The following is an 85248-nucleotide window of genomic DNA, read 5'->3' on the forward strand; positions in this document are numbered from 1 at the left end:
TAATCGGGAGGATTTGGTTAACTTTGACTGAGTCCTTGGAATTAGTAGTTTTCATGGAGAAAAGTCGCCAAACTTTTCCTTTAAATTACTAAATTTCAGGGACTTTTGCAGATTTAATCACTTGAAAATTAAATGTTTAACAGCATATATTTAATTTTTGTCATCTACTAAAAATAATATCGAAAATGAAATCTTTTATTTTACATAGGTTTTGGGTTCTGCATGGTATCAAGAATCTGCAACGGCAGTATGCCCCATACGGCACGCGAGTGGAGATTCTTAAGGACGAAAAGGAGTTTATAGTGAAACTTCCCTTTGTGGGCGGAGATGTGAACCGCTTCAACACAATATAGTCTTCTTTCCGAAGAAGAATCTGGAAACGTGTAGTTTGTCCATAGTCCACGCCATAGCTATGCAGCCGTTAAGGGTAAAGAAGGTAGCAGTGACAAGGAACAGCATTCCTGTAGGGTCGAAGGCGAATATGGGTAGAAACGCCTTGGACAGAATGGTGAAAATGGGCGATAAAAGGAGTATGACCAGCGTATTACGCCCTATAAAAAAGGTGAGCCACCGGACTTGTGCAGACAGATAATTGTAGATTGCCAACAACAGGCTGATGGAAAGCCAGGTGATGGCGACTCCTGCCAGAGTACCTCTATCCAGATTGGCGGGAAAACAGCATAGTATGACGAATGGGACAATGGCAAGAGGTGTGCCGCGAAAGACCTGTGTAAAACGAAGCCCGCTTTGGCTCACTATTATGCCGATAAGGAAATAGAGGGCATTGGAGAAGTTCATCAATCCTCCGCAATAGGAAAGGGCAAACAGGCAGACACCAGCCACAACCAGTCGGGAGACAACCGACAACCGTACATAGCGGAACGTGATGTAATAGATGAGGCTGCACAGAATTAGCGTATGCAGATACCAGTAAGGACCCATCGGATGAAGGAATACCTTGTCAATCAGTACGGCGGGAGTGATTTCAGCCACGCTTTCGCGTACGGGTAGGAAATGCGACATCACTGTGTAGGCTGCCTCCATACAAACATACGGAATGAAAATCCATAGGAACTTGCGGAGAAAATTTCGGGCATCCTTCCGGTTGTTGGCCAGATAGCCCGAAATAATCAGGAAAGCAGACATGTGGAACGTATAGACGATTTGTTTCGCATACGGATACTTGTCGCCTATATATACAAGGTGAAAAATAATCATCAGGATGATGAAGATACATTTCAGATAATCTATCTCTTTGACACGGTTTTCCATGAACGATGAGGTTTGCTAGTTGTATTTCAGGGCGTAAAGATAATATAAGTTGCACATAATTCAAGCTTCTTGGAACGTTTTGATAGATGTGAAATTCTCACTTTGGGCATCCGAAACGAAGAGTGTGAGCAAATAATTAGTATTTTTGCACCTGTTATTTATCTCGAAATTATCCGATTGTGAAAGATGAAAAAACAACTGTCTTATGCTCTTTTAATAGGGCTGGTTGCTTGTGCATGTGTACGTCCCAAGTCTGCTGAAACCGCTAAAGAACCGGTGGCTGGGCAAGACAGTACACAGAGTTTCGAACTGCCGGCCATTCCTGCTACCCTTACCTCTGTTGCCCAAAGAGAAGATTATCTGATTCGACATTATTGGGACCACTTTCCGATTGCCGCCCAGACAACAGTTTTTCCTTGTGAGAAAAAAGGAATAGAGCAAGCTTGGGTTAACTTCTGTTATTTGCTTCTTCCCTGCCCCGAGGACTATTCGGAAGCTCGTATCAAGGAAACTTTTCATAAATTTCTCGTCAATAAGGTTGTCCTCAAACATTTCATGGGGTTGGCCGATAAATATTGGTACGATCCAAACTCGCCCATCCGCAATGAAGAGTTTTATATCGCTATGCTCGAAACCATATTGCGTGCCCCGGTACTGACCGATACGGAGAAGCTCGTTCCCGAAGCCCGTTACGAGCTGGCGCAGAAAAACCGGAAAGGCAGTCGCGCCATCGATTTTGTCTACACTCTGAAATCCGGCAAGCAGGGTACTCTACATGCACTCCGGTCGGACTATACCCTCTTGTTTATCAACAATCCCGGTTGCCATGCTTGCGAAGCCGTCATTTCCGAATTGAAAAGCTCCGCACTGGTGAGCCGCATGCTTGCCGACCATGAGCTCACCCTCCTTGCCATGTATACAGACGAAAATCTTTCAGAATGGAACGAACACCTTTCGGACTTTCCGAAGGAATGGATAAACGGCTATGATTCCGGACAGCTCATCAATGCCGGACAATTGTATGACCTGCGAGCCATCCCTACGCTTTATCTGCTTGATGCAGAAAAGAATGTACTGCTGAAGGATGCTCCTTTTGCACAGATAGAAGAGTATTTGATTCTTCATCCCGTTCTCTGATTCTAATTGCCATACGGCGAATCAGGAGCATCTGGAGAGGCTGTATATAGGTCGTTTTCTTTTTTTAAGAAAAATAAGCACTATTCATTTGTTTGCGTTGTATCAGATTAATAATTTTGCGACCGTTTTTAAAATTAAGCATAATAAATAGTAAAAATACGGTCTCATGAAGAGAAAGTTTTTGGTTGTTTTTATGTTGAGTTGCTGTATGGCGAACCCAGCGGTGTTGTATGCGCAAGAACAATCCGTACAGCATTTGAAAAGCAAAAAAAATGTTACTAGCCTGAGTGATGGCTCTCTCCACTTCGAAACGGAAGACTCACTCAGAAAGAAGAAGCCGCGTGTGGCGGTGGGTACAAACCTGCTTTCATGGATAGGGTTTCGTCCGGACTTATCGTATACTACATACGGAGGCAATGTGTATGCTGAATATTATTGGGGAAAACGTTACTCTCTGAAGGGCACTTTTGCCTATTGCGAGCACTCTTACAAAGGAGGAAACCGTTTTCAGGGATTTACTTCCTATGTACTCGAACCGCGCTTCTGGCTCAAGAAAGACGAAGTGTTCAAGGGTTTCTTTGTGGGTGTCTACGGTCAGATAGGAGACTTTAACGACCGCATACCGGAAGCCAACCATACCGGACATTTTCATAGCGAAGGCGTTTCGGCGGGCTATCTTCAGCCTGTCTGGAAAGGGCTTGCTGTAGAGTTGAATGTGCGTGCAGGTTATCGTCATTCCGATGTGAAGAAGTATGTGTTGAACGAAAAAGGCGACAGATGTCTGTGCCGTAAGTTCAAGAGGGATGAGTTTGTGTTGACGGGGTTCTGCCTGAATCTGCTTTATCGGTTCTGATGTATCACACTTGTTTTCGTGTTCCGGTGAAGACTTTGCGATAGAAACAAAATCAATTAGTTTTTTAGATATGAAAAGAATTTTTTATTCCGTTTTGGCGGTAATGATGCTGTGTTGTGCAGCGTGTACTCGTTCAGAAGAAGAAGGAGTATTGCCCGAGGGTGGCAAGTCGGGTCAAAAAGTATTTGTGAGAATTGAAAACGTACAAGTGCCTAAGGTACGTATGATAGAAGACGAAAAGAATGATAAGACAGAGAGCGCTGTGGAGTTTCAGAGTGGCTATCTGTTTTTCCTTACCCCAAAAGGACAGGTGAGAACCCATTACAGCATTGTGAGCAATGAGGAAGATGTGGATGATGAAGGACACAAGCTGTCGTTGAAGCAGATACAAGAGGGACATACGTTCACGGGTATCTCAGGAGATGTGTCCAAGGTCTATATCGTGGGTAATGTGACCAGTGATGAATTGAACGACCAGGATATTCATAGTGGAGACCTTCCTTTCATATCCGACATACACCTCAAGAAAATCTCTCTGGGCAACCAGCACGCAGACAACATGAATCATGTGGCACTTGCCGGCATAGAGGGGTTGACAGATGGAGGTGCAGGCATGAAGGAAGCCACGGTAACTTTGTCTCCCCTCTGCGCCCGTCTGGAGATAGGCAAGATTACGACCGACCAGACCATCCTTGATTACAAACTGGACGGTGTTTATGTGGCCGGATTCTATGAGAAAATGCCTTTGAATCAGCAGTGCGTCGAGTCTGACTGGGTATCTCCGGATTATGCGACCAGTGATGTGGAAGCTGAGTTGAAAACCTTTTATACCCGATATGGCTGGATGGCCGATTGCATTGAGTTTAGCAAGGTGCAGGAACAGACAGAGGACGGCCACAATGTTTATTCTTTCTATCCTGAGGCCACTCAGAGCAAGAAGTGGGCTTATCCGTTCTTTGCCATTGAAGAGCCTGCCGAAGGTGTGGAACCTTATAAAGGCCATCTGGGCGTTCACCTTCTCTTGAAACTGTCCGGGATGACAGTGAAACTTTATGACGAGACCACCAACAGCTGGGAAGAGAAAAAACTGGAAGGGGTACGTTATATCAATCTTAACCGGTTCGTGAGAAGCCATTCGGCCCATGCGGACGCTGTGAACTTCTACAATGGACATATCTACAAGATAGATGAAATCAAGTTTGGAACTACCAACCTCTCAGACAAGATTATGCCGACGGACGTAAGTGTCAAGGTTACGGTGAGTGTTGCTCCTTGGAAGATTGATAATATTTATCCTGCATTGTAAAAGGCAACGGTTCAGGTGCTTATGAAAAGAATATTGCAATTCTTGTTGTCTTTTCTCTCCTTGGCCTTGGGATGTGTTTCCTGCCTCACCGAGGTGGAGGTGGGTGGCTGCAACAATGCGGTCGTCAGGTTTGAATACATGGCCGACGGTGCGGAAGACTGTTTTGCAGAGTATATATCCGCCGTAGACTATTACATTTATGACGAGCAGGGGAGTCTGGTGATTGCTTCGCGACTGGACAAGAAGAATCTGGAACATTTCCAAGGATTCAAGTTGCGCCTGCCTCGGGCAGGTACCTATCAGGTGGTGTGTTGGGGAAACATAGGCAGGCAGAACATGGCTTCTGCCACCGAAACGCTTGCCGGTGCCCGTGTCTGCAACCGGGAGGTGGCAAGCGGTTCTTTGCCCGGCAGCAACGACCCGCTTTATCTGGGAAGTACCGCTTTCACTCTTGCCGATGTGGATGGCAGAAAAGAGACTGTACTTCGCTTCCATGCTGCGCATATTACCTTCAAACCTTATATTGTTTTCGCAGGACAGACCGTGGTGCAAGATACGGATTGTCCCTATGAGGTGAAGGCAGGAATGTTTCCGGCCGAGATGAGCTTTGAGGGTGAGGCGGCAGGTGAAGAGACACTGTTCATGCCCTCCATGGATGCCTTTCCGGAGCGGAATATGTATGGGGGAGTGTGCGAGTTGCCTCTTTTCGGGGAGGACACTCCGGCCGTAGTGATGGTGTTCGATTGCAAAAGCGGTAAGAAACTGGCGGAAGTCAGCTTGCAGAAGTACATGGCAGAACATGGCATCCACCTTGCAGGAAAAGAAGAAATCGTGATAGAGATGCTGATAAGCATATCGGGCACGAATGTAACCATAAAATTGCCGGTGTGGGAAGAAGACAGCATCTTCCCTGCCTGACGGAATAAAAATATGAAACAGATAGTTGGAATAATGACCCGGACGGTGCTGCTTGTTGTCTGGGGGATGATGGCCGTTGCTTGTGAACGTGGGGATGGCATTGATTCTGCCGACCCTCTTGTCGCTGTGGCAGTGCATACTCGGGCGGGAGAGACGGACGGAGACCGACTTTCACCGACTTTGCAGCAGGGCATTGTATTTGCTTACAATGCAGACGGGATTTTGGAAGGATGTGCTACGTTCGATGCCACTTCCACTATGGTGGCATTCAAGTTGCGCGAGGGGAAAAAGACTTTTGTCGTTGTGGGAAATCCCCGTGAAGAGCTGAAAAAGAAACTGGTGAGACAGGTGGGGGCTGCTTCGGAGGAAACACCCGGCACGATTGCTGAAACCGGTGACGAAACGGTTACGTCATGGACCAGCCCCTATCGCTACGAAAAGTTGAAAGGCGTGGTGGTAGGCTCCGACGACTTGGACTACATACGGACGAGCGGGCAAGTGCTGTTGTGGGGGGAGACGTGCACCGACGTACGGCAGAGCACCTCGGCGTCTGACACGCCGCTAAAGGTGGAAGTTGAAACATCAGCGGTGGTTTCCCGTCTGGAACTGTATGTACAGTGTGTCGCTCCTCTGCTGACGAAAGATGTTGTCATCACCGGAGTAAAGCTGGTGGATGTGCAGACGTCCGTGTTGCTGAACGGCAACAAGAATGCGGAAGCAAAGAAGGGCAATTTGGCATGTTCCACGCCCGATAACAGCGCTGTGTTCTCGAGTGGAGACGAGCCGCATTACAACGGTGAGGGTATTGATTTGTCAAAGCACTCGGCGGTGTGTACAGCCTATTCCTATCCGTCGAAGAATATGTATGTGGAGATGAATGTGAAGCTGAAAGGCAATGTAGGCGCGGAGACCTATAAGCTTTACGTGCGAAACCAGGAAGACGACGACAGCGAAATGCGTGCAGGGCATCTTTATAGGATGCTTGTGACGTTTGTGCTTGACGAGAAAGGGAAACTGACCGTCGCCGAGTGGCAGAACGTGAACAACGATTTTGTCATAGGCGGATGATATGTCTTCCTGTGTGTGGGATGATGAAGCGTTTATTTTCTGAATTCTGATGAACTACTTATGAAACCAGTTAATTATATATTGAACGTATGCTTGTTATGCATACTATGGGCATGTGCCGATGATGTCATCGGCCCCGGAACTCACGAGGCCGGAGAGGCCGGAATGGAAGAGGTGTCGTTGTCGTTATCGGTGCGTCCTGCCCGTGTGATAGGCAGGCTGCCGGACGACGGAACCGCATCGACACGTGTATTGGATGAGGCCAAGGAGAAGGCGGTGGATAACATCTGGGTATTCCAGTACGACTCCAAGGGCAACCTCATCGCCTTGCCCCGCTATTATGAGCCCGATGACCTTGACGATGTGAAGATAATGCTTCGTCCGGCTACTTCGAGTAAGGTGTATGTGCTGGCCAACCTGAACGATGACAAAGGCTTCGTGAGTGACAGTCTGGCCACTGAGGAACGCTTCTCGGAGCTGATGTTCAGTTTCGGGAAAGACGACCTGCACGATGAGGATGGCACCAACATGCTGATGCTGGGCAGTGCCACGCTCGACATCCTTCCCGGGCACACGAACAATTTCGAAATCTCCTTGGTACGGATGCTGGCCAAGATTACCTTCCGTATTGTCAAGAATGAGGAGGCAAATGCACTGAAAATCACTCGTGCAGAGGTGAAGAATATTCCCGCCGGTTTTCGCGCCGTGGCACCGGCAGCGGGTACGATATATCCCCAGAAACTCGATTCGGTGGTGGACTATACCATCAAGTCGCCGGCATCGGATGTGGATTATGTCTGGTACATGCCCGAGAACATGCAGGGTAGTAACAAGAACACCGACCCCGAGAACAAGAACAGGAACGCGCCTGCCAACGCCTTGCACCTTCAGCTCTACGTTTCTTCCGAGGCCGATGGCAGCAACTATATATATACCATCTATCCGGGCATGAACACCGTGGACAACTTTGACGTGAAGCGGAATCATAACTACAACGTGAAGCTCAGCCTCACCTCTATCAAGACGGACAACCGCGTGGTGGCAGCACCCGCCAACTGCTACGTGATGAAGCACAACGCTTTCATCATGTTCGACCCTTATACACGTACCGAGACCGGAGGTGGCTGGAAATATACCGATTATGTGGACAAGAACAATCCGGACAAGGCACTCCATGATGTGGACATTTTGTGGCAGACCGGTGACGGGACGCACTTTCCCATCGGTGACAATTCGAAAAAAGACCGGGTTTTCTTTGACGAGACAGAGCAGAAAGTGTGTGTAAGGAGCGGTGGCATTAACGGCAATGCCGTAATTGCGGCGCGCAATGCCAAAGGTGTCATCATCTGGTCATGGCACATCTGGGTGAACAATGAAGCTCCGGCACAGCTGTCGCATGCGGTGAAGTACACCACATACAGCTGGAACAGCAGCGGCATCAATACCGGTAAGCGTGTTCCGGGATACAGTTTCATGTCCTGCAACCTGGGAGCGGTGAGCACCTCTGTGGGCGATATAGGTACCTTCGGCATGTATTACCAGTGGGGCCGGAAGGACCCGTTCCCGCAAACGGCAAGAACGGATGGGGTCACTTTCTATGCGAATGCTTATCCGTATGTACAGAGAGTATATGACAGCAAAGCAAAACTGCTGCCTATGACCAGTACGGCTGGCACGGGAGAGCTGTTCAGGGCCGTCAGGGTGACTCCGGACACAGGCAACATAGAACATTCCATACAGAATCCTACGGAGTTTATGGCGACCGTCATTCCCGGCTTGTTCCAGAATGGCGGAGAGAGTAGCGGACAACCCGGTCCGGGCAATGGAAACACGCACGACCCGGCATATTATATCAATGACGGTGACTGGTATTGGGGACATAACGACAAACTATGGGGCGGGGTTCCTTTTGACGAAGCCACTGTCAACTATAACAATGTAGTGGCCAATAACGGGGCTACGAAGAAGTCCCTTTTCGATCCCTGTCCTGCCGGCTGGATATTGCCTCGAAGCGATGCGTGGATGGGATTCACAAGTACAGGGCTGAACACCGACACTTATACACAGCAGAATTATTCGAACCATGGTAGTGAGCATGCGCATCATGGTATGACGTTCTATATGCAGGCTTGGCGCAGCGGTCCGACTTCATTCTTCCCCCTCTGTGGCTGGAGAACGGGTGACGGCAGTTGCTTCGTGGTGAATGGGTGTGGAGGATACTACACCTCTGCGGCTTCTTACCACAATGCCTCTTCCATATTCCATATTCATCCGGACTTGGTGAACCCTTACGATTACGGTTACCAGTATGCCCGCCGTTCCTGCGCATATCCGGTGCGGTGCGTGCGCGAGGAGATGGACGAGTGATTCCTGTAAAGGGCCGTGGGTGCGCGGCAATAGAAAAGTGAAACCAGGCTTGCGGATATGCGTCCCGAAGTTGGGGATGTCTATCCCAAGGTTGGGGATGTCTATCCCAAGGCTTGGGATAGAACCGGCAGCCTGTCTTTATCATTTTTACAACGAATACTTCAGGAGTTTATTGTCTGTATCTTGCAACTCTATTGCAAGTGTTTGTCAGGCGGGTAACCTATATCCTGTGGCAAGATTGCCGTTTTCTGGCAGAAGCCACAGCTCTTTCGTTGAAGGGAGTCAGAAGGAGTTAGGCCGATAGTATCGCTCTACATCAACATAACTATCGGCTTTAACTTCCGAGCCCGAAAGGCGATAACTCCTTCTAACTCCCTTCAATTTCCTTCAATGAAAAAGCCGTATGGAGCTAAGGCATATTTCTTCCTTTTCCGATTGTTTTTACGTATGGAAAGTGTATATTTGTGCATGAATCACTAACTTAATGTAAGAACAGACTATGATAACAAGCCAATTGCTTCATCCGGCCAGCATCGTGGTGGTGGGTGCATCCAATAACGTGCACAAGCCCGGAGGGGCTATTTTGAAGAATCTGCTTAGCGGCGGATATGCCGGCGAACTTCGTGCTGTGAATCCCAAAGAGACCGAAGTGCAGGGCCTTGCCGCTTTTGCCGACGTGAAAGAACTGCCCGATACAGACCTTGCCATCCTTGCCATTCCTGCCGTCCTTTGCCCCGATGTCGTGGAAGTACTTGCCGCGGAGAAGCAGGTAAAGGCGTTCATCATCCTCTCTGCCGGCTTTGGCGAGGAAACTCCTGAAGGAGCTGCGTTGGAAGACCGTATACTGGAAACGGTAAACCGGTATGGAGCTTCCCTGATAGGCCCCAACTGCATCGGTTTTATGAACTCGTGGCATCATAGCGTATTCAGCCAGCCCATCCCGCAACTGCATCCGCAAGGGGTGGACCTGATTTCCAGTTCCGGTGCCACGGCGGTGTTCATACTGGAGAGCGCCGTGACCAAGGGATTGCAATTCAACTCAGTATGGTCTGTGGGAAATGCCAAGCAAATCGGTGTGGAGGATGTGCTGCAATACATGGACGAACAATTCAATCCGGAGACGGATTCCCGCATAAAACTTCTTTATATTGAAAGTATCGGTGACCCCGACCGTCTGCTGTTCCATGCGTCTTCGCTCATCAAGAAGGGCTGCAAGATTGCAGCCATCAAGGCGGGTAGCAGCGAGAGCGGCAGCCGGGCGGCAAGTTCGCATACGGGAGCCATTGCCAGCAGTGATTCGGCGGTGGAGGCCTTGTTCCGTAAGGCAGGTATTGTGCGTTGCTATTCGCGCGAGGAGCTGACGACCGTAGGTTGTATCTTCACACTGCCGGAACTGAAAGGGAAAAACTTCGCCATCATTACCCATGCCGGCGGTCCGGGAGTGATGCTGACCGATGCGTTGAGTAAGGGCGGACTGAATGTCCCGAAACTGGAAGGGCCGGTGGCGGAGGAACTCAAGAGCAAGCTTTTTCCTGGTGCAGCCGTGGGAAATCCCATTGATATCCTGGCCACGGGTACGCCGGAACACCTGCGCCTCTGTCTGGAGTATTGTGAGGAGAAGTTTGACAATATTGATGCTGTAATGGCTATTTTCGGTACCCCGGGACTGGTGACCATGTTCGAGATGTATGACGTATTGCACGAGAAGATGCAGACTTGCAGAAAACCGATTTTCCCGATACTTCCTTCCGTCAATACGGCGGGAGCCGAGGTTGCTGCTTTTCTGGCAAAAGGCCATGTGAACTTTGCCGATGAAGTGACCTTGGGCACGGCACTTTCGCGGATAATGAATGCCCCGCGGCCTGCCAATAATGAAATCGAGCTCTTTGGAGTGGATGTTCCCCGTATCCGCCGGATTATTGATTCCATTTCCGAGGACGGTTACATTGCCCCGCACTATGTGCAGGCGCTGCTTCGTTCGGCAGGCATTCCGGTGGTAGAGGAGTTTGTGTCCGACCGGAAGGAAGAGGTGCTTGCCTTTGCACGCCGGGTAGGTTTTCCGGTGGTGGCCAAGGTGGTAGGGCCGGTACACAAATCGGATGTGGGAGGCGTTGTCCTGAACATCAAGGGTGAACAGCATCTGGCGTTGGAGTTCGATCGCATGATGCAGATTCCCGCGGCGCATTCCATCATGGTGCAACCCATGCTGAAGGGTACGGAACTGTTTATCGGTGCCAAATATGAAGAGAAGTTCGGGCATGTAGTGCTCTGCGGTCTGGGAGGCATCTTTGTGGAGGTGCTGAAAGATGTGTCTTCCGGTCTGGCACCCTTGTCTTACGAGGAGGCTTACTCTATGATTCATTCCTTGCGTGCCTATAAGATTATTAAAGGTACGCGCGGGCAGAAAGGCGTGAACGAGGACAAGTTTGCAGAAATCATTGTGCGGCTTTCTACCTTGTTGCGTTTTGCCACCGAAATCAAGGAACTGGACCTCAATCCGCTGTTGGCCACTGAAAAGCAGGTGATGGCGGTGGATGCACGCATTCGGATAGAGAAAACGTGATTTTCGAAAGGTGGCAGTCCTGATGCTGTACCTCGGTTTATCCTGCCCAGTCTTCCCTGTCCAGGTTTCTGTAACCGATAGCTTCCGCCAGGTGCGCCGGCTGTATCAATTCGCTGCCTTCCAAGTCGGCGATGGTGCGCGCCACTTTCAATATGCGGTCGTAGGCACGTGCCGAAAGGTTCAGCCGGTTCATGGCATTCTTGAGCATGGCAAGCCCTTTCTCATCCGGACGGGCGTAGAGAGACAGCAACTTGCTGTTCATTTGCGCATTGCAATATACACCGGGAATGTCTGCGTATCTGGCTTCTTGAATTTGCCGGGCATATATCACACGCTCTCGTATCGTGGCGCTCGACTCACCCGGGCGGGTGTCCGCCATCTTTTCAAAGGGGAGTGGGGTGACTTCGATTTGCAGGTCTATGCGGTCGAGTAAAGGCCCGGATATACGATTCAGATACTTCTGTACTTGTCCGGGGCTGCAAACGCAGGCTTTGGTAGGGTGGTTATAGTAGCCGCATGGGCATGGGTTCATAGAGGCTACCAGCATAAAACTGGCGGGATATTCCACATTGCACCGAATGCGTGATACGGTAATTTTTCTATCTTCCAGCGGTTGACGGAGAACCTCCAAAACGCTGCGGTTATACTCAGGCAATTCGTCGAGGTACAGGATTCCATTATGTGCCAGGCTGATTTCACCGGGTTGGGGGAAGCTTCCTCCACCGGTCATGGCTACTGTGGAAATGGAATTGTGCGGATCGCGGAACGGGCGTTTTGAAATAAGTCCGCCGCCCTTGCCAAGTTTTCCGGCAACGGAATGGATTTTGGTTGTTTCCAGACTTTCTCCCAACGATAGGGGAGGAAGTATGGAGGGAAGACGCTTTGCCAGCATGGATTTTCCGCTGCCGGGGGCCCCTATGAGAAGAATATTGTGGCTGCCTGCGGCGGCTACTTCCAGAGCCCGCTTCACGTTTTCCTGCCCCTTTACTTCCGCAAAGTCCAGCTCGAAAGAGCTTTGCTGGGAGTAGAACTCTTCACGGGTATTGACCTGCGTCGGAGCCAATTCTTGTTTTCCGTTGAAGAATTCAATGACATCCTTGATATTTTCCACGCCATAGACTTTCAAGTTATTCACTACGGCGGCCTCATGTGCGTTCGAGCAGGGAACTATCATTCCTTCAAAGCCCAGTTCTCTGGCTTTGATGGCAATGGGGAGTGCTCCTTTGATTGGTTGCAGGCTACCGTCGAGGCTTAGTTCGCCCATCAACAGATAACGGTCCAGTTTATCAGACCGGATAACCTCGCTGGCTGCCAGCATGCCGATGGCTAAAGGCAAATCATAAGCAGAGCCTTCTTTTCGGATATCTGCCGGTGCCATGTTGATGACGATATTACTGGTCGGCATCCGGTAACCGTTGACCTGCAAAGCAGATATGATGCGTTGATGGCTTTCTTTTACCGCAGAATCCGGCAAGCCGACTAAATAGAACATACAGCCTCTGGAGCTGTTGACTTCAATGGTGATGAGGGTTGCGTCAATACCTTGAACAGCCGCTCCAAAAACTTTTATGAGCACGTTTTAATAATTAGGGGTTAATGATGGCAGGGTGGGGGCTACCGTCGGTTTTGTTTTTTGAGTCTCTTTCCGGTCTTTTCCTTCTCTTTCTCCTTTTGCTCTATTTCTGCCAGTTTCTTCTTAATGTCTTCCTCGCTCATGTTTTTCCCTTCAATTTTTCCGGAAGGGCTAAGAAACAGATTGGCTGGCAATGCTTGTATGGCGAGCTGCTTGACGGGAGAGGTATTCCATCCGGAGAAATCACAACTCTGTTCCCACTTCAGGGTATCTCTTTTGATTGCTTCTTCCCATTCCTTTTTGTCAATGTCCAGGGAGATGCCCCAGAGGGCGAATAGCTTGTTCTTTTCTTCTTTCTTGTAAATCCTGCGCAGGGCAGCGTTGGCTTCCATGCTTTGTTGGTTCCAGGATGCCCAGAAATGTATCAACAGATATTTGTCCTTAAAATTGGTGCGGCTGATTTGTGTACCTTTCGCATTGGGCAGATGAATGTACGGGATTGTTTTCCCGACAGATACTTTCTCTTCTTCTTGGATAAGGTCAAGCAGTTCATCTACATACGGGCGGTCTTTTAGTCCTCCGGTCATGTGTTCTGTCATTTCTTTGATTAAGGCGAAGTCCGGTTGCGGTTTTTGCACGAAATATTTTTCCAGCAGATAGATGCTTGCCAATGAAGCAGGATGGCTGTTGATAAAGGTCTTTGCTTTTTCCTCCAATGCTTTCTCCGAGGAAGTGCTTAAACCTTTCAACTCTTTCTGAAAGGCTGTCAGTTCTTCATTGAAGACATTCCCCGTAATTTCCAATGAAGTAATATCGGAAGCAGAACCTTTTATCTTTATTTTATTTCCTTTGTTCAAGTAAAGAGGATACTCTGTACCGTCACTGAATAGCAACCATGCAGAGGCCAGCGTGTCGGTGCTGAGGGTTACGGAGAACTTGTCATCCTTGACAAGCAGTGTGTCCATACGGTTATAGAACTTGTCCGTACCATATATATAAAGGGTATCATTCCCCAGTCCTTTGATTTCACCACTTAGGTGGACTGAATTCGTGTTTTTGTCGCCGCAGGCAGACAATATGATAAGCAGAAGGTATGCAAGATAGATTTTCTTCATTCCGGGTCTTTTTCTGATACTTCGTCGCGAAAATACTTCTTTTTGGTGTGAATAAAAAGAAATGCCCGACATATTTCTATGCCGGGCACGTTCTTTTCAATCTAACCTTTATTATTTGATGATATTCATAAAGTCAGTGTCAGTGAAGTACTTGGCGAATTCCAGGTCAGAAGCAGCTTTCTTAGCCAAAGCCGGTTCTTTTGCAATGGCATTCTTCAGACTGCTGGTTACCATAGATGTATTGTTGGTTCTTGCACCAAGTACAGCCTTCAGGTAGTCAGTGTAAGCGTCTGGCTTTTCTACGCCGGCCAGTGTGCTCTTAGCCTTGTTGTAGTCCTTAGCCAGGATTTGTGCCAAAGCTGCGCTGTTGGTTTTTGTGTCACCGAATGAGTTGACTGCTCTTTCATACTGTCCTTGGGCTACATACAGATTACCCAATGCCTCGTTCAGCTCTTTAGAACCGGAAGCTTTGCTCATGTAGCTTTCTGCAGTATTTCTGTCACCCTTAGTCAAGGCAATCAGACCGAGGTTCATGTTTGCTTCAGGAGCATCCTTGATGGAAAGGGCTTTCTTGAAGTAGCTTTCTGCCTTGTTAAGGTCACCAGCCTGATAAGCCAGTTTGCCTAAGTTGTTGTAAGCACGGAAATCGTTCGGATAAATTTGAGTAGCTTTTGTGAAGATAGCTTCTTGCTTGGCAACATCTTTAGTCAAGGTGGTAGCATACAGCAATTCTTCGATGTTCAATTGTTTGGCATCGCTGTCGGCCAGTTTTGCGATTTCTTCGTCGGACTTACCGATGATTTCGTAGTTCAAAGTCAGACGTGAACGACGCAGTTGCGGCAGGATTTCGTCAGCCAAAGTCTTATAAACAGAAGAGATGTTCTTGATTTCCTGTTCTCTTTGTTCGGGATCCTGATACATGGAAAGAACGCGGAGAATCAATTCTTTGTCTTGGATGTTTGATTTGGATACCAGTTCCTGGAAGCCTTCCCAGTCCTGAGCTGTATACTTGGTGTCTACCGCTGCATTGATTTTTGCTCTCTTCAAATCTCTGTTGATTATCTTGGCCGTGTTGTCCTGGCGGTTCTCAGCCAGAGTGGTATTCAAGCCTACACCACCATCGGGAGAAGCGTATGCGGAGATTTCGATGTTGCTGATTTTCTTGTTTTCAGCTTCGTCTATGTTTTTCACTTCTTTGCCGAATTCTTTGGCAGTCTTCAATTCGCTGGCGCGTACGTTGGCTTGTTGAATCAAGAACATGATGTTGGCGTCATGCTTTTCTTTGATGATACGTTGGAAAGCGTCGTCACCGTTGGCGGGGTTAGCGCTGCCCAATGTTTGTTCCAGCATCTCAGAAGTGGAGATTACACCGTCGGCTACTTTTACGGCAGGTATATTGACAGTCTTTTTGCCTACTGTAGCCTTGAACTCCAAATACAGTTCGGATTTTGCCATTTCCGGTACATAGTCGAAAGATGTCTTCATGGTGTAGCTGCCGCCCATCTTGTAAGAGATAGTCTGGTCATTACCTTCTACCTTTTCTCCCTGGAATACAGCAGACTGGCCTTTAGCTTCGCCACCGTTCCATTTCAGCACCGGGGTAACTTCTACCACAGCCTTCTTGTTGAAGTACTTTTCGGGGAATTTTCCGTTGATTGTAGCGGGAACTTTACCACCTACAGCTTCCAAAACTTGAGGAGTCACGGTGAAATAATCTGATGACAATTCACCCATCTTTTTGCTGCACGATGTCATTAATGCAACAACCATTGCCATTAAAAACGGCAGATACAATTTCTTAGTCATTTTAGGTATAAATTAATTGTTTGTAATTGAAATTTGTCTATTTCATGTTAGTGTGCTATTTAGACATGGACACAACAACGCAAAGATATTAAATCCTATTACAGTTTGTTAACTCGCGCGGTAATTTTATCATAATTTAATGAATTTCCCGCTCTTTGCGGTACTTTATATTACGGGGATGGTGTTCTATGATTTCACTACGCAATCTGTGCCGGTCGATGTGTGTGTAAATTTCTGTTGTAGCGATGGATTCGTGGCCCAGCATGCTTTGTATGGCGCGCAGGTTGGCGCCTCCTTCAAGCAGGTGAGTGGCAAAGGAATGGCGGAAGGTGTGCGGACTGATGTTCTTGGTGATGCCGGCCTGCTTTGCCAGTTCCTTGATAAGGTGGAATACCATGATGCGTGAGATATTTTTGCCCCAGCGTGCCAGGAATACGTAGTCTTCGAAGTCCTTTTTGATTTTCCAGCCTCCATTGCGGTCCACGAACCAGTTCCTTATCTCTTTGATGGCACGGGACGATATGGGTACAAGGCGCTGTTTGCTGCCCTTACCTTCTACCTTGATGAAGCCTTCGTCGAAATACAGGTCGGAGATTTTCAGGTTGCACAGTTCCGATACCCGCAGGCCGCAACTGTATAGAGTCTCGAGGATGGCCCGGTTGCGTTGCCCCTCGTTTGTGCCTTGGTCGATGGCGGAGATGATACGGTCTATCTCTTCCACCGTCAGCACTTCCGGCAGATGAAATCCGATTTTAGGCCCCTCCAGCAGTTCGCTGGGGTCTCCCTCCAGATAGTCGGACACAACGAGGAAATGAAAGAATGACTTGATGCCTGACAGAATGCGTGCCTGCGAACGGGGATGGATGCCGATATCGTGTAGTCCGGAGGCAAAATGTTGCAAGTCATCCAGCGTTGTGTCAAGGATAGCGATGTTCTCTTCTTTCAGAAAACGCAACAACTTATCCAAGTCCGTTTGATAAGCATTCACCGTATTGGGCGAGAGTGCTTTCTCTAATTTTAGATACTGGTAGTACTTTCTGATTATCAGTGCCTGTTTCTCCTTATTCATGAACTTTTCTTCTGATTTCATTTCTTTTTTGCTACCTTTGCGCTGTAATTACGTATCCGGTCGGTTCGTACTTGTTCCGTACCTATAGACTACGGAGCAAGTATCAGCCGGATACGGAGCAAGCCCTTTTCAAGGGACAAAGGTATAAAAAATTGTGTTATGAGGATACAGATTATTAACGGCCCCAATATAAATCTCTTGGGCAAACGTGAACCTTCCATTTACGGTAGCGTAACTTTTGAAGACTATCTGGCTGAGCTCCGTAAGAAATATGCGGATGTACAAATTGACTATTTCCAGTCCAACATTGAGGGAGAGCTGATAGATAAGATTCAGCAGGTGGGTTTTGATGTGGATGGCATCATTTTGAATGCGGGTGCTTACACACATACATCCATCGCCCTGCAAGATGCTATCCGTTCGGTCACTTCTCCGGTGATTGAGGTACATATCTCTAATGTGCATGCCCGCGAGGCTTTTCGTCATGTGTCCATGATTTCCTGCGCTTGCAAGGGTGTTATTCTCGGTTTCGGGCTGAATTCCTACCGTCTGGCCATGGAGGCGTTAAAAGATTATTAAATAAAATAGGTATATAGATTATGTTATTGAAGCAAACGAAGATTGTAGCAACGATTTCTGACCAGCGCTGTGATGTTGATTTTATAAAGCAGTTGTTCGATGCGGGTATGAATGTTGTACGTATGAATACTGCACATCTTGCTCGTGAAGGTGCTGAGAAGTTGATAAACAATGTGCGTACGGTTTCCAACCGTATTGCCATCCTGATGGATACGAAAGGACCGGAGGTCCGTACTACTGTCCTTGCCGAGCCCATTCCTTTCAAGGCAGGCGACCGCGTGAAGGTGGTAGGCAATCCGGAACAGGAAACTACCCGTGAATGTATTTCTGTTTCGTATTCTCACTTTGTTAAAGACCTGGATGTGGACGGCCATATCTTAATTGACGACGGTGATTTGGAGTTGATTGTTGTGGAGAAGACTCCCGACTATCTGCTTTGCGAAGTACAGAATGAAGCAGTCTTGGGCAGCCGCAAGAGCGTCAACGTTCCGGGTGTTCGCATCAATCTGCCCTCTTTGACGGAGAAGGACCGCACCAATATCCTTTATGCCATTGAGAAGAATATAGATTTCATTGCCCACTCTTTTGTGCGCAACAAGCAGGATATACTCGACATCAAGTCCATCCTCGATGCTCACAATAGCGACATCCGTATTGTTGCCAAGATTGAGAATCAGGAAGGTGTCGACAATATTGATGAAATCCTGGAAGTGGCGGACGGTGTGATGGTGGCTCGCGGTGACCTCGGTATTGAAATTCCGCAGGAACGTATTCCGGGCATCCAGCGTGTGCTTATCCGCAAGTGCATTCTTGCCAAAAAACCGGTGATTGTAGCCACACAGATGCTTCATACCATGATTTCCAATCCGCGTCCCACCCGTGCGGAGGTGACGGATATTGCCAATGCCATCTACTATCGTACGGATGCCTTGATGTTGAGCGGCGAAACCGCCTATGGAAAGTATCCGGTAGAAGCAGTGAAGACAATGACCACGATTGCCGCCCAAGCGGAGAAAGACAAGCTGCCTGACAATGATATCCGTATTCCGTTGGACGAGAACAGCAACGATGTGACTGCGTTCCTGGCCAAACAAGCGGTAAAGGCTACCACCAAACTGAAAATCCGTGCCATCATCACCGACAGCTACAGCGGCCGTACTGCCCGTAACCTTGCTGCTTTCCGTGGCAAATATCCGGTATTGGCCATTTGCTACAAGGAAAAGACCATGCGTCACCTGGCTCTTTCGTATGGTGTGGAGGCCATCTACATGCCCGAACTGGCCAACGGACAGGAGTATTATTTCGCCGCCTTGCGCCGCCTGCTGAAGGAAGGCAAGCTGTTGCCTACCGACATGGTGGGCTATCTGAGCAGCGGTAAAGCCGGTACGCGCACTTCCTTCCTCGAAATCAACGTAGTGGAAGATGCCTTGAAGCATGCGGAAGACAGCGTGCTGCCCAATAGTAACAGATACTTATAATAATTGATAATGGACAGTTGATGATGGATGAGTGCCATGCGGAGTGGCAGTCCATTATCAACTGTCCATCATCAACCATCCATTATCAATTAACAAAGTGACGATTGACGAATACATTTTGCAGCACATTGATGATGAGGGCGATTATCTGAAAGCACTCTATCGTGACACGCATGTCAAGCTGCTATATCCCCGCATGGCTTCCGGGCATTTGCAGGGGCGCATGCTCAAGATGTTTGTCCGGATGATCCGTCCCCGGCAGGTGCTGGAGATAGGGACTTATAGCGGATACTCTGCCTTGTGCATGGCCGAAGGGTTGCCGGAGGGCGGGATGCTGCATACGTTCGAGATTAACGACGAGCAGGAAGACTTCACCCGCCCGTGGCTGGAGAATTCCGGTTACGCGGATAAAATCAAGTTCTACATCGGCGATGCCTTGGAGTTGGTGCCGCAACTGGACCTCACTTTCGACCTGGCTTTCATCGACGGGGATAAGCGCAAGTACATAGAGTATTATGAGATGGTGCTTGCCCGCCTCTCCGATGGAGGCTATATCATAGCCGACAATACGTTGTGGGACGGGCATGTGCTTGAAGAGCATCCTCATGGCAAAGACTTGCAGACCATCGGCATCAAGGCCTTCAATGACCTTGTGGCACACGACAAGCGCGTGGAAAAGGTGATTCTTCCCTTGCGCGACGGCCTGACTATCATAAAAAAACTGTAAACATAGCGTTCGAGTGATATATTTATGTACCTTTGTTCCTGAAATAAAGGAATTCAATGTATGGAGACAACCCGTCAGAACAAAATAGCCCGTTTGCTCCAAAAGGAGCTGAGTGAGATTTTCCTGTTGCAGACTAAGTCCATGCCCGGCATGCTGGTATCGGTCAGTGTCGTGCGCATCAGCCCCGACATGAGTGTGGCGCGTGCTTACCTCAGCATCTTTCCTTCCGAGAAAGGGGAGGAGATGATAAAGAACATCAATGCCAATATGAAGTCCATCCGCTATGAGCTGGGCAAACGTGTGCGCCACCAGCTCCGCATCATTCCCGAACTGAAGTTCTTTGTGGACGATTCGCTGGATTATCTCGAGAAAATAGACGAACTGCTGAAATAGAGTGTCCGGTGACCGGCTGATTCATCATGAACCTGTCTTTTTTCATAGCCCGGCGATACCTTTTCTCCAAGAAGAAGCACCATGCCATCAATATCATCTCCGCTATCTCGGTATGCGGAGTGGCACTGGCCACGTTGGCGCTGGTGTGCACCCTTTCCGTGTTCAACGGTTTTCAGGATATGGTGGCGGGGTTCTTTACGGCTTTCGACCCGGAGCTGAAAATCACGGTTCGCGAAGGGAAGGTGTTCGACCCGCATTCTGCCGTCTTCCGGCAACTGCGTGCCTTGCCCCAGATTGAGGTATGGACGGAGACGCTGGAAGAGAATGCCATGGTGCAGTACAAGGACCGTCAGGCCATGGCAGTCATCAAGGGCGTAGACGATAACTTCGAGCAACTGACCTCCATCGACAGCCTGCTTTATGGTACCGGCAGGTTCATCCTGCACGACGAGGTCGTTGATTACGGCATCTTGGGCGTGGAACTGGTCTCCGAACTGGGCACTGGGATTCAGTTCGTCGATCCCTTGCAGATATATGCTCCCAAACGGAACGCCCGGGTCAACCTGGCCAATCCTTCCGCTTCCTTCAGCCGCGGCCATCTGTTCTCGCCAGGGGCAGTGTTCGTGGTCAACCAGCAGAAATACGATGCCGGCTATATTCTCACCTCTCTTGCTTTTGCCCGTCGCCTGTTCGGTTACGGCACGGAGGTCTCGGCAGTAGAACTGAAGCTGAAGCCGGAGGCCGATGCGGATGTAGTCAAAAAGGAGATTTCCCGCATTCTGGGCGACGACTTCTCCGTGCAGAACCGCTATGAGCAGCAGGCCGACGTGTTCCGCATCATGGAAATAGAGAAGTTCATCTCCTATCTTTTCCTTACCTTTATCCTGGCTATCTCTTGCTTCAATGTGATAGGCTCCCTGTCCATGCTGATTCTGGACAAGCGCGAGGATGTGGAGACCTTGCGGCACCTTGGTGCTGACAGCAGTCTGATTTCCAAAATCTTCCTCTTTGAGGGTCGTCTGATTTCCACATTCGGTGCACTGGCTGGCATCGTGCTGGGGCTGTTGCTTTGCTTTCTTCAGCAACGTTTCGGCTTCGTCTCGTTGGGAGGCGGCGGCGATTTCGTGGTCGATGCCTATCCTGTCAGCATACATCTGACGGATGTGCTGCTGGTGTTTGCCACGGTATCGGTGGTAGGTTTCCTCTCCGTGTGGTATCCGGTGCATTACTTTACGCGCAGGCTGCTGAAGAGGTGAGGGCAAAGATGACGTATCTTTCCTTTTGATATAACTGCTTCTGAATCAATTGATAAGTACTGCAAAAGAATGCAAGCGTTTTGCAGTGATGCTGCAATCCTTTTGCAGTGGTACTGCAACCTCTTTGCAGTGGTTCTGCAATCTGTTTGCAGTGGCTTTGCAATCTGTTTGCAGTGGCTTTGCAATCTGTTTGCAGCGGCTTTGCATTTCCATTGCAGTAACGTTGGCAGCCGGCAATCGGCATGAAAAAGAAAATCGCCCTCGAATATCTCCGAATAAATCCTTGATTTTCATAACCGTTATCCGAAATAAATCTTATCTTTGCAACTGCCAAATAAATTGTATGATATGAATCAACCGGACCGATATATCCGTTTTGACTGGGCGGTGAAGCGCCTCCTTCGCCAGAAAGCCAACTTCGGTGTGCTCGAAGGCTTCCTCACCGTACTTTTGGATGAGGAGGTTACCATCATCGAGTTGCTTGAGAGCGAGAGCAACCAGCAGGCCGCAGATGACAAGTTCAACCGTGTGGACATCAAAGCACTGAACAGCAAGGGCGAAATCATCATCGTGGAGATACAGAACACCCGCGAGTTGTACTACTTGGAGCGCATCCTCTATGGCGTTGCCAAAGCCATCACCGAGCATATCAGCTTGGGCGAGCGTTACTATGCCGTGAAGAAGATTTACTCCGTCAGCATCCTCTACTTCGACATCGGTAAGGGGAACGATTACCTTTATCACGGCCAGAACACCTTTACAGGTGTTCATACGGGCGACCATTTGGAAATCACCACGAAAGAAAAGAACGCCATCGTTCATAAACTTCCCGCCACTATCTTTCCCGAATACTTCCTGATTCGCGTGAATGAGTTCAATAAAGTGGCCGTCACTCCTCTGGAGGAGTGGATAGAGTATCTGAAGACGGGTTGTATCCGTCCCGATACCCAGGCTCCGGGCCTGGGTGAAGCGCGTCAGAAACTGATTTATTACAACATGTCTCCTGCAGAGCGTCATGCCTATGACGAGCATCTCAGTGCGATGATGATACAGAACGACGTACTGGACGGGGCGAAGTTGGAAGGCCGAATGGAAGGCAGAATGGAAGGCAGAATGGAAGGCCGAATGGAAGGCCGAATGGAAGGTCGGATGGAAGGGCTTGCAGAGGGGCGCATGGAAGGGCTTGCAGAGGGCTTGGAGAAAGGGCGAGAAGAGGAACGTTTTGCCACTGCCCGTAAAATGAAGGCTAAAGGAATAGACAATGCTGTAATATCCGATATTACCGGACTTGGCAGTGAGGATATAGACAAGCTTTAGCTGGCACTTTGCAAAGATTCTTAAGAGATTGTTTAAGAGCCTGTTTGCAGAAAATTTAAAACAGGTTCTTGAATTTTGTGACACTTGTCACATTCCGTTATACAGAGAGATTTGCTGTAAATAGTTCTTCTTTTCTGATGTTATCGTAATTTTCTTCCTTATAACACATGTAATCAAGATGGGTGATACCTTTCTCTTGCGGAGGTAATCATAAGCGGACAGCTATTGCCTATATATTTCCCGGAGATATCCTTCACCGCTGTCTCTTGAAAAGGGAAGAGGTTTCACTGGAAAAGCCGATAGATAGGGTATTTCAGAAAGAAGTGAAAGATGTGGAAGCGGAAAATGTCATAATAATAATCCGTGCAATCATTTGCATAATGTCAGTTGTTCCATCATCTGAGCGAGCGTCAGGGGATTTGCTCCTTTACCATCAACTCTTTCCAGTTCTTTTTTCGGTTGTCCTCGTCTATGAATATGTATATGAACTCTATGACGGTGTTCTTTTTCGAGTACAGTTCCTTCAACAGCGGAATCAGCTTGTGACAAGGAGCACACCAAGATGTCGAGAAGATGACAAAAGTATATTTCGTGATGTCCGAAACGATGTATTCCTTTTTTAGAAGTAGGATATGCGGCAATCATCTTTTCATATCGCAAGAAGGTGTGCTCTTCATCTTCTTTTCGGTATATCCGGTAGTCATCGTGCCATACATTTAATTCCCCTATGATTTCACGGGACGGATTGAGGATGGGTGTATTAGGACAAGCGTAACACTTTGTTCTGTGCTCCTGCTTGCGTGAATACAGGCAGATTAATAGAATGATTTTAGCAGATGTTTGTTCTTTGTTGTTTCGGTTTATAAGATTAGGGAAAGATAAACAGAAGCAGCGTTGCCGTAGCTTGTACGAGGTAACGCTGCTTGCTGCTTGACAGATTAAAGAGTATTACGGGTTAGGAATATCCATCGGCTCCACATTGTTTTCGGAACCGGCATAGCCCGGAGTCTGATTGATGTGTCCCTCTGTGTTTGTGGCGATGGCCTTTTCGGCAATGGGCCACAGCACGTGGTGCGGAGAGAGCGTGTATTCCAGTCCTGTCTTGTTCTTCACGCCTTTGTTGTAGAACTCCGTACGGTCCATGATGCGGTTGTAGAAGTAGTTGTTCTGTGTGAAGTTGTCCATGCTGTAGGTGCGGCCCTTCTCGTCGGCTTTCCCGGTCTTGGCAAAGAGGAAGGCGATGCGGGTCAGCTCGCACTTGCGGGGCTCTTCGTAGAACAGCTCGCGGGCGCGTTCGTCCAGAATCTGGCTGATGTTCACCTCACTTGCATCCAGCGGACGGGCATTGGCGCGCTTACGCACCACGTTCAGGTCTTGGGCAGCAAGGTCGGTCTTGCCCATCCAGGCGTAGGCTTCGGCACGCAGCAGGTAAGTCTCTGCCAAGCGGAACACATACCAGTCGGCCCAGCCTCCACGCCACCAACCGGCTTTCTGGTCGGGGATGTTGGACTTGTAGTGGGGCCAGCCGCTCCATGCGCGGATGGTGTCCGGCGAGAGGATAGTGCCGTTGTCGGCATACAGGCGGACGTTTTGTCCGAACCAGCTCTTGTCCTTCATGTCGGGGTTGTTGTACTTCAGGTCGCTGACGTGCATCCAGTTGCCCGGCTTGCGGCGATAGTCTTCGTATTCACCTTCGGTATTTTTTTCCCAAATCATGTACTGGTGATACCAGGTGGCGCGGAGCGTGTTCAGGCCGCGGCCGTATTCCACGAGGTAGGGGTTCTTCGTCTCGTTGTTGTCGGCAAAGCCATTCTCGCCGGCAGGTGTCTTCAGCTGGTTGGCTGCGGAGTACCAAGGAATAATCTGGCGCTTGATTTCCAGGCCGGCTGCCGAGCGCATGTCACTGCCGGCATCGTAGCGGTCGATGCTGATGTAGAGCACTTCCTTGTTTTCGGGCAGCGCCTTGTTGTCTGGCTGGTGCAAGTCCCATACCACGTCTTTCTCTGCCAGGTTTTTGTCCACACCGAAGCGTTCGGTCATCAGGCGGTGAACGCCGTCACCTATCACTTCGTTGACAGAGGCTACGGCATCCTCAAACTCGCCCAGTGCGAGGTTTATCTTTGTCAGCAGGTGGTAGGCGGCTGCCTTGGTCACCTGGCCGATGTAGACATCGTTGGAGAGGAACGGAGCGTAAGTGTCGAGGTCGTTCTTCAGATAGCGCAGGATGGCTTCGCGCTTGGTGGTGTTGAAGTCGTAGCGCGGCCCCAGTACTTCGTGTACAATGAAAGGCACATCGCCATACTGATGTACCAAACGGTAGTAGCGGTAAGCGCGGTGGAAGGCGGCAAGGCCCAGCACTTCGTTTTTCTTTCTTTCATCCATGTCTACGCCTTCGGCACGGTCGAAGATGGTGTTGGCATCCTTGATGCCCTTGTACAGGTAGGTCCAGTAGTTATTGATTTGACTGGCATTGCCCATCAGGCTGGCCGATGGGGTAATTTGACGTGTCAGGTCTACCGGAGCGTTGGAGGCATCGGTACGTCCGTTCACGCCCATCTCGGAGAAGAAGTACTCCGACAGAATGTCGGGGTCGGCAGAGCCTGCCGTGGGATAGAAGTCGAAGTAACGCGCATCGCGGTTCAGCATATCGGTACTGGTTTTCAGTCCCTCGTAGGTGTTGAACGTATTTTCTGGAGTAAAGAAAGAGAGCGGCTTGGGGTCCAGCCAGTCGGAACAGCCGGTGGCGGTGAACATCACCCCCAGCATGCCGGCGTATCCTAATGTATGTTTAATCAAACTTTTCATATTTTTGTTTATCTATATGTTATAATGTCATGTTAATACCAAAAGTTACGGTTCTCGGTGTATTGGCATCCGAGTGTTCGGGGTCGTAGGCTGGCCAGCCGGTGAAGTAACCCAGGTTCTTCACGGTCAGGTTTAGGCGCAACGCTTCCAGTTTCACGGGCTTCAGCAGGTTCTTGGGGAAGCTGTAGCCGAACGAGAGATTGTCGATACGCATGAAGGAGGCCTTCTTATAGATGTAGTATGTGATACCGCTGGGGCTTTTGGCAGACAGACGCGGATAGTCGTTGATGGGGTTTTCGGCAGTCCAGTAGTCACACTTTATCTGGTTCACGGTGTTCAGCAGGGCGTTGTTGTTGGTAAAGCGGTTTTGCTTCTTGATGTGCCCCAGGTAGGAATACATACTGAAAGAGATGTCGAAGTTCTTGAAGAGCGTGAACTCGTTGCGCATGTTCCAGCGTACCTTCGGAGTGGTATTGCCAAGGAACACTTTGTCGTCGTTGCTGTACTTATAGTTCTTGTCCGCGTCTAAGATTTTCGGGTCGCCCGGAATCTGGCCGTACTTGGCGGCCTCTTCGCGTTCGTTCTCCTGCCATACGCCTATGAATTTAAAGCTCCAAACTTCATCCAGTGCATGGTCGATGAAGTAGCCTTTGTCAATGTCATTGGCCTCTTTCTGTCCGATTACGTTGCCGTTCTCGTCTTTCACGTCTTCCATCACGCCATACAGGTGTTTGATGGTGTTCTTGTTGTAGGCGAGGTTGAAAGTGGTGCGCCAGGTCAGTACATTGTTCTGGATATTGGTGGAGTGCAGGGAGAGTTCCACACCGCGGTTCCATACTTCACCGATGTTGGATTTCACGCTGGGATAACCTATGATGGTAGGCAGCTGGCGGTCATTCAGCAGGTCTGTCGTGCTCTTGTGGTAGATGTCGATGCCTCCACCCAGGCGACCTCCCAGTGTAGTAAAGTCAAGACCGATGTTGTAGGACGTGGTCTTTTCCCATTTCAGGTGTGGATTGGCCATGCTGTTGCAGTAGAAGGTGTTGGCATTTACCAGTTCGCCTGTCTTCTGGTCGATGTAGAGGTATTTCATGGCGCGCAGCTGCATCAGGGCAGCATATTCGCCTACCGAGCGGTTACCGTTCTCACCGTAGGAGAGGCGCAGCTTGGCATAGTCCAGCCAGTTGACGTTCAGATTCTTGAAGAAAGGCTCTTCGGTGAAGACCCATCCCAATGCCACGGAGGGGAATGTAGCCCACGGATTTTCCTGGCCGAAAGCGGAATAACCGTCGCGGCGTACGGTGGCAGTAATCAGGTAGCGGTCGGCAAACGAATAGTGCAGACGTGCCATCATGGCAGCACCGGTGCGGTAAATGTCATTGGAACCTACATTAGGCACGGTACCGAATTCGATGCCGTGGAAGCCTAAGTTGTCGCTCGGCTGGAAAGCCTCGTTTTCGGCTTGTGTTCTCCAGCGTTGGAACTTCTCCCAGTTCAGCAATCCGGTGAAGTCCAGCGAGTGCTTACCGAAACTCCTGTTCCATTTCAGCATGTTGTCCCATTGCCAGTAGAAGTCTTTCTGTGTCCAACGGTTGACGTAGCCACCTTGTGCACCCGAACCGGGATGGTCGGCACTTTTGTGGAACATGTAGTTCACCCATTCAAAACGGGGAGAGTAAGTGGTCTGCAAAGAGAAGCCCAGAGGCAAATCAAATTTCAGATAGAGAGAAGCGTTCAGGTTTTCGTAGTCTTTCTTTTTATCTGTATAGACCATATTCAGCAGGGGGTTGGTGGCGTTGTTGTTGGAGTTGGGATAGTAAGTCAGGTTTCCTTCCTCGTCGTACACGTTGCCGTATGGAGAAAGTGCCGTACTCCATGTGGCATACGAATTGATTTGAGTTTCGGCCGTATTATTGCTGTCATACGGCATCTTGCCTTCGTTGCGCGAGGTGAACTGTGCATTGACACCGTATGTAAGGAAGTCCTGTACCTTGTTCTGCAGGTTTACACGGGCACGGATGGCGCTGTATTCGCTGCCTACATTGTTGCTTTCGTTCTTAAGGTAGTTGATGGAGGTATAATAGGACATCTCTCCTTTCTTACCCGATACGCTCAGCGTATAGTCTTGGCGCAAAGCAGTCTGCTGCGTCAAGTCTTTCCAATCTACGGTGCGACCGGCCATGTAGTTGTCAATTTCCACACTTTCCAATCTCAGGCGGGTCAGCCATACGCGCGTGGGATCACCCGTATCGGAGCCCATCCATTCGGCCAATTCGGTATTGGTCATGTTGGCAGGGTTGTCGAAGTAGCCCGTAGCAGCTTGTTCATACTGCTGGCTTTTCATCACGTCCTGGCGGAGGTTGATGAAGTCTTGTCCTTGGTAGACTTCGGGGCTGGAGTGTACCATGTTCCATCCCCAGCTTCCGTTGAAGCTGATGGTGGGTTTGTCACCACCGCCCTTTTTGGTGGTGATGAGCACCACACCGTTGGCAGCTTGCGCACCGTAAACGGCTGTGGAACTGGCATCTTTCAGTACATCCACGCGCTCAATGTCGTTCGGGTTGATGTCGGTCATCTGACCGCTGAAGATAACGCCGTCCAATACCAGCAATGGGGCTGTGCTGGCAGCAATAGAGCCTTTACCGCGAATCAGCATGGAGCTGTTTCCCTTGGCATCCGTCTCCATACCTACAGAAAGGCCTGCCACGCCCGTGCGGAGCATGTCTTGGATGGTCTGGCGTTGTTCTTTCTCCATGTCCGTACCTTTAATGGAGGCAACGGCACCGGTCAGGTCGGACTTCTTCATCGTACCGTAACCCACTACGACCACTTCCTGCAACATCTCGCTGTCTTCTTTCAGGATGATTTTTGCCGGAACGGCATTCGTCTTGAAGGTCTGCGGTGTGTAACCGATGAAGGTCACCTGGATTTCAGACTTGGAGTTGACCGACAGCTTGAAGCGTCCGTCCAGGTCGGTGATAACTCCGTTCGTGGTGCCCACCTCAAGGACATTGGCACCAATTACCGGTTCGCCCAGGTTATCCACTACCTCGCCCGAGACAGTGACCTTCCAGTCTTGTGCCGACATTGGCAGGCAGAAGAGAACCAGTAACAATAAAAACACGTACTTTTTCAAATTCATTTTTTTAATTTAGATTAGGATTTAAAATAATTGTGAATTGTGTATATTTGTAATATTTAAATTCTTATGTGGTGCTTTTCTGTGTATTCTTGATTAAGAAACTCTTTAAGGCTTCCGTACTTGCTGTTTGTTATTATTTTCTTTATATCTTTTTAATGTTTTATGATTTATAAATCGGTAATGCAAAATTGTACCTTTATATAAAGAAAGATTTACTGTATTTGTTTTTTCTTTTACTGAAATTAAAGTTGTGTTATATGTATTTGATAAACAGTGGTTTGTGTTATGTGGAAACAATGCAGATTTATACGGATGAATACTTGCTCTCTTGAAAAACAGCGATATTCTGAAGAAAAAAAGCGCATAACACACCATTGAATACAGAATTCTGAAAAGAGATAATCTGTATTTAATGGCGCGTTACGCGCTTGGCTAGAGTGATAGAAAAAGGTAGTTTTTCTTCTCTTATGTGTATTTCTTTTTGACCACTAGCACTGCTGCAATGATACCTATCACCAGCAGTGCCAGTGCTCCGTAAGCTATGCCTTCCGTCACATGCAGGCTGGTGGGGTCAAAGCGCATTTCGATGGTGTGCTGTCCGGCAGGAACATACATTGTGCGCAAGATGTAGTCGGCGCGTGCCAGTTCGGCAGGTTGTCCGTCGACGGTTACGTGCCATCCGTCCGGATAATAGACTTCGGAGAATACGGCAATGCCGTCTTGGACATTGTTTGTTTCATACGTCAGGCGGTTGGGGGCATAGCTTGTCAGGCAGATGCTGGAGAGGCTGTCTTTATAGCTTTCCGTGGTGCCTTTCAGTATGTCCTTGAAGCGGGCGTCCACTACGGCTGTCTCCGTGGGCATGATGTTGTGCAGGGCATCAATCTCTTCGTTGGCGTTGTTTACATACTGCACCTTGTTTACAAACCATGCATTGCCGTAGGCGTGCGGGTTGAGGATAGGAACGGTTTGTCTTTGCTGTCCTGCAGGGAAAATGAAGTATTTGGTGTTCAGCATGTTCAGTATGCGGAATTTATTGGCATCCACGCTGTCCATCTCACCTCCGGCAGCGGCAATGGCTTTGTAGGCCGCCTGCATTTCGGGAGAGATATGATGTTCTATCATCTCCTGGTAGCGGCGCAGCTTGGCCGGGTGATAACCGCCGACACTTTTGTGCCAGTAGGAGGTGTTGTTGTCATCGAAGGTGCTGGTGGCAAAGTTCAATACACGATAGTCCAAGGTGGTATCCTGCAGTATCAACTCGTCTGTATTTGTCTTGGTGAAGGTTTCCGTACGGATGGAATGAGGCACGAACTGGGCGTCGTTCAGATAGCGCTTGTTGACTCCCCACATATCTGCCAGGCAGAGTATGGTGATACCGGCAATGGTCAGCGAACTGCGCAGTTTGCCGCTGGCGTAGAGCAAGAGCAGGCTGCAACCGATGCCTATGATGATGAAGCTCCGCAGGGCGTCGCTACTGACGAGTTCGGCACGCATCTCTTCCAGGTTGGCAAGGATACCGGAGAGTTCGTTGGCGGGTATCATCTGCTGGTTGACGGCATTCTGCAGCATCTGCGCTTCCTGAGCGGGCACGTAGCCGGAGCCAATACTGCCCGGAGCAACAGCAAGCAGCAGGGCAATGCCTGCGGTGAACAGCAGGCTGATGCCGAGGGGCTTCTTTTCTTGCTTCAGGATTTCCGGCTCTTCGAGCAGGCGTTTTAGGGCAAAGATTGCCAGCAAAGGTATCGTGAACTCCGCTATGACAAGGATGGAGGACACGGCACGGAACTTATTGTACAACGGGACGTAATCGATGAAGAAATCCGTCAGCGGCATAAAGTTCTTGCCCCAGGACAGGACGATGGAGAAGAAGGTGGCTCCTATCAATGCCCACTTCAACGGCCCTTTCACGATGAAGCATCCCAGTACGAACAGGAACAGCACGAAGGCTCCTACGTAGACGGGACCCGACGTCATGGGCTGGGTGCCGAAATATTGCGTCAGCGAGCTGTACAGACTGCTGTACATGGGATTTGCCTTGCCCATGGCAATTTCACTCTGGCTGAGGGCGGTGGATGCTCCGCCTTTGAAGTTGGGCACCAGCAAGGTCAGAGTTTCGTCGATGCCGTAGCTCCATTGGGTGATATAGTCGCGGTCTAGTCCGCTGCTGGTTTGCTTGGCGGCGTCACCGGTTTGCACCAGTTCGCTTTTGCCGCGCATGGTTTCTTTGCTGTAAGCATAGGTGTGATAGAGGTTGGATACGTTGACGGCTATTCCGACGAGAGCTGCCACAATCAGTACGGCGCTTGCCTTGAAGAACTGGGGCAATGTCTTGGTACGCCATGCTTTCTCGAAGTAGGCTCCCACGAAGAAGAGGATGACGAAGAAGAAGTAATAGGACATCTGCACGTGGTTCGAGGTGATTTGCAGGGCTACGAACAAGGCGGTGAGGATGCCTCCCCATAACAGTTTCCCACGATAGGCGAGCACGATGCCCGCTATGGTGGGCGGCACGTAGGCAAGGGTAATGAACTTCCAGATGTGTCCGGCGGATATCAGGATGAAGAAATAGGACGAGAATGCCCACATTATACCGCCCAGTCCGGCCAGCCAGACCGGTATGCCGAAGACACGTAGTAGGATGTAGAAGCCGGTCATCAGTATGAACGTGAGGCACACATAGTCGGGCAGGAAGAGTTGGTAGGCTTTCTGTACCCACTGCAGTGACTTGGTGGAGTCATACGAAGGGGCTATCTGATACATGGGCATACCGCCGAACAGCGAGTTTGTCCAACGGCTGCGTTCGCCCGTCTGTTCGTAATACTCCTTGACTTCTTGTCCTGCTCCTGCTCCCGCAGCTGTGTCGTGCTGAAAGAGAATACGGTTTTCTATATCCGCCGGGAAGAAGTAGGCGAAGGAAAGGAGGACGAATGCCAGTATGGCAATAAGGTCGGGAAGAAGCTTCTTCATGAGTTATAAGTTATAAGTTATCAATTAATCAATTGTGGGGCAAAGATAGTGCAAACCGAATATAGAACTTTCATGCTTGCATGAAAAAGTTCTGTTGAGGTGCAGTCTATCTTCACTTTTGTGGCAAAGATACATAAATGCAGATTGTTATTGTCACGTTGTCGGCAGAATGTTGTACCTTTGCCTTTCCAAAAAAGACTAAAGGGGATGTCAAAAGTATATAAACACTTTTATTATGTTATCGTATTTAGGCGTGGATTCAGCAAATTAAATCTGTGAAATCTATGTAATTCACGCCTGAAAGAAAGTATTAAGAGAATGTTGACATACCCTCATGCTTTAATGATAATGTATAAGCTTAAATTAGGACAGAATGACGATAGGGATAATCAGTGCAATGGACAACGAACACTGCCGTTTGGTGGAGCGCTTGCAGGATAAGAAGACGTTGGGTGATGGAAGTTTCCGCTATGTGGAAGGTACATTGGGCGGTAACCATGTAATCTTGACGCAATGTGGCATTGGTAAGGTGAGTGCGGCGATAGGAGCCTCGGAACTGATACGGCACTTTTCTCCGGACTGCCTCGTCAGTACCGGTGTGGCGGGCGGCATTGATGCTTGCCTGAGGGTGACTGATGTAGTGGCAAGCCAACGTCTGGTGTATCATGACGTTTGGTGCGGCGACGGTAATGAGTATGGACAAGTACAAGGTTTCCCCACCTTTTACGAGGGCTGTCCATCTCTGTTGAAACATGCCTTGGCGTTGAACGAAGCCGGAATGGAAAGCTGCATTCACAGCGGGCTTGTCTGCACCGGCGACCAGTTCATCACTAATCGTATGGAGCTGGAGACTATCAAGCAACGTTTTCCTGACGGTCTTGCCGTTGATATGGAGTCTGCTGCCATTGCCCAGACTTGCTATCTGTACAATGTTCCTTTTCTCAGCTTCCGCATCATTAGCGACACGCCCGGAGTAGAAGACCATGCTTCGCAGTATGCTGATTTTTGGGGAACCATGGCAGAGCGTTCATTCCTCACGATATGGACCTTCCTCTCCACCCTTCCCGGTAATTTATAACTCATAACTTATAACTCATGAAGAAGATTCCCAGTTTTACAATTGACCACATCCGCTTGTTGCGCGGTATTTACGTATCCCGCCAGGATGAAGTGAACGGAGAAACAGTCACTACTTTCGACATCCGTATGAAAGAACCCAACCGCGAGCCTGCCTTGGGACAAGGTGCTCTGCATACTATCGAACATCTTGCCGCCACCTACCTGCGCAACGACCCGCAGTGGCAGGACAAGATTATCTATTGGGGCCCCATGGGCTGCCTCACCGGTAATTATCTGCTGATGAAGGGTGACTTGAAGCCGCAGGACATACTGGCACTGATGCAAGATACCTTCCGTTTTGTTGCCGAATATGAAGGTGAAGTTCCCGGTGTCGCTCCGCAAGATTGTGGTAATTATCTGCTCCACGACCTGCCGATGGCTAAATGGGAGTCTGCCAAATACTTGCATGAGGTATTGGAACAAATGAAAGAGGAGAATATGAAATATCCGGAAAAAGAAGAAAAATAAGGGATTAAGGATAAAGGATAAGGGATAAGGGATAAGGGATAAGGGATTACTGGGGTCGCATAGACTTTAATATAGGCATAACCCCATCCTTAATCCCTTATCCTTTATTATCACACAATCTCAATCCCCTGCTTCTTGCAAAGTTGTAATCCCAGGTCTTTCAACTTGAATTTCTGTATCTTGCCACTTCCCGTCATGGGGAATTCTTCGATGAAGAAGATATACTTGGGTATCTTGTAGCGTGATATTTTGCCGATGCAGAAGTCTCGTACATCCGATTCGTGCATATCCACTCCTTCGTGCAGGATGATGAAAGCGCCTACGGCTTCACCGTACTTTTTAGACGGAATACCGGCTACTTGCACATCTTTTACGCCTTCCAGTTGATAGAGGAACTCTTCTATTTCGCGCGGATAAATATTCTCACCACCGCGGATAATCATGTCCTTGATGCGCCCTGTGATGCGGTAATTGCCGTCCTCGTCCTTTACTCCAAGGTCTCCCGAGTGCAGGAAGCCGTTCTTGTCAATGACTTCGGCTGTAGCTTCCGGGTTTTTGTAGTACCCTTTCATGGTGTTGTAGCCGCGGTTGCACATTTCACCTTGTACGCCTACAGGACATTCTTCTCCGGTTTCGGGGTCGATGACTTTTACTTCCGTATGCTCAAAGTCGTGCCCTACGGTGTTGCAACGTACGTCGAACGGGTCGTCTATCCGGGTGGCCGTCATTCCGGGAGCAGCTTCGGTCAGCCCGTAAACGCTGGTTACCTTCATGTACATTTTCTCTTCCACCTGCTTCATCAGCTCTACCGGGCAGAGGGAACCTGCCATGATGCCCGTACGGAGGCTGGACATGTCGAACATATCGAACATCGGATGGTTCAGTTCGGCAATGAACATGGTGGGTACGCCGTAAAGCGCCGTGCAGCGTTCCTTGTGAATGGAAGCGAGCACTACCAGCGGGTTGAAGCGTTCCACCATTACTTCTGTGCAGCCGTGTGTCAGGCAGTTCATGGTGGCAAGTACCACACCGAAGCAATGGAACAATGGTACACAGACGCAAAGTTTGTCATCGGCGGTAAACTTCATGTGTTCACCGGTAAGAAAGCCATTGTTGGCAATGTTGTAGTGGGTAAGCATGACACCTTTCGGAAATCCTGTAGTGCCGGACGTGTATTGCATGTTCACTACATCGTGGCAGGTCACCTGACTCTTGAGCTCATTCAGGCGTTTGTCTTCTATATTGTCGCCCAAGAGGAGTATTTCGGTGGTATTGTACATGCCCCGGTGCTTTTCTTGGCCCACATAGATGACGTTTTTCATATAAGGGAAACGTTCGCTTTTCAGGTGTCCGCGCTGGCAGGTTTTCAGTTCCGGAAGCATGGTATAAGTCATCTGCACAAAGTCACTGTCCTTTTCGCCATTGACGATGCAGAGGGTATGCATGTCGGAGTTCTGGCAGAGATATTCCAGTTCAGACTGTTTGTAGTTGGTGTTCACCGTTACGTAGACAGCACCAATCTTGGCGCAAGCGTATAACAGAGTCAGCCAGTCGGGTACGTTGGCTGCCCAGATGCCTACGTGTGTTCCCCGTTCCACGCCGATGGCAATCAGTCCTTTGGCCATGTCGTCCACCCGGCGGTTGAACTGGCTCCAGGTGAAACGCAGGTTGCGGTCGGAGTAAACGATATATTCTTTGTCTGGTGTTGTCGCGGCCCAATGTTCCAACCATTGGCCGAGGGTGCGTTCGTATAGCATAATAGAATTGAAAGTTAAAATCTTGTCCGGCACTCTTTTGAGCGTTCTTTCATAAGGATGTTTTTCTGTTTTTACGAGCAACATAGTGAGCCATGTGACAGATAAAAACAGAAAAACAGACTGGAAGAAATCTGAGAAGAAGCCGGAAAAGTGCTTTTTGAAGAAAAATTAAACAGGCTCTAATCAAATGGGTGTGTAAATCACTGCAAGAATCTTGGCTGCCTGTCCCTGATAGGCATGCACATGGTGGGGCACGATAGAGTCGTAATAGATGCTGTCGCCCTCCTCCAGCAGGTAAGTGTTCTTGCCGTAGCTGATTTCCATGATGCCCGCCATCACCAGGATAAACTCCTCGCCCTCGTGCGAGGAGAGTACAAAGTCGCAATCGTCTGTGGCAGCCACATCGATGATGAACGGCTCCATGTGGCGGTCGGCTTTCGACCTCGAGAGCGAGTGATACTCCATGTGCTTGCGGCTGTGGATGGCATTGTTGGAGAAACTGATGCTGTTCTGCGCCTCGTTCTTGCGGCAGACCACAGGTCCGTTCTCGTCTTGGTCGTCAAGGAAGGTGCCCAACCGCACCCCCAGCACGCGCGCTATCTTGATGAGAGGAGCCAGTGACGGAAGGTCGATATTGTTTTCTATACGTTCAATCTGTTCGATGGCAAGTCCCGAACGTTGTGACAGTTCTTCCATGCTGATAGATTGGCTTTCGCGGAGCGATTTAATCTTTTCTCCTACAATTTTGCTGGTGTCCATAATGGTAATCAATCTCTAAGGTTATGATTTATAATTGTTAAATTGCAAAAATAAGAGAATCTTTGGCTTGTTGCAACATTCTTGGAAAAAAAAGTTTGTTTTGTGGCCGCAGCTCATTTAAAACAGACTTTTACGCTGGCTGCGTTTGAAAAAGGTATAAGATATGGAGGAGGTGCGGCTTAGGTATTTGCAGGACACTTATATATAATAAATGTATAGTCAGGCAATTTATTCATCTGGTTGTGCACAGTTATGTTGCGAAACGAAGAGTTTAATTCGTTAGACATCTGTCTAATGAGAAAAAATGGCGTTCGAAGATATTAAAAGACGGAAGGAGAAGCTAAAAGATGCGCGTTTTCTAATATGGAGTCGTGCAGATAAAAGTTCAAATAGGTTTCTATTAAGGAAACATACGACATTGAAAATGTAAAGTATCATTCAGTCCCCCACAGGAGCGCGCCCCTGTGGGGGACTGAATAGTTGCTGATGTGCTGTGATTTCTAAAGGTTTATTAAAATCAAAATGTCTGTCATCACTAAATTCGATTATTAAGTTAGTTCCGAGGGTACTTTGGTCGGCAAATCGGCGCTTCTTCAACACCGATGAACCGCTTTGAAAACGGAAGGCTTTCCGGCAGATGCCATCGCACGGCGCAGCCGAGCAATCGTAGAAATAGCAGGAAGAATTACATGCTGATTATCAACGGATAACAGGCACAAATATCTATCGTCTCAAACACTTATGTCTATCAAACCGAACCAATATGGAGGTGCGCCAAAAACCACCACAGATTACTCAGATTCGCACAGACTCTTCTTTAAATTTCTCATAATCAAATCAAACAATCTGAGAAATCTGTAATAAAACCCTATTGGGGGCACACCGCCGGTATTGTATATATAAATAAGGTATATATGCAAATAGGTAGAATCACAGTCACCTCAATTATAAGAAAATTGCCTATTTACAGAGACATTTTAAAAACATAAAGGAGGAAGAAGAATTTATGGAACGATTTTTTTCTTTTATATGCCAAAATATCCTATATTTGCCACCGTAATCTTAATAAATTCAAAAAGGGTCTAAGTTCCCTCGGAACTAACTTAATAATCGAATTTAGTGATGACAGACATTTTGATTTTAATAAACCTTTAGAAATCACAGCTATGTTAAAACTGCTAAAATCAGTCAGTATGATGCTGTTCCTCATGGGGCTTTCCACCGGAGCAGCTTACGCAGTTTCCAATACGGGAACTGACGATGTGCGAATCACACAACAGAGTGCTACGTGTACGGGTGTCGTAACAGACTCCACAGGCGAAACCGTCATCGGTGCGTCCGTCGTGGTGAAAGGTACTACCAACGGTACCATTACCGGTCTCAATGGTGATTTCACTTTGAACAACGTGAAGAAGGGCGACATCATCCAAATCTCTTTCGTGGGTTACAAGACCATAGAAGTGGCTTGGGACGGCAAACCCATCAAAGTGAGCATGGAGGACGACTCTCAGACGTTGCAGGAAGTGGTGGTAACCGCCCTCGGCATCAAGCGCGAGAAGAAAGCGTTGGGTTACGCCATGCAGGAAGTGAAGGGTGACGCTTTGGTGGCTGCCCGCGAAACCAATTTGGCGAACGCCTTGAGTGGTAAGGTGTCCGGTGTGCAGATTATCCGTTCAAGTAACGGTCCTGCCGGTTCTTCTAAAATCCAGTTGCGTGGTGCCAACTCTGTGACGGGTACCAACCAGCCGTTGATTGTGGTCGATGGAACGCCACTGGATAACTTCACCGGCGCCGACAACAATGACTTTTGGAACCCATCTACCGATATGGGTAACGGCCTTTCGGATATCAATGCCGAGGACATCGAATCCATGTCAGTATTGAAAGGTGCATCTGCCGCCGCCCTCTACGGTTCGCGCGCCGGTAATGGCGTCATCTTGATTACTACCAAGAAAGGTTCGCAGAACCCGGGTCTGGGTATCACCATCTCCAGCTCTATCTCCATCGAGGACGTATTCATGAAGCCCGACCGCCAGATGCTCTTCGGTCAAGGTTCCGATGGCATTTATAACGCGCAAAGCGGTAGTAACTGGGGACCGGTCATCGACGGCAAGATGGTGGAGGACTGGGAAGGAAAGTCTGTTCCTTTCAAGTACTACGACAACGTGGGAAACTTTTTCAAGACAGGCGTCAACGCCACGGAGAACGTCGCTTTCTCGCAGCAGTACAACAAGACTTCCGTCTATACCTCTTTTACCAGACTGGATGACTTCTCCAAGATTCCGGGTGCAGACTACAAGCGTACCAATGTGACTACCCGCATTGCCTCTACCTTTGGTAAGGACGACCGTTGGAGCATTGACGGTAAAGTGCAGTACATCAACTCTTACGCCAAGAACCGTCCCATCTCCGGTCAGAATGCAAACAACTATTTCTATGCCATGTACTCCTTCCCGCTCACGATGGACATTACCCGCTTCAAGCAGGCTGTGGATCCGACGGACGGCAGCATGTACTGGTGGGCAAAAGGTAACAGCCGTAACCCCTACTGGTCCAAGGATCACAGTACTAACGAGGATAGCCGTAACCGTTTCTTGATGAACTACTCGATGAAATATCAGTTCACAGATTGGTTGAACGCTGAAATTCGTTTCGGCAGCGATATGTACTACACTGAAACCGAAACCAAGCTGACTTCCGGCGGACCGGATTCTGAAACAGGCCGTTACAGCGTGGGCGAACAGAAGTTCTATGAAAACAACTACAGCTTCTTGATTACTGCACAGAAAGACCAGGTGCTTGGCAAGTTCGGTGGCGTGGTTACCTTCGGTGGTAACTTGATGCAGCGTCGTTCGACGGGTATCAGTACCTCGGCAAGCGAACTCATTGTTCCCGACCTCTTCTGGATTACCAACTCCGAGTCTTCCAAACGTGACATTTCGCAGACCCTCTCTCATCGCAAGATTAACTCCTTGTATGGTACGTTTGGCGTAAATTACGACGGTTGGGTGTTCTTGGACGGTACGTTCCGTAACGACTGGTCTTCCACGTTGAGCAAGGAAAACCGTTCCTTCTTCTATCCTTCAATCAGTGCATCGTGGGTCATCAGCGATATGGTGAACAAGACGGGACACGAAATGCCTTCCTGGTTCACGTATGCCAAGACGCGCGTCTCTTTCGCACAGGTTGGTAACGACATGGACCCCTATCAGTTGTATAACACTTACTCCATCGGTTCCGATGGTTTCACTGGCGGTGTTACAGGCAATACAGGCGGCACCTTGTACAACGACAGGGTACGCAGCGAGCTGATTTCTTCTTGGGAAGCAGGTTTGGAAGTACGTTTCTTCAACAACCGTTTGGGCTTCGACTTCGCTTGGTATAAGTCGAACGCACGTCGCCAGTTGCTGAACATGCCGATGAACTCACTTTCCGGTTACAGCCAGTATAAAATCAATGCCGGTGACATCCAAAACACAGGTATCGAAATCATGCTGAATGCCACTCCGGTGCAGACCAGAGACTTTACGTGGGATACGCAGGTGAACTTCTCGCAGAATAAGAACAAGATTATCGAACTGGAGAAAGGCATCGAGGAATATCGTCTGGGCGGTTATGACAATCTGAAAATCATTGCCAAGGCTGGCGGTAACTACGGTGAAATCTGGGGTACTACGTTCACGCGTGTGACCGATAAGAGCAGCCCTCACTACGGCAAACTGTTGCTGAATTCCAGCGGTCTGCCCCAAGGCAATTCACAGATGACGAAACTGGGTGACCAGCAGGCTACTTGCCTGGTAGGTTGGACCAACACTTTCACTTACAAAGGATTCACGCTGAGCGCATTGGTTGATGCCCGTTTCGGCGGTAAGATTTTCTCCGGTACCAACCGTGCCCTGCAATCCAATGGTACGGCAGCTTGTACCGTGGTGGGCGGCAAGCGTGAGCAATTCGTGGTTGACGGCGTGATTGCCGACGGAAACGGCGGATACAAAGTGAGCGATGTTGAGGTGACTCCGCAACAGTACTGGGCAGCCGTTACCGGCTCAACAGGTAACCTGGGTATCGGCGAGGCAAACCTTTACGATGCCTCCAACATTCGTTTGCGTAACCTCTCCTTGAGCTACGCTTTCCCCAAGAAGATGCTTTCCAAGACTCCGTTCCAGCAAATGAAGCTGGGTGTTTCCTGCAACAACGTATGGATGATTAAGAGTCACCTGAACGGTGTTGACCCCGAATCAGTCTTTGCAACAAGCACCAATGCTACCGGTTTCGAGAATATGTCTTCTCCCACTTCACGGACATACTTGTTTAATGTAACCCTTGGTTTCTAATCCTATAATATCAGAATTACAATGAAAAAGATAAATAAATATCTCTATGGGTTCCTGTTGGGAACCATGACTGTCGGGTTGGTTGCTTGTGACGACTTCGACGAAATCAATCTGAGCCCTTCCGCTGCCGGTGCGGAAAGCATGCGCCCGGACTACCTGCTTGCCACCTCTTTCCAGAAAGCACAGCAGAACCCGAACGACAACGAACGTGTATTTGTTTACAATTGGGCTTCTATTGCCCGCGTCATCGGTGAAAATACCTTCGGATGCGCCGCCCGCTACAGCGACGAGTACAACGGCTGCCTTTACAGCTTCTCGTCCAACTCCATCAGTGCAGCCACCAATGCCATCAAGCTTGTGGACGAAAACGAGGCTGCCGGAAACTACAACGAGCGTGAGAAGAAATATAACAACAATATACGGCAGATTGCCCGCATCTGGCGTTGTATGGTCATTGCGGACTTCACCGATTGCTTCGGCCCTTACCCGCTGAACGCTTTCCAAGGTGTGAACCCCACGTTCAACAGCGTACAGGAAGTATACGACTTCATGCTTTCCGAACTGAAGGACGCACAATCCAAATTGGTGATGGATATTGATATTAGCGAAAAGGAGTCCAAACAGGACGCGGCTTTCAAACTGAACCCGACGAAATGGCAGAAACTGGCGAATTCCCTCCGTCTGCGCTACGCCATGCGTCTCTCCGAGGTGGATGCGGCAAAAGCCAAGAGCGAGTTTGAAGACGCTGCTCGCAGCGCGTTGCTGACAGACAACGCTGATTTGTTCGGTTTCCAGGAATATGGTGGATGGAGCGACTGGGAAGGTGTTTACAACCGTCCGTGGAATGACAATGTCATCTCTCAATCCATGGTCAACATCCTCACCGGTATCGGCGGCATCAAGACGGCGGAGAGTTACAATGCCATCACCGAAAGTACGGCCGACATCACTCCTTACGTGAAGCCCATGAACTACATCGGTCTGGAATTCAAGAACCACTATCCTGAAAATACGGATAACCCGATGAACTACCAATGGCTGGATGGTGTGCCCGAATCGGTTGACCCCCGCGCCTTCGTGCTCTACAACCTGCCGAACGATGCAACGGCAAACACTTACAGTGACGAGGCCAAGCAGACGGTGGCAGAAGAGGGTAATTCAAGTTATAAAGAGCGTGGTATGCTGGATACGGACGGAGAAACTTATACTTGGGGAAAAATAAACGCTACATTGACCTTCAATGGTGCGCTTTCCGGTGTAAGAACCGCTTGGAGTCCGACATTCAAGTTCAACGAAGTGGTGGTCAATAGTTGGAACACTTGCTCTTTCCTGAGCGAGAAGTATCGCAACAACTCGAAGGCACGTATCTGGTTCGGTCCGTGGGAGACTCACTTCCTGCTGGCTGAAGCTGCCGTTCGCGGATGGAGTGCCGGTACGGATGCCAAGACGGCTTACGAGGCAGGCGTTACCTCCAGTTTCGCTTATCACGGACTGGAGCGTTATGCAAGCGCATACTTGGCTTCGGAAGTATACAATCGTGTAGGTACATCGGCAAGTTTTGACCACACCGCAGAACCCGTTGACTTCGAGGCTGACTATGTGGACGGCTATACCAAGACCGCCGGCAAGAAAATGTATCACTATCCCGATGCTTCCAAGGCTCTGTACAAGGGTCACAAGCTGAACGATGCCCTGTCGAAGATTATCACGCAGAAGTATATCGCCAACACTCCTTACGGTGTGGTTGAAATGTGGAACGATCGCCGTCGTTTGGGGCTGCCGTTCTTTGAAGTGCCTGGTGCAGAAACCGTATTGACCGGTTCGGATATGGACAACGCAAAGACTTACGACCCCGTTACCCAGTCTTGCAAGAACGGTCAGACATGGGGTATGTTCACTCAGCGTATGCGCTACCCGACCTCTTTGGAAAATGCGGACGTGACCGAATACAACCACGCGTTGCAGCTCCTCGGTGGAGAGAACAACATGATGGTTCCGCTTTGGTGGGCTATCAAGTAAGATTGAGATAGAATAGGAAAAGGAAGGGGGTATCAGAACAAACTTTCTGTTTCCTTTTGATTAGGCACGGATTACACGGGATACACGGATTGGCAAAAGAAAAAAATCCGTGTAATCCGTGAAATTCGTGCCTGAGTTCTATCATTATGTTAGTCTTTCTTCATTTCGACACACCTAAATGTGTCTGAAAAGGTATACTTTTATATATGACAATGAAAACAAGAGCACTTTGCATTGACTTGCTGGTGGTATGGGGAAGCGTTATGCTTGCCAATGCCCAGCAGTCCACAGGCTATTACTTCAAAGAATTCACCGCCGGGAAAGTCCTGTTGAGGAACCGGCAGTTTGCCAAGGGCAAGTTTAACTACGATTGCATCAACAAGGAGATGCATTTCCTGAACGGAACGACGGACATGGTCGTAGAGAATCTGGATGACATCGACACGATAGCCGTGGACAAGCATCGTTTCATTCCGTTTGGAGGACATTTCCTGGAAGTGCTGACCGACCGTAACGCCACTCTTTTTGTCGACTGGAAGATACTTCCGAAAAGTGTAGGGAAAAAGGGAGCCATGGGAACCGTCACCCAAGGAAGCGTGCAGGCGATTGATGTCAACGCGCGCTACCAGCGTGTCAACGGCGAACAGGACCTGGACCTTTCTGTCTATAAGATGGCAACGGAGAACACTTATTATATATGTGTAGAAGGCAAATGGAAGAAATTCAGGAACGCGAAAACCTTGTTGGCACTTTTCCCTAAAGGGAGGCAGCAGGAGATGAAAGCGTTCATGGAGCGTGAGAAAGTCGACTTTGAGAATCCGAAAGAGATATTGAAAGTGCTCGTTGTGCAATCAGCATGGAATGAATAAGAAGAGCGGGAAACTTCCCAAAGGGGACTTCCCGCTCTTTTAATGGTTTTGCCGCAAGTAGATTACTTACGTAAGCCGAGTTCTTTGACGATAGCACGATATCTGGTGATGTCGCGGTCCTTCAGGTAAGTCAGCAATGCACGGCGTTTACCTACCAACATAGTCAAAGCTCTTTCTGTACTATAATCCTTTCTGTTGAGCTTAAGGTGCTCAGTCAGACGAGCAATACGGTAGGAAAACAAAGCTATCTGAGCCTCAGCTGAGCCAGTATCAGTGTTAGACTTTCCGTATTTGCCGAAGATTTCTTGCTTTTTAGCAGCGTCTAAATACATAATGTTTAATTAAAAGTTATTATAAATTATTCCCTTTCGGGGCTGCAAAGATAGGGATAAACTTTTATATCACAATGATATTCAGCAAAAAAATCATATCTATACTGCATATCTAATCCAAAATCACTAACTTTGCCGCCTGAAAATAATAGGTATTATATGCAAAATATTAGAAACATTGCAATTATTGCCCATGTAGACCATGGGAAAACGACGCTCGTTGACAAGATGCTTTTGGCCGGAAACCTTTTCCGCAGCAATCAGAGCACAGGTGAATTAATGCTGGATAATAATGACCTGGAGCGTGAACGAGGTATAACGATTCTTTCTAAGAACGTTTCTATCAACTACAAGGACACCAAGATTAACATTATTGATACTCCGGGACACAGTGACTTCGGAGGTGAAGTGGAACGTGTATTGAATATGGCGGATGGATGCATCCTGCTTGTGGATGCTTTCGAAGGCCCTATGCCGCAGACACGGTTTGTATTGCAGAAAGCCCTGCAGATTGGCTTGAAGCCTATTGTTGTTGTGAACAAGGTGGATAAGCCCAATTGCCGTCCCGAAGAAGTGTACGAGATGGTGTTCGACTTGATGTTCAGTCTAGAGGCTACCGAAGAACAATTGGATTTTCCCGTTGTCTACGGTTCGGCCAAGAACAACTGGATGAGTACCGACTGGCAGCAGCCCACTGATAATATTTATCCGCTTCTGGACTGTATCTTAGAGAATATTCCTGCTCCCGAACAGTTGGAGGGTACACCGCAAATGCTGGTTACTTCGCTGGATTATTCTTCGTATACTGGGCGTATTGCTGTGGGCCGCGTGCATCGTGGCACACTGAAGGAAGGTATGAACGTGTCTTTGGCAAAACGTGATGGGAGTATCGTGAAATCAAAAATCAAGGAACTGCATACGTTCGAAGGTATGGGCCGTGTAAAGGTGCGGGAAGTATCTTCCGGTGACATCTGTGCGTTGGTAGGTATCGAAGGATTCGAAATTGGAGATACAATCTGCGATTTCGAAAATCCGGAAGCGTTGCCGCCCATTGCCATTGACGAGCCTACGATGAGCATGCTCTTCACCATCAATGACTCCCCGTTCTTCGGCAAGGAAGGCAAGTTTGTTACTTCCCGCCACATCCACGACCGTTTGATGAAGGAGCTGGACAAGAATCTTGCCCTTCGCGTGCGCAAGAGCGAGGAAGACGGCAAGTGGATTGTTTCCGGCCGTGGCGTGCTTCATCTTTCCGTATTGATTGAGACTATGCGTCGTGAGGGATATGAGTTGCAGGTAGGGCAGCCGCAGGTAATCTTCAAGGAGATTGACGGCGTGAAGTGCGAACCTATCGAAGAGTTGACCATCAATGTTCCTGAAGAATATGCCAGCAAGATGATTGACATGGTGACCCGCCGTAAGGGTGAAATGGTGAAGATGGAAAGCACCGGCGAACGTGTAAACCTTGAGTTCGACATGCCGTCACGCGGTATCATCGGTCTGCGTACCAACGTGCTGACTGCTTCTGCCGGAGAAGCCATCATGGCGCACCGTTTTAAGGAATACCAGCCCTATAAGGGTGAAATTGAACGGCGTACCAACGGTTCTATGATTGCCATGGAGTCCGGTACGGCTTTTGCCTATGCCATTGACAAATTGCAGGATCGCGGTAAGTTCTTCATCTTCCCGCAGGAAGAGGTTTATGCAGGGCAGGTAGTGGGCGAGCACTCTCATGACAACGATTTGGTGATTAATGTTACGAAGTCCAAGAAGCTTACCAATATGCGTGCTAGTGGTTCGGACGACAAGGCACGTCTGATTCCTCCCGTACAGTTCTCTCTTGAAGAGGCTTTGGAATATATCAAGGAGGATGAGTATGTAGAGGTTACTCCCAAGTCCATGCGTATGCGTAAGGTTATTCTGGATGAGATTGAACGTAAGCGTGCCAACAAGAACTGATAAATAGAAATTTTTTTAGTTGCTATAATACGATAGGAGTGCCCTGCCGAAAGGTAAGGCACTCCTTTTTTGTTGTCATTCAAACGGGAATCAATCTATGAATTTTACTTTTGCCGCATTGCGGGATTTGGCGGCAGGCGTCTCATCCGGATAGCCGAAAGCAATGCAGTAAAGCAACTGGTATCCTTCCGGAATATCCAGTCTCTTCAAATATTCGGCAGCAGCCGGAGTAGAGGTCATGAAGCGCGTAGGACCGCCCAAGCAGCAAGAACCGATTCCCATGGACCAAGCTGATAGAATCATATTCTCACCCAGCAGTCCGCAATCAATTTGCGAAAGGTCATATGCCAGGTCATTGGCAATAAATACCACTGTAGAAGCATTGCGGAACATGTTCTTGAATTTCGGGTCTTCGGCGGCTTGGGGATTTTCTTTCTTGTAGATTTCCGTAATGCCATTGATGAATTCAGGATTGTCCACTACGCGAACTTCCCACGACTGTTTATTTTGTCCGTTGGGGGCATTGATGCCGCAATCCAGAATAATCTGCATGGTGTCGCGGTTCACGGCTTGTGGTTTGTACTGGCGGATGCTGCGGCGTGACATAATGGTTTCAATCACCGCACTTGCTTTGCTTTCATCTACATTAGACTTCGTTGTTTGAATCTCTTTCTGAATTTGGGCACCACAACTGCAAAGTAGGAATAAACTTGCACCTGTCAACATTTGTTTGATACGTTTCATATTGTCTTGATAATTGGTGTTTGCAAATCTAGTAAAAAGGGATAATAAATCAGTGCAAATCCGGCAAAAAGGGGAAGAAAGCTCCTTGTAAGCCCTCTTCCCCTCCCAATGATTTTAAGATTTAAATTGAAGGTGAAGATTGTGTCTATTCATTCGTATCCGGTGCTTCCGGGTCTTCAACAGTAACCGAATAGAACTTGAATATGGACATAGTCCAGAACACGCTCTTTGAATTAGTTTCGTTGACTACAATACGTATCTGTTTAAACGGTTGTTCCACATCAAACACTTCCGAAGCATAGGTCCCGTCACCGGCAATGCCGTCAGCCTCTTTGGTGAAGTTCTTTATCAAGAACCACTCGTTGCCATCCATGCTACCCATCAAATCAAAATCTGTAGGTCTGTTGTTGGCATTACGCGGCGCGTATTCAAATCTATAAGCTTCCGTAATTTCTTTCTTCAAGTTTACTTGCAACCAGTGCGGTCCCGGAATCTCTACACTCCATGCCGTATGGAAGAATGTACCTGTATTTCCATCCAGCAAATTGGCGATAGGACCTTCGCTGGGTTCCTGCGCGTTTGTAGATAAATCAGCGGCAGTCAACGCAATTTGTGTGCTGACGTAAGTCGGCTCTGCCGGCTCTGAAACCTTTGAAATGCTCTGTAAGGCACTTCTGTCGCCCGTGGCGCTGACACTCTGCACCGTAAAGTTATACTCCCCGTATTTGGCGCGAGTATCCGGGATTTCGATGCTGTTTGCATAGACGCTTGCAGTACGCATCACATCCTTTTTCAACAATGGATCGTAATACTTCACCTCAATATAACGGATATTAGACTCTTCTGGAGTGTTCCAGCGCAATATAATGCAGCCCGGAGTACTTTCGGCTGTCAAATCAGTGATTTCACCCGGAGTAATACCGCTCTCGTTGTCGCAGCTGGTGAGCAGGGCAGCTCCGGAGAGGAGCAACCCTACAAAATATTTAAGTGTATTTTTCATTTTCATACTGTTTTTTCATTAATAACCAGGATTCTGAACCAGATTCAGATTTCTGTTGACATCTTCCACGGGGACAGGCATCAGATATTGAGTGGGGCTCTCGAATTTGCGTTCAAAAGAAACTTCTGATTCTTGTGCGAATTCTTCAATATTCTTACCCAAAATATTCATACCTTTTGCTTTTACACTGAAATGACGCTCGGCATCCTTCCAGCGGCGCAAATCCCAGAAAGTGTGATTCTCCAGATAGAACTCGATAGTACGCTCTTGACGCACAATCTCACGCATCTTGTTCTGGTCTAATGTGGCAATGCCATTCCAGGAAGTTTCCACATCAGGTATGCCGGCACGTTTACGAACTTCGTTCAAATACTTCTTGGCATTGGACAAATCGTTGCATTCCACACAAGCTTCGGCATACCCCAGATAAAGTTCGGCCAGACGGATTACCGGCCACGGATAAAATGGAGGATAGTACAGAGATGTACGTACACTATAACCCGGCACTACTCCTTTCTTGTTCAGGTATCCGGTAGGTGAATAGTTGTTTGTGCGCAACGTGCTTCCTTCCGGCTGGCGTGAAGTGTTGCCGCCAATCACAAAGTCACAGACCAATTTGCCCTGATTGACTGCCAAATTGTATTTCTGGTAACTTGCATCAGCATCATAAGCGCCAGTGCCGTCCGTGGCACTCAGAATTTCATAGAAACCTCCTTGGAAGGCCACCCAAGCGTAGAAACGGGGTTCGCGATTCAGATTGAACCGGATGGTCTGTGCTTCAGGATCACCGATGCTTGCATTCTCCTCGCCCAAAGTGGTCGATTCATAAATGCTGTTGCCTTTCGGGAAAGCCGGATCCGCATCAATCGGCAGACCGTTTTCGGTATAGAAACGCTTCAGCATGGCAAGTGTCGGAGACACGCCATTGTATGCCGAACCATTGCAGAAAGGCAAAGACTTGTTCTGTATACTGTAAGCACCTTCCGAGCGGCAATCAGCCCAAATCACCTCGTTATTGGCAGGCTCGATTACCGTATAGCGCAACGTGTGCTGCACCGGATCTACCGGTTCCACGTTATCAAAACCGTCCAACATATAGTCCGTTTTCTTGTAGAGCCCGTATCCGGCAGCTTCTGCCACACGGATAGCTTCTTCGTATGCGCTCTTGGCTTTCTGCCATTTGCCGGCATCGTATGTAAGAGGCATCAGTGCGTTGCCGTCCTTATCTTTAAAGTCGGCATAGAACTCACTGTTTCCATTGAACAAAGGAGATGCTGCATAAAGCAACATTCTGGCTTTGATGGACTTGGCAGCCACACTGGTGGCCAGCCCGTAATGCTCGTTGACGCGGGTGGCGGGCAGGCCTTCGGCCGATTCGTCCAGCATCTGGCATACATAGTCCACACACTCGTCATAGGAAGAACGGGGCGAATATTGGTCGGCAGGTGTAATCAGTGAAGGCTCTTCCTTTACCAGAATTACCGGACCATAGCTACGCACCAGCAAGAAGTGATAGTAACCTATCAGGAACTTGGCTTGGGCAATGTAATCGGCCTTGACGGATGCCTCCAATGCCGGAACCTTGTCAATGTTGTTTAATAGGATGTAGCACTGCTTGATTCCTTGGAACAAAGAGTTCCAATAGGAAATAACCGGACGGGAAGCGGAATAGTTTCCTTTCGGAAAAGAAGCGAATGTTTCATGCTCAAATGCTGTTACCACCTCATCAGCGGTAAAAAGATCGAGAGACGAGGTGCCGTTTCTCGGATTGGGGATATAAGCATAGCAAGAATAGATGAAACGTCTGGCTGCTTCCTTGTCCTCAAACGCATCTTTTTCTGTAGCTTTTTCATCGGGAACCACGTCCAGATAATCGCACGAAGACAAAACACCCAACAGCAAACACGCCATCACGATGAATATTTTATAGAACTTTTTCATACTGTTCATTTTTATCGGGTTATTTAAATGTCAATTGGAAACCAACGTTGAAAGTACGCTGTGTAGGATAACTTAAGCCTTTACCTCCACCCATTTCCGGGTCCCAAAGCTTAAACGGAGAGAAAGTCAGCAAGTTGATGCCGCTGATGTAGAATCTGGCTTTCTTATATGTATAGCCGATTTCTGCATTTTTCAGTTTTAGGAAAGCACCGTTGCGCAACCAATAGTCGGAGGATTGCATGTTGTGATTGTTATCGTTCTTGGTCAGGCGCGGATGGCTGGCATTCGGGTTCTGGTTGGTTTCAGACCAATAGTCATCGGCAATCCAAGACAATACATTACGGTTATACTGCGTTCCGAAAGGAGCGAAGCCAGACATCATCAGCGAAGTATTCGCCACTCCCTGGAAGAAGAAGGAGAAGTCCCAGTTTTTATAGGAGAGAGAGGGTCCGAAACCGTAAACGATTTCCGGTACGGTGGGATAGCCCATGGCTACGCGGTCATCACTGGTGATTTTTCCATCATAATTACCGTTTTTGTCCGGTTGGTCCACATATTTGATGTCACCCGGAGCAATAGCGATATTGCCCAATGTAGAAGTCGGATTGTTGTCGATATCGGCTCTGTCTATATAAAGACCGTTGGATATATAGCCGTAGATGGTGTTGAGTTTCTTACCGATGTTTGAAAGCGTAGGACGTACGCCTGGAGCTTCGTCATATTCCAGAATCTTGTTGTGCGCATAAGTAAACGTGCCCTTGAACTGAATAGCAAGGTCCTTGTTCAATTGTCTGCCATAATCTACTGACAAGTCGAAACCGCTGTTCTTTACTTTGGCCAGGTTACCGTAAACGGCTGTACTTGCCGTACCCAGGTAGTTAGGAATGGAGTAGCGCTGTTGGAAGATGTCGCGACGGATTTCGCGGAATACGTCCACATTGATATTCAATGAATTGAATAGCTGCATATCAAATCCTACGTTCAGTTTCTCGCCCACTTCCCATGTCAGGTCGTTGTTCTGATAACGTGTATACACGGGGCCGTTTAAAGTAGTCTGCTGCTTGTCACCGGTGGTGAAGCTTGCATTATCGCTCTGTAGGGTGATGTCCGACATATAGATGAAGCGGATAATCTGGTTGCTTGAATCTAACAGCTGGTCGTTACCTACCAGACCGTAAGAAGCACGGAGTTTCAGGCTGGAGATGATATCTTTTATCGGTTCAAAGAAAGCTTCTTGGCTAACGTTCCATCCCACAGCTACCGAGGGGAAAAATCCCCATTTATGTCCTTTGGCAAAGTTTTCGGAACCGTTGTAACCGGCATTTACTTCCATCAGGTAGCGGCCGGCATAATCGTATGATGCACGACCGGCAAAACCCATTTTGCGACGGGGAAGAGATGCCACCAAGTCAGTAGGAGCATTGCTGTCATATTGGTCGATATTCCACAACACCATTCCATTGAAATTATGGTTGCCGAATTTCTGGTTATAGTCCAGATATGACTGGAAATAAATGCGGCGGTCTCCGCCAACATAAGAGGTCGTACTCAGTACTGGCTTAGTAGGGTTGGACGAACCGAACGGAGAAATCGTCATGTTATAGGTACCGTCCGGATTCTGTTCATATCCGGTCAAGGTATAACGGTTAATGCCTTGACTACGCATGGTGGTCGTCTTGTTATAGTTTTTATAAGAGAACAAGGCCTTGAAACGGAGTCCTTTCAGCAAGAAGTCCAGTTTCTGTTCAAAATCGATATTGGCCATCACCGTACTTTCAAAGATATCCTGATAACCGTTGGTCAGACTTGCCATGGGGTTCACGGCTCCCTGGTCGTTACCGCCGGCGTAAGCTCCCCAATATACCCAGTTATTTACGCCGTCTGCCGGATAAGCGATGGGGAAGTCTACCGGGTTGGAGTTCATTACGGCTCCATATAGGTCACCCACAGAGGTGTTTGGCTGAGTCAGGTCATTCAGCTGTACATTCAGGTGCAAGGAGATAGTAGAGCTTTTGGACATGTGGAAGTCAATATTGTTTTGAAAAGTATATTTCATCAAATCAATATTGTTCTTATAAGAGAAATACTTGGAAGCCTCGTTCTTCAACATACCGGTTTCGTGATTGACACCCACGTTCATGAAATAGGTGATTTTTTTCGTACCGCCACGAATATTGAAGTTTGCCTTCTGGTTGAAAGCCATGTCATTGAACAATGATCCGTACCAATCTACATTCGGCCAGATATAAGGATTCACGCCATTGCGTGTGTTGTTAATCTGTTCTTGGGTATACAGAATGTTTCCGGTCTGTTCACTGGTCACGGCTTCATTGTAAAGTTCCATGTAACGGTAGCCGTCTACGAAACTTGGAATTTGGGTGGGAGTAGTGATATTCGTTTCCACACGCACACCAATGATGGGCTTTTCCGAATCGGCACCACTTTTCGTGGTAACAATCATTACACCATTTGCACCACGTGTACCATACATGGCTGTGGCCGTGGCGTCTTTCAAAATAGAGAATCCTTCGATGATTTCGGGATCAAGTGCATTGAGGTCGGCGGAACTGACTTCCACGCCATCCAGAATAATCAACGGTGAAGTCATACCACTCAAAGTAGATATACCGCGGATGTAGAAATCGGAGCCATTACTACCCGGTTGTCCGCTACGTTGGTAGGCAATCACACCGGAGAGACGCCCGGCAAAAGAGTTGGATAAGTTAGATGACGGTACTTTCAAGTCCGAAGGTCGCACGGTTTGTATGGAACCTACCACGCTTTCTTTTTTCTGCCCTGTACCGAAAGCCGTTACTACAACTTCATCCAGGACTTCGCTGTCTTCCTTTAATGTAATTCTGAGTGAAGTCTGATTTCCTACTTTGATTTCTTGCGTTACGAAACCAATGAACGAAATCACCAAAACGTCTTTCGGAGAAACATTGATGGAAAAATTACCGTCAACATCGGTAATAGTCCCTAGATTGGGTTTGCCTTTTACTTGGATAGTTACGCCGATTATCGGCTCTCCTGTCTCATCTACCACTGTACCTTGCATTTTACTTGCTTGTTGCACAATGGCCGATTCATTGATAATAGGAACTTCTACTGCTTGTGCCCCAAGGAAATATCCTCCTAAGAGGGCCACCAATAGTGCTTTCTTTCTCATAATACTTTTTACTAATTCAAGGTTTTGATTTTAAATGTTTTGATAAACTCTTTTTACTTTTTCCATGTTACATTAGGGTGGTTTCATTCTCTTTGTATAATTATAGTTAATAAAAAAGGTTTTATTTAATTAGGTTTTGAAGTCGTTTATCTTTTAAGTTCTGTAGGAACTTATTTCGTGTTTCCTATCAACCTCGTTTCCGTAGTGGGGTAGCATTAAAAGCCTTTTAGTTATATTTTTCCTGTACTGTCTTCCTGACAGACTTATGCACGTATCCTGCTTTCCGGTTGCACTAATATGCCATAACATGGAAGAGCAGTACTATTCCATTAAATACTAAAATATTTTAAAAAAGAAACGATAATTACTTCTTTTATTAAAAAGAACAGATATCTTTGCAAAAGATAATTCATTTTAGCAAATTATTCCTTTGAAGCTTTACCGAGTTCCTACAGAACTTGTAGTACAATTTGCACATGAAGGCTTCCCTGAATTATTATTTTCTGTATGGTGCGATTATAAGTGCTGATGATAAGTTCTTAATATTATCTGTTATTTAGGCTGCGTTGAAATTTCTTTCTATTTTTGAGGGTTGGCGGTGAAGGTGGCTTCGGAAGTGTGCGGAGTCATTATTTTACTGGTGGGCCGCGTTTTTATTGTGCAGACTAGCTTTTGAATTTGCTCATATAAAGAAAGCGGCTCCCGTTTTCGGGAGCCGCTTTAACTTTATGCAAATTGCTGTTATTAGAGTTTCGGACCAGCAGTAACCAAAGCCTTGCCAGCCTCGTTGCCAGTGAACTTAGCGAAATTCTTGATGAAGCGGCCAGCCAGGTCTTTTGCTTTTTCTTCCCATTGGCAAGCGCATTCGTAAGTGTCGCGAGGATCAAGAATCTTCGGATCTACGTTAGGCAATTCAGTAGGTACTACGAAGTCGAAGAAAGGAATAACCTTCGTCGGAGCTTTGTCGATAGAACCGTCGAGGATAGCGTCGATGATACCACGAGTATCTTTGATGGAGATACGTTTGCCGGTACCGTTCCAACCGGTGTTAACCAAGTATGCTTTAGCACCAACCTTGTTCATCTTCTTAACCAGCTCTTCTGCATATTTAGTAGGATGCAGGCTTAAGAAAGCAGCACCGAAGCAAGCAGAGAATGTCGGAGTCGGTTCAGTGATACCACGTTCTGTACCGGCCAACTTGGCAGTAAAGCCTGACAAGAAGTAGTACTGAGCTTGTTCAGGGTTCAGGATAGATACCGGAGGCAATACACCGAATGCGTCGGCAGACAAGAAGATTACCTGGTGAGCGTGAGGACCCTTGGAAACCGGCTTAACGATGTTGTTGATGTGGTAGATAGGATAAGAAACACGAGTGTTTTCAGTTACGCTCTTGTCGGCGAAGTCAATCTTGCCGTCAGCAGCAACTGTAACGTTTTCCAACAGAGCGTCACGCTTGATGGCAGCGTAAATGTCGGGTTCGCTTTCTTTATCCAGATTGATAACCTTAGCGTAGCAACCACCTTCGTAGTTGAATACACCTTCGTCATCCCATCCGTGTTCGTCATCACCAATCAACAGACGTTTCGGGTCGGTTGACAGAGTAGTCTTGCCTGTACCTGACAGACCGAAGAAGATGGCAGAGTCAGTGCCTTCCATGTTGGTGTTGGCAGAGCAGTGCATAGAAGCGATACCACGCAACGGGTTCTTGTAGTTCATGATAGAGAACATACCCTTCTTCATTTCACCACCGTACCAAGTGTTCAGGATAACCTGTTCGTTGGTCTTCAAGTTGAATACAGTAGCTGTTTCAGAGTTCAAGCCCAGTTCCTTGTAGTTGTCAACTTTTGCCTTGGAAGCATTGAATGATACGAAATCGGGTTCTCCGTAGTTAGCCAGTTCTTCAGCTGTGGGGCGGATGAACATGTTAGTTACGAAGTGAGCCTGCCATGCCACTTCCATGATGAAACGTACTTTCATACGGGTAGCGGGGTTGGCGCCACAGAAAGTATCGACAACAAACAGACGCTTGCCGCTCAGCTGCTTAACAGCCTTAGCCTTCAGGTCAGCCCAAGCTTCTTCAGAGCAAGGTTTGTTGTCGTTTTTGTATTCTTCAGAAGTCCACCATACAGAATCCTTGCTGGCTTCATTCATTACGAAGAATTTATCTTTAGGGGAACGACCGGTATAGATACCTGTCATTACATTTACAGCACCCAGTTCAGTTACCTGACCTTTTTCAAAACCTTCCAAACCTGGTTTGGTTTCTTCTGCGAACAGTACATCGTAAGACGGGTTGTGGAAAACTTCCTTCACGTCTTGGATACCGTACTTGCTTAAATCTAAATTTGCCATTTCTTTTAATGATTTAAAATGTTGGTATTTGGTTTATATTCTCTTTTCTTTAATTCCTTTTTTCCTTTGATTTACAAGGGAAAACGGGTGTAGAAAAATCTCTTTTTTCCTGCTTTTCAGTAAGTCCCTTGTCTTTCGCCTACAAAAGTAATACTTTCTTTTTAAAGAAAGGCCCTATTAGAGAAATTTTTCTCTAATGAGAAATCTTTTATAAAACCATAACAAGATCTGCTAACTGAATGTTGCAAATTGGGTGAAATTCGTTTACTTTGCAGCACATTAGCACATTTATAGTTATGAAGGTTATCAACTTTGCCGAGGCAAATTCCGTTTTGAACCAATACGTGGCGGAAATCCGTGATGTAGCAGTCCAAGGTGACCGTATGCGTTTCCGGCGTAATATTGAACGCATTGGAGAGATAATGGCGTATGAAATGAGTAAGGAACTGACGTATTCCATCAAGCGGGTACAGACTCCTTTGGGAGTGGCACCGGTCAGCACCCCCGATGACGAGGTGGTGATTGCCACTGTTTTCCGTGCCGGACTACCCTTGCATACGGGTTTCCTGAACGTGTTCGACCGTGCCGGAAATGCGTTCGTTTCAGCTTACCGTTATTATAAGGATAAGGAATGCCGCACGGTGGATGTACACATCGAATACATCGCTACTCCGGATTTGTCCAAGAAGACATTATTGATTGTAGACCCGATGCTTGCCACGGGTGAAAGTATGGAACTGGCCTGGAAGGCTCTCATCACCAAGGGGATGCCGGCCAAGTTGCAGATAGCTTGTGTCATAGCCAGTCGGCAGGGTGTAGAACATCTGGAAAAGTTGTTTCCCGGAGATGAAGTAACCTTGTGGTGTGCAGCCATCGACCCGGAGATGAACGAGCATTCCTATATTGTGCCCGGGCTGGGAGATGCGGGCGATCTGGCGTTTGGCGAGAAAATCTGAGTTGCCTTTACTCTTATGAAAAACCCTTCATCTCTGCCTTGGAGGCTTTGATGAAGGGCATGATAAAACAAGGGCCATTCTTATATTACGTCGGGAAGATTACTTCACTTCCCACGTATCGTTGGTCATTAACAACTCCTCGAAGTTGTGGTATTTCTTCTGGGCGGATACTTCTGCTATTTGCGCCTCCACAGCCTCGTCGTAGGTAGGAGCTTCCACATCACGGATGACGCCGAGTGCAATCGGAAAGTCGGGACCTTCCATCAGGGCGAGCTTCAGTTGCAGGGTGTTGTCCTCGCAGTGGGCGTTGTGCACCAGGATGTCTTTTTCGGTGATTCCGTTTTCGCCCAGCTTCACTACTTTCAGGCCGAATCCTTCCTGCACCAGTCCATATTCATTGTTTTCGCCGAAGAGCATCGGTTCGCCGTGTTTCAGGTAGATGGCGTTCTTGGCACGGTCTTCCTTTTTGGCTACCATGTCGTGTGTGCCGTTGTTGAAGATAACGCAGTTTTGCAGTATTTCGCATACCGAAGCACCTTTATGGTTGTAGGCGGCTTTCAAGATGTCTATGGTACCGGCGGCATCGGTGGCTACGGCGCGGGCAAAGAAGTGGCCACGTGCGCCGAAGCAGAGTTCTGCCGGACGGAAGGGGTCTTCTACAGTACCGTAGGGCGATGATTTGCTGACGAATCCGCGGGGCGACGTGGGCGAGTACTGTCCTTTGGTCAGGCCGTAGATGCGGTTATTCAGTAGAATCATGTTCAGGTTGATGTTACGGCGGTTGGCATGGATGAAGTGGTTGCCGCCGATGGCGAGTCCGTCTCCGTCGCCCGACACTTGCCAGACGGCCAGTTGCGGGTTGGCCACCTTGCAGCCTGTGGCAATGGCGGCCGCACGACCGTGAATGGTGTTCATGCCGTAGGTATTCATGTAGTGGGGCAGGCGGCTGGAACAGCCGATACCCGAAATCACTGCGATGCTGTGGGGAGCCACGCCTATCTCGGCCATGGCTTTGTGCAGGGAGGCCAGGAAAAAGTGGTCGCCGCAACCCGGACACCAGCGGGGTTGTCCTTTCTTATAATCTTTTGCTGTATATTCGCACATAATGTTTTGCTTTAAAATTGATGGTTGGTTATTTATCCATTAACTTGCTGAAGGCTTCTGCCAGTTCGTTCACCAGGAACGGCTGTCCCTTTACTTGGTTGAACTGATAGGGCACGAATCCGTCTACTTTCATGCGCAGGTAGCCGGCGAACTGTCCCATGTTCTGTTCGGCCACTACGACTTTCTTGTAGCGCTTCATCACTTCGGCCGTGTTCTTGGGCAGCGGGTTGATGTACTTGAAGTGGGCCAAGGCCACCTTTTTGCCTGCTGAGCGCAGTTCGTCCATGGCGGCGTGCAGGTGTCCGTAGGTTCCGCCGAAGCCCACGATGAGCAGGTCGGCATCGTCGCGGTCGCCCAGCACTTCTACGTCGGGCACGGCAATCTTGTCTATCTTTTCCTGGCGCAGGTGCGTCATGAGGTCATGGTTTTCGGGATCGGTAGAGATGGCACCCGTCTTGTCGTCCTTCTCCAGTCCGCCCAAGATGTGGGCAAATCCTTCGGTGCCCGGCACGGCCCAGTAGCGTACGCCAGTTTCGGGGTTGCGTTGGTAGGGAGTCCATTCGCCTTTCATCTCGGGGCGCACGTAGGGCGGGCAGATGGCGGGATATTCTTTCAGGTCGGGTAGTTTCCAGGCGGCCGAGCCGTTGGCTACGAAGGCGTCGGTCAGCAGCACGACGGGAGTCATGTGCTCCAAGGCAATCTTGGAAGCTTCGTAGGCGGCTTCGAAGCAGTCGGTGGGTGACGTGGCGGCTAGCACCGGCATGGGGCTTTCGCCGTTACGGCCGAAGAGTACCTGCAAGAGGTCGGTCTGTTCCGATTTGGTAGGGAGTCCGGTGGCCGGACCGCCGCGCTGTACGTCGAGCACTACCAGCGGCAGTTCCATGATGACGGCCAGGTTCATGGCTTCGGATTTCAGGCAGATGCCCGGTCCCGAAGTGGAAGTGACGGCCAGTGCGCCGGCAAACGAGGCGCCTACGGCAGAGGCGCAACCCGAGATTTCGTCCTCGCATTGCACGGTCTTTACACCCAGCGATTTGTGCTTGGACAGTTCGTGCAGCACGTCGGTGGCGGGAGTGATGGGATAGGAACCGAGGTATAGGCTTAGTCCTGCTTTTTCGGCGGCGGCGATGAAGCCGTAGGCAGTCGCCTTGTTCCCCGTGATGTCCATGTAGCGGCCGGGTACGGTGGCTTTGCTCTCTATGCGGTACGTGTGTGATACGGAGGAGTGCGTGTTGTGCCCATAGTCGTATCCGGAGTGTATTACCCGGATGTTTGCTTCGGCAATCTGGGGCTTTTTGGCGAATTTCTCGCGGATGAAGTCTTCGGCAATCTTCAGGTCGCGGTTGAAGAGCCAGCATACCAAGCCTACGGCAAACATGTTGCGGCATTTCATCATCGACTTGTTGTCCATACCCGTGTCGGCAAGACAGTCTTTCACCATCTGCGAGATGGGGGCGGCTATCACATCTTGTCTGATGCCCATTTCCTCTATCGGATTATCGGTCTTGAAGGCAGCCTTTTCCAAGTCCGACTTCTGGAAAGCATCTGTGTCGATGATGATACAGGCAGTCGGTTTGGCGAATTTATATTGTGTTTTCAGCGCAGCGGCATTCATGGCTACCAGCACGTCGCATTGGTCGCCAGGTGTATAGACTTTGTCTGCACCGACGTGTACCTGAAAACCGGAAACGCCGGTAAGCGATCCTTGCGGGGCGCGAATGTCTGCCGGATAGTCGGGGAATGTGCTGATGTCATTGCCCACCGTAGCCGAAACTGTAGAGAAGATGTTGCCGGCGAGTTGCATACCGTCGCCGGAGTCTCCGGAGAAGCGGACTACCACTTGCTCCAGTTCTTTGACCATCATGTCGTTTGCCATAACTTACGATTTACTATGAATTAAATAGTTCTTTTAGAGGTTAATGTATTTTTCATTGGGACAAATTTCGTAAAGTTAATCGGATTAACAAAACTTTTTTCGGAAAATCGATGGAAAGCATTATCTTTGCACTCGCAATCTGCTGCAAATAGCAGGAAATATGCAGAAGGGCTTGCTCCTTTACGGACAGCAGAAGCCTGCCTTGGTAGTTCAACGGATAGAATAGATGTTTCCTAAACATTCACCTACATAGACAGCAAAGATAGAGGAATGTATTGAAATAACAAAGAGTTCTTTGAGAAAGATTGATAACAGCATACTTGTAAGCCCCTGTAGTTCAACGGATAGAACGTCGGTTTCCTAAACCGAAAATATGGGTTCGATTCCCATCGGGGGTACAAAATGACAGATTTTGGTAGTGATCGTGTTACCGCATAATCCGCATAAGTGAGGTACTTTTGCAGTAAATAGTTCTACAAATATTCTACAAAAGTTATGGCAACATTTAAAGCGGAGGTTTACGCCCATCAAAAAAAGAAGGACGGAACCTATAATATTAAGATACGTGTAACACACAACGGAGAAAAGCGATACCTGGCTACACCTTATTTTATATATAAGGAAGATATTACCCAGAAAACCTTTAAAATCAAAAATCAGCATTACATAGATCTTACTGATGAAATGATAAGGACGTATCGTAAACGTTTGGATCGTTGGGGTGAAAGGCAAACCAGTATGACTATGGAGCAAATTATCAGAATCATTACTACCGATAATGAGAATGAAAAATTTGATCTTGATATTGTAGCCTACACCTGGAAGGAAATAAAACGAATGAAAGAAGCAGGACATGGAGGTAATGCAGATACCTATATATGTGCTGTTAGATCATTGGTTAAGTTTGTTGGTCGGGAAAAGGTTATGTTATCCGAAATAACAGCTAAGTTTTTGCAAAATTGGGCTGATTGGATAACCAAACAGCCAAATGTAACAAGGGGGTATGTAACTCACAACTATTTAAATAGGATGAGGGCTATATACAACAGAGCGAAAAAAGAGTTCAACGATGAGGATGCTGGAGTTATCCGAATACCTTATTCCCCTTTTTCTCACATTGATTTCCCGAAACTTCCGGCAACGAGAAAGCGAGCTTTGACGGTTGAGCAAATACAAGCTATTGCAAATTTGGAATATACTAAGATACTCCAGCCCGGTACTAATAGATTCAATTTTGCAAAAGATGTGTTCTTGCTGAGCTTTGGTTTAATTGGCATGAATGCTATAGACTTATATAATTGTACAGATTATAGGAACGGACGTATTACATACCAAAGAATAAAAACCAAAGAAAGGCGCATTGATAAAGCTGAAATCTCAATCAAAGTAGAACCGGAATACCAAGTTCTTGTAGATAAATATCGGGATCCTACAGGAAAAAGGGTATTCAGGTTTTATACGATGTATGCAGATGTAAATACTTTCAGTACGGCTCTAAACAAGGGGTTAAAGAAAGTAGGAAAGTTAGTTGGTGTAGATGATTTGGAGTTTTACGCAGCTCGGCACTCATGGGCTACCATAGCTTTAAATGATGCAGGAGTAGATAAATACACCGTACATACTTCTCTTAATCATGTTGATGATAGTATGAGGGTAACGGACATCTACATAAAAAAATCATGGGATCCTATAGATCAAGCGAACAGGAAAGTAATTAACCTGGTGAATATAAATATCAGCGAAACTAAGGAGCCTATAAATGAAAAAGTACAAAGAAAACTATTTTGCTTAAGCAATTTGCTTAGGCAAAATGAAGATGATACAACAGCACACCAATAAAGTGTAATTTGTTGGTGTATAATGCTTTGCGTTTTGCTTAAGCAAAATGCCTAAGCAATTTGGTTAAGCAATTTGCCTAAGCAAAAAGGTAAGCAAAATGTTATTTTTGCTTGAAGATTTGCCTAAGCAAATTGCTTAAGCAAAATTTGTTGTATCCGTATGTTTGCATATCAAACCACTAATATATAACTGATTATCAGTTTGTTACAATACAAGCGGCTTTTGTGATGATTTGCACAAAAAACACTTTTGCTTAAGCAAATTGCCTAAGCAAAACTTAAACGGGGGTATATATATAATATAATAATAAGAAGATTATATATTAATAATAGAGTATATATAGGGGATTGTTAAGGGGAAAAGAAAAAGCGACACTGTTTAAAGTATCGCTTTATTTTTCTAACATCTTACCTTTTCCAGTAAGAAGCCATTTTGCGCTAACACCATATTCAGTAATCAAAGGAACCAGCCAAAATGGTTGTAGTAAGTTTCGTGTAGGATCTTTACGAAGTAACTCCATATTTCGCCTATCTACACCGTTGGGATCACAATAGCTTCTCACGCTTTTTATCTTACCCATTGCCACAAGAGCATCAAAGGCTTCAAAGAAACGGTTTGCAATAGGTCTGTTAGCTTCTGCATTATTCATTATCTTAGAATTTGGTACTTCAAAAAATCAACTTCATTTTTCAAATTCACCAGGTAATCTGTAGGCTCATTATTAACCTTTGCTTTATCAATCGCTTTAAGAAGGCAATCTTGAACACTGAAAATGCTATCTACGTTTACGGGTAAACCTACTGTATAAGCCAAGAATTGCTCTCTGTACAATTCTATTACAAGTTTGCTATAATCTTCCATACTCTAATATTTAATCTGTTTAAAGCCAAATACTATACGGTATCTGCACATTTTGCAACATCTTCCTGCTGGGCATTCATTTTTTTGCTTACCTCTAACAATGCTTCGAGGCGACCTATTTCTCTATTTAACCGTTCTATCTCTTTTTCTTTCTCGGTAATCATAGAATAGGGTGCTATCAGCTTCTCGTTCATTAGCTGTATTAGCTGCCTGGAAAAAGCGTCTGCACCAGCAAACAGAATATCTGTAGATACTTCCATTTTTTCAGTCTGTGAATGTTGTTTTGGCGCAATGGTTTTAGGCTTATTTTCTATCGGCTTTATCTCTTCTATATCATTGGTAATATAACTGCAAATATTACCAAATTTCCTTTCTAATATTTCAATTTTGACGGGTGGTAAATCCCTTCTGCCATTCTCTACGTTGGCAATAAAGCTCTGCCCACATGAAAGAAGTTGAGCTAATTCTTTCTGTGTGATTCCTTTTTCTTTCCTAAGTCTTTTTAAATCAATCATTTATTGACTTTTTAAAATATAACATGATAATATTCCTTGAAATATTACTAAAATATTACGAGGTTTATTTGGTAATATTGCCAATGTTACATATATTTGCAACGTAATAAAAGTAATAACACCACAAATATAGGCAAAATAACCTATAGGAGTGATAATATTTCAAATGAAAATGAGCGAATTAACAGAAAAAGACTATCCTACTTTTACGCAAATGTATAAGAGTTTGCCCGAAAGAAGTAGTATCAAAGCTCCTAAAACAGAATTTGTAGAAAAGGTGGCTAAGATTACTAAGAAGTCCGTAAAAACCGTGCGGTGTTGGATAGCTGGAACACAAAAGCCGGATGCGTTGGCGCAATCTGTTTTAGAGAAAGAGTTTAAAGTTCCTGCTAAGTATTTATTCCCTGAAGTATCGTAATATGAAACCTATCGAATTTTACACCACACCAGAAGGCGAAGTTACTATGCGTCCTTTAGGTGAAGCGGAAAGGCAACTTAGAGAAAGTGATACTGAGTTTATCCAGGCTTTCTTGGAAATACTGAGAGAATTTTATACTGAGGCTTATACGGCTTTGATGGAAATTTACTCAAAGAGTTCTGAAAATAAGCGTTACCGTGATTTTTTGGCTGTACGGAGATTTATAAAGTGCAACTTTGGTCTATACGATAATGTGATAGATGTTGATGAGAATTGGAATTTCCGCTTTGAATTTGTCGGGTGTCCTCTACGTGGCGAGTGTAAAAGCGATAAGATCATTTGCGCACCCAAATTTAATTCAAAGCTATCGGATAGACAGTTTGAAGTGATGAGGCTGCTTTATGAAGGAAAATCAGATTCAGAAATAGCGGACAAACTATTTATCTCTTTGAATACCGTTAATAATCACCGAAAAAACAGTTTTAGGAAAGTCGGTGTACACTCGTTCCCTGAGTTTATGCGGTATGCTATGCAAAACAACTTATTCAAATAACAATAATGCAACATTGATATGAGTTTGGACACGTTTTTAAATTTGGTTGGTTGCTCCATATTCGGTGCTTTAGGGGTTACTTTCCTGGTATGTGCTATTGCGTTCTCAGCTTCGCACCAACTTCTATTTACGGCTATGTGCTTCCTGATGTTCTATGTACTTTATACAGATAACCAGTACAATACAGAAAGCGTACAGCACTATTTCAGAAAAATGTTGAGGGCTAAAAGAATACGGAAAAGGAAATGTAGATAATGGGTATTGTACTGGAGCTATACGAGCTTAAAAACCTTTGTCGTGACATGGCAGAACTTGGAGCAGCTAATTACGCAAAAATGGTATTTCCGGCAAAAGATCTCATTTCCCAAAGGGAGGCTTATAAATCATTCGGTGAGGCTCGTGTAAAACGGTGGGTACGCCAGCAACTTGTACACCCTACAAGGAATGGGACAGAGAAACGCTCCAAAATACTATACTCCAGAGCTGAATTATTAACTATCGAAAAGACAGAGAAAATAGACACTTATATAAACAAATTATGAAAGAAGTATTCTTAAAGAAATTGATCCTAAAGAATTTCAAGAAAATTCAGGATCTAACAGTAGAGTTTACAGATAAAAACACCTTTATCTGTGGTGAAAATGGCACAGGAAAGACAACGCTTCAAGATGCGTTCTTGTGGCTGTTATTTGGGAAGGACAGCACGAATAGGGCTGATACCAACTTTAACATTAAAACGTTGGGAGAAGATGGAAAACCAATCTTACACCTTGTACATAGCGTAACTGGTGTATTGTCTATAAATGGCAGAGATGTTGAACTGCAACGTAACTATGTTGAGAAATGGGGAAGCGGTGTAAACGCTGGTGTCCTTCAAAACCATGCTACAGAGTTTTATTTGAATGGTGTAAAACTCAAAACAAAAAAGGAGTATGATGCGGAAGTAGCAGCGATCTTGCCGGAAGATGTATTTAGGATGATTACTAACCCATTATATTTCCCGACCATGAAAGCGCAAGATCAGAAAGCTATGCTGCTTGAAATGGCTGGTAACGTTACGAATGAGGAAGTAGCTAATATCAATCCAAAGTTTCAAGAGCTGATTAGTCTTATTTCCGGCAGAACCTTAGAGCAATTAGCAAAAGAAATAGCCTCTAAGAAATCAGCTATCAAAGATGAGCTAAAGGGTATTCCTGGTAGAATTGATTCGGTACGTGATGCAATGCCTGAAAGTGAGGATTGGGCGGTTTTGAAGAAGGAAATAGCCGACAAAAAAGAGAAAATTAAAGATATTGATAGCCAGTTAGCCGATAAAAGCAAGCAGATAGAAGCAGAGTTCAAAGCCAAATCTGAGTTGCAAAAGCAAATCGGGAACAAAAAACTTGCCAAGTCGCAAAGAGAAAATGAGATAAGACAAAATGCCAATAAGTCCTACCATGACGTACTGGATAATATTTCAAAGCTGGAATATCAAGTTAAAAGCAAGGATGCTGAAATATTCCGTAAACAAGAGGATCATTCTCGTATCAAAGCTACTATCGAAGCTCTAAACAATGATTTGGAAGTATTGAGAGGCAAGTTCTATGCCATAGATGCGGAAACGTTACAGTACCCGGAAGGAGCTTTTATTTGCCCGACTTGTAAAAGAGAGTTGGAGGTAGAAGATATTCAAGCCAAGCAACAAGAATTACAGAACAATTTTAATCTCAATAAGGCAAACCGACTGAAAGCAGTACAAAATGAAGGCAAGGAAAAAGCTGCAAAAGTTGAAGAGCTTAAAAAGCAGTGTTCAATTATTCAAGCTACTATAACTCAGTTGAGTAACGAGAAAGAAATATTGGTGCATAATATCAATGAATGTAAAGGGAATATGCCGGAAGAACAAGATACACAAAAGATCATTCTTTCCGATCCTACCTGGATTTCTCTCAGTAATGAAATCGTAGATCTTGAAAACCAGTTAAAGGCAGAAGCCAAACCTATAGACATAACAGAGTTGAAAGAAGATAAGGCTATTCTTTCTGAGGCTATAGATGAGCTGAATAAGAAGCTGGGTAAACGTGATACTATAGAGCGTTCCAATAAAGTTATTGAGGATCTGGAGGATAGAAGAGATAAAAACAATGAAGCTCTGGCAGAACAAGAACGTTTGGAGTTTTTGGTACAAGACTTCCAGAAAGAAAAAGACAACAAGCTGATGGAACGTATTAACGGAATGTTCTCTTTGGTTAAGTTTTCGTTTATCAGCGAAAAGTTGAATGGGAATGAGGCTATAACCTGCTTTTGCTCTGTGGATGGTGTGCCGTTTGCCGATGTAAATAATGCTTCAAAAATCAATGCCGGGCTGGATATAATAAACGCTATATGTCGATCGGTAGGTATCACAGCACCCATTTTCATTGATAATCGGGAAAGTGTGAACGAGCTTATACCTACCATGTCGCAAGTAATAAACCTCGTGGTTAGCAAAGATAAATCTTTGATGATACGTGTTGCCGGAAATGGAACAATGGAAGAATACAAACAACTTTAAATAATAATTTTATGATGCAAGAAAATTCAAATGGTACACAAGTAGTTAATACTCAATCAACGAAAATGCCAGCACAGGCAAAAAAAATAGATGTGCTGAAAACTATGCTTAACGCTCCTTCTGTAATGGAACAATTTAAAAATGCGCTGTCTAAGAATGCTTCCACATTTGTTGCTTCCATTATTGATCTTTACAACTCGGATTCAAATTTACAATTATGTGAGCCGAAAGCGGTTGTAGCGGAATGTCTGAAAGCTGCTGTTTTGAAATTGCCAATCAATAAGGCTTTGGGGTACGCTTTCATTATCCCTTTCAATAACAGCAAAAAAGTAGATGATCTGGACGAAAACGGTAAGCCCAAAATTGGCTCAGACGGTAAGCCTACCCAAAAGTATATCAAGGTTATGGAGCCAACGTTTCAATTAGGGTACAAAGGTTATATTCAGCTTGCGGAAAGATCCAATCAATACCGTACCATTAACGCAGATGTCGTTTTTGATGGTGAAGTTCGTAAAGTGAACAAACTTACTGGCGAGATCGCTTTTGATGGAGAAAAGAAGTCTGATAAGATCATAGGTTACTTCTGCTATTTTGAATTGCTTAACGGCTTCTCTAAGACGTTGTACATGACTGTTGAACAAATGGCTACCCACGCCAAACGCTACTCAAAAGGGTTAAAGAAGGAAACAACTGTAGAAAGCCTTATGAAACTTGCCGAACTGCCCTTCTCGGCAGACAGTAAAACCGTTGGATGGCTCGGTAATTTTCATGGGATGGCTATCAAAACCGTTATTAGAAATTTACTTAGTAAATACGGCTATCTCTCTATAGAAATGCAACAAGCATTTGAAAATGATGTTGAGGGTGCGGAAGAGCATACAGACGCTATGCCCACAAGGGGAACACAGCGTTTTGATGTGTCAGATGTTAGCTTTGAGGAAGTTTCTACTACCAGTGCCAATACTGCAACGGCTTCCAATGAAAATAAGCCAGGTTTCTAATGGGAATGGAATTAAGAGTTTTGGGCAGTTCGTCCAGTGGTAATTGCTACATACTGGATAACGGCAATGAGGCTTTGATTATCGAGGCTGGAATACGTTTCATAGACGTAAAAAAGGCTTTGGATTTCAATATTCGCAAAGTAGTAGGCTGCTTAATAACTCATCAGCATAACGATCATGCTAAATATGCTAAGGCAATGGTAGATTGTGGCTTTCATGTATTGGCTCTTTCAGAAGTGATAGAAAGCAAGGAATTGAAAGGCTCCAGAGTAAAAGCCATTAAAGTAGGATTAGGCTATCTGCTTGGTGGTTTTCGGGTGATCCCCTTCCCTGCTTTCCACGATGTACCTTGTGTTGGCTATTTCATTAAGCACCCGGATTGTGGTAGTATTATGTTTTTAACGGATAGTTGCCAGTCTGAATATACTTTTTCTGGATTGAATCATATACTGATTGAATGTAATTACTCTGATACGAAACTGATAGAAAGCATTAATGCTGGGCGTGTTCCTCTTACGCAAAGAAACAGGTTAATGGTTTCTCACATGGAACTGGAAAGTTGCAAACAAGCTCTAAAAGAAAACGATTTGAGCAACGTTGCAAACATAGTTCTTTTACACCTCTCATCTAATAACAGCGATGAGCATTTATTTGTATCTGAGGTGCAAAAACTTACTGGAAAGGCGGTTTATGCCGCTAAACCAGGTTTAAGTATAACCTTAAACAATTTTTAGGTATGATACAAGGATTTTCAGAGCAAACAAAACCTCTAACCGATTATGAGGACAAAGTTATTCTGCCTCTCATAGTACAAGGGCTTCACGGTAAGGTAGGTAAATCTAAAGCGATTACAAATAAAGCGATGTGTTCGGCTTTAAAGTCTTATGGGTGTAAAATTGATAGTCCACGAATAAGAAAGATTATCAACCATATTAGACTTTCGGGTATGGTGATTGGGCTGATCGCCACGAGTGAAGGCTACTATATCGCAGAAACACGTAAGGAGCTGGAAGATTACCTGAGAAGCCTTGAAGGTAGAGAAGGAGCCATACACGCAGTTAGAAAGAGTTTAGAAAAACAGCTACAGCTATATGACAAATAAAGTTTTGATAGAAAAGAAGGGTGGGCTATTCAACCTCAGACCGTTATACGACTTGTTTTCTCATTCGGTAGATGGGATTTACCAGGTAATAGTGAAAAAGGTTAGGAAGCCACGCTCCAACGATCAAAACGGCTGGCTATGGGGGTGTATCTATCCAATGCTGTTAGATGGGTTGCTTAATGCCGGATGGGAGTTTACAAGTGTGGAACAAGTACACGAGTTTTTTAAGGCTCAAATGACTAAGGACAAAGTAGTAAACAAACATACGGGTGAAATTATAGAGTTTCCCGGATCAACTGCAACAATGGACACGCTAACATTCTCAACATATTGCGAGAAGCTCAGAGAGTATGCTTTGGAATACTTGAATATAGAAATACCTGATCCCGATCCTAACTGGAGGAAAGCCGATGAAGAAAATACCCAACCACTTGGTAAATGAGCTTATCCGGCTTATTCCAGTGCTAATAGAAAATATCCCACACGAAGGTAGAAGTACCAGAGTGGATAATGCGATACGATTAACTAACAAAATTGTCAAACGATTAAAATCTTTAAAAGATGAAAGTAATTGAAATTACTGAGATTGAAGTAAAGGCAGCTTTAGACGTTGCTAAAAGTGAAGAAGTGAAAAACGTGTTGGTAGCCTTGTTCTGCAAAGGTGAAAAGAAACCAACCCCTACCCTTGATGATTACACGACAATCCGAAGTTATGATGATGCGTGTGCTGCTTTAAAGTGTTCCCCTATTGATGAGAAGGCTTTGCGTTCTGCTGGAGTAAGAAAAGAAATTATTGCCTTAATCAAACTTGAAACAATCAGCCAGGCTTTGTGGGGTAAGAATTACCAGCCTAAACCGGACGCAAGCGGTAGCAGCCGTTTCTATTTTCCCTGGTTTGCTTTGTGGACTGAGAGAGAAATCAAAGAAACAGAAGGGCTTGTGTATATTCCAGTTATTGACGCTATAAACAATCGTGCGGGCTTCGGTTATGCGTCTACGTATTACGCCCCCTCGCATGCGAATGCGTATGTCGGCTCTCGGCTTTGGCAAGAATCAAGAGAGAAAGCAAAGTATTTCGGGCAGCAATTCATTGAATTGTGGTTTGATTATTTGATGTTTAATGTAAAGAAGGTGCAAGAATGACAACAATATTTTATATACTGATAGTCTTCTGCCTTTTCTTTGAAGTGCTGAATTTGGCAGCTTGCAAAAAAGTTTTCGCTGCTGTGGAAAAGTATAAGGACAAAAACGATCTCACTGAGATAAGCCCAGTTTTCGCTGTTTGGAGAATGTGCAACTGGATCTACCTTATATTGTGCTTCATAGGTGTAATAAGCTCTCAATGGATAGGTTTTCTTGCATTGATTGTTTTAAGCCTTATCCCTAAGAAGTGGTTTATATGGAGAATTATAGATAACATATTAGGAATCGCAATTTTACTGTTTGTTCTCTTGAATAAGTACCACTTTCAAATAGACTTCAATTCATTAATAATCAAACTTATTTTGCAATGAAAGATATAATGTTGGCTGATACTCCAGTGGAGCAAAGAGCGCAAATTTTACGTGATAGCTGCGATGAAGTCGTAGAGAGAAGTTATCTCTCAAAGTTCTCTCAAGAAGAAACAAATGAGCTTCGGGCTAATCTTGTGGAAGTTCAAATAAAAATGAAAGAACTAACAGAGAATTTTGAGGTAGTTAAAGCTGACTTCAAAGGAAAAATGAAACCACTGCAAGAACGAATCGGGAAAATGCTTGACGATTTAAGAAAGGGCGGTTAGTACATCAATGGCGAGTGCTACAAGTTTATAGACCAGGACGAAGGAAGAGTAGGTTACTATACACCAGACGGTTATTTGCTGGAAGAAAGACCTATGAAGCCGGAAGAAAGGCAGAAAACAATTCAAATGGCAGTACGCTTGACTGGTACAGATAATTAATTTATTAATTTATTAATTTATTAATTTTTAAAACATTATGGAAGAAAAAAACAAAGGTTTGAACATTAACATCGAACATTACACAGGAGAAAAACCTATTGAAGTAGTTTATAGACTTGGTGACGCAGCACAAGCACAGCAACCGCTTGCAACCAAAGCCCCGGAAAAGATCAGTGTTTCCGGCACTATCTCCACTCCGTATGAATGGCTTTCCAAGCGAATAGACACTGTAGATCAGAAACGTGCAAATGTCGTTGTGAATCGTGAGAAAATGACAATTCAGCTCACTGTAAACGAAGATGATTATTACAATAAAAACACGTTCACTGGTATGGTTGAAGTATCTGAAACATTTGAGAAGTTCGGTATTAATGATGGTGAAAAGGGGTGGATTCCTGCCAAATTAGGACAATTTTTGCGTCTGAATCGTGGTTTGTTTGAAGATAAAGAAAAGTGCATGGTGCTTGTTTCCAATCTCAAAAACTTCAATGCAAAAGCAAAGGCAGAGATTGAGAAACAAAGAGATCCTTCTGGCTCCGTTGCTGATGTTTACCGTTGCCAGGTAGAAAGTAATTTACCAAAGAGCTTTACCGTAAACATGGCTATCTTCAAGGGAACTGCAAAACAGCCCATCGAAATTGAGTTCGATCATTATCTGACAAATGGAGAAGTGTTTTTGCAACTTGTTTCTCCAGGAGCAAATGAAGTGATGGAAAGTTATAGAGATAAGTGTATTGATGAGGTGCTGGATAAGATCAAGGATATTGCCCCCGATATTGCAATTCTGGAAGTGTAACCGTTCAAACATGATTATAGGAAAGCTGGGAATTATCCCGGCTTCCTTAAAAATTCTCTCTATGGCAAGAAAACAAGAAACTCCTATGCCTTTCTATGTTGGCGATTGGTTGAGGTGTCCTGAATTAAGGGTACTTCCACCAGACGTTAGGGGCTTGTGGATGGATATGTTATGCTATATGTGGGAAAGTGTAGAACGTGGTGTTATGGTTATGCCAAACGGACAGCCTTGTACGAAAGAGGATATAGCCCGTATCATAGGTACGGATTGCTCAGAATCTTCTAAATGGGTAGATTCTTTGATAGAAAACAAGGTGTGTGAAGTTCGGGAAGATGGAGCTATTTATAGTAGGCGTATGGTAAAAGACAACCTGATAAGTGAGAAAAGAAGGCTGGCAGGTAAGAAAGGGGGTGAGATCACTAAGGCAAGGGTTTTCATTCCAAAAGCAGAAGCAGAAACGATCCTACAAGAGCAGCCCCAACAACCGCAACAGGAAGTTTTACTGTTTCCACAAGAAAGCCCACCACCTTTAACGCCAGAGCAGCAAAAAAAGGCTGAGAAGGCAAAAAAATACAAGTATGCTGAGTTCGTAACACTAACAAGGGATGAATACGCTAAGTTATGCGCTGAATATTCTGAGGAAGGAGCCAAACGGATGATTGAAATACTTGATAACTATAAAGGATCAAAAGGGAAAAAGTATAGTTCTGACTATAGAGCCATACTAAACTGGGTAGTAAATAGATATAACGAAGAAATACAAAAGTATGGATATAAACATAAAGAATCAGCTTCAAAAGATCCTGGATCGGCAACTGGAAACGACTACAGAAACACGATTTAGAATAGAAGGATATTCTAAGGAAACGGTTCAGGAAATGCTGCTTATGTGCTATCAGCATGAGGTGCGCAAAAGGCGTATTCCGTTTCAGGAAGATAAGGAAACACTGGAGAAAATAGAAAAGGCTGCAAAATGGCTTACTGGTGATTATAAGGTAGGATTGCTGCTATATGGAATAGTGGGATCCGGCAAATCTACTTTAGGCAAGGCGATTTGTAACCTTATTGGTATTCTACACAATAGCTCCATATCCAGTGAGCGAAAAGGTGTATTCCGGGTTTCAGCTTTGGATTTGGCAAAAAATGTGGCTAATGATCCTATGTACTTCAATAAGCTCAAAAATCAAAAACTGCTTTTTATTGATGATATAGGAACTGAACCAGCAAGTGTAAAAAGTTGGGGTAACGAGTTCTCACCAGTGGTAGAACTGCTTTATGCCAGATATGATAGACAGTTATTCACTATCGCAACTTCCAATCTCAAAGATTCAGATTTTGGGGAACGTTACGGTATAAGAATAGCTGATCGGATGGAAGAAATGTTTGAACGTATTTATTACCAAAACAAGAGTTATAGAAAATGAGCGAAATAAAATGGAATGAACTTCGGGACAAAGCCCATGCAAACGCTGTAGAACATGGATTTTGGGAAAATAACCCCAGTGATGAGCACTTTCTTTGCCTGGTTATTTCGGAGCTTATGGAAGCTGTGAACGCCCATAGAAGAAATAAGTTTGCAAGAGTACCAGCCAACAGAAAAGAAACAATATTCGATAATCGTACTTTCCACCATGAAAACAAGTATTTCAGAGAAAACTTTGAAGAGTATGTGAAAGATACAGTAGAAGATGAATTAGCCGATGCTGCTATACGCTTGCTGGATCTTGCTGGAGCAAATAATCTGAACTTAAATAGATTCTGTTTACAGCACGTGGTTACTCCTAAGAAAAGTTTTACTGAGAATATATATGCTATCGTGAAAGATATGGTGAATTATAAATATTCCCAGGAAGAACAGATAAATTATGCTCTCCACCAGATACGAAGGTTATCTGAGATTCTTAAAATAAATCTTAGCTGGCATATTCAGCAAAAGATGTATTACAACGAAAGTAGAGAGAAGATGCACGGTAAGAGTTACTAATTCACTAAGTAAAAACAATGATGGAAAAGAAAAAAGTAATATTAACCTTATGCAAGTCTTTCCCCGTAACTCATAGCAAAGCTGGTGAGGCTACAGACTTTGAAAAGAAGTTGAAAGACAAAAGTAAGATTCATACAATCCGATACAACGCAAAAAATGTATGGGATGGACGGTATAAAGATATTGTTTCTGGTAAAAAATATCTTTCAATACGTGAATGGACTGGCAGACCATATAATTCGGAGCAAAAGGAAATAGCCCAATTACCCAAAATCGGACTGCAACACGTAACCATGACATATAGCTCTGAGGATGCTTATCCTGAAATATGGATAGACAACAAGAAAGTTTCAATCCATGAAGTAGCGAAAAATGATGGTCTGAGTGTAGAGGACTTTGTAGAGTGGTTCTTTGGTAGTAGCAAAGAGAACGTGTTTGAAGGTGTGGTGATTCACTTTACGAAATATAGATATTAGCATGAATGTTTTAAGTTTGTTTGACGGAATTAGTTGCGGAATGTTAGCTATGAAGCGTGCTGGGATAGAGTGTAATCATTACTATGCTTCCGAAATAGATAAATATGCTATTGAGGTAAGTAGGCGTAATTTCCCTGATATAGTTAGACTTGGAGACATAACGAAACTTGATTGCTTGAAATTGAATGATATAGATATAGTTATAGGTGGATCCCCTTGCCAATCATTTTCAAGATCGGGAGATAATACTGGATTTGAAGGCAAAAGTGGGTTGTTCTATGAATACCTAAGATGCCTCAATGAGGTTAAGCCAAGATGGTTTTTACTTGAAAATGTAGTAATGAAAAAAGAATGGGAAAACCAAATATCACAATTTCTTGGAGTATCTCCTGTGATGATAGACAGCGCAATGTTTTCTGCCCAAAAAAGGCAACGTCTTTATTGGACTAACATTCCGTTCGATAAGAATATACCGGACATGAATATATCAATATCCGATATTTATACAAGTGGCTATCACAAAGTGATAAACAACCATCCTGTAATAATAAAAAATGATAATGGAGTTTTTTATGTGAGGAATGCTACTAAGATAGGATTCGCAACAGCACATGATGGGGATTGTGTTAATCTTGAAGTACCAAACAGCAAAACAAGGAGAGGGAGAGTTTCACAAGGAAAAACCAATACTCTGAATACAGCTTGCAATTATGGTTTTGTTGTAGGAAGTAATCTTGTTGAGTTGAATATAACGGAATACGAAAGATTGCAAACACTTCCAGACGGATATACTTCTGGAATTCCGTTGTCCGCCAGAAAAAAGGTTATAGGAAACGGGTGGACTGTAGATGTTATCGCTCACATACTAAAAGGTATAAGTAATGAAAAATGAATATATTAAATAAGCGATGAGTGTAATAAAGCATTGTAGCGAATGTAAATACTATTGGTGTTATCCTCATACAACCCAAATGTATTGCTACAAGTTAGGTAAACGGATAACAACCAGAAAGAAAAGCTGTAAACATTATCAACCCAATAGTTAATAAAAATGGAAACTAATGCAACAAAAAGAACTGATATTTTCCAGATAGATCCACGTAACATAGTGGTAATGGATGATTTCAATGCTCGTAGAGATTTCGATTTAGAGGAATTAAAGGAGCAAATCAAGGCTAAAGGAGTTCTTAACCCTATTACCGTACTTCCTTTCAAAGATAAGGATGGTATAGAACGGTACAAGCTGGTGGATGGTGAAAGACGCTATCGGGCTACCATGCTTGCGATTGAAGAGGGTATAAACATTCCTTACATTAAGGCTTTGAAGCTGCCTAAAGACACAAGTACGGAAGAGCTTCTAATTGAGCAGATGATGAGAAACGAGGGAAAGCGTTTTTCTGAATATGAGTGCGGTATCATGTTCAAACGCTTTAAAGAAGAGTTCGGATATACCCAAAATGAGATAGCTGAGAAGTTTAAAAAATCTCCGGCTTTTGTGAGTAAATGCTTATCCCTAATGGATCTCCCTATAGAGATTCAGGAACGTATTATAAACAAACAAATATCGGCTTCTGCTGCTAAAGACATTGTAGCCAATTACGATACGGAAGAGGAACAAGTAAACGCCACGAGAAAAGCCGTAGAATTAGCCGAAAAGCAAGGGAAAAGGACTGTTACCAATAAAGAGATTAACGCTGTACAGAAAGAGGCTAAGGAAGCCAAAGAGATAGCTCAGGCACTCCGTAAGGTGTGGGCTTATCTGGATGGCGGTGTTATGGTAGATGTGGATAAGCTGGCTATCCTTCTGGATAAAACAGAGAGTTTGAGTAATGCAATGAAACAATATAAAAAATTGAGTAAATGAAAGTAGTGTTTTTTGACCTGGAAACTACAGGAACGTTAGTAAACAAACATGGGATCCACCAAATTAGCGGTATGATCGTTATAGACGGTGAAGTAAAAGAAACCTTTGATTTCAAGGTACAGCCTAACCCTAAAGCGGAAATAGTGCAAGAGGCTTTAGATGTGGCTGGTGTAACCAAAGAGCAAATCCTATCTTATCCGGCAATGGGGTATGTGTACGGACAATTTACGGCTATTTTGAACAAATACGTGGATAAGTACAATAAGCAGGATAAGTTTTTCCTTGCTGGTTATAATAATGCTTCATTTGATAACCAGTTTCTCCGTGCATGGTTTTTACAGAATGGGGATAAATATTTCGGATCTTACTTCTGGAGCAATTCTATAGATGTAATGGTTTTGGCAACTCCTTATCTGGCTTCTCGACGCTCACAGATGGAAAATTTCAAGCAAGGAACTGTAGCAAAGGTACTCGGCATAGAAATAGACGAAAGCCGGCTACATGATGCCTTGTATGACATTCAAGTATGCAAATCTATTTACGATATTGTTTCACCATATAAAATGTAATGTTATGGAAAAGATTAATATTCAACTTCCTCAGTATTGGAAAAAGAAGAAACTTAACCCGGAGTTTATAAAAGAACTTGAATCAACTGCAAAAAGCGATCCGTTTACAAAAGATGAGTTCGGAGAATATAGGTTTGGTACATTCCTTCATGGTTGCGCTATTGTCAAAGTTGAAATTACTGATAACCTTCTGAGCGTAGCGATTCACAGCCAACATCCTGTAGGTTTGCCTATGATTAAGGAGATTCGCTATAAATACGCTCCGAATAATTGTCTTATGACAATGCTAATGCCTTCAAGGGAGCAGCAGATTAGCGATAATACCGTAGTGCTTTATCAGATTCCAGGCTCTTTTGGCGATACGGAAGATGTTGAATTTGAGGAAAGGGAAGAATGATTTATATAGGGATTGATACAGGTGTACATACCGGGATTGCTATCTGGGATAACCGAAAGCGTTCTTTGGAAATGGTAAAACAAATGCCTATTCATAGGGCTATGGCGGTTGTTCAGTCTTATGCGGATATGCAAAAGACGGGTGTAGGCGATAAAATCATAGTAAGAGTGGAGGATCCACGACAACGCACCTGGTTTGGTACAGAGAGAATGACACGTGAAGAGGAACGGAAGAGGCTACAAGGTGTAGGATCCGTAAAACGTGATGCTACAATTTGGGAAGATTACCTTACCGAACTTGGTGTTGAGTTTGAAATGGTTGCTCCTAAACGGAATATAACAAAGATGAGCCAGGAATATTTCAAGCAGCTTACGGGATGGAAAAAGCAAACCAACGAGCATAGTAGGGATGCTGCCATGTTAGTATTTGGCTTTTAGATGTTTTTTGCTCTTTATTGGTGTATATGTACGCCAAAATTTATATCTTTGCATTAATTGATAACATTGATATTATGACTATTACGACAACTATCTTTATAGTAGCAGGTGCTTTAGCGGTATTCATTACCGCTATGCACTTTGCAAATCTTTTCCTACCGTATGATTCGATTACACCAGGTAAATCTATTACCGTATATCTGGATGGTAAGTTTAATAGGGTGGCAACGATCACGAGTATAGAGAACGGTTGTATCTATGTGTATGATAAATTCCCGTTGCCATTGCATTATAGAGGAAAATTTTACGCTGTAGGCAGAATGACGGACGGGCATAAGGTTATGTTTTTAGGGAAGCGGAAACTTTATCTGTTGATGCGCTTTGTGGAGGCTTTCAGAAAGATTGCCCGTATTCCTGAACTTGAAAAGGAGGTTTAACATGGAAGAGATAGAGATTGTTTACCGTAAAATCTCGGATCTAACTTTGTTGGATGATAACCCACGAAAGATAAGCAAGAGAGATTTAGAGCGTTTGGTAGATTCCATCCGCATAAATGGTTTCTGGAAGCACCGCCCTATTGCCTTATCTGAGCGTGAAGGAAAGTTATATGTACTGGCAGGACACCAACGGATAAAGGCTGCAAAGAAGCTGAAAATATCGGAAGTGCCGACAATCTTGTACCACAACCTGACCGAAGAGCAGGAAGCGGATATAGTTCTAAGGGATAACATCAACAATGGTGAATGGGATTTTGAAAAGCTACAGCTTGGAGATTGGAGCAACAAGGCTGATTTCTCTTTTATCGGTTTAGATATTCCAGTAGAGGATAAACAGCCGGAAGATGAGGAAGCAGCCGATGAAGAACAAGAGGACAACGAGAAAGAGGAAGGCTCGGAAGATAATCCGATAGCGGATGAAAAAGAGGATTTTTACAGATCCATGCTTAATGATTGCTTGTATGAGAGCAATAATGAGTTTGACATTCCTAATTTGTTGCTGGAAGAACAAGCCGGAAAACTTCTTTTGCCTTTTGCCCCCTGGGGAGCTGATAGCCGATTAAGGAAAGATGTTGCTACTTACCACTTCTATGTAGATGATTATCGCTTTGAAGCTATTTGGAAAGATCCGATCAAGGTGCTAACCAGTGGTGTAAAAGCGTTGGTAGAGCCAAACCTTTCCGTTTACGATACAACCCCGATAGCTTACGGTTTACAACAGATTTACAAGAAACGCTGGATAAGCCGATACTTTCAGGAGTGCGGTATTAAGGTGTACGCAGATTTGAATGTTTCTATAAAGTTCAGAGAGTATAACAAAATGGGCTTGCCTAAAGGCTATAATGCTTTTTTCACTCGTGGCTATGCTGGTCGGTTGGAATATCTGAAAGGAGAGCTTGAAGTAGCCAAAGAAATATCCGGTTTGCAAACTCCTAACTTGCTTGTGTATGGCGGTGGTGATGAGATCAGAAAGTTTTGCATAGACAACAGCCTGGTTTACGTCCAGGACTTTATTAACGATAAAAGTTCAAAAAAAGATGGCAAAAACAAGCGGAAGTAATGGAGGTTTGCCGAATGGCGATTCAAACTACAAAGGTACGGTAGGCAAACTGGAACCTTTGGCTTCAATTAAGAACCCTAAGGTGTACAAGTCTGTAAAAGAAAGTATCTCACGTTTTCACTCTGTTTTGGGAGTAAGACAGAAAGATATTAAGATTGGGCAACTGGAGGCTGGTACGGGTGGGGTGCATATTTCCCAAAATGGAGTATCTAAACAAGTCGTTTTGAATAAATCCGTTTTCAATGGGAAAAACACCACAACCCAAAGCGTTGCTAAATGGGCTGAGAAGGGCTACAAAAGCGGACACTTGACGAAAACCAACAAGCCAGTAGCACATATTGTTACTCACGAGCTGGCGCACGCAACTTGGAACAACCATTTAACAAGCCCCAATGCAAAGGCAGCAAGTAAAAGCATAAACAGCCTTTATAAGAAATGGGGTAATGATAAGTCGAAACAAGGTTATGGTAAATATGCCAAAACCAATGTAAACGAGTTCTGGGCAGAAGTATGTACAAAAGCCGTTCATGGTAAGGCAGATAAGTACACAAAAGCAGCTAAAGATATAATCAAGAAGTATAAATTATAACGTATATTTGCGGAAAACCCAATAAAATATTGAGCTATGGATAAAATAGAATTAACCGATTTGCAAAAGCAGCTTATTCAAAAGCAGCTAAATGAAAAGTACGATCCGTTTATGGCTACGGAAGAAGAACAAGAAGCCTTCAATGACGTAATAGACAAAGCCGAAGCATTATCGGATGAGTTGGACGCTGTAGATGATTACATAGACAACTACAACGGTGATATGATAGCCTGGTTTTGGGCAAAGTACCAAGAGCAGGAACAAAAGGAACAATGATAAATTAACCAGGTAAAGAATTAATCAGGTGGGAGTTCCTATCTGATTTTTTCTTTCCTTAATTGGTGTATATGTACGCCAAAAAACAACGAATAAACAACGGAATGGCACTCTTTGAGAAAGGCAATAACATAGGGAATAGATTCACAAGCGAAAACCAGCCAAAGAAAAATGGTCGGAAGCCCTCAATGTATAAACAGCTCAAAGAGCTTACAGGTAAAAAAGTAGATTATGAGCTGAGCAAAGAGGACTATTATAAAACAATTCGGTTTCTTCTTGAACGCTCCAAAGGAGAGCTAAATAAAATCATGGCTGACGCAAACAGAGAAGATAGCACTACTCCTATTTGGGTGTGCAATATTATCAGTGCAATCTTCACAGATATTCGCTTTGGTCGGACTTCAACGGTTGAAATGATATTCGATAGAATTTTTGGCAAAGCAGCCCAACCGATAGAAGGGGATATAAACGCTAATGTGTCTGGTGGACTGGAGCCGGATCTATCCAAACTTTCAACCGAAGATCTTTTGGTTTATCATGGACTATTGGAAAAGATGAATGGCAAAAAATAAAAACATACAAATACCAATGGCTCTTGCAGTCAAAATAGAGCTGTTTAAACGTGGCTGTTTTGACTTCATTACTGTTAAGGATGGAAAGAAGCACGAAAAGCAGGAAAAGGCTTTGCAGATCCTTACAGACAATGAGCACGCAGAGTTTTTGTATGGTGGTGCTGCTGGTGGTGCTAAGTCGTGGACTGGTGCTGCCTGGCTTCTTTTTATGTGCCTTTGTTATACAGGTTCCAAATGGTTTATTGGTCGAGCTGAGTTAAAGCGTATTACCCAATCTACCTTAATAACTTTCTATAAGGTTTGTAACCAATACGGAGTAGAAGATACTTTGTATAAATACAATGGGCAGTATAACTATATAGAGTTTTACAACGGATCCCGTATAGATTTGCTGGATTTGATGTATAAGCCTGGAGATCCTTTTTATGAAAGATACGGATCTATAGAATATACTGGCGGTTGGATAGAAGAAGGTGGAGAAGTAAACTTCGGTGCTTATGACACTCTTAAAACTCGTGTAGGTCGCCACTTGAATAATGAGTTAGGGTTAAAACGAAAGTTGTTTATCACGTGTAACCCTAAAAAGAACTGGATGTATGATACCTTTTACACTCCATTCAAGAAAGGTATATTACCTGAGTATATGTACTATCTGGGTTGTTTGGTACAAGAAAACCCCTTCATAGATCCAGACTACATAGAAGGTTTGAGAACAACCAAAGATAAGGTTAAAAGAGAGCGTTTGCTAAAAGGTAATTGGGAGTATGACGACAACCCCAATGCGCTTTGTTCTCACGATGCGATCACAGCCATTTTTAATAATCTGCTATCAATAACCAATGGGAAAAACTATATAACAGCAGATATAGCCCGATTTGGATCCGATTACGCCCGGATTTGCGTTTGGGATGGTTATACGATCATAGACTTAAAATGCTTTCCACTAAGTAAAACTACGGACATACAGAAATGTATTCAACACTTCCAGAAAAAATACAGAATACCTAAATGGCGGTGTATCGCTGATGAGGACGGTGTAGGCGGTGGCGTGGTGGATAATTGCGACATACAAGGCTTTGTAAATAACAGTCGTGCTTTAAAGGATGAGAACTACCAGAACTTGCAAACACAATGCGGTTACAAGCTGGCAGAACACATAAACGCCTCAGAGATTGGGATCAATGAGGAACTGTTAAGCTCGGCAGACAAAGAGCAAATTATCCTTGAACTGGAGCAGTTGCAAACATGGGATGTGGACGGAGAAGGCAAATTAAAGCTAAAACCGAAAGAGGAAATCAAGCAGGAAATTAGATGTTCTCCAGACTGGCGAGATGTGTTTTTAATGCGCTGTTGGTTTGACTATAACGAGTATGATATACCAGATGATATAGAAGCAAGATTAGGAGTTATTTAAAAATTTGAATTATGGGATTTTTTAATGTTATCAAGAATGAAGTAAAAGCTGCTGTAGGCTATCAGCAAAATTTTACGTCTTTGTTGGAGGCTAAGGATATTTCAAGAGCCTTGAACTATATGCAAGATCGTTCCGGCTTTGCTGAAAAAGCCTTGCTGGAGTACAAGGTAGAAAACCATGAGGTTATGAAAAGGCAAGATAAAGCCGTTTATGATAAGAAAGGGAATTTCCTTAGATGGCAAAAGCGTTGGAAAATTCCTATCCCCTATCAGTCTTTTATCAATGAAATTGCGCTTGTTTTCTTATATGGCAGACCAGTAAAATGGACGCAAAGAAGCAAGGGTACTGATTATGCTTTTGAGCAATATATAAAACTGCTGGAGCGTTTACGCTTCAACGCCAATGTAAGAGAGGCTAAACGTGTTGCTGGTGCTGAGGGTACTTCCGCTATGCTATTTCATGTGTTCCGAAATAAAGAAGGAAAACCAGATGTATTATTGAATGTGTTATCTAAACAAAACGGTGATGATATTTACCTTATCAAAGATCAGTATAAGCGTATGACTGCTTTTGCTTGGGGGTATTATCTGAATGAATCCGGCAATCGGAGCATTTACCATGTGGATATTTACAAAGATGATACGGTTTACTACTGTAAGCGTGTTAGTGTAGGTTGGGAAGTGAAGGCAATCCCTAATGTGATAGGGAAAATTCCCGTTATCCTCTTTGAACAAGAGTTAGAGCATGAAGGAACACAGCCCATGATACACCGTGTAGAAAGCATGGAATCTACAGATGCAGATGTAAATGATAGATTTGCTAACCCGGCAATGGTAGCAACCGCAGAAGTGCTTAACAGCTTGCCTAAAGCAGAAGAAGAGGCAAAACTATTCATTCTAAAGAATGGTGGTAAGATTGAATACCTTACATGGGATCAGGCTTCACAAAGCAAGACAAATGAATACGAACGGCTGGATAAGCATATTCTTTCAAAATCTTTCACTCCTAACATAGATTTTGACAATATGAAGAGTTTGGGCAATCTGTCTGCTAAAGCTATCAGAAAAGTAATGCTTCTTGCAGTGATTAAAGCTGAGAAACGAAAGGAAACCCACGATAATTACATGAATAGAACGGGTAATTTGCTACGTGCTATTCTGGGTAATGTTTTGGACTACCAGCACAAAGCCGAATATGAAGCATTACAGTTAGGGCATGAGTTTCAAGAGCCATTCGGTGAAGATGTGAGCGATATTCTTGCTGATATATCAAAGCAGTATAACGATGGAGCGATGAGCCGACAAACTTATGTGGAAATGAGCTACCTTATCAAAGATGCAAAAACGGAAATTGAGCGTTTGAAGCAGGAAGATTTAGAAGCCATAGCTAAACAGCAGGAGTTAAACAGAATAGATGTGTTCGGTGGAGGTGAATAATGGCAAAGAAAGTAAAACTATCAGAAACAAAGTACCATTGTAGGGATTGCAAGCACTCTTACGACTGGCACGAGAAGGATTATAAAGGTGAGTTCTTCCTTTGTCGGTGTCCTTTCTTCAAATACTCTAAATTCTTAAACAAAGATCACTGTGAACACTTTGAGTTAAAGCGCAATGGCAAAAACTAAATACGTCAATTCCACGCAGCTACAAAAAGAGCTGTTTAAACGTACAGAAGGGTACGCAGCTAATGTACGTGCGATTTATCAAAACTACTTACTCCAGATTATTAACCTGGTAAAAGGTACGGAGTTGGAAGAAGGTAAACCGTTCTCTTTCTCCGAATATGGCTATAGTGATGAGGCTACAGCCATATTTAGAGAAATGTACAGCCGTTTGTATCAAGAGATAAGGAATGACGTGCAAAATGAATGGTTGCTTTCCAACCAACATAACGATGAGCTGGTAAAAAGTGTGTTCGGTGAAAACTCTATCAATGATAACCACTTTGCCCGATTCTTTAAGCGCAATATGGAGGCTATGGACGCTTTCTTTGCTCGGAAAACAGGAGAAGAAGGGCTAAGCCTATCACAAAAGGTATGGAGGTACACAGGACAATTTAAAGAAGAGCTTGAAAACTGCTTGGATTTGGCTATAGGAGAGGGTACAGGAGCCAACAAGTTAGCTTCCAAAATACAGACCTACCTACAAGATCCTGATCGCTTTTACAGAAAATTCAGAATAAAGGTCGGTGAGGATGAAAACGGAAATACTGTGTATGGTCGTGTATGGAAACGTAGGATATATGACAAAGAAACCGAAAGTTATAAATGGGTAGATGATAACCCAAAGAAGTATCATCCTGGACGTGGGGTATATAGATCTTCATACCGTAACGCCCAACGTTTGGCACGTACAGAAACCAATATAGCCTACAGAACTGCTGATTTTGAACGATGGGGGCAATTAGATTTTATAATTGGCTATGAAATCAAGCTGTCAAACAACCACCCATGCCATGATATTTGCGATGAGCTTGCTGGCAAATATCCCAAAACGTTTAAATGGACTGGTTGGCATCCGAATTGTCGGTGCTACATGATCCCTATTTTAGCTGGTGAAGATGATATAGAGGATATGCTTAACAAGATCCTGGCTGTAGAAGATGAAGAAATAAGCAAGAAAGGGCAAATAACGGAGTTTCCAGATGAATTTGTGCAATGGGTAAAGGATAACGAAGATCGCATGAATGAAGCCAAAACAAAAGGCACTCTACCCTATTTCGTCAAGGATAACTATACGGATATAGAAGAAATCTTGCATCCTCTCACACCTGAGCAAAAACACTACAAAGGGCTGGTTGCTCAATATGGGGAAGAAAACGTACAAAAGCTATATGAGGCTTTCGATTCATTCAAAGCCAAAATCTCTACTGGTGATTTGGAGTACCAAATCAAGAAGCTAAAGTTTGAGGCTAATTGGGTTGAGGAAAAGAATAAATTCCCGACTTCTCCCGAAATGGTGAAAATGCTTAAAAAAGAGCTGGCTATAGTTGAGGCAAAATTTCAATACCAGCAAGCCGTAAATGCTGCCAAACCTATTTTGAACTATAAAAGCAAGAGTAAACCGTTAAATTCGATTCTGGCAGAACTGAATGAGGCTATAGCCAATGAAGCAACTGCAAATGAGATACAAGCCTTGACAGCAAAAGCGACTGCCAAAATACAAGAGATAGAAAAGGCTCGGCTCGCAAAGCTGGTTAAACAAGGTGCGGACGGATCTACTTTGGATCTTTACGCAACAGAAAAAGAAAAGCTGGAAATAGCAAGGCTCCAATCTGAATATGATAAGGCTATGGATCTATACGGCAGTCAGTGGAATAGTGAAGTAAGTGCTTGTTATGTCCGGCTTGCTGATTATAAAAAGGAGTTGGCTTTAAAGTATGTATCAAAACAAGGCAAGTTGGTTAAACTGAATGGAGAAACTGAGGAACTGGCAAAAAAAGCACTGGAAGAGTATATAAATGCGCCAGTTAATCATAGTGCTAATAACGCCATCGGTGGACGTTGGCAGAACTATAGTAGTGAAGCTGGAGCAATGGAGCGTTATAGCAAAAAAACGGGTATATCCGTAGATGAACTTGCTTTGATAAACCGCTATACATACGGCTCCAAGTGGTGTAATAATTACGGTTATGGTATTGTAGATCCGTACTTTGGCAAAATACAAGATTATGGGGGATTATGCCAAAAATATTATCCGGCTTGTAATGCTGCCTTAGAAAAAATGCCTCGCTATAATGGTACTGTATTCTCTGGTATCAGCTTTGACGCTATGAAGCTGGATAAGTATATTCAAGAAATGAAAGCGTGTCTATCATCCGGGCAACCCTATGTAAACAAAGCCTTCATGTCCTCTACTACCAATATTGATAGAACTGCTATCTTTGGAGATAACCTAATGCTGGTTATCAAAAGTAAGAAGGGTGTAGATGTAAAAGCCATTTCTCATTATACAAGTGAAGATGAAATTGTGTTTCGTGCCGGATCCCGTTTTAAGGTGCTGAATGTTTATCAGGAAGAAACACGAAAATACGGCTTTGGAAAAGGCTGGGTAGTTGAGCTGGAAGAGATATAAGAAAGAGCCATTACCAACGCTGGAAATGGCTCTGAACTGCCCTAAAGCAGCTATCATCAGCTCTCAACAGATGAAAATATACAATTTTACTTCAATAAACTAAATAGCTTCAATATTTTTTTTGCTCGTTTTTCTGATACATTTTCAGTTATATATCCATCTGTAGTGTAAAATCTAACCGTCCGAATTTTATGCGTTTTCAACAATGTATATACTTCATCTGGAATAATATATCTTGTTTTAAGATTAAAATGCTCAATAAAGGTTTTTCCAAGATTTAGGCTCCAATATTCAGCAACAGCATCCTCTTCATTGTTTAATGTAATGATACTATCGTTTTCTAATTTGAGCATTAAATCGGCTCCTTTTTCCATGCTATAAACTTTATCGCCACAATTATAAGTAGTCTTTAGAAGTATTGTATTATTAACTTTATGTAAAGCACAAGTAAAACCATCACTAAAGCTAATGTAATTTGTTTCAGTAATCCGATTTCCTGTAAACTCATCTGTTTCGTCTTTGACAATTTTTTGAGCATGGATAGAGTTACAAACTATAAGATACATTAAAAATAAAAATAACTTTCTCATATCGTACAATTTTATTGGTTTATATTCCATTAAAAGGCTATTCATAAACCCACAAAAAAAACGTGGGCTTACTCTGTACGATCAAGAAGCCGACCAAAGCTCACAAACCTATACAAAAGTAATGCCCACGCTACACGGCATGGGCATTAGCTTATTGTTACTTGAGGTTTGTTTATGAAATTGGTCGTTTCTTGATCCTCACAACAATAGCCAATGCTATATTAGTTCATATTTTATTTCTAACTGCAAATATAGTGCTATTTATGAGAAAATTAATCCGTTTATGTTATTAATTAGGGTGTTCAGTTCTATGTTCCAAAATTAACTCGCATTATTGAGTGTTCTGGAACGCAGAGCCACCCGATTCGGAGATAGATTCTCCTTGGCCCAGAGATCTATGTCCTTAAGTTTAACATTGGCC

74 protein-coding genes and 1 tRNA gene are annotated in these 85248 nt (G+C 45.3%); 51 read left to right on the forward strand and 24 right to left on the reverse strand.

All coding sequences use genetic code 11. The features are described from left to right. The first annotated feature begins 185 nt into the window (after positions 1-185). On the forward strand, positions 186-353 hold the full coding sequence (locus tag HU824_RS05690; protein ID WP_255260474.1) for a hypothetical protein: 168 nt from the start codon (positions 186-188) through the stop codon (positions 351-353). Here the strand turns inward: HU824_RS05690 and HU824_RS05695 are convergent. Then, positions 340-1272, reverse strand: coding sequence for an acyltransferase (locus tag HU824_RS05695; RefSeq protein WP_176468345.1), 933 nt, complete (start codon positions 1270-1272; stop codon positions 340-342). The two genes, HU824_RS05690 and HU824_RS05695, sit on opposite strands and share 14 nt — an antisense overlap. 186 nt (positions 1273-1458) lie before the next feature. On the opposite strand from HU824_RS05695, the gene HU824_RS05700 reads away from it, so the two are divergent. From HU824_RS05700 to HU824_RS05730, 7 genes are all read left to right on the forward strand, one after another. Then, positions 1459-2409: a DUF5106 domain-containing protein gene (locus tag HU824_RS05700; protein WP_136010006.1), complete on the forward strand. Its 951-nt coding sequence runs from the start codon at positions 1459-1461 to the stop codon at positions 2407-2409. A gap of 166 nt (positions 2410-2575) precedes the next feature. Continuing rightward, positions 2576-3262: a DUF3575 domain-containing protein gene (locus HU824_RS05705; RefSeq protein ID WP_176468346.1), complete on the forward strand. Its 687-nt coding sequence runs from the start codon at positions 2576-2578 to the stop codon at positions 3260-3262. 70 nt (positions 3263-3332) lie between these two features. Continuing rightward, a complete protein-coding gene (locus HU824_RS05710; protein ID WP_136010008.1) occupies positions 3333-4568 on the forward strand; it encodes a hypothetical protein in 1236 nt (411 codons plus the stop codon). Positions 4569-4589: 21 nt separating this feature from the next. Further along, positions 4590-5486, forward strand: a complete 897-nt coding sequence (locus tag HU824_RS05715; protein WP_136010009.1) for a FimB/Mfa2 family fimbrial subunit — start codon at positions 4590-4592, stop codon at positions 5484-5486. A gap of 12 nt (positions 5487-5498) precedes the next feature. After that, positions 5499-6554: a hypothetical protein gene (locus HU824_RS05720; protein WP_176468347.1), complete on the forward strand. Its 1056-nt coding sequence runs from the start codon at positions 5499-5501 to the stop codon at positions 6552-6554. A 60-nt stretch (positions 6555-6614) separates the two neighbouring features. Then, a complete protein-coding gene (locus HU824_RS05725; RefSeq protein ID WP_176468348.1) occupies positions 6615-8921 on the forward strand; it encodes a DUF4906 domain-containing protein in 2307 nt (768 codons plus the stop codon). 499 nt (positions 8922-9420) lie between these two features. Then, positions 9421-11484, forward strand: a complete 2064-nt coding sequence (locus HU824_RS05730; RefSeq protein ID WP_176468349.1) for an acetate--CoA ligase family protein — start codon at positions 9421-9423, stop codon at positions 11482-11484. A 37-nt stretch (positions 11485-11521) separates the two neighbouring features. Here HU824_RS05730 and HU824_RS05735 read toward each other — a convergent pair whose 3' ends face one another. From HU824_RS05735 to xerD, 4 genes are all read right to left on the reverse strand, one after another. Next, the gene (locus HU824_RS05735) at positions 11522-13060 is read right to left on the reverse strand and encodes a YifB family Mg chelatase-like AAA ATPase (RefSeq protein WP_136010013.1); all 1539 of its coding nucleotides are present in this window, start codon (positions 13058-13060) and stop codon (positions 11522-11524) included. A gap of 38 nt (positions 13061-13098) precedes the next feature. Further along, positions 13099-14172, reverse strand: a complete 1074-nt coding sequence (locus HU824_RS05740) for a DUF4369 domain-containing protein (protein WP_136010014.1) — start codon at positions 14170-14172, stop codon at positions 13099-13101. Positions 14173-14283: 111 nt separating this feature from the next. Next, on the reverse strand, positions 14284-15978 hold the full coding sequence (locus HU824_RS05745; RefSeq protein WP_176468350.1) for a tetratricopeptide repeat protein: 1695 nt from the start codon (positions 15976-15978) through the stop codon (positions 14284-14286). Positions 15979-16114: 136 nt separating this feature from the next. Then, the gene (xerD, locus tag HU824_RS05750; RefSeq protein ID WP_136010016.1) at positions 16115-17068 is read right to left on the reverse strand and encodes a site-specific tyrosine recombinase XerD; all 954 of its coding nucleotides are present in this window, start codon (positions 17066-17068) and stop codon (positions 16115-16117) included. 138 nt (positions 17069-17206) lie between these two features. Here xerD and aroQ point away from each other — a divergent pair, with 138 nt between their 5' ends. The 5 genes from aroQ to HU824_RS05775 all read left to right on the forward strand — a co-directional run bounded on the left by aroQ (position 17207) and on the right by HU824_RS05775 (position 21480). Next, positions 17207-17626 (forward strand): type II 3-dehydroquinate dehydratase, encoded by a 420-nt coding sequence (gene aroQ / locus HU824_RS05755; protein ID WP_005834372.1) that lies wholly within the window; start codon positions 17207-17209, stop codon positions 17624-17626. Between the two features lie 20 nt (positions 17627-17646). Beyond that, entirely contained in the window at positions 17647-19104 is a 1458-nt protein-coding gene (pyk, locus tag HU824_RS05760) for a pyruvate kinase (protein WP_136010017.1), read from the forward strand. A 97-nt stretch (positions 19105-19201) separates the two neighbouring features. Further along, positions 19202-19831 (forward strand): O-methyltransferase, encoded by a 630-nt coding sequence (locus tag HU824_RS05765; RefSeq protein ID WP_176468366.1) that lies wholly within the window; start codon positions 19202-19204, stop codon positions 19829-19831. Positions 19832-19891: 60 nt separating this feature from the next. Next, a complete protein-coding gene (gene rbfA / locus HU824_RS05770) occupies positions 19892-20224 on the forward strand; it encodes a 30S ribosome-binding factor RbfA (RefSeq protein ID WP_136010018.1) in 333 nt (110 codons plus the stop codon). Between the two features lie 26 nt (positions 20225-20250). Beyond that, positions 20251-21480, forward strand: a complete 1230-nt coding sequence (locus tag HU824_RS05775) for an FtsX-like permease family protein (RefSeq protein WP_176468351.1) — start codon at positions 20251-20253, stop codon at positions 21478-21480. A gap of 45 nt (positions 21481-21525) precedes the next feature. On the opposite strand, the gene HU824_RS05780 is transcribed toward HU824_RS05775, so the two are convergent. Next, positions 21526-21774 carry a hypothetical protein gene (locus tag HU824_RS05780; protein WP_176468352.1) on the reverse strand — a complete coding sequence of 83 codons (249 nt, stop codon included), beginning with the start codon at positions 21772-21774 and terminating at the stop codon, positions 21526-21528. Between the two features lie 54 nt (positions 21775-21828). Here HU824_RS05780 and HU824_RS05785 point away from each other — a divergent pair, with 54 nt between their 5' ends. Next, a complete protein-coding gene (locus HU824_RS05785) occupies positions 21829-22797 on the forward strand; it encodes an Rpn family recombination-promoting nuclease/putative transposase (RefSeq protein WP_136010020.1) in 969 nt (322 codons plus the stop codon). Between the two features lie 410 nt (positions 22798-23207). Here HU824_RS05785 and HU824_RS05790 read toward each other — a convergent pair whose 3' ends face one another. From HU824_RS05790 to HU824_RS05805, 4 genes are all read right to left on the reverse strand, one after another. Beyond that, positions 23208-23438, reverse strand: coding sequence for a thioredoxin-like domain-containing protein (locus HU824_RS05790; protein WP_176468353.1), 231 nt, complete (start codon positions 23436-23438; stop codon positions 23208-23210). 307 nt (positions 23439-23745) lie between these two features. Next, positions 23746-25602, reverse strand: coding sequence for a RagB/SusD family nutrient uptake outer membrane protein (locus HU824_RS05795; protein ID WP_176468354.1), 1857 nt, complete (start codon positions 25600-25602; stop codon positions 23746-23748). Positions 25603-25621: 19 nt separating this feature from the next. Continuing rightward, positions 25622-28744, reverse strand: coding sequence for a SusC/RagA family TonB-linked outer membrane protein (locus HU824_RS05800; RefSeq protein WP_176468355.1), 3123 nt, complete (start codon positions 28742-28744; stop codon positions 25622-25624). Between the two features lie 465 nt (positions 28745-29209). Continuing rightward, positions 29210-31714: a YfhO family protein gene (locus HU824_RS05805; protein WP_176468356.1), complete on the reverse strand. Its 2505-nt coding sequence runs from the start codon at positions 31712-31714 to the stop codon at positions 29210-29212. A 373-nt stretch (positions 31715-32087) separates the two neighbouring features. On the opposite strand from HU824_RS05805, the gene HU824_RS05810 reads away from it, so the two are divergent. Together HU824_RS05810 and HU824_RS05815 are read left to right on the forward strand one after the other, a co-directional pair. Further along, a complete protein-coding gene (locus tag HU824_RS05810; protein WP_176468357.1) occupies positions 32088-32792 on the forward strand; it encodes a 5'-methylthioadenosine/adenosylhomocysteine nucleosidase in 705 nt (234 codons plus the stop codon). 17 nt (positions 32793-32809) lie between these two features. After that, complete coding sequence (locus tag HU824_RS05815; RefSeq protein WP_136010026.1) at positions 32810-33301, forward strand: S-ribosylhomocysteine lyase; 492 nt, start codon at positions 32810-32812, stop codon at positions 33299-33301. A 110-nt stretch (positions 33302-33411) separates the two neighbouring features. Here HU824_RS05815 and HU824_RS05820 read toward each other — a convergent pair whose 3' ends face one another. Both HU824_RS05820 and HU824_RS05825 read right to left on the reverse strand, forming a co-directional pair. Then, positions 33412-35058: an AMP-binding protein gene (locus HU824_RS05820; RefSeq protein ID WP_176468358.1), complete on the reverse strand. Its 1647-nt coding sequence runs from the start codon at positions 35056-35058 to the stop codon at positions 33412-33414. Positions 35059-35241: 183 nt separating this feature from the next. Continuing rightward, complete coding sequence (locus tag HU824_RS05825) at positions 35242-35817, reverse strand: helix-turn-helix domain-containing protein (protein ID WP_136010027.1); 576 nt, start codon at positions 35815-35817, stop codon at positions 35242-35244. Between the two features lie 1166 nt (positions 35818-36983). Between HU824_RS05825 and HU824_RS05830 the strand changes: the two genes are divergently transcribed. From HU824_RS05830 to HU824_RS05840, 3 genes are all read left to right on the forward strand, one after another. Next, the gene (locus HU824_RS05830; RefSeq protein ID WP_136010028.1) at positions 36984-40151 is read left to right on the forward strand and encodes a SusC/RagA family TonB-linked outer membrane protein; all 3168 of its coding nucleotides are present in this window, start codon (positions 36984-36986) and stop codon (positions 40149-40151) included. Positions 40152-40172: 21 nt separating this feature from the next. Further along, a complete protein-coding gene (locus HU824_RS05835) occupies positions 40173-42170 on the forward strand; it encodes a SusD/RagB family nutrient-binding outer membrane lipoprotein (protein WP_136010029.1) in 1998 nt (665 codons plus the stop codon). 212 nt (positions 42171-42382) lie between these two features. Continuing rightward, the gene (locus HU824_RS05840; RefSeq protein WP_136010030.1) at positions 42383-43039 is read left to right on the forward strand and encodes a hypothetical protein; all 657 of its coding nucleotides are present in this window, start codon (positions 42383-42385) and stop codon (positions 43037-43039) included. 62 nt (positions 43040-43101) lie between these two features. On the opposite strand, the gene rpsO is transcribed toward HU824_RS05840, so the two are convergent. Then, positions 43102-43371, reverse strand: a complete 270-nt coding sequence (gene rpsO / locus HU824_RS05845) for a 30S ribosomal protein S15 (protein WP_005830737.1) — start codon at positions 43369-43371, stop codon at positions 43102-43104. Positions 43372-43530: 159 nt separating this feature from the next. Here rpsO and typA point away from each other — a divergent pair, with 159 nt between their 5' ends. Further along, positions 43531-45330 (forward strand): translational GTPase TypA, encoded by a 1800-nt coding sequence (typA, locus tag HU824_RS05850; RefSeq protein ID WP_136010031.1) that lies wholly within the window; start codon positions 43531-43533, stop codon positions 45328-45330. Positions 45331-45420: 90 nt separating this feature from the next. On the opposite strand, the gene HU824_RS05855 is transcribed toward typA, so the two are convergent. The 5 genes from HU824_RS05855 to pckA all read right to left on the reverse strand — a co-directional run bounded on the left by HU824_RS05855 (position 45421) and on the right by pckA (position 54536). Next, positions 45421-46074 carry a nitroreductase family protein gene (locus tag HU824_RS05855; RefSeq protein WP_176468359.1) on the reverse strand — a complete coding sequence of 218 codons (654 nt, stop codon included), beginning with the start codon at positions 46072-46074 and terminating at the stop codon, positions 45421-45423. A 145-nt stretch (positions 46075-46219) separates the two neighbouring features. Continuing rightward, complete coding sequence (locus HU824_RS05860; RefSeq protein ID WP_176468360.1) at positions 46220-47074, reverse strand: discoidin domain-containing protein; 855 nt, start codon at positions 47072-47074, stop codon at positions 46220-46222. An 18-nt stretch (positions 47075-47092) separates the two neighbouring features. After that, on the reverse strand, positions 47093-49015 hold the full coding sequence (locus HU824_RS05865) for a RagB/SusD family nutrient uptake outer membrane protein (protein WP_176468361.1): 1923 nt from the start codon (positions 49013-49015) through the stop codon (positions 47093-47095). A 19-nt stretch (positions 49016-49034) separates the two neighbouring features. Further along, positions 49035-52184, reverse strand: coding sequence for a TonB-dependent receptor (locus HU824_RS05870; RefSeq protein ID WP_176468362.1), 3150 nt, complete (start codon positions 52182-52184; stop codon positions 49035-49037). Positions 52185-52928: 744 nt separating this feature from the next. Then, on the reverse strand, positions 52929-54536 hold the full coding sequence (gene pckA, locus HU824_RS05875) for a phosphoenolpyruvate carboxykinase (ATP) (protein ID WP_136010036.1): 1608 nt from the start codon (positions 54534-54536) through the stop codon (positions 52929-52931). Between the two features lie 296 nt (positions 54537-54832). Here pckA and upp point away from each other — a divergent pair, with 296 nt between their 5' ends. Then, positions 54833-55492, forward strand: coding sequence for a uracil phosphoribosyltransferase (upp, locus tag HU824_RS05880; RefSeq protein WP_136010037.1), 660 nt, complete (start codon positions 54833-54835; stop codon positions 55490-55492). Between the two features lie 99 nt (positions 55493-55591). Here the strand turns inward: upp and HU824_RS05885 are convergent, their stop codons facing one another. Both HU824_RS05885 and HU824_RS05890 read right to left on the reverse strand, forming a co-directional pair. Continuing rightward, positions 55592-56596, reverse strand: a complete 1005-nt coding sequence (locus HU824_RS05885) for a 2-oxoacid:ferredoxin oxidoreductase subunit beta (RefSeq protein WP_176468363.1) — start codon at positions 56594-56596, stop codon at positions 55592-55594. Between the two features lie 28 nt (positions 56597-56624). Continuing rightward, positions 56625-58472, reverse strand: a complete 1848-nt coding sequence (locus tag HU824_RS05890; protein WP_136010039.1) for a 2-oxoacid:acceptor oxidoreductase subunit alpha — start codon at positions 58470-58472, stop codon at positions 56625-56627. A gap of 326 nt (positions 58473-58798) precedes the next feature. Between HU824_RS05890 and HU824_RS05895 the strand changes: the two genes are divergently transcribed. Together HU824_RS05895 and HU824_RS05900 are read left to right on the forward strand one after the other, a co-directional pair. Continuing rightward, positions 58799-58870: transfer RNA gene (locus tag HU824_RS05895), tRNA-Arg, on the forward strand. Positions 58871-58967: 97 nt separating this feature from the next. Continuing rightward, a complete protein-coding gene (locus HU824_RS05900; protein ID WP_016274540.1) occupies positions 58968-60311 on the forward strand; it encodes a phage integrase SAM-like domain-containing protein in 1344 nt (447 codons plus the stop codon). Positions 60312-60702: 391 nt separating this feature from the next. Here HU824_RS05900 and HU824_RS05905 read toward each other — a convergent pair whose 3' ends face one another. From HU824_RS05905 to HU824_RS05915, 3 genes are read right to left on the reverse strand one after another with little or no spacing between them, the layout of a single operon-like run. Further along, entirely contained in the window at positions 60703-60960 is a 258-nt protein-coding gene (locus HU824_RS05905) for a hypothetical protein (RefSeq protein ID WP_016274541.1), read from the reverse strand. Beyond that, entirely contained in the window at positions 60960-61172 is a 213-nt protein-coding gene (locus HU824_RS05910; RefSeq protein ID WP_005850396.1) for a hypothetical protein, read from the reverse strand. The genes HU824_RS05905 and HU824_RS05910 overlap by 1 nt, the downstream gene beginning before the upstream one ends. 32 nt (positions 61173-61204) lie before the next feature. Then, positions 61205-61687 (reverse strand): helix-turn-helix transcriptional regulator, encoded by a 483-nt coding sequence (locus HU824_RS05915; RefSeq protein ID WP_176468364.1) that lies wholly within the window; start codon positions 61685-61687, stop codon positions 61205-61207. Positions 61688-61859: 172 nt separating this feature from the next. On the opposite strand from HU824_RS05915, the gene HU824_RS05920 reads away from it, so the two are divergent. The 28 genes from HU824_RS05920 to HU824_RS06055 all read left to right on the forward strand — a co-directional run bounded on the left by HU824_RS05920 (position 61860) and on the right by HU824_RS06055 (position 84237). Beyond that, complete coding sequence (locus HU824_RS05920) at positions 61860-62105, forward strand: hypothetical protein (RefSeq protein ID WP_016274543.1); 246 nt, start codon at positions 61860-61862, stop codon at positions 62103-62105. Position 62106: 1 nt separating this feature from the next. Next, positions 62107-62658, forward strand: coding sequence for a response regulator transcription factor (locus tag HU824_RS05925; protein WP_016274544.1), 552 nt, complete (start codon positions 62107-62109; stop codon positions 62656-62658). Positions 62659-62960: 302 nt separating this feature from the next. After that, complete coding sequence (locus tag HU824_RS05930) at positions 62961-63200, forward strand: hypothetical protein (RefSeq protein WP_255260475.1); 240 nt, start codon at positions 62961-62963, stop codon at positions 63198-63200. Then, on the forward strand, positions 63197-65191 hold the full coding sequence (locus HU824_RS05935) for an AAA family ATPase (RefSeq protein ID WP_016274547.1): 1995 nt from the start codon (positions 63197-63199) through the stop codon (positions 65189-65191). Before HU824_RS05930 ends, HU824_RS05935 begins: the two co-directional genes overlap by 4 nt. Positions 65192-65205: 14 nt before the next feature. Beyond that, a complete protein-coding gene (locus HU824_RS05940; RefSeq protein WP_115502324.1) occupies positions 65206-66192 on the forward strand; it encodes a recombinase RecT in 987 nt (328 codons plus the stop codon). A gap of 5 nt (positions 66193-66197) precedes the next feature. Next, positions 66198-66926: an MBL fold metallo-hydrolase gene (locus HU824_RS05945; RefSeq protein ID WP_032941377.1), complete on the forward strand. Its 729-nt coding sequence runs from the start codon at positions 66198-66200 to the stop codon at positions 66924-66926. Positions 66927-66928: 2 nt separating this feature from the next. Beyond that, positions 66929-67294, forward strand: coding sequence for a hypothetical protein (locus HU824_RS05950; RefSeq protein WP_016274550.1), 366 nt, complete (start codon positions 66929-66931; stop codon positions 67292-67294). Then, complete coding sequence (locus HU824_RS05955; RefSeq protein ID WP_016274551.1) at positions 67284-67736, forward strand: hypothetical protein; 453 nt, start codon at positions 67284-67286, stop codon at positions 67734-67736. The genes HU824_RS05950 and HU824_RS05955 overlap by 11 nt, the downstream gene beginning before the upstream one ends. Before the next feature lie 119 nt (positions 67737-67855). Further along, on the forward strand, positions 67856-68437 hold the full coding sequence (locus tag HU824_RS05960) for a hypothetical protein (protein WP_176468365.1): 582 nt from the start codon (positions 67856-67858) through the stop codon (positions 68435-68437). A 367-nt stretch (positions 68438-68804) separates the two neighbouring features. Next, positions 68805-69074, forward strand: coding sequence for a hypothetical protein (locus HU824_RS19695; protein WP_255260476.1), 270 nt, complete (start codon positions 68805-68807; stop codon positions 69072-69074). 196 nt (positions 69075-69270) lie between these two features. Further along, on the forward strand, positions 69271-70029 hold the full coding sequence (locus HU824_RS05970; RefSeq protein ID WP_016274555.1) for a hypothetical protein: 759 nt from the start codon (positions 69271-69273) through the stop codon (positions 70027-70029). A gap of 10 nt (positions 70030-70039) precedes the next feature. After that, positions 70040-70873, forward strand: coding sequence for a hypothetical protein (locus HU824_RS05975; protein ID WP_225663144.1), 834 nt, complete (start codon positions 70040-70042; stop codon positions 70871-70873). Then, a complete protein-coding gene (locus tag HU824_RS05980; protein ID WP_225663145.1) occupies positions 70797-71453 on the forward strand; it encodes an AAA family ATPase in 657 nt (218 codons plus the stop codon). The genes HU824_RS05975 and HU824_RS05980 overlap by 77 nt, the downstream gene beginning before the upstream one ends. Next, on the forward strand, positions 71450-72013 hold the full coding sequence (locus HU824_RS05985; protein ID WP_016274558.1) for a hypothetical protein: 564 nt from the start codon (positions 71450-71452) through the stop codon (positions 72011-72013). The genes HU824_RS05980 and HU824_RS05985 overlap by 4 nt, the downstream gene beginning before the upstream one ends. Positions 72014-72030: 17 nt before the next feature. Further along, positions 72031-72489 (forward strand): hypothetical protein, encoded by a 459-nt coding sequence (locus HU824_RS05990; RefSeq protein ID WP_225663146.1) that lies wholly within the window; start codon positions 72031-72033, stop codon positions 72487-72489. Between the two features lies 1 nt (position 72490). After that, entirely contained in the window at positions 72491-73381 is an 891-nt protein-coding gene (gene dcm / locus HU824_RS05995) for a DNA (cytosine-5-)-methyltransferase (RefSeq protein WP_016274560.1), read from the forward strand. Between the two features lie 159 nt (positions 73382-73540). Continuing rightward, positions 73541-74353 (forward strand): ParB/RepB/Spo0J family partition protein, encoded by an 813-nt coding sequence (locus tag HU824_RS06000; protein ID WP_016274561.1) that lies wholly within the window; start codon positions 73541-73543, stop codon positions 74351-74353. Continuing rightward, positions 74350-74922: a 3'-5' exonuclease gene (locus tag HU824_RS06005; RefSeq protein WP_016274562.1), complete on the forward strand. Its 573-nt coding sequence runs from the start codon at positions 74350-74352 to the stop codon at positions 74920-74922. The genes HU824_RS06000 and HU824_RS06005 overlap by 4 nt, the downstream gene beginning before the upstream one ends. A 4-nt stretch (positions 74923-74926) precedes the next feature. Then, the gene (locus HU824_RS06010) at positions 74927-75319 is read left to right on the forward strand and encodes a hypothetical protein (RefSeq protein ID WP_016274563.1); all 393 of its coding nucleotides are present in this window, start codon (positions 74927-74929) and stop codon (positions 75317-75319) included. Then, the gene (locus HU824_RS06015; RefSeq protein ID WP_005850349.1) at positions 75316-75756 is read left to right on the forward strand and encodes a hypothetical protein; all 441 of its coding nucleotides are present in this window, start codon (positions 75316-75318) and stop codon (positions 75754-75756) included. Before HU824_RS06010 ends, HU824_RS06015 begins: the two co-directional genes overlap by 4 nt. A 26-nt stretch (positions 75757-75782) precedes the next feature. Then, positions 75783-76193 (forward strand): hypothetical protein, encoded by a 411-nt coding sequence (locus tag HU824_RS06020; RefSeq protein WP_016274564.1) that lies wholly within the window; start codon positions 75783-75785, stop codon positions 76191-76193. Position 76194: 1 nt separating this feature from the next. After that, positions 76195-77313: a DUF4417 domain-containing protein gene (locus HU824_RS06025; protein ID WP_016274565.1), complete on the forward strand. Its 1119-nt coding sequence runs from the start codon at positions 76195-76197 to the stop codon at positions 77311-77313. Then, the gene (locus tag HU824_RS06030; RefSeq protein WP_016274566.1) at positions 77291-77902 is read left to right on the forward strand and encodes a hypothetical protein; all 612 of its coding nucleotides are present in this window, start codon (positions 77291-77293) and stop codon (positions 77900-77902) included. The genes HU824_RS06025 and HU824_RS06030 overlap by 23 nt, the downstream gene beginning before the upstream one ends. 36 nt (positions 77903-77938) lie before the next feature. Beyond that, entirely contained in the window at positions 77939-78178 is a 240-nt protein-coding gene (locus HU824_RS06035; protein ID WP_005850342.1) for a hypothetical protein, read from the forward strand. A 104-nt stretch (positions 78179-78282) separates the two neighbouring features. Further along, positions 78283-78750: a hypothetical protein gene (locus HU824_RS06040; protein ID WP_005850340.1), complete on the forward strand. Its 468-nt coding sequence runs from the start codon at positions 78283-78285 to the stop codon at positions 78748-78750. After that, the gene (locus tag HU824_RS06045) at positions 78737-80164 is read left to right on the forward strand and encodes a phage terminase large subunit (RefSeq protein ID WP_032941288.1); all 1428 of its coding nucleotides are present in this window, start codon (positions 78737-78739) and stop codon (positions 80162-80164) included. Before HU824_RS06040 ends, HU824_RS06045 begins: the two co-directional genes overlap by 14 nt. Before the next feature lie 11 nt (positions 80165-80175). Further along, on the forward strand, positions 80176-81600 hold the full coding sequence (locus HU824_RS06050) for a phage portal protein (RefSeq protein WP_016274568.1): 1425 nt from the start codon (positions 80176-80178) through the stop codon (positions 81598-81600). A 174-nt stretch (positions 81601-81774) separates the two neighbouring features. After that, a complete protein-coding gene (locus tag HU824_RS06055; RefSeq protein ID WP_016274570.1) occupies positions 81775-84237 on the forward strand; it encodes an ADP-ribosyltransferase domain-containing protein in 2463 nt (820 codons plus the stop codon). An 86-nt stretch (positions 84238-84323) separates the two neighbouring features. Here HU824_RS06055 and HU824_RS06060 read toward each other — a convergent pair whose 3' ends face one another. Then, positions 84324-84827, reverse strand: coding sequence for a hypothetical protein (locus HU824_RS06060; protein WP_016274571.1), 504 nt, complete (start codon positions 84825-84827; stop codon positions 84324-84326). Positions 84828-85248 lie beyond the last annotated feature (421 nt).

Origin of the sequence: Bacteroides sp. L10-4, assembly GCF_013373675.1 — a bacterium.
In the GTDB taxonomy this organism is placed as follows: domain Bacteria; phylum Bacteroidota; class Bacteroidia; order Bacteroidales; family Bacteroidaceae; genus Bacteroides; species Bacteroides muris.

What these genes read in the sequence shown, in the direction of transcription:
- HU824_RS06025 (WP_016274565.1), top strand. Translation starts at nt 76,195, where the DNA reads ATGGAAGAGATAGAGATTGTTTACCGTAAAATCTCGGATCTAACTTTG.
- HU824_RS05985 (WP_016274558.1), top strand. Translation starts at nt 71,450, where the DNA reads ATGAGCGAAATAAAATGGAATGAACTTCGGGACAAAGCCCATGCAAAC.
- HU824_RS06055 (WP_016274570.1), top strand. Translation starts at nt 81,775, where the DNA reads ATGGCAAAAACTAAATACGTCAATTCCACGCAGCTACAAAAAGAGCTG.
- typA (WP_136010031.1), top strand. Translation starts at nt 43,531, where the DNA reads ATGCAAAATATTAGAAACATTGCAATTATTGCCCATGTAGACCATGGG.
- HU824_RS05900 (WP_016274540.1), top strand. Translation starts at nt 58,968, where the DNA reads ATGGCAACATTTAAAGCGGAGGTTTACGCCCATCAAAAAAAGAAGGAC.
- HU824_RS05920 (WP_016274543.1), top strand. Translation starts at nt 61,860, where the DNA reads ATGAGCGAATTAACAGAAAAAGACTATCCTACTTTTACGCAAATGTAT.
- HU824_RS05855 (WP_176468359.1), bottom strand. Translation starts at nt 46,074, where the DNA reads ATGAAACGTATCAAACAAATGTTGACAGGTGCAAGTTTATTCCTACTT.
- HU824_RS05740 (WP_136010014.1), bottom strand. Translation starts at nt 14,172, where the DNA reads ATGAAGAAAATCTATCTTGCATACCTTCTGCTTATCATATTGTCTGCC.
- pyk (WP_136010017.1), top strand. Translation starts at nt 17,647, where the DNA reads ATGTTATTGAAGCAAACGAAGATTGTAGCAACGATTTCTGACCAGCGC.
- HU824_RS05805 (WP_176468356.1), bottom strand. Translation starts at nt 31,714, where the DNA reads ATGAAGAAGCTTCTTCCCGACCTTATTGCCATACTGGCATTCGTCCTC.
- HU824_RS05725 (WP_176468348.1), top strand. Translation starts at nt 6,615, where the DNA reads ATGAAACCAGTTAATTATATATTGAACGTATGCTTGTTATGCATACTA.
- HU824_RS05915 (WP_176468364.1), bottom strand. Translation starts at nt 61,687, where the DNA reads ATGATTGATTTAAAAAGACTTAGGAAAGAAAAAGGAATCACACAGAAA.
- dcm (WP_016274560.1), top strand. Translation starts at nt 72,491, where the DNA reads ATGAATGTTTTAAGTTTGTTTGACGGAATTAGTTGCGGAATGTTAGCT.
- HU824_RS06005 (WP_016274562.1), top strand. Translation starts at nt 74,350, where the DNA reads ATGAAAGTAGTGTTTTTTGACCTGGAAACTACAGGAACGTTAGTAAAC.
- HU824_RS05885 (WP_176468363.1), bottom strand. Translation starts at nt 56,596, where the DNA reads ATGTGCGAATATACAGCAAAAGATTATAAGAAAGGACAACCCCGCTGG.
- HU824_RS06020 (WP_016274564.1), top strand. Translation starts at nt 75,783, where the DNA reads ATGTACGCCAAAATTTATATCTTTGCATTAATTGATAACATTGATATT.
- HU824_RS06000 (WP_016274561.1), top strand. Translation starts at nt 73,541, where the DNA reads ATGGAAACTAATGCAACAAAAAGAACTGATATTTTCCAGATAGATCCA.
- HU824_RS05860 (WP_176468360.1), bottom strand. Translation starts at nt 47,074, where the DNA reads ATGAAAAATACACTTAAATATTTTGTAGGGTTGCTCCTCTCCGGAGCT.
- HU824_RS05905 (WP_016274541.1), bottom strand. Translation starts at nt 60,960, where the DNA reads ATGAATAATGCAGAAGCTAACAGACCTATTGCAAACCGTTTCTTTGAA.
- HU824_RS06060 (WP_016274571.1), bottom strand. Translation starts at nt 84,827, where the DNA reads ATGAGAAAGTTATTTTTATTTTTAATGTATCTTATAGTTTGTAACTCT.
- HU824_RS05785 (WP_136010020.1), top strand. Translation starts at nt 21,829, where the DNA reads ATGAATCAACCGGACCGATATATCCGTTTTGACTGGGCGGTGAAGCGC.
- HU824_RS05940 (WP_115502324.1), top strand. Translation starts at nt 65,206, where the DNA reads ATGCAAGAAAATTCAAATGGTACACAAGTAGTTAATACTCAATCAACG.
- HU824_RS05820 (WP_176468358.1), bottom strand. Translation starts at nt 35,058, where the DNA reads ATGCTATACGAACGCACCCTCGGCCAATGGTTGGAACATTGGGCCGCG.
- HU824_RS05745 (WP_176468350.1), bottom strand. Translation starts at nt 15,978, where the DNA reads ATGACTAAGAAATTGTATCTGCCGTTTTTAATGGCAATGGTTGTTGCA.
- HU824_RS05865 (WP_176468361.1), bottom strand. Translation starts at nt 49,015, where the DNA reads ATGAAAAAGTTCTATAAAATATTCATCGTGATGGCGTGTTTGCTGTTG.
- HU824_RS05775 (WP_176468351.1), top strand. Translation starts at nt 20,251, where the DNA reads ATGAACCTGTCTTTTTTCATAGCCCGGCGATACCTTTTCTCCAAGAAG.
- HU824_RS05910 (WP_005850396.1), bottom strand. Translation starts at nt 61,172, where the DNA reads ATGGAAGATTATAGCAAACTTGTAATAGAATTGTACAGAGAGCAATTC.
- HU824_RS05815 (WP_136010026.1), top strand. Translation starts at nt 32,810, where the DNA reads ATGAAGAAGATTCCCAGTTTTACAATTGACCACATCCGCTTGTTGCGC.
- HU824_RS05975 (WP_225663144.1), top strand. Translation starts at nt 70,040, where the DNA reads ATGATTATAGGAAAGCTGGGAATTATCCCGGCTTCCTTAAAAATTCTC.
- HU824_RS05955 (WP_016274551.1), top strand. Translation starts at nt 67,284, where the DNA reads ATGACAAATAAAGTTTTGATAGAAAAGAAGGGTGGGCTATTCAACCTC.
- HU824_RS06050 (WP_016274568.1), top strand. Translation starts at nt 80,176, where the DNA reads ATGGGATTTTTTAATGTTATCAAGAATGAAGTAAAAGCTGCTGTAGGC.
- HU824_RS05960 (WP_176468365.1), top strand. Translation starts at nt 67,856, where the DNA reads ATGAAAGTAATTGAAATTACTGAGATTGAAGTAAAGGCAGCTTTAGAC.
- HU824_RS05730 (WP_176468349.1), top strand. Translation starts at nt 9,421, where the DNA reads ATGATAACAAGCCAATTGCTTCATCCGGCCAGCATCGTGGTGGTGGGT.
- HU824_RS05710 (WP_136010008.1), top strand. Translation starts at nt 3,333, where the DNA reads ATGAAAAGAATTTTTTATTCCGTTTTGGCGGTAATGATGCTGTGTTGT.
- HU824_RS05690 (WP_255260474.1), top strand. Translation starts at nt 186, where the DNA reads ATGAAATCTTTTATTTTACATAGGTTTTGGGTTCTGCATGGTATCAAG.
- HU824_RS05810 (WP_176468357.1), top strand. Translation starts at nt 32,088, where the DNA reads ATGACGATAGGGATAATCAGTGCAATGGACAACGAACACTGCCGTTTG.
- HU824_RS05950 (WP_016274550.1), top strand. Translation starts at nt 66,929, where the DNA reads ATGATACAAGGATTTTCAGAGCAAACAAAACCTCTAACCGATTATGAG.
- HU824_RS05720 (WP_176468347.1), top strand. Translation starts at nt 5,499, where the DNA reads ATGAAACAGATAGTTGGAATAATGACCCGGACGGTGCTGCTTGTTGTC.
- HU824_RS06010 (WP_016274563.1), top strand. Translation starts at nt 74,927, where the DNA reads ATGGAAAAGATTAATATTCAACTTCCTCAGTATTGGAAAAAGAAGAAA.
- HU824_RS05795 (WP_176468354.1), bottom strand. Translation starts at nt 25,602, where the DNA reads ATGAAAAGTTTGATTAAACATACATTAGGATACGCCGGCATGCTGGGG.
- xerD (WP_136010016.1), bottom strand. Translation starts at nt 17,068, where the DNA reads ATGAAATCAGAAGAAAAGTTCATGAATAAGGAGAAACAGGCACTGATA.
- HU824_RS05825 (WP_136010027.1), bottom strand. Translation starts at nt 35,817, where the DNA reads ATGGACACCAGCAAAATTGTAGGAGAAAAGATTAAATCGCTCCGCGAA.
- HU824_RS05870 (WP_176468362.1), bottom strand. Translation starts at nt 52,184, where the DNA reads ATGAGAAAGAAAGCACTATTGGTGGCCCTCTTAGGAGGATATTTCCTT.
- HU824_RS05945 (WP_032941377.1), top strand. Translation starts at nt 66,198, where the DNA reads ATGGAATTAAGAGTTTTGGGCAGTTCGTCCAGTGGTAATTGCTACATA.
- aroQ (WP_005834372.1), top strand. Translation starts at nt 17,207, where the DNA reads ATGAGGATACAGATTATTAACGGCCCCAATATAAATCTCTTGGGCAAA.
- HU824_RS06045 (WP_032941288.1), top strand. Translation starts at nt 78,737, where the DNA reads ATGGCAAAAAATAAAAACATACAAATACCAATGGCTCTTGCAGTCAAA.
- HU824_RS05990 (WP_225663146.1), top strand. Translation starts at nt 72,031, where the DNA reads ATGATGGAAAAGAAAAAAGTAATATTAACCTTATGCAAGTCTTTCCCC.
- pckA (WP_136010036.1), bottom strand. Translation starts at nt 54,536, where the DNA reads ATGGCAAATTTAGATTTAAGCAAGTACGGTATCCAAGACGTGAAGGAA.
- HU824_RS05705 (WP_176468346.1), top strand. Translation starts at nt 2,576, where the DNA reads ATGAAGAGAAAGTTTTTGGTTGTTTTTATGTTGAGTTGCTGTATGGCG.
- HU824_RS06015 (WP_005850349.1), top strand. Translation starts at nt 75,316, where the DNA reads ATGATTTATATAGGGATTGATACAGGTGTACATACCGGGATTGCTATC.
- HU824_RS05980 (WP_225663145.1), top strand. Translation starts at nt 70,797, where the DNA reads ATGGATATAAACATAAAGAATCAGCTTCAAAAGATCCTGGATCGGCAA.
- HU824_RS06035 (WP_005850342.1), top strand. Translation starts at nt 77,939, where the DNA reads ATGGATAAAATAGAATTAACCGATTTGCAAAAGCAGCTTATTCAAAAG.
- HU824_RS19695 (WP_255260476.1), top strand. Translation starts at nt 68,805, where the DNA reads ATGAAAGATATAATGTTGGCTGATACTCCAGTGGAGCAAAGAGCGCAA.
- HU824_RS05935 (WP_016274547.1), top strand. Translation starts at nt 63,197, where the DNA reads ATGAAAGAAGTATTCTTAAAGAAATTGATCCTAAAGAATTTCAAGAAA.
- rbfA (WP_136010018.1), top strand. Translation starts at nt 19,892, where the DNA reads ATGGAGACAACCCGTCAGAACAAAATAGCCCGTTTGCTCCAAAAGGAG.
- HU824_RS05830 (WP_136010028.1), top strand. Translation starts at nt 36,984, where the DNA reads ATGTTAAAACTGCTAAAATCAGTCAGTATGATGCTGTTCCTCATGGGG.
- rpsO (WP_005830737.1), bottom strand. Translation starts at nt 43,371, where the DNA reads ATGTATTTAGACGCTGCTAAAAAGCAAGAAATCTTCGGCAAATACGGA.
- HU824_RS05780 (WP_176468352.1), bottom strand. Translation starts at nt 21,774, where the DNA reads ATGAAAATCAAGGATTTATTCGGAGATATTCGAGGGCGATTTTCTTTT.
- upp (WP_136010037.1), top strand. Translation starts at nt 54,833, where the DNA reads ATGAAGGTTATCAACTTTGCCGAGGCAAATTCCGTTTTGAACCAATAC.
- HU824_RS05835 (WP_136010029.1), top strand. Translation starts at nt 40,173, where the DNA reads ATGAAAAAGATAAATAAATATCTCTATGGGTTCCTGTTGGGAACCATG.
- HU824_RS05840 (WP_136010030.1), top strand. Translation starts at nt 42,383, where the DNA reads ATGAAAACAAGAGCACTTTGCATTGACTTGCTGGTGGTATGGGGAAGC.
- HU824_RS05715 (WP_136010009.1), top strand. Translation starts at nt 4,590, where the DNA reads ATGAAAAGAATATTGCAATTCTTGTTGTCTTTTCTCTCCTTGGCCTTG.
- HU824_RS05970 (WP_016274555.1), top strand. Translation starts at nt 69,271, where the DNA reads ATGGAAGAAAAAAACAAAGGTTTGAACATTAACATCGAACATTACACA.
- HU824_RS05800 (WP_176468355.1), bottom strand. Translation starts at nt 28,744, where the DNA reads ATGAATTTGAAAAAGTACGTGTTTTTATTGTTACTGGTTCTCTTCTGC.
- HU824_RS06040 (WP_005850340.1), top strand. Translation starts at nt 78,283, where the DNA reads ATGGCACTCTTTGAGAAAGGCAATAACATAGGGAATAGATTCACAAGC.
- HU824_RS05890 (WP_136010039.1), bottom strand. Translation starts at nt 58,472, where the DNA reads ATGGCAAACGACATGATGGTCAAAGAACTGGAGCAAGTGGTAGTCCGC.
- HU824_RS06030 (WP_016274566.1), top strand. Translation starts at nt 77,291, where the DNA reads ATGGCAAAAACAAGCGGAAGTAATGGAGGTTTGCCGAATGGCGATTCA.
- HU824_RS05700 (WP_136010006.1), top strand. Translation starts at nt 1,459, where the DNA reads ATGAAAAAACAACTGTCTTATGCTCTTTTAATAGGGCTGGTTGCTTGT.
- HU824_RS05695 (WP_176468345.1), bottom strand. Translation starts at nt 1,272, where the DNA reads ATGGAAAACCGTGTCAAAGAGATAGATTATCTGAAATGTATCTTCATC.
- HU824_RS05930 (WP_255260475.1), top strand. Translation starts at nt 62,961, where the DNA reads ATGGCAGAACTTGGAGCAGCTAATTACGCAAAAATGGTATTTCCGGCA.
- HU824_RS05925 (WP_016274544.1), top strand. Translation starts at nt 62,107, where the DNA reads ATGAAACCTATCGAATTTTACACCACACCAGAAGGCGAAGTTACTATG.